87 protein-coding genes and 1 riboswitch are annotated in these 91,089 nt (G+C 44.6%); of the genes, 46 read left to right on the top strand and 41 right to left on the bottom strand.

The window, feature by feature from the left end:
- From AB4138_RS21940 to AB4138_RS21925, 4 genes are all read right to left on the bottom strand, one after another.
- The coding region (locus tag AB4138_RS21940; protein ID WP_372307693.1) for an NAD(P)-dependent oxidoreductase at positions 1 to 491 on the bottom strand (491 nt) is incomplete at its 3' end.
- The gene (gene pseF / locus AB4138_RS21935; RefSeq protein WP_372307690.1) at positions 488 to 1,174 is read right to left on the bottom strand and encodes a pseudaminic acid cytidylyltransferase; all 687 of its coding nucleotides are present in this window, start codon (positions 1,172 to 1,174) and stop codon (positions 488 to 490) included. The genes pseF and AB4138_RS21940, both read right to left, overlap by 4 nt.
- 15 nt (positions 1,175 to 1,189) lie before the next feature.
- Entirely contained in the window at positions 1,190 to 2,203 is a 1,014-nt protein-coding gene (gene pseB / locus AB4138_RS21930; protein WP_372307687.1) for a UDP-N-acetylglucosamine 4,6-dehydratase (inverting), read from the bottom strand.
- Between the two features lie 16 nt (positions 2,204 to 2,219).
- The gene (locus AB4138_RS21925; RefSeq protein WP_372307684.1) at positions 2,220 to 2,684 is read right to left on the bottom strand and encodes an adenylyltransferase/cytidyltransferase family protein; all 465 of its coding nucleotides are present in this window, start codon (positions 2,682 to 2,684) and stop codon (positions 2,220 to 2,222) included.
- A 523-nt stretch (positions 2,685 to 3,207) separates the two neighbouring features.
- Between AB4138_RS21925 and AB4138_RS21920 the strand changes: the two genes are divergently transcribed.
- The 5 genes from AB4138_RS21920 (at position 3,208) to AB4138_RS21900 (ending at position 7,522) form a co-directional block, all read left to right on the top strand.
- Positions 3,208 to 3,642 carry a rhodanese-like domain-containing protein gene (locus tag AB4138_RS21920; RefSeq protein ID WP_004741402.1) on the top strand — a complete coding sequence of 145 codons (435 nt, stop codon included), beginning with the start codon at positions 3,208 to 3,210 and terminating at the stop codon, positions 3,640 to 3,642.
- 83 nt (positions 3,643 to 3,725) lie between these two features.
- A complete protein-coding gene (gene secB, locus AB4138_RS21915; protein WP_004741403.1) occupies positions 3,726 to 4,193 on the top strand; it encodes a protein-export chaperone SecB in 468 nt (155 codons plus the stop codon).
- 167 nt (positions 4,194 to 4,360) lie between these two features.
- Positions 4,361 to 5,425, top strand: coding sequence for an NAD(P)H-dependent glycerol-3-phosphate dehydrogenase (gpsA, locus tag AB4138_RS21910; RefSeq protein ID WP_372307681.1), 1,065 nt, complete (start codon positions 4,361 to 4,363; stop codon positions 5,423 to 5,425).
- 47 nt (positions 5,426 to 5,472) lie between these two features.
- A complete protein-coding gene (gene cysE / locus AB4138_RS21905) occupies positions 5,473 to 6,294 on the top strand; it encodes a serine O-acetyltransferase (protein ID WP_009847961.1) in 822 nt (273 codons plus the stop codon).
- Positions 6,295 to 6,370: 76 nt separating this feature from the next.
- Positions 6,371 to 7,522 (top strand): murein hydrolase activator EnvC, encoded by a 1,152-nt coding sequence (locus AB4138_RS21900; protein ID WP_265575842.1) that lies wholly within the window; start codon positions 6,371 to 6,373, stop codon positions 7,520 to 7,522.
- A 62-nt stretch (positions 7,523 to 7,584) separates the two neighbouring features.
- On the opposite strand, the gene AB4138_RS21895 is transcribed toward AB4138_RS21900, so the two are convergent.
- Together AB4138_RS21895 and AB4138_RS21890 are read right to left on the bottom strand one after the other, a co-directional pair.
- On the bottom strand, positions 7,585 to 8,223 hold the full coding sequence (locus AB4138_RS21895; protein ID WP_017063104.1) for a TetR/AcrR family transcriptional regulator: 639 nt from the start codon (positions 8,221 to 8,223) through the stop codon (positions 7,585 to 7,587).
- 108 nt (positions 8,224 to 8,331) lie between these two features.
- Positions 8,332 to 9,495, bottom strand: coding sequence for a nucleotide sugar dehydrogenase (locus AB4138_RS21890; protein WP_017071086.1), 1,164 nt, complete (start codon positions 9,493 to 9,495; stop codon positions 8,332 to 8,334).
- A gap of 152 nt (positions 9,496 to 9,647) precedes the next feature.
- Here AB4138_RS21890 and rfaD point away from each other — a divergent pair, with 152 nt between their 5' ends.
- From rfaD to AB4138_RS21830, 12 genes are all read left to right on the top strand, one after another.
- Positions 9,648 to 10,589 carry an ADP-glyceromanno-heptose 6-epimerase gene (rfaD, locus tag AB4138_RS21885; protein WP_017063102.1) on the top strand — a complete coding sequence of 314 codons (942 nt, stop codon included), beginning with the start codon at positions 9,648 to 9,650 and terminating at the stop codon, positions 10,587 to 10,589.
- Between the two features lie 134 nt (positions 10,590 to 10,723).
- Positions 10,724 to 11,680, top strand: coding sequence for a lauroyl-Kdo(2)-lipid IV(A) myristoyltransferase (gene lpxM / locus AB4138_RS21880; RefSeq protein ID WP_016792603.1), 957 nt, complete (start codon positions 10,724 to 10,726; stop codon positions 11,678 to 11,680).
- A gap of 16 nt (positions 11,681 to 11,696) precedes the next feature.
- Positions 11,697 to 12,896, top strand: a complete 1,200-nt coding sequence (locus AB4138_RS21875) for an O-antigen ligase family protein (protein ID WP_372307677.1) — start codon at positions 11,697 to 11,699, stop codon at positions 12,894 to 12,896.
- Complete coding sequence (locus AB4138_RS21870) at positions 12,889 to 13,638, top strand: glycosyltransferase family 25 protein (RefSeq protein WP_372307675.1); 750 nt, start codon at positions 12,889 to 12,891, stop codon at positions 13,636 to 13,638. Before AB4138_RS21875 ends, AB4138_RS21870 begins: the two co-directional genes overlap by 8 nt.
- A gap of 65 nt (positions 13,639 to 13,703) precedes the next feature.
- Positions 13,704 to 14,807, top strand: a complete 1,104-nt coding sequence (locus AB4138_RS21865; protein ID WP_372307672.1) for a glycosyltransferase family 52 — start codon at positions 13,704 to 13,706, stop codon at positions 14,805 to 14,807.
- A 58-nt stretch (positions 14,808 to 14,865) separates the two neighbouring features.
- Positions 14,866 to 16,056: a UDP-N-acetylglucosamine 4,6-dehydratase gene (locus tag AB4138_RS21860; protein WP_016791487.1), complete on the top strand. Its 1,191-nt coding sequence runs from the start codon at positions 14,866 to 14,868 to the stop codon at positions 16,054 to 16,056.
- Positions 16,057 to 16,068: 12 nt separating this feature from the next.
- Positions 16,069 to 17,220 (top strand): LegC family aminotransferase, encoded by a 1,152-nt coding sequence (locus tag AB4138_RS21855; protein ID WP_372307670.1) that lies wholly within the window; start codon positions 16,069 to 16,071, stop codon positions 17,218 to 17,220.
- Between the two features lie 16 nt (positions 17,221 to 17,236).
- Positions 17,237 to 18,409: a UDP-N-acetylglucosamine 2-epimerase gene (neuC, locus tag AB4138_RS21850; RefSeq protein WP_372307696.1), complete on the top strand. Its 1,173-nt coding sequence runs from the start codon at positions 17,237 to 17,239 to the stop codon at positions 18,407 to 18,409.
- A gap of 39 nt (positions 18,410 to 18,448) precedes the next feature.
- Entirely contained in the window at positions 18,449 to 19,522 is a 1,074-nt protein-coding gene (gene neuB / locus AB4138_RS21845) for an N-acetylneuraminate synthase (RefSeq protein ID WP_372131227.1), read from the top strand.
- Complete coding sequence (locus AB4138_RS21840) at positions 19,515 to 20,174, top strand: acetyltransferase (protein WP_016788456.1); 660 nt, start codon at positions 19,515 to 19,517, stop codon at positions 20,172 to 20,174. Before neuB ends, AB4138_RS21840 begins: the two co-directional genes overlap by 8 nt.
- Positions 20,167 to 21,228, top strand: a complete 1,062-nt coding sequence (locus tag AB4138_RS21835; RefSeq protein WP_372307667.1) for a nucleotidyltransferase family protein — start codon at positions 20,167 to 20,169, stop codon at positions 21,226 to 21,228. The genes AB4138_RS21840 and AB4138_RS21835 overlap by 8 nt, the downstream gene beginning before the upstream one ends.
- The gene (locus AB4138_RS21830) at positions 21,228 to 21,920 is read left to right on the top strand and encodes a cytidylyltransferase domain-containing protein (RefSeq protein ID WP_372131231.1); all 693 of its coding nucleotides are present in this window, start codon (positions 21,228 to 21,230) and stop codon (positions 21,918 to 21,920) included. The genes AB4138_RS21835 and AB4138_RS21830 overlap by 1 nt, the downstream gene beginning before the upstream one ends.
- 20 nt (positions 21,921 to 21,940) lie before the next feature.
- Here AB4138_RS21830 and AB4138_RS21825 read toward each other — a convergent pair whose 3' ends face one another.
- The 3 genes from AB4138_RS21825 to AB4138_RS21815 are packed head-to-tail and all read right to left on the bottom strand — an operon-like array spanning position 21,941 to position 24,851.
- Complete coding sequence (locus tag AB4138_RS21825; protein ID WP_372307664.1) at positions 21,941 to 23,020, bottom strand: glycosyltransferase family 4 protein; 1,080 nt, start codon at positions 23,018 to 23,020, stop codon at positions 21,941 to 21,943.
- 10 nt (positions 23,021 to 23,030) lie between these two features.
- Positions 23,031 to 23,810 (bottom strand): glycosyltransferase family 2 protein, encoded by a 780-nt coding sequence (locus AB4138_RS21820; RefSeq protein WP_372307661.1) that lies wholly within the window; start codon positions 23,808 to 23,810, stop codon positions 23,031 to 23,033.
- A gap of 9 nt (positions 23,811 to 23,819) precedes the next feature.
- Positions 23,820 to 24,851, bottom strand: a complete 1,032-nt coding sequence (locus tag AB4138_RS21815) for a UDP-N-acetylglucosamine 2-epimerase (RefSeq protein ID WP_372307658.1) — start codon at positions 24,849 to 24,851, stop codon at positions 23,820 to 23,822.
- A gap of 132 nt (positions 24,852 to 24,983) precedes the next feature.
- Here AB4138_RS21815 and waaA point away from each other — a divergent pair, with 132 nt between their 5' ends.
- Positions 24,984 to 26,246, top strand: coding sequence for a lipid IV(A) 3-deoxy-D-manno-octulosonic acid transferase (gene waaA, locus AB4138_RS21810; RefSeq protein WP_372129183.1), 1,263 nt, complete (start codon positions 24,984 to 24,986; stop codon positions 26,244 to 26,246).
- Between the two features lie 40 nt (positions 26,247 to 26,286).
- On the opposite strand, the gene AB4138_RS21805 is transcribed toward waaA, so the two are convergent.
- A complete protein-coding gene (locus AB4138_RS21805) occupies positions 26,287 to 27,000 on the bottom strand; it encodes a 3-deoxy-D-manno-octulosonic acid kinase (RefSeq protein ID WP_372307654.1) in 714 nt (237 codons plus the stop codon).
- A gap of 96 nt (positions 27,001 to 27,096) precedes the next feature.
- On the opposite strand from AB4138_RS21805, the gene AB4138_RS21800 reads away from it, so the two are divergent.
- From AB4138_RS21800 to AB4138_RS21790, 3 genes are all read left to right on the top strand, one after another.
- The gene (locus AB4138_RS21800; RefSeq protein ID WP_372307652.1) at positions 27,097 to 28,179 is read left to right on the top strand and encodes a glycosyltransferase family 9 protein; all 1,083 of its coding nucleotides are present in this window, start codon (positions 27,097 to 27,099) and stop codon (positions 28,177 to 28,179) included.
- A 1-nt stretch (position 28,180) separates the two neighbouring features.
- Positions 28,181 to 28,663, top strand: coding sequence for a pantetheine-phosphate adenylyltransferase (gene coaD / locus AB4138_RS21795; protein ID WP_017063092.1), 483 nt, complete (start codon positions 28,181 to 28,183; stop codon positions 28,661 to 28,663).
- A gap of 250 nt (positions 28,664 to 28,913) precedes the next feature.
- Positions 28,914 to 29,666 (top strand): glycosyltransferase family 25 protein, encoded by a 753-nt coding sequence (locus AB4138_RS21790; protein ID WP_016792613.1) that lies wholly within the window; start codon positions 28,914 to 28,916, stop codon positions 29,664 to 29,666.
- 134 nt (positions 29,667 to 29,800) lie between these two features.
- On the opposite strand, the gene AB4138_RS21785 is transcribed toward AB4138_RS21790, so the two are convergent.
- From AB4138_RS21785 to radC, 6 genes are all read right to left on the bottom strand, one after another.
- Positions 29,801 to 30,805 (bottom strand): NAD-dependent epimerase, encoded by a 1,005-nt coding sequence (locus AB4138_RS21785; protein ID WP_372131243.1) that lies wholly within the window; start codon positions 30,803 to 30,805, stop codon positions 29,801 to 29,803.
- Between the two features lie 91 nt (positions 30,806 to 30,896).
- Positions 30,897 to 31,706: a bifunctional DNA-formamidopyrimidine glycosylase/DNA-(apurinic or apyrimidinic site) lyase gene (gene mutM / locus AB4138_RS21780; protein WP_372131245.1), complete on the bottom strand. Its 810-nt coding sequence runs from the start codon at positions 31,704 to 31,706 to the stop codon at positions 30,897 to 30,899.
- Positions 31,707 to 31,708: 2 nt separating this feature from the next.
- On the bottom strand, positions 31,709 to 32,233 hold the full coding sequence (locus AB4138_RS21775) for a hypothetical protein (protein WP_032546317.1): 525 nt from the start codon (positions 32,231 to 32,233) through the stop codon (positions 31,709 to 31,711).
- Between the two features lie 204 nt (positions 32,234 to 32,437).
- Positions 32,438 to 32,605, bottom strand: a complete 168-nt coding sequence (rpmG, locus tag AB4138_RS21770) for a 50S ribosomal protein L33 (protein ID WP_002535344.1) — start codon at positions 32,603 to 32,605, stop codon at positions 32,438 to 32,440.
- A gap of 13 nt (positions 32,606 to 32,618) precedes the next feature.
- Positions 32,619 to 32,855 (bottom strand): 50S ribosomal protein L28, encoded by a 237-nt coding sequence (rpmB, locus tag AB4138_RS21765; protein WP_004728407.1) that lies wholly within the window; start codon positions 32,853 to 32,855, stop codon positions 32,619 to 32,621.
- Between the two features lie 291 nt (positions 32,856 to 33,146).
- Entirely contained in the window at positions 33,147 to 33,821 is a 675-nt protein-coding gene (gene radC, locus AB4138_RS21760) for a DNA repair protein RadC (protein WP_048607667.1), read from the bottom strand.
- A 224-nt stretch (positions 33,822 to 34,045) separates the two neighbouring features.
- Between radC and coaBC the strand changes: the two genes are divergently transcribed.
- The 3 genes from coaBC to lpxL all read left to right on the top strand — a co-directional run bounded on the left by coaBC (position 34,046) and on the right by lpxL (position 37,037).
- Positions 34,046 to 35,287, top strand: coding sequence for a bifunctional phosphopantothenoylcysteine decarboxylase/phosphopantothenate--cysteine ligase CoaBC (coaBC, locus tag AB4138_RS21755; RefSeq protein WP_065584549.1), 1,242 nt, complete (start codon positions 34,046 to 34,048; stop codon positions 35,285 to 35,287).
- A gap of 139 nt (positions 35,288 to 35,426) precedes the next feature.
- The gene (gene slmA, locus AB4138_RS21750) at positions 35,427 to 36,017 is read left to right on the top strand and encodes a nucleoid occlusion factor SlmA (protein WP_004741428.1); all 591 of its coding nucleotides are present in this window, start codon (positions 35,427 to 35,429) and stop codon (positions 36,015 to 36,017) included.
- Between the two features lie 39 nt (positions 36,018 to 36,056).
- Complete coding sequence (lpxL, locus tag AB4138_RS21745) at positions 36,057 to 37,037, top strand: LpxL/LpxP family Kdo(2)-lipid IV(A) lauroyl/palmitoleoyl acyltransferase (protein WP_017059266.1); 981 nt, start codon at positions 36,057 to 36,059, stop codon at positions 37,035 to 37,037.
- Positions 37,038 to 37,114: 77 nt separating this feature from the next.
- On the opposite strand, the gene pyrE is transcribed toward lpxL, so the two are convergent.
- The gene (gene pyrE, locus AB4138_RS21740) at positions 37,115 to 37,756 is read right to left on the bottom strand and encodes an orotate phosphoribosyltransferase (RefSeq protein WP_017059267.1); all 642 of its coding nucleotides are present in this window, start codon (positions 37,754 to 37,756) and stop codon (positions 37,115 to 37,117) included.
- Positions 37,757 to 37,862: 106 nt separating this feature from the next.
- Positions 37,863 to 38,579: a ribonuclease PH gene (gene rph, locus AB4138_RS21735; RefSeq protein ID WP_019826449.1), complete on the bottom strand. Its 717-nt coding sequence runs from the start codon at positions 38,577 to 38,579 to the stop codon at positions 37,863 to 37,865.
- Between the two features lie 248 nt (positions 38,580 to 38,827).
- Between rph and AB4138_RS21730 the strand changes: the two genes are divergently transcribed.
- Positions 38,828 to 39,694, top strand: a complete 867-nt coding sequence (locus tag AB4138_RS21730) for a YicC/YloC family endoribonuclease (protein WP_017069239.1) — start codon at positions 38,828 to 38,830, stop codon at positions 39,692 to 39,694.
- A 331-nt stretch (positions 39,695 to 40,025) separates the two neighbouring features.
- On the opposite strand, the gene AB4138_RS21725 is transcribed toward AB4138_RS21730, so the two are convergent.
- The 3 genes from AB4138_RS21725 to AB4138_RS21715 all read right to left on the bottom strand — a co-directional run bounded on the left by AB4138_RS21725 (position 40,026) and on the right by AB4138_RS21715 (position 42,566).
- A complete protein-coding gene (locus AB4138_RS21725; protein ID WP_017071067.1) occupies positions 40,026 to 40,238 on the bottom strand; it encodes a cold-shock protein in 213 nt (70 codons plus the stop codon).
- A 310-nt stretch (positions 40,239 to 40,548) separates the two neighbouring features.
- The gene (locus AB4138_RS21720) at positions 40,549 to 40,974 is read right to left on the bottom strand and encodes a phosphate-starvation-inducible protein PsiE (RefSeq protein WP_050652097.1); all 426 of its coding nucleotides are present in this window, start codon (positions 40,972 to 40,974) and stop codon (positions 40,549 to 40,551) included.
- A gap of 221 nt (positions 40,975 to 41,195) precedes the next feature.
- Positions 41,196 to 42,566 (bottom strand): NCS2 family permease, encoded by a 1,371-nt coding sequence (locus AB4138_RS21715; RefSeq protein WP_017062465.1) that lies wholly within the window; start codon positions 42,564 to 42,566, stop codon positions 41,196 to 41,198.
- A 58-nt stretch (positions 42,567 to 42,624) separates the two neighbouring features.
- Positions 42,625 to 42,724: riboswitch (purine riboswitch) on the bottom strand.
- A gap of 348 nt (positions 42,725 to 43,072) precedes the next feature.
- Here AB4138_RS21715 and gmk point away from each other — a divergent pair.
- The 4 genes from gmk (at position 43,073) to recG (ending at position 48,644) form a co-directional block, all read left to right on the top strand.
- Positions 43,073 to 43,696: a guanylate kinase gene (gene gmk / locus AB4138_RS21710; RefSeq protein ID WP_017062466.1), complete on the top strand. Its 624-nt coding sequence runs from the start codon at positions 43,073 to 43,075 to the stop codon at positions 43,694 to 43,696.
- A gap of 119 nt (positions 43,697 to 43,815) precedes the next feature.
- On the top strand, positions 43,816 to 44,088 hold the full coding sequence (rpoZ, locus tag AB4138_RS21705) for a DNA-directed RNA polymerase subunit omega (protein ID WP_009848003.1): 273 nt from the start codon (positions 43,816 to 43,818) through the stop codon (positions 44,086 to 44,088).
- 53 nt (positions 44,089 to 44,141) lie between these two features.
- Positions 44,142 to 46,268 carry a bifunctional GTP diphosphokinase/guanosine-3',5'-bis pyrophosphate 3'-pyrophosphohydrolase gene (spoT, locus tag AB4138_RS21700; RefSeq protein WP_372051182.1) on the top strand — a complete coding sequence of 709 codons (2,127 nt, stop codon included), beginning with the start codon at positions 44,142 to 44,144 and terminating at the stop codon, positions 46,266 to 46,268.
- Positions 46,269 to 46,565: 297 nt separating this feature from the next.
- Entirely contained in the window at positions 46,566 to 48,644 is a 2,079-nt protein-coding gene (gene recG, locus AB4138_RS21695) for an ATP-dependent DNA helicase RecG (protein WP_017063082.1), read from the top strand.
- A gap of 276 nt (positions 48,645 to 48,920) precedes the next feature.
- Here recG and envZ read toward each other — a convergent pair whose 3' ends face one another.
- Positions 48,921 to 50,216, bottom strand: coding sequence for a two-component system sensor histidine kinase EnvZ (envZ, locus tag AB4138_RS21690; protein ID WP_372307647.1), 1,296 nt, complete (start codon positions 50,214 to 50,216; stop codon positions 48,921 to 48,923).
- Positions 50,217 to 50,369: 153 nt separating this feature from the next.
- Complete coding sequence (gene ompR / locus AB4138_RS21685; RefSeq protein WP_008218409.1) at positions 50,370 to 51,089, bottom strand: two-component system response regulator OmpR; 720 nt, start codon at positions 51,087 to 51,089, stop codon at positions 50,370 to 50,372.
- Between the two features lie 178 nt (positions 51,090 to 51,267).
- Between ompR and greB the strand changes: the two genes are divergently transcribed.
- Both greB and AB4138_RS21675 read left to right on the top strand, forming a co-directional pair.
- A complete protein-coding gene (gene greB, locus AB4138_RS21680; protein ID WP_017062470.1) occupies positions 51,268 to 51,750 on the top strand; it encodes a transcription elongation factor GreB in 483 nt (160 codons plus the stop codon).
- Positions 51,751 to 52,413: 663 nt separating this feature from the next.
- A complete protein-coding gene (locus tag AB4138_RS21675) occupies positions 52,414 to 54,744 on the top strand; it encodes a Tex family protein (protein ID WP_372307644.1) in 2,331 nt (776 codons plus the stop codon).
- Positions 54,745 to 54,870: 126 nt separating this feature from the next.
- Here the strand turns inward: AB4138_RS21675 and AB4138_RS21670 are convergent, their stop codons facing one another.
- Both AB4138_RS21670 and bioH read right to left on the bottom strand, forming a co-directional pair.
- A complete protein-coding gene (locus AB4138_RS21670) occupies positions 54,871 to 55,344 on the bottom strand; it encodes a hypothetical protein (RefSeq protein ID WP_017066129.1) in 474 nt (157 codons plus the stop codon).
- 349 nt (positions 55,345 to 55,693) lie between these two features.
- Complete coding sequence (gene bioH / locus AB4138_RS21665; protein ID WP_017063077.1) at positions 55,694 to 56,470, bottom strand: pimeloyl-ACP methyl ester esterase BioH; 777 nt, start codon at positions 56,468 to 56,470, stop codon at positions 55,694 to 55,696.
- A 93-nt stretch (positions 56,471 to 56,563) separates the two neighbouring features.
- Between bioH and AB4138_RS21660 the strand changes: the two genes are divergently transcribed.
- The 4 genes from AB4138_RS21660 (at position 56,564) to cysQ (ending at position 59,676) form a co-directional block, all read left to right on the top strand.
- Positions 56,564 to 57,277 (top strand): ComF family protein, encoded by a 714-nt coding sequence (locus AB4138_RS21660; protein ID WP_170962812.1) that lies wholly within the window; start codon positions 56,564 to 56,566, stop codon positions 57,275 to 57,277.
- A 109-nt stretch (positions 57,278 to 57,386) separates the two neighbouring features.
- Complete coding sequence (nfuA, locus tag AB4138_RS21655; RefSeq protein WP_004741449.1) at positions 57,387 to 57,971, top strand: Fe-S biogenesis protein NfuA; 585 nt, start codon at positions 57,387 to 57,389, stop codon at positions 57,969 to 57,971.
- Positions 57,972 to 58,260: 289 nt separating this feature from the next.
- Positions 58,261 to 58,812: an ADP compounds hydrolase NudE gene (gene nudE, locus AB4138_RS21650; protein ID WP_017062476.1), complete on the top strand. Its 552-nt coding sequence runs from the start codon at positions 58,261 to 58,263 to the stop codon at positions 58,810 to 58,812.
- A 36-nt stretch (positions 58,813 to 58,848) separates the two neighbouring features.
- Positions 58,849 to 59,676 carry a 3'(2'),5'-bisphosphate nucleotidase CysQ gene (cysQ, locus tag AB4138_RS21645; protein WP_017062477.1) on the top strand — a complete coding sequence of 276 codons (828 nt, stop codon included), beginning with the start codon at positions 58,849 to 58,851 and terminating at the stop codon, positions 59,674 to 59,676.
- Positions 59,677 to 59,795: 119 nt separating this feature from the next.
- Here the strand turns inward: cysQ and AB4138_RS21640 are convergent, their stop codons facing one another.
- From AB4138_RS21640 to gspC, 12 genes are all read right to left on the bottom strand, one after another.
- Positions 59,796 to 60,575 carry a type II secretion system protein N gene (locus AB4138_RS21640; RefSeq protein WP_017062478.1) on the bottom strand — a complete coding sequence of 260 codons (780 nt, stop codon included), beginning with the start codon at positions 60,573 to 60,575 and terminating at the stop codon, positions 59,796 to 59,798.
- Position 60,576: 1 nt separating this feature from the next.
- The gene (locus AB4138_RS21635) at positions 60,577 to 61,065 is read right to left on the bottom strand and encodes a type II secretion system protein M (RefSeq protein WP_017062479.1); all 489 of its coding nucleotides are present in this window, start codon (positions 61,063 to 61,065) and stop codon (positions 60,577 to 60,579) included.
- A gap of 20 nt (positions 61,066 to 61,085) precedes the next feature.
- Positions 61,086 to 62,315 carry a type II secretion system protein GspL gene (gspL, locus tag AB4138_RS21630; protein ID WP_017062480.1) on the bottom strand — a complete coding sequence of 410 codons (1,230 nt, stop codon included), beginning with the start codon at positions 62,313 to 62,315 and terminating at the stop codon, positions 61,086 to 61,088.
- A complete protein-coding gene (gene gspK / locus AB4138_RS21625; protein ID WP_017062481.1) occupies positions 62,284 to 63,333 on the bottom strand; it encodes a type II secretion system minor pseudopilin GspK in 1,050 nt (349 codons plus the stop codon). The genes gspL and gspK overlap by 32 nt, the downstream gene beginning before the upstream one ends.
- Positions 63,317 to 64,084, bottom strand: a complete 768-nt coding sequence (gene gspJ, locus AB4138_RS21620) for a type II secretion system minor pseudopilin GspJ (RefSeq protein WP_371721921.1) — start codon at positions 64,082 to 64,084, stop codon at positions 63,317 to 63,319. The genes gspK and gspJ overlap by 17 nt, the downstream gene beginning before the upstream one ends.
- On the bottom strand, positions 64,071 to 64,466 hold the full coding sequence (gene gspI, locus AB4138_RS21615) for a type II secretion system minor pseudopilin GspI (protein ID WP_017062483.1): 396 nt from the start codon (positions 64,464 to 64,466) through the stop codon (positions 64,071 to 64,073). Before gspI ends, gspJ begins: the two co-directional genes overlap by 14 nt.
- A complete protein-coding gene (gspH, locus tag AB4138_RS21610; protein ID WP_017062484.1) occupies positions 64,453 to 65,046 on the bottom strand; it encodes a type II secretion system minor pseudopilin GspH in 594 nt (197 codons plus the stop codon). Before gspH ends, gspI begins: the two co-directional genes overlap by 14 nt.
- A 78-nt stretch (positions 65,047 to 65,124) precedes the next feature.
- The gene (gene gspG / locus AB4138_RS21605; RefSeq protein WP_017062485.1) at positions 65,125 to 65,568 is read right to left on the bottom strand and encodes a type II secretion system major pseudopilin GspG; all 444 of its coding nucleotides are present in this window, start codon (positions 65,566 to 65,568) and stop codon (positions 65,125 to 65,127) included.
- 88 nt (positions 65,569 to 65,656) lie between these two features.
- Complete coding sequence (gene gspF, locus AB4138_RS21600; RefSeq protein WP_372307640.1) at positions 65,657 to 66,877, bottom strand: type II secretion system inner membrane protein GspF; 1,221 nt, start codon at positions 66,875 to 66,877, stop codon at positions 65,657 to 65,659.
- 1 nt (position 66,878) lies between these two features.
- On the bottom strand, positions 66,879 to 68,381 hold the full coding sequence (gspE, locus tag AB4138_RS21595; RefSeq protein ID WP_017070112.1) for a type II secretion system ATPase GspE: 1,503 nt from the start codon (positions 68,379 to 68,381) through the stop codon (positions 66,879 to 66,881).
- The gene (gene gspD, locus AB4138_RS21590) at positions 68,381 to 70,405 is read right to left on the bottom strand and encodes a type II secretion system secretin GspD (RefSeq protein ID WP_372117906.1); all 2,025 of its coding nucleotides are present in this window, start codon (positions 70,403 to 70,405) and stop codon (positions 68,381 to 68,383) included. The genes gspE and gspD overlap by 1 nt, the downstream gene beginning before the upstream one ends.
- Before the next feature lie 41 nt (positions 70,406 to 70,446).
- Positions 70,447 to 71,328, bottom strand: a complete 882-nt coding sequence (gene gspC, locus AB4138_RS21585) for a type II secretion system protein GspC (RefSeq protein WP_017062489.1) — start codon at positions 71,326 to 71,328, stop codon at positions 70,447 to 70,449.
- A gap of 331 nt (positions 71,329 to 71,659) precedes the next feature.
- On the opposite strand from gspC, the gene hslR reads away from it, so the two are divergent.
- From hslR to AB4138_RS21565, 4 genes are all read left to right on the top strand, one after another.
- The gene (hslR, locus tag AB4138_RS21580; protein WP_372307637.1) at positions 71,660 to 72,046 is read left to right on the top strand and encodes a ribosome-associated heat shock protein Hsp15; all 387 of its coding nucleotides are present in this window, start codon (positions 71,660 to 71,662) and stop codon (positions 72,044 to 72,046) included.
- Between the two features lie 18 nt (positions 72,047 to 72,064).
- Entirely contained in the window at positions 72,065 to 72,958 is an 894-nt protein-coding gene (hslO, locus tag AB4138_RS21575; protein ID WP_017063067.1) for an Hsp33 family molecular chaperone HslO, read from the top strand.
- 337 nt (positions 72,959 to 73,295) lie between these two features.
- Complete coding sequence (gene pckA / locus AB4138_RS21570; protein ID WP_372307633.1) at positions 73,296 to 74,921, top strand: phosphoenolpyruvate carboxykinase (ATP); 1,626 nt, start codon at positions 73,296 to 73,298, stop codon at positions 74,919 to 74,921.
- 154 nt (positions 74,922 to 75,075) lie between these two features.
- Positions 75,076 to 77,046, top strand: a complete 1,971-nt coding sequence (locus AB4138_RS21565; RefSeq protein ID WP_372307630.1) for an AsmA family protein — start codon at positions 75,076 to 75,078, stop codon at positions 77,044 to 77,046.
- Between the two features lie 44 nt (positions 77,047 to 77,090).
- Here the strand turns inward: AB4138_RS21565 and AB4138_RS21560 are convergent, their stop codons facing one another.
- From AB4138_RS21560 to AB4138_RS21550, 3 genes are read right to left on the bottom strand one after another with little or no spacing between them, the layout of a single operon-like run.
- Complete coding sequence (locus tag AB4138_RS21560; RefSeq protein ID WP_102332597.1) at positions 77,091 to 78,026, bottom strand: bifunctional GNAT family N-acetyltransferase/hotdog fold thioesterase; 936 nt, start codon at positions 78,024 to 78,026, stop codon at positions 77,091 to 77,093.
- Positions 78,027 to 78,042: 16 nt separating this feature from the next.
- A complete protein-coding gene (gene dtd / locus AB4138_RS21555) occupies positions 78,043 to 78,477 on the bottom strand; it encodes a D-aminoacyl-tRNA deacylase (RefSeq protein WP_004735590.1) in 435 nt (144 codons plus the stop codon).
- Complete coding sequence (locus AB4138_RS21550; protein WP_019826491.1) at positions 78,449 to 79,390, bottom strand: virulence factor BrkB family protein; 942 nt, start codon at positions 79,388 to 79,390, stop codon at positions 78,449 to 78,451. Before AB4138_RS21550 ends, dtd begins: the two co-directional genes overlap by 29 nt.
- A gap of 42 nt (positions 79,391 to 79,432) precedes the next feature.
- On the opposite strand from AB4138_RS21550, the gene AB4138_RS21545 reads away from it, so the two are divergent.
- Together AB4138_RS21545 and AB4138_RS21540 are read left to right on the top strand one after the other, a co-directional pair.
- Positions 79,433 to 80,074: a DUF2959 domain-containing protein gene (locus tag AB4138_RS21545; protein ID WP_029235101.1), complete on the top strand. Its 642-nt coding sequence runs from the start codon at positions 79,433 to 79,435 to the stop codon at positions 80,072 to 80,074.
- Between the two features lie 31 nt (positions 80,075 to 80,105).
- Complete coding sequence (locus AB4138_RS21540; RefSeq protein WP_372307628.1) at positions 80,106 to 80,636, top strand: AAA family ATPase; 531 nt, start codon at positions 80,106 to 80,108, stop codon at positions 80,634 to 80,636.
- A 144-nt stretch (positions 80,637 to 80,780) separates the two neighbouring features.
- On the opposite strand, the gene typA is transcribed toward AB4138_RS21540, so the two are convergent.
- Positions 80,781 to 82,616, bottom strand: a complete 1,836-nt coding sequence (gene typA, locus AB4138_RS21535; protein ID WP_017059220.1) for a translational GTPase TypA — start codon at positions 82,614 to 82,616, stop codon at positions 80,781 to 80,783.
- Between the two features lie 562 nt (positions 82,617 to 83,178).
- On the opposite strand from typA, the gene glnA reads away from it, so the two are divergent.
- From glnA to AB4138_RS21510, 5 genes are all read left to right on the top strand, one after another.
- Positions 83,179 to 84,588, top strand: a complete 1,410-nt coding sequence (glnA, locus tag AB4138_RS21530) for a glutamate--ammonia ligase (RefSeq protein ID WP_017059221.1) — start codon at positions 83,179 to 83,181, stop codon at positions 84,586 to 84,588.
- A gap of 393 nt (positions 84,589 to 84,981) precedes the next feature.
- Positions 84,982 to 85,551, top strand: a complete 570-nt coding sequence (locus AB4138_RS21525) for a DUF4124 domain-containing protein (protein WP_017059222.1) — start codon at positions 84,982 to 84,984, stop codon at positions 85,549 to 85,551.
- Between the two features lie 168 nt (positions 85,552 to 85,719).
- A complete protein-coding gene (gene glnL, locus AB4138_RS21520) occupies positions 85,720 to 86,796 on the top strand; it encodes a nitrogen regulation protein NR(II) (protein ID WP_019826501.1) in 1,077 nt (358 codons plus the stop codon).
- Between the two features lie 121 nt (positions 86,797 to 86,917).
- Entirely contained in the window at positions 86,918 to 88,321 is a 1,404-nt protein-coding gene (gene glnG, locus AB4138_RS21515; protein WP_048661285.1) for a nitrogen regulation protein NR(I), read from the top strand.
- A 108-nt stretch (positions 88,322 to 88,429) separates the two neighbouring features.
- A complete protein-coding gene (locus tag AB4138_RS21510) occupies positions 88,430 to 91,012 on the top strand; it encodes an EAL domain-containing protein (RefSeq protein WP_372307625.1) in 2,583 nt (860 codons plus the stop codon).
- The last annotated feature ends 77 nt before the right edge of the window (positions 91,013 to 91,089 follow it).

Raw genomic sequence — 91,089 nt, 5'->3', positions numbered from 1 at the left:
CAAAGTGTGCTCGCGCCCTGAATGCCACTGTGGCTATAACCAAAAAAGTTCGTTCTAAGTATTACAGCATTACTTTCCTGCAAAGCCAATTCACCGGCATACTTAGTCATCGCATAGTTATTAATTATAATAACTTGACTTTCATCTGATTTTTCTTGATTGTAAAAGTGATCAGTTGATATATGAATTATAAATACATCACGTCCTTTTTCATATTTCTTCAGATTTTTAGGTATACCTGTATTAACACGGTACGCTAAAGAAATATTTTCTTCACACAAATCAACACTTGTTACTGCTGCTAGATTAATTATAACATCAGGTTTTACATGCTCTAGTAATTTAAGGCAAGCATCTTCATCTGACATATCTACTTGGAAATCACTTTCATTTGAGTTTCGGGTAACAGTTACGACCTCATACCCATCAACTAGTCTGCGGACTAAACTGCTACCTAATAATCCACTAACACCAATAATTAGTAACTTCATGATTTTTCTGACGCCTTGTACTTAAGCTCCGCAAGTTTCCAATCATCCTCAGTATCGATATCTTGAGCTTCATTTTGAGGAATAACCATAGGAATTGAGTTGTTCGTTATCAATTTTTTAGATTTGAGAACAGTTTCAAGATTGAATAAATAGAGTTGACCCGCATCATGATAAGTTGCCTCTAAATCTTGGCTTCTAGAATTATAATATTCAGGTTCTATCGACTTCAGTTCACCATTGGCCAACTTCAATGCTCTTTGAATTGGATGACTATATTCGAGAACAGTAGTTAAACTTGTAGCTTCTCTATTCGAAGATAAAAGCTCCACTGCATTTCTAATTAAATCAGAAGTAACAAAAACGGAAGTAGGATATAAGCACAATATATAATCATAACTACTTAAGTCGACTTTTTCAGCGACTTCTTTAATAACATCATAGGTTGTAGCATAATCATCAGAGTTAGCCGAACTCCTAAGGAAGGGAACATATGCACCGAATGATTCAGATATCCCTTTTATTTCATCGCTGTCTGTAGAGACCAAGACCTTATCTATTACTTTGCTGTTAAGTAACGCTTCTATTGGATAACCAATAATTTCCTTACCTAAGAAATGTTTAATGTTCTTGTTGGGTATTCGTTTACTTCCACCTCGTGCAGGAATGATAGCAAAAACTTTCATTAAGTGTTCCTTAATTTAAACAGAAAACGTTGGATCTACATGTTCAACGATTAAATCACGTAACCCATCAATAGTTTCCCATTCCGTATTTGTTCCTGAATTATATTTAAATCCAAATGGTACTTTTACAGCTTTATGGTGCACCATAAATTCGGCTTCTGTATAAGTAAATGACACAGAAGGAAGAATCGCGTAATACTTACCTAAGTCGATTGTGTTCAATGAATCCGCATCAGTTATCATTTCTTCATGTATCTTTTCACCCGGTCTTACACCAACAACTTTCGTCACACATTCAGGTGCAACTGCTTCGGCAACATCAAGGACTCTGTAAGAAGGAATTTTTGGAATAAATATTTCACCTCCCAAATGATGTTCTATAGCATACATAACCATGTTAACGCCATCTTGTAATGAAATATTAAAGCGAGTCATCTCCTCATGAGTAATTGGTAAAACGCCTTCTTTCTTCTTCCCTAAAAAGAAAGGAATAACCGAGCCTCTTGACCCCATGACATTCCCGTAGCGGACAACACTGAATTTAATGTCTTTTGAACCTTTAATATTATTAGCTGCTGTAAATAACTTATCAGAGGCTAACTTCGTTGCACCATACAAGTTTACAGGAGCACAAGCTTTATCTGTAGATAGAGCAACTACATCATGAACACCACATTGTAGAGCCGCTTGTATAACATTTTCAGCACCATCGATGTTAGTGCGAATGCATTCCGTCGGATTATATTCAGCGGTATCAACTTGCTTTATAGCCGCGGCATGGATAATAACATCTACACCTTCGCAAGCTTGGATCATGCGTTTTTGATCCCGAACATCCCCAATAAAGAAACGCAGTTGAGGAAAATCTTTAGCCGGATATTTTTGCTTGATTTCAAATTGCTTTAGTTCATCTCGAGAGTAAATTATAATTTTTTTGACATCTTGGTATCGCTCAAGGATAGTTTTAATAAATTGCTTACCAAAAGAACCCGTTCCACCTGTTATTAAAACACTTTTATTATTTAACATTATTTCACCCACACCATTATTTATTAGACATCGTTTTTACAATTTCAATCACATCATGAAGTGAACTTTCGATCTTATCAAGTTCACTTTTCTTTAAAGATGATAGTGTTGACTTTATTTTTGTAGTGGAGATATCTTCTGTTCGAGAAAGGTAAACCACTTCACAAACACCCGATAAATGGTCAAACTTACCAGTCCAATCATCTCCCATTGCAAAGACAGTTGCTTTGTATTTTCTCAAGTCCTGAGCCTTTTGATCCCAATTATGCTCAGGAAACACCTCATCGACATATTGGCATGCACTTACAATTTCAGCTCTTTCAGCATATGAAAAGAAAGATTTTTTTCCTTTCACTTCATTGAACTGATCAGAAGATATACCAACAACCAATTTATCTCCTAATTCCCTAAGGCGTTTCAACAATCGAATATGACCAACATGGAAAAGGTCAAATGTTCCATATGTAATAACAACTTTCACTTAGACATCCACCATACAATATTAAGTAAACAATAAATATGACAAACAAAAACCAATTATAGTTATCGTTTAGTTCTTCATTATCTAATACCAAATGAATATGAATTTATTAACATTCAATGGTATCTTTTTATTAGTTAAGCAAGCGAAGCTTCAGCTTTATCGCCACGCCTATAGCACGAATAGATACGCAGCGTGTAAGAGGCAACACTCAGACATCTACAGTACATTAGCGGTAGAATGTTTACATTGAGTTAAAAAGCGTACACAACCAACTATCACCTTAGTTGTTGTGCTACATCGAAAAAAGCAAGACGCTACCGCCCTTTGATTTAAAGCGAAACCACACTACGCACTAACCACCATCTAATGTTGGCTTGTTATTATCTATGTAATAAAAAAAATAATCAAAATTTTAGTTAAGCACGGTGCTTAACTAGCATGGCTATGTACACCAAACCCAAAACCTCGCTATACTCCTACCCTATAATTTTTCGCCCAATAACGAATAAGAGTTCAAGACATGCAAGAGTTAGTTCCATTTGTTCAAGAGAATATGATTTTAGCCATCGTATGGATCGGCTTGGTTGTTGCCATCATTGCGAACGTAATTAAAACATCAAACGCAGCCTACAAAGAGATCACGGCAGCACAAACAACACAGCTGATTAACCGTGAGAACGGCGTTGTGGTGGATATTCGTACTAAAGATGAGTTCAAAAAGGGCCATATTACTGACGCACTTCACATTTTGCCGTCAGACATAAAATCAAATAACTTAGGTAGCCTTGAAAGCCGTAAAGCAGACCCAATCATCGTAGTATGCAAGACAGGTCAAACCGCCCAAGAAAGCGCTAACTTACTGGTTAAAGCAGGCTTCGAAAACGTAAGCGTGCTGAAAAGTGGTCTAGTGGCTTGGAGCGAAGCTAATCTACCTTTAGTAAAAGGTAAAAAGTAAGCTGACCTAATAAACTAACTTTCGGGTTTTGTTCGACAAATATGACGAACAAAACCTAATTATAAATTTTTAAGGACAAGAAAATGGCTGAAGCAGCACAACAAGACGCACAACAAAACTTCGCAATCCAACGCATCTTCCTAAAAGATGTATCTTTCGAAGCGCCAAACTCTCCAGATATGTTTCAAAAAGAGTGGAACCCAGATGTAAAACTGGATCTAGACACCCAGAGCCGTGAACTAGGCCAAGGTGTTTATGAAGTAATTCTACGCCTAACGGTTACCGTTAAGAACGCAGATGACACAGCATTCCTTTGTGAAGTTCAGCAAGGTGGTATCTTCTCTGCAAGCGAAATGGAGGCTGGTCAACTAGCACATTGCCTAGGTGCATTCTGCCCGAACATCCTATTCCCATATGCTCGTGAAACAATCTCTAGCCTAGTGGTTAAAGGTACGTTCCCACAACTGAACCTAGCACCTGTAAACTTCGATGCTTTGTTCATGAACTACCTACAGAACCAAGCTCAGCAGGCTGAAGGCGAACAGGCTTAAGTCTCAAAGTAGAACTTAATTCTAACGTTAGTTAACTTTTAAATGCACATCGTAACTTCTGCGATGTGCATTTTTTCTTTACACTGTACTAAGATAGAGAGCCTTCTAATTTAGTAGAAAGCTTTTCCAAAACTCTTCGATTTCCCTCATTATTTTTAGGTGGAAGCATGACAGATACAACTCGCCCGACTAATACGGCATACGCTTACGGTAAAGACAGCGCTTACGGCAAAGAGATCGCCATGACAGTCATTGGCGCAGGTTCTTACGGAACCTCTTTAGCTATTTCTCTAGCGCGTAACGGTGCAAATGTTGTTCTTTGGGGACATGACCCTATCCACATGGCACGTCTTGACTCAGAGCGTGCAAATAATGAGTTTCTTCCTAATATCGACTTTCCAGAAAGCCTGATCATCGAATCAGACCTTGAGAAAGCAGTAACAGCCAGTCGTGACCTCCTAGTCGTTGTCCCTAGTCACGTGTTTGGCATCGTCTTAAATAGCCTGAAGCCTCATTTATCTGATAGCTCTCGTATCTGCTGGGCAACGAAAGGTCTAGAACCTGAAACAGGCCGACTACTTAAAGATGTCGCGCACGATGTGCTTGGTGACAATTACTCTCTAGCGGTTCTATCTGGCCCTACTTTCGCCAAAGAACTTGCGATGGGTATGCCGACAGCAATTTCAGTCGCGTCACCAGATGAGACCTTCTTAGAAGAGCTTCAAGAAAAGATTCACTGTGGCAAAACATTCCGCGTATACGCAAACTCAGATTTCATTGGTATGCAGCTTGGTGGTGCGGTTAAAAACGTTATCGCGATTGGTGCTGGCATGTCGGATGGTATTGGCTTCGGTGCTAATGCGCGTACAGCGTTAATTACCCGTGGTTTAGCAGAGATGTGCCGATTAGGTGCAGCACTTGGCGCACAACCAGAGACCTTTATGGGTATGGCGGGACTTGGCGACCTAGTACTGACATGTACCGACAACCAATCGCGTAACCGTCGCTTCGGTTTAGCATTGGGTTCAGGTAAAGACGTTGACACCGCACAAGAAGAAATTGGCCAAGTGGTCGAAGGTTATCGCAACACCAAAGAAGTTTGGTTACTATCAGAACGTATGGGCGTTGAGATGCCAATTGTTGAACAAATTTACCAAGTGCTGTATCAAGGGAAAGATGCCCACTTAGCGGCACAAGATCTGCTTGCTCGAGACAAGAAGTCAGAGCGATAACATCGCGTATTCAGTCGTGGGATAAAATAGATAAGATGGATGGTAAAATGAAACACTGTGAACAACAAAAAGTTTGGCAATGCATTGTGAAGGAAGCTCGACAGCAGTCGGAGCAAGAACCTATGCTTGCGAGTTTTTACCATGCCACCATTATCAACCACGAAAGCTTAGGCGCTGCATTAAGTTATATCCTAGCCAATAAGCTAAAGACGGCTTCAATGCCCGCAATGGCGGTGCGTGAGGTGGTTGAACAAGCATTCAAGCAAGATCAATCGATTATTGATGCGGCTGCTTGTGATATCTGTGCGACGGTAAATCGAGATCCTGCGGTCGAGATGTACTCGATGCCTCTGCTTTATCTGAAAGGCTACCACGCTTTGCAAGGTTACCGAGTGGCTAACTGGCTATGGAAGCAAGGGCGTATTGCACTTGCTACTTACCTACAGAACCAAATTTCGGTTGCTTGCCAAGTGGATATTCACCCAGCCGCTCGTATCGGTAAAGCGATCATGCTCGACCACGCCACCGGTATCGTGATTGGTGAAACAGCCGTAGTTGAAAATGATGTATCTATCCTTCAAGACGTGACTTTAGGTGGTACGGGTAAAGAAGGTGGCGATCGTCACCCTAAAATCCGAGAAGGTGTAATGATCGGTGCCGGCGCTAAAATACTTGGCAATATTGAAGTGGGTGAAGGCGCGAAAATTGGTTCTTGCTCAGTGGTTCTTCAAGCCGTTCCGCCTCATACGACTGTCGCTGGTGTTCCTGCAAAAATTGTTGGAAAGCCGAAAACTGATAAGCCATCTTTAGACATGGATCAGGGGTTTAACGGTCGCTCTCAGAACTTCATCCATGGTGATGGGATTTAAGAGCAGATTCGGGATCCGACGAATAGCCGAGATGCGAAAAGACTCGCAGCAGATGCTGATTATTAATAAGAGCAAAATGACGATAATGATGAAACCCGTTCAATCAATGAGCACTGTTCTTTTGATATCTGCCAGCCTTGGTGTTGCTCTTTTGTCTTCATCATCATTTGCTGCATCTCAAGGTGAACTGAAAGGCGTATCAAGCGAAATCTCTCGTCAACAGAAAGCGCTCTCTTCCCAGCAAAAGAAACTCGATAGCCTACAGGCAAACCTCAAGAAGCAGGAGCTGTCCATCGCTTCACTTGAAAAAGCGATTCTAGACAGTAAAAAGCAGCTCAATACTGCTAATGCTAATATTGCTAATTTAGACACAAAGATTAAAGCGCTCACTGCACAGAAAAAAGTCCAGACAGACAAGTTAGAGCAGCTCATTCAGACTTACTACATGACGAGTCGAGCTAAGGCTTCTTCTCACATTCTCAACACCGGTGTAGAAGAAGATCGCATCAGTCATTATTACCAGCACCTTGCCAAAGCTCGCTCCGCAACCATTAAAACGATTGAACAGACGCAACTCGAATTAGAAGAAAGCCACAAACAGCGTCAACTCGAGCAAGAACAAATTGCAACATTGTTAAAACAGCAAACCACAAAGCGTGACAAGTTGTCTCAGACTCAAACACAACGTAAGAAAACCGTTGGCAGCATTAAGAAGAATATTTCTGGCGACAAAAATTACTTGGCTGAACTTCAGCGAAATGAAACTCGCCTGAAAGCTGAAATAGCAAAAGCAGAAAAAGCGGCTCGAGAACGACGTAATGCAGTACCGATGGATGGCCTAGCAAAACGTAAAGGTAAGCTACCTTGGCCGATCAAAGATAAAGTTCTACATAACTACGGTTCACGTCAAACGGGGCAAATTAACTGGAAAGGCATGGTGATCAACGCCAAGTACGGTCAGCAGGTAAAATCCGTTTACTCAGGTACGGTGGTATTTTCCGAGTATCTGCGAGGCTATGGTTTAGTGGTTCTTCTCGACCATGGTAAAGGTGATATGACGCTCTATGGCTTTAACCAAGCACTACTGAAGAAAGAAGGTGACAAGGTTAAAGCGGGTGAAGCCATCGCGCTTGCAGGTGACACTGGCGGCCAAACACGCCCATCATTGTACTTTGAAATTCGTAGAAACAGCCAAGCTCAGAATCCAAAGAGCTGGTTGGTTCGATAAAGAGCAGATACGGGATGAGAGTATCTTTCTTCGAATCCCGTATACCGCTTACTCGTCTCTTTCTATTTAGAGTTCAACGCCCTTACACCATCTTCCAATAATGTCAGCTGCTCAAAACCTTGAGCTGTCGCAATCGGTTTAACCGTCGCGATCATCTGCAGCATTCCTTGATGAACCACTTGCTCGGTAATTTGAGCTTTTGGAGACATCGCAGATTGATACGCCAACCAACCTGATGCAATCAAGTGAAGAGACGTCACCATCGATTTCATTTCCGTATCCGTTGCTTTGAGCAGGTTCAACTCAACGAAGGCTCGCATGATATCGACAAGATTCGTTTGCAGCTTTTCTTGTACGGCCATGTAATCAAGGTGGAGTTTTTCATCACGTGACAATATTTCAGGTAAGTTCGCATAGAAGAATCGGTACTTCCACATCAACGTGAAGATAGAATCTAAGTAAGTCTTTAGTAACGTCAGGCTTTCTTGTTGGCCTTGAATCGGTGTGAACCTTTCAAGTAACTCTGTCGAATAGAGAGTAAAGATGTCACGGACAATTTCTTGCTTGTTGCGGAAATGGTAGTAGAGGTTACCAGGGCTAATCTCGATATGCTCAGCAATATGATTGGTCGTAATACTACGCTCACCGTGCTCATTAAAAAGCTCTAGAGCAGCGTAAACAATCTTGTCACGTGTTTTCATTAGTTATTAGTATCCCTATCCGTTTAGGGGTTCAGTATATCGCCACTAAACGGATAGATCGAGCTGTTAACATCTGGTCTAATTAGCATTAGCTAAAATAGAGCCGAATCAATCACTGCCAAACAGATCTCGTGTGTACACCTTATCTGCAACGTCTGCGATCTCTTCTACCATTCGATTAGAAACAATCACATCGGACACCGCTTTGAACTCAGCAAGATCAGAATAGACTTTCGAGTTAAAGAAGTGCTCTTCTTTCAATACCGGTTCAAACACGACGACTTCGATGCCTTTGGCTTTTAAACGCTTCATGATCCCTTGGATGGAAGAAGCACGGAAATTGTCAGAGCCCGCCTTCATGATCAAACGATAAATACCGACAATTTTAGGCGAGCGCTTAATAATTGAATCCGCAATGAAGTCTTTTCGGGTACGGTTTGCATCAACAATCGCACCCACAATGTTGTTTGGTACATCTTGATAGTTTGCTAATAGTTGCTTGGTGTCTTTTGGTAAGCAGTAACCACCGTAACCAAATGAAGGGTTGTTGTAATGATTGCCGATACGAGGGTCTAAGCCAACACCTTCTATGATCTGACGAGAATCCAAGCCATGCGCTTCCGCGTAAGAATCAAGCTCATTGAAATAAGAAACTCGCATCGCTAGATAAGTATTTGAGAATAACTTTACTGCTTCTGCTTCCGTTGAGTGAGTAAACAGTACGTCGATGTTTTCTTTTTCCGCACCTTCCACAAGAAGATTCGCAAACACTTTAGCGCGTTCAGAACATTCACCAACGATAATACGTGATGGGTGTAGATTATCGTACAGGGCCTTGCCTTCACGCAAAAACTCCGGTGAGAACATGACGTTTTCGCAGTTCAGCTCTTGCTTAATACGCTCGGTATAGCCAACCGGCACCGTTGATTTAATAACCATCACCGCATCAGGATTGATCTCCATGACGTCTTTGATGACAGATTCTACAGAGCTGGTATCAAAATAATTGTTTTTAGGGTCATAATCGGTAGGTGTAGCAATGATGACAAATTCAGCATTTTTGTAAGCGGCTTTATCCGTTGTTGCCATGAAGTTCAGCGTCTTATTTGATAGAAAGTGCTCAATCTCATTGTCTACAATCGGTGACTGCTTATTGTTTAGCATTGCCACTTTTTCATCGATGATATCTACCGCAATGACTTCATGATGTTGTGCCAAAAGCATAGCGTTTGATAGACCCACATACCCTGTACCGGCTACTGCAATCTTCATGATAATACCTATAGTTTTGAGTAATTAACTCAACATAATTTATAACTTAGCTTGCCGTATCATACTCTGGTTGGGGAATTATTCCACTAGCCCGCTTTATCCATTCCTTGCTATACTCGTGACAGTTTTGTATTCAAAAGAGTTAGAAAATTATGATTATCGTAACGGGTGGTGCTGGCATGATTGGCAGCAATATTGTTAAGGCGCTTAATGAAGCGGGCCACAACGATATTCTAGTCGTCGACAACTTAAAAGATGGTAAGAAATTTAAGAACCTTGTAGACCTAGACATCACGGATTACATGGATCGTGATGACTTCCTAACTCAAGTCATGGCCGGTGATGATTTTGGTCATATTGAAGCTGTTTTCCATGAAGGAGCATGCTCTGCTACCACTGAGTGGGATGGCAAATACATGATGCTCAACAACTATGAATACTCAAAAGAGCTACTTCATTACTGTGTTGAACGTGAAATTCCTTTCTTGTATGCCTCTTCAGCTGCAACTTACGGTGAAACCGACACTTTCATTGAAGAACGAGAGTACGAAGGTGCATTGAATGTCTACGGCTATTCAAAACAACAATTTGATAACTACGTTCGCCGCTTAACCGCGGATGCAGCAGCACACAACGAAAAGCTTTCGCAAATCGTAGGGTTTCGTTACTTCAATGTTTATGGTCCACGCGAGCAACACAAAGGCAGCATGGCCTCTGTCGCTTTCCACCTAAACAACCAAATGAATTCCGGTGAAAACCCGAAATTGTTCGCAGGTAGCGAAACCTTTAAGCGTGATTTTGTGTATGTAGGTGATGTTGCGGCTGTAAACTTGTGGTTCTTAGAAAATGGGGTATCTGGCCTCTTTAATCTAGGTACTGGCAATGCTGAGTCGTTTGAAGAAGTCGCCAAGGCAGTTATCAAGCACCATGGTAAAGGCGAAATCGAAACGATTCCTTTCCCTGAGCATTTAAAAGGTGCTTACCAAGAATTCACTCAAGCAGACCTAACGAAGCTTCGCGGTACAGGTTGCGATATCGAGTTTAAAGCAGTAGCCGATGGCGTTGCTGAGTACATGAAGATCGTAAACGCTTAACGGTATATTTCAGATTAGGACCAATAATACACCCTACTTTTAGCGTGTATTATTGGGAATGTCTAACGAATATAATCATTCCCAGAGTGACCGATATTAAGTTAACTCTCTGATTTAAATAATGTAGTGAATGAATGACCACACAACGCAATGATTTTGATCCAAAAGCTTACAATCCTGAGTTTGAATGGGGTTTTCTAGCACCTAAATACTGGGGAACTTGGATTGCTGTTTTGTTATCGTCTTTAGTCTGCTTCTTACCTAATAGCATTCGTTTAGCATTAGCTAAGTTTATGGCTAAGCAAGCTGTAAAAATTAAGAATAAGGCTAACCGCCGGGCTCGAGTGAATCTTGAGATGTGTTTCCCTGAGCAATCTATCGAAGAGCGCGAAGAAACTCTCTATCAGTCATACGTTACTTCCATCTCATTTTTGATGGGATTTGCTTCACTGACACTCAAGAGTAAAACTTGGCTAGAGAATAATACTTCGATAAACGGCCTGAGCAATCTAACCGATATTACAGACAGTGGCGAGAATGTGATCTTGCTAGTGCCACACACATGGGCTATCGATATCCCAGCGGTATTATTAGCTTCACGCAATTTACCTGTATCTGCGATGGCGAAAGCACAAAAAAACAAACTCAGTGACTGGCTAATGCACCGACAACGCGTGCAATACGGCGGTCGTGTTTATGATCGCAGCGGTGGTATCAAACCTTTCATCAAGTCGGTACGTGATGGGTACCTGGGTTACTACCTCCCTGATGAAGATCTTGGCCGTGAGCACAGTGTCTTCGTTGACTTTTTCGCGACTCAAAAAGCAACTATTTCAGGCCTTGGTCGCCTATCAAAACTAAGTAAAGCTAAAATTGTGCCCTTGTTTGCTCAATACGATAGCAGTACAGGCCAATACGCCTTGGACTTCTACCCTGCTCTACCCTTCCCAACAGGAAGCGAAGAAGAGGACGCACGTATGATGAACCAATGTATTGAAAATTACGTGAGCAAAAACCCAGAGCAATATATGTGGATCTTAAGGCTGCTTAAGACTCGTCCTGATAGCAATATAAATCCTTATAGTAGTTAGCATTAAATTCAACAGTATGAATATTATTAACAGAAAGCAGATTTATACAGCACTCTTACTATTACCTTACTTTTTTGCTGTTACAGGTATGTTAGTTTTAGATAGTGGTGATAAGAAAATGATCCCACTATTTTTGATTAGTATCATCGTCAGTATATTAGTATTTAAAAAAGAAACTATATTAAATAACATACAGAGCCCGTTTGTGTGGTTAATTGGCATTTCATGTATATATACAGTATTTAGTTACTATTATCATGGAGCAAGCTCTAGAGAACTGAGGTCACTGATTGGCGTTACTCTTTTTCTTATAGCTTTCCCATATCAAATGCTTACTCAAAAAGTAATTCAATGGGTAGTTTTGATCGGTAGTTTTGTTGTATGTATCAATAGCATCTATTTTAATTTTTACATGGGAGTATCTCGCGATGCTGGCTATATAAATCCCATACCATACGCAACAGCATGTGCTCTTCTATCCGTAGTGGCATTTTCTTTGTTAATCGAAGCCTCAAAAACAAAAGAAAAAGCGATGCTTTCAATAGCATTCTTACTATCTTTACCTCCTATAATTTCCAGCGAAACTAGAGGAATTTGGTTAGCCTTAACAATAAGTCTTTTTATTATTTGCCTCATCAAATGTGTACAAAAGGCTCCAACAAAAAAACAATTAATCTCTATACTTTTCATCACTACATTGTCATTTTCTTTTGGTTCTTACTTATTTAAAGAAAGAATCACAGAAAGATATGAACGAACTGTCTATGAGATACAAAAAATTCAATCGGGCAATTATAAAACTTCTATTGGTCAAAGATTGCAACTATGGCAACTAGCTCCTCAATTAATTGAAAAAAGACCAATACTCGGTTATGGGAGTGAGACGCCACTGTTATTAAAAGAAAGGCGGGAAAAAAAAGAAATATCTAAGACTACTTATCGACTTGCTTCACATCATTACCATAATCAATTCATTAATAAGATGGTTAAATCTGGTATTATCGGTCTAATACTCACACTGGGGTTTCTAATCTACCCATTAATGACATTGAAGCATCTAAACTCAACTGATAAGTATCTAAAAATTGGTTTGGTTAGCTTATTTTTCGTGGCTGGATTAACCGATGTTCCTTTTAATCACCCTCAACCACTAATGCTATATCTATTATTTCTAGTCCCTATCTGCTTAAGATGTAAGAGAGTTTCCAATGACTAAAATCTTTGTGATCAACTTAGAATCTTCCACAGAAAGAAAAGAAAATATTAGCCGTCAACTAGGCGAACTATCTCTTCCTTTTGAGCTGTTTTCTGCCGTGGACGGCAGAACATCACCTCCTCATCCATTACTGAAACGTTATAATGATGAATTAAGCCAAACATATAGAGCAAAAACGCTTAACGCTGGTCAATTAGGCTGTTACGCAAGTCACTTTTTACTCTGGGAAAAATGTATAGAGCTAAATCAGCCAATAATTATTATTGAAGACGATGCTTTGTTATTTAAAAAGACATTTTTAAATTTTTTAAAAGATATTCCTGAACTACCTGAATCTATCGAATGTATTCGGTTATTTAATAATAAACGTCGAGAGTTCAGTTCTTATTCTATACTAAAATGTTCTTCGACCAACATCCACAAATTCACAAAAGGGCATATGAGTACAACTGCTTATTATCTTACACCTCAAGGAGCGAATAAACTGTTACTACACTCTAAAGAGTGGTACATGGCTGTCGACATATATATGGATCGATTTTGGGCGAATGAAGTTGAATGCTATGGAACTAAAGAACCTTGTGTCACTAATGACCCTAAGTTTGACTCTGAAATAGGCTACGCAAAAAAAACAGCTAATAGAAGTCTATTAAAAAAATGTAAACGTGAGTGGTTTAATTTAAATGAAGCTCTTCAACGTCATTTACATAATATAAAATTCAAAATTGGTAGCAAAAAATAATGAACTTCTCGTTGCTAAAGTGCTCTTACACATACAATTTTACACATGCCTTATCGAGGTGAATGATGGCAGATGAAATTTCAAATCTTTATATTTGCTCTACGGTAAGACATGTGATGCTAAGTGTTTTTCACGCTGTTAAATCAGATAGAAAAGCTACCATTGTATTATTCAATGACTATCAGAATATCCCTTTAGATGTTATAAACACATCAAACCAACCTGATAACATTAAAGTAATATTAGCTAGTAGAGACAAGTTAACATCGAAAATAAAGAAAAAAGGTCTTATAGGGAAGTTTATAATGAAGTCATCTATGCTCGGACTTCGCATTCCTGATTTTTTAAAAAAAACTTTAGTTGATTATATTAATAGTTACGAAGAAAACATACTCCCAAATATAGGGTGTTATGAGCTGTTTGTTTTCAATGACGATAATAGGATGTCTCGATTATTTAGGCTATTGGTTCCAAACTATAAAATGATTGAAGATGGAATGAGGAACTACATAGAAATCCCTATCCATGACCCACTAAAGAAAACAATTAGAAGAATTAAGAGCTACCCTTCCGAATCAATGGTAATGGGAGAGAAAAAAGAGTGCCTAGGAATTCACCTTCTTTCGCCAGAGAAATCACCTTCAATCGTAAAAGATAAGGTAAAAAAACTTAATCTTTCAAGGTCAGGATATGCAATTGAGATACTTTCAAAGCTATTCCAAATCGATAGTTATAATCATGAGAAAGGCACTGTAATTATAGCCACTCAACCGACATCCAAAGAGAACACTCTACGATTTAAAGATATAAACTTTGTTAAAAAGGTTTATCAAGACATTTATAAACAGGCAACCAATGCAGGCTATAATGTTGTGTTAAAGCTCCACCCTTCAGAGCCAAAAGACGATTACAACAAATTCTTTGAGGGCGTTGAACAATTACCACCTAAGCTTCCGGTTGAGCTATTCCTGATGTTGTCTAATAAGAAGATGGGGATTGTGTCGTTGTTTTCATCGGTTGGTATGGGATTGGAAGAGTACTGTGACGTTTTTCAGATATTGAAACAAGAAGAGATGGCTGACGCAGTCAAAAGCATCGCAAGTTTTGAACAAAATCGTGAAGATTTAGATATCAGAATTAAGCAAGTTTTACAAAAAATTGAATTATAATTTTAATATAATCACCTAAATTGATTGTCCAATTCAGTTCAACATAAAGAGTAACTCTATGACTAACGCCTTATCACTAATCGGTCGTACGGAGATGCTGTTCAATTCTGATATAAAACAGCATCAAAATGAACTAGCAGACATAATATCAGAATCTAGTTTTCTTGTTTTAGGTGGCGCTGGCTCCATCGGCCAAGCGGTAACCAAAGAAATTTTCAAACGCAACCCTAAAAAGCTGCATGTTGTTGATATTAGTGAAAACAACATGGTAGAGCTGGTTCGAGATATTCGTAGCTCATTTGGTTACATCGATGGTGACTTCCAAACATTTGCCTTAGATATTGGCTCCCTAGAATATGACGCGTTCATCAAAGCAGATGGCAAGTTTGATTATGTATTGAACTTATCCGCACTTAAGCATGTTAGAAGCGAGAAAGATCCTTATACATTGATGCGAATGATCGATGTAAACGTCTTTAATACAGATAAAACCATTCAACAATCTATTGATGCTGGCGCGAAGAAATACTTCTGTGTATCGACAGATAAAGCGGCAAACCCGGTCAATATGATGGGCGCTTCTAAACGTATTATGGAAATGTTCCTAATGCGAAAAAGTGAACAGATGGCGATCTCAACAGCCCGTTTTGCCAATGTTGCATTTTCGGACGGTTCATTGTTGCATGGATTCAACCAACGTATTCAAAAACGCCAGCCTATCGTCGCTCCAAACGATATCAAGCGTTACTTCGTGACACCTCAAGAGTCAGGTGAACTTTGTCTAATGTCATGCATTTTTGGTGAGAATCGTGACATTTTCTTCCCTAAGTTGAGCGAAGCTCTTCATCTGATTTCGTTTGCTGATATTGCAGTGAAATACTTAGAACAACTTGGCTATGAACCTTATCTTTGTGAAACAGAAGAAGAAGCTCGTCAATTAGCTCATACACTTCCTGAACAAGGAAAATGGCCATGTTTGTTTACTGCGAGTGATACAACGGGCGAGAAAGATTTTGAAGAGTTTTTCACGGATAAAGAAGAATTGGATATGTCTCGATTTACAAATCTAGGCATTATTAAAAACGACCCTCTTTATGAGCAAGAGCTACTTTCTTTGTTTGAAAACAGTATTTCAGAGATGAAAGACGAGCGAGCTTGGACCAAGGAACAAATTGTAAAACTCTTTTTTACAATGATTCCTGATTTTGGGCACAAAGAAACCGGTAAATACCTCGATAGCAAGATGTAAGCGGAGTAAGTAATGAAAGCGACATCTATTGTTGAATTTGTTAGAGATACCTACAAAACGGACGAATTCATTCCGCTGCACGCACCAACGTTTAATGGCAACGAAAAAGCCTACGTCATGGAAACGATTGACAGTACCTTTGTTTCTAGCGTTGGCAAGTTTGTTGATGATTTTGAGCGAAAGATTGAAGCGTATACTGGTACAGCTAAAGCAGTAGCAACCGTCAATGGTACTGCGGCATTGCATGCGGCTTTATACATGGCTGATGTTCAACGAGGCGACCTCGTTATAACACAAGCCCTGACATTCGTTGCGACTTGTAATGCACTGTATCACATGGGCGCCGAGCCGATTTTTGTGGATGTTTCTCCAGTAAGTTTGGGCCTTTGCCCTAAAGCGGTGGATGCATTCTTAAGTGAGCATGCCGAAATAACCGAAGCGGGTTGCATTCATAGACAGACAGGCAAACGAATTAAAGCGGTTGTCCCTATGCATACCTTTGGTCACCCTGTGGAGCTCGATGAGCTGGTTGCAGTTTGCCTCAAATGGAACCTTGTTTTAGTCGAAGATGCTGCAGAAAGCCTAGGTTCTTTTTATAAGGGTAAGCACACAGGGACAATGGGTGACGTGAGTGCGGTCAGCTTCAACGGCAATAAAATCATCACAACTGGTGGTGGCGGTATGGTCTTATGTAAAACCGAGGAGCTAGGAGCGCGAACCAAGCATGTCACGACGACAGCGAAAGTGCCTCACCCCTACGAGTTTTTCCATGATGAACCGGGCTTTAACTACCGTATGCCTAATCTAAACGCGGCATTGGGTTGCGCACAGATGGAAGTTATTGAGCAGTACTTAAAGCAAAAAAGACAACTGGCAAAATGCTACGAAAATCTTTTCAGTGGGACTGATTTTCAGTTTGTTACTGAGCCAGATTATGCCGAGTCGAATTACTGGTTAAATGCCATTATTTGCCCAGATAAAAAAAGTAGAGAAGAGATCCTTGCGGGCACAAACAGTGCAGGTGTGATGACTCGCCCAATTTGGCAGCTCATGCACAGGTTACCAATGTTTGAAAATGCAATGCGCGGTGATCTTACTTACTCTGAATTTATCGAAGCGCACCTAATTAACCTTCCAAGTACACCGGTGGAAATTAAAAGCTAAGTAGGTTTAATACATGATGCAGACACATAAAAAAGTCGCGGTCTTTACTGGTACCAGAGCGGAGTATGGTCTGCTCTTTTGGCTTTTAAAAGACATACAAAGCGACCCAGATCTAACATTACAGTTGCTCGTTTCTGGTATGCACCTATCTCCAGAATTTGGTGATACTTATAAGCAAATAGAAAAAGATGGCTTCCAGATCGACGAGAAAATAGAGATTTTGCTGTCTTCTGACTCGCCGGTTGGAACGGCAAAAAGTATGGGTTTGGGCGTTCTAGGTTTTGCTGATGCATTGTCACGATTAGCACCCGATGTCCTTGTCATTCTTGGAGATCGTTTTGAAGCTCTAGCTGCAGCGCAAACTGCCATGATACTCCGTATTCCAATTATACATTTGCATGGTGGGGAAATAACCGAAGGCGCTTACGATGATGCGATCCGTCATGCTATTACCAAATTGAGCTACCTGCATGGCACATCAACAGACGAATATCGAAATCGAGTCATTCAATTAGGTGAATCGCCAGAGCGAGTAAAAAACGTTGGTGCGATTGGCTTAGATCACTTGAATAGAGGCTCTTTTATGACGATTTCAGAGTTGAGTGAATCACTGAACTTTGATCTTACAGGTCCTTATTTTGTAGTCACCTACCATCCTGTCACTCTCGGAGATGAATCCCCAGAGGATAGCTTTCAAGCTCTGTTAGACGCACTAGATGAATACCCGAATCACCAAATTATACTGACTTATCCCAATGCGGATGATGGCGGGCGTCGAATCATTCCGATGTTAGAGGCTTATGCCGCGAAACAACTAAGCCGCGTGCTGGCAATCCCCTCTCTCGGGCAAATACGCTATTTAAGTTCAGTCAAGCACGCTGCTGCAGTCATTGGAAACTCGTCGAGTGGTATTATTGAAGTTCCAGCTTTTGATGTTCCAACGGTCAATATTGGTTCAAGACAAAAAGGGCGACTAGCGGCCAAAAGTGTGCTGAATTGCGAACCCAGTTTGGCGTCTATCACAGAGGCAATTAGTGATGCTGTGAAGCGAAATTACAAGCTAGATGGTGAAACGATCATCAATCCTTATGGGCAAGGTGACACGAGTGCTCAGGTTATAGAAATGCTTAAATCCTTGCGTTTTGAACGTAGCAAAGCGTTCCATGACCTCACACTAGATAATGTATAATTCCTTTATAGACCGAGAACAAATACAAAAAGAGACTCTATGACATTAATAATTGCTGAAGCAGGTGTTAACCATAATGGGAATGATAAGCTCGCCTTTGAATTAGTGGAAGCTGCTTATCAAGCAGGTGCTGACATTGTTAAGTTTCAAACCTTTAAAGCGAAGAACTTGGTCACAGAGTCGGCAAAGCAAGCTGACTATCAAGCAGCGAACACACAAAAGCAAGAATCTCAGTTGGCGATGCTAAGTCGCCTAGAATTATCGTATGAAGTACACCATCAATTGGTTGCCCACTGCAATAAACTTGGGATTGAATTCCTCTCTACTGCTTTTGATTCTGAAAGCTTAGATTTTTTGGTGAACGAACTCGGTCTCAAGCGATTAAAGATCCCCTCAGGTGAGATCACCAACGCGCCTCTTGTTTTAGAGCATGCACGTACTGGTTGTGATCTTATTGTTTCTACAGGTATGGCTACATTGGCAGAAGTTGAGTCAGTACTTGGGGTTATAGCATTCGGTTATCTTACTGACGATGACAAACAACCCAGTATTCTGGCTTTCCAACAAGCTTATGCCTCGAATGAAGGTCAGAGGTTGCTTAAAGAAAAAGTGACTATCTTACATTGTACAACTGAATATCCAGCGCCAATGGAAGAAATTAATCTGAAAGCAATGGACACACTAGGCCTAGCATTTGATTTAGCGTCAGGCTATTCAGATCACAGTGAGGGAATAACTATTCCAATCGCTGCTGTAGCGCGTGGGGCAGTATTAATCGAAAAACATTTTACCCTTGATAAAACCATGGAAGGGCCAGACCACAAAGCTTCTTTGGAACCAGATGAACTCAAAGCTATGATCGATGCTATTCGCCAGGTTGAAGTCGCGCTTGGTACTAGTGTTAAGAGCCCCACTGTTTCTGAGGTTAAAAACAAGGCAGTAGCTCGTAAAAGCTTAGTCGCAGCAAAACCAATCTCTGTTGGGGAAACCTTTAACATGGAAAATTTAGTGATAAAGCGCCCAGGCTCAGGTATGTCTCCTTATAAGTTGTGGGAGCTTTTGGGAAAAACAGCAAGTAAGCCATATCGAGCAGGGGATCTAATCGTTGAGTAACCTTGAACTTCCCATTGTAATGATTGGTGGCGGTGGGCATGCTAGCGTGTTAACCGATATTTTGTTGGAGAAAGGACGAGAAATTATTGCAGTTATTAGCCCAGATGACATAACTCAACGTGATGTTTTCGTGGGACTTACTCAACTCTTAGAAGACGCTGATATAACGGAGTACTCACCAAGTGATGTTCTGTTGGTAAATGGTATTGGCATGATGCCTAAGTCTTCATTACGAGAGAAAGTTGGAATCTATTTTAGCCAGTTGGGTTATCGATTTGAGACTGTTATTGCGCCAACAGCTCATGTATCAAGTTTTGTTTCTCTAGCTGAAGGCTCTCAAATTCTAACTCAAGCCGTAGTGCAGGCAGGTGTTGAGATAGGAGCCCATAGCATCATTAATACAGCAGCTCTCGTTGAGCATGATTGTATTATTGGTCAGCACAATCATATTGCTCCTCGAGCAACACTTTGTGGACACGTTAAAACCCATGACAATGTATATGTTGGAGCTGGGTCGACAGTAATTCAGGGTATTGAGTTGGGTAAAGGCTGTATTGTAGGGGCGGGCAGCACCATTGTTAAAGACGTTGACTCGCACACAATTACTTTCGCTAAACTAAATCAGGAAACTAAGTGGGTTGGAAATGATTAATAGTTGGAAAAAAGCCATCTTGTCACCGTCAGCAACACTTAAAGATGCGTTACAAATTATAGATTCAGAAGCACTCCGTGGAGCATTGGTCGTTGATGGCTTGCACACCTTGTTAGGTGTAGTCACAGATGGGGATATTCGTCGAGGGCTGTTATCGGGCAAGGGCCTTAACACTCCTGTATCTGATGTAATGAACTCGTCACCAGTAACAGCAACATCACTAAATTCAAGAGATCACCTAATTGAGGAAATGAATAAGCTCGATATCTTGTTCATTCCTATCGTTGATGACGGGAAATTAGTTGGCCTCGAAACTCTTCACCGCGCTCTAGTAAACAAACCAAGTTATCAAAACCCAGTCTTTATTATGGCAGGAGGCTTTGGCACCCGTTTGAAGCCTCTTACAGACAATTGCCCCAAACCGATGCTAAAGATCGGAGATAAACCAATTCTTGAAACTGTGATACGAAGCTTTACTAAAGCGGGTTTCGTTAACTTTTATATCTCTACGCATTATATGCCTGAACAAATTCAAAACCACTTTGGCGATGGTAGTGATTTAGGCATTAACATCACCTATATCCATGAGAGTGAACCGCTAGGAACAGGTGGCGCATTAGGCTTATTACCTGATGACCTACCTAAAGACCTACCTCTCATTATGATTAATGGAGATGTTCTAACAAAGGTAGATTTTCAACGCTTGTTAGAATTTCATATAGACAATAACGCTGATGCAACAATGTGTGTCCGTGAATACGACTATCAAATCCCTTACGGTGTAATAAATGGAGAAGGAAACAAAATAACGAGTATGGTCGAAAAACCAATACAACGTTTTTTCGTGAATGCTGGTATTTATGTAGTTTCACCTCAAGTTATTGATTCTGTGCCAAAAAATCACCGTATAGATATGCCTACGTTGTTAGAGCAACATATGAATGAACGCAACAATGTGTTGATGTTTCCAATCCACGAGTATTGGTTAGATATTGGCCGCATGGACGATTTCAATCGAGCGCAGGCTGATATCCATAGCTTAGAGATGTTCTAATGATTTACACTAAAAGAGTATTGGCGATTATCCCTGCCCGCGGTGGCAGCAAACGACTACCAAGAAAGAACGTGCTGCCTTTAGCTGGAAAACCATTAATTGGGTGGTCAATTGATGCAGCCAAAAAGAGTAAGTATGTTGATCAAGTATTCGTTAGCACAGATGATCAGGAGATAGCGGATGCCTCCTCCCTATTTGGTGTCGATGTTCCAGAGCTAAGACCAGACCACTTAGCATCGGATACAGCAACGACAGAGAGTGTTCTAACTTATACGTTAGAAAAATTTGGACGTGACGTAGATATAATTGTACTGCTTCAACCAACATCTCCATTGCGAACGGCTCAACATATCGATGAAGCATTGGATCTGTTCATTGAAAAACAGGCTTTCTCCGTAGTTTCCGTTACACCATGTGAACACCCACCACTTTGGGCTAACACGCTTCCAGAAGATGGCACAATGGGAGACTTTATTCGCCCTGAAGCATTAAAGCGCTCTCAAGATTGCGGTGATTTTTACCGATTCAATGGGGCTATTTATATCTTCGATGCTCGAAAGCTTATGGAGTATGGTGAAATTAAATACACGGAAAAATCCTTTGCCTACGTGATGGAAAATCGAGTTTCTTTTGATATTGACCAACAATTAGATTTTGAGCTTGCCGAGTTTTTTATGAACAAAAAGGGCTAAACAGCCCTCTTCACTTTATATTACTGCTTTAGCAACTTCTCAAAAAACTCCAAATGCTTCTTCACTGTCACTCGTGAACTAAAGCTTTCATCTAGGCGCTTCTTAGCCGCTTCACTCATTGTTGTGCACTTTGCCTTATCTTGTGCGAGCTTGTCCATAGCCTCACCTAACGCCTTGGCGTCACCCGTCGGGACAATATAACCAGTCTCGCCATCTACAACGAGTTCAGGAGCGCCACCGGTAGTTGTCACTACTGAAGTTGTGCCATTTGCCATCGCTTCGACAATCGTGCGTGGTAGCCCTTCTCCGCTGATCGATGGCTGAACTTGAAAATCTGCCATACACATAATTGAAGGGATGTCAGTACGATGGCCGATGTAGTGAATTCGCTCACTCATAGGGCTCGCTTTCATCTCATCAAAATGAGTCTCATAGCCGCTGCCCGCTAAGATCAAATGGAAGTTCGGTGCAGTAATGTATTTGGTCGACTCAAGTAAGACAGAGATGCCCTTACTTGGCCTTACGTGCGCTGCAGTAATCGCGACGACATCATCTTCATTCAAACCAAACTCAGAACGCTCGGTTGGTGGTACTTTATACCAATCCAATTCATGCCCTTTGTATATGGTAACAACGTTATCTTTGTTCTTCCAAACACGCTTCACCACATCTTGTCGAACCGCTTCAGAAACACAAACTATGCCATCTACTCGAGGATGTAGCTGTGTTAGATAAGCACTTGGATCATGTCGATATAAACCTCCAGTAGTGCCTCGATAAACGACTAATTTAACGTTGAAACCAATACACGCAAACGCCGCATTAGGTATCGTCTTTGAGTTAAAAGCATAGCAGATGTCGTAATCATGAGTTTTCAGCTCGTGGCGAATCTTTTTAATGGTGTCAAAACAAATTTTACGTTTCGGATAGCCATCAACTACTCGGATACCATGCTCTTCTAGCTTTGATACATGCTCAGACTCACCTTGGGTCATGATAGTGACTTGGTGACCTTGACGCGCGAGCTCTATAAAGATCGCGGCTTCAGGGCGTAAGCTATTCCATGCATGTAAGTAAGATGCACAAACTAAAATTTTCATCTATCGGTTCCTATTTGGCTTGGTCTTCTGAACGGTTTTCTAGAATCCACAAGCCAACATATTTATTGAAATTCACTTGAGCGTAAGTCATAGCCATAATGAAACCGACACTGCCATCCATAAAGCCACGGCGGATAATATACACAAGGAAGAACGTCCATATCGCTCGTAGTAGAGCGAGGAATAGGCCATGTGATTTCTTACCTTTACGGTGATATTTTTGAGAACCAAGCCAAGCGTACTGCGCTGCTTTATCTAGGCCGTGACCATAATCGCGATGGGTGTAATGAAGAAGAAATCCCTTCAATATCCCTGTAGAGCCTTGCTCCGGAACGACGGTCTCGTGAACCTCGTCTAACGTATATCGAGAGCCTTCTCTCTTAAACAGTCTTAACACTGCACGAGCACTGCGGCCATGTTTTAGAGTCGTGCCATACAAAGTTACTCCCCAAGGAAGTTTATACGCAGTGTGTTTGATTTGATCTTGTTTTAATAGTTCAACTAGAGCATTACCCATCTCTTCATCTAACGCTTCATCAGCATCGATTGATAACACCCAATCACATGTCGCTTTATCTAACGCTCGTTGCTTTTGTTTACCAAAGCCCGGCCAGTCTGTAATCGTCACGTTGTCTGTGTATTTTTGGCATATCTCAACAGTTGCGTCTGTTGAACCACTGTCTAAAACGATCAGCTCATCGGCAATATCAACGACAGATTTAAGGCAAGTTTCAATGCGGTCTTCTTCATTCTTGGTAATAACAATGACAGACAGGGTATGTTTTCTCATTATTCAGCCCTAGAATTTCCAATAGTTTAATGATTTACGGATTTTAAAGTTACGAATCCAATTTTTTGGCTTGTTATCTTGCCAGCCGCTTTCTAGCACATCAGTAATAGCACTCAGAACTCTCGCTGAGGATTGCCCATCTAAATATGGCGTTATTGACGGACCATAATTAGCAATGGCTTTATCTCTTGTTTCATCAGGCAGCATAGCTTGTTGAATTGCTGATTCTAACTGCTCTGCTTGGGTAATATTGATGAAGCTCGCTTGAGGCTCTCGGTTATTTACCGTAACAACCGGCTTATTGAGCAACAAAAACTCCTGAAAGATCGATGAGTTGTCACATACCATCACATCAGCACGATGCTGCATTTCAATCACTCGATCATTGTCGAAGAACAGAAGGTTGTCCCCTTCCAACGCCTGGTATTTTTCTCGTGTCTCTTGCTTCATTTTAGGGTGCAGTGTGACTAACCATTGCCACTGGCTCAGTTTGCTTAGGCGCTTAAGCTCTTCATAAACCAATTCAGCACAGGATAAACTTGGCGAAAAAGTGGAAGCGAATAGAATTTGAGGTCTTTCAAAATGCTTGTCACTGGTTTGATAATTAAACAAGCTATCGAGCTTCAGCCACCCGGTCTCTTTAACTTGAAAATAGCCGCGCTGCTTAGCTAGCGGCTCAAGCGAGCTTGTTCTTTCATGGCCTTCGGTGCAATACAAATCAAATAGACCACGTTCAGGGTATAAGTTCCCACGTTTGCTCTCGTTCAAACCATGAAATACTTGTACCTTCAACCCTGGAATAAACGCTGGAACACGATCGCCGGGCACTAGAACGGCAGAAGGATTAAAGGCAATAGCTTCTGTCAAAGAGACGCTCTGCTCTTGATCCAGTAAAAGATGTTCAGAAGCGTCTTCACCAACAAGCAACCACTTAACCTCATGGCCGAGTTGCTTCGCGTAATCATAGAATGGGCGAAGAATAGCAAATGAATAATTTTGCTCGACATAGAGCAAGAAACGATAGGTTTGATCGGTTTGCATAAGCGATGAGATAAAATTCACCATGTCCGTTTGAAAGCGCAACTAAGCATTTAATTATAACGCTCTTTACTTTCGAGATTGAAGAAAATACTCTTCTGAATATTGATTTTGCCTTCTGGTGTCACTGTTCTTATGCTTATACGACTTATCTATACTCTCATATTGTCATTAGCTTCTCCGCTACTGCTGTATGGGCTTTATAAGAGCAAACCTGGAAAGCCAAGTTTTGGTCAGCGTTGGAAAGAACATTTCGGGATCACACCGCAAACTCAAGGTAAGAATCCTATCTGGATTCACGCAGTATCGGTTGGTGAATCGATTGCCGCCGTACCGATCATAAAGCAACTGAAGCGACGCAATCCAAACCAAGCCATTATCGTTACCACGACAACCAGCACGGGTGCAGAGCAGATAGAAAAACTCGGTGATTTAGTCGAGCATCGCTACATGCCGATTGATTTTTCTTGGTGTATTCGAGGTTTTTTGAAGACTGTTCAGCCTAAACAGATGCTAATCATGGAAACCGAGTTATGGCCAAACACACTGCACTGCGTCGCGAAAGCTGGAATCCCCATTTCGGTACTCAACGCTCGCCTATCTGAACGCTCGTGCCAGCGTTATGCTAAATTCCAAGCCGTTTTTGATCTCTTAGCCAAAAATCTCTCTCAAGTACTTTGCCAATACCCAAGTGATGCTGAGCGTTTTATACGATTAGGGTTAGATAAAGCATCTGTGCATGTGACTGGGTCGATCAAGTTTGATATTGAAGTTTCAGCTGAACAAGTATCAAAAGGCAAAGCGTTACGTGAACAAATTGGCTTTGAACGCTGTGTGTGGATAGCAGCCAGCACTCATCAAGGCGAAGATGAAATTATCTTAGACGCTCATAAACAGCTCCTTAAAGACAATCCAAATACCTTGCTGATGATTGTGCCTCGTCACCCTGAACGATTCAGCCAAGTGACGGAACTGGCTAAACAGCAAGAATTCAACACCATCACTCGAACAAGTCAACAACCTATCGCCTCTGATGTTGAAGTGTATATTGCTGATACGATGGGAGAAATGTTGACCTTACTCGGTGGTGCTGATGTGTGTTTTATGGGAGGAAGCCTTGTAGGCGATAAGGTAGGTGGCCACAATCTTCTAGAACCAGCAGCCCTACAACTACCTTTATTGAATGGTCCTAGCTACTTTAACTTCAGCGAGATCTCAGACAAGCTACTGGAAGCCAATGCCGTGGTTATATGTCAAGATAGCCAAGATATCGCAGGCCAACTCCAACGACTGTTCAAACAATCAGAGCTGCGCAAAACTAAAGGCTTAGCGGCTTATCAAGTAGTTGAGCAGAACCGAGGGGCGTTGGATAAAACCTTGGAATACATTCTTAGCTAACAACTATTTGACCTAATTAGCCTTGGTAGCCCTTTAACATCTAACCTTGATAACCCTTTAATATCGGCTCCCAATCCGACTCTTGCCATTGAATCTGGCGCTTGTTCACTTCTTTTAAGAACGAGCGCTTTAAGCGATTCAAGTTGCCTTCTTTCCAGTCATCACCCGCTTGCTGACCACACTTATCAAAGTCAATAATCCACACCCTTTGCGAGTCATCAAGCAGGATATTATGAATGTTGAGATCGGTATGATTAACCCCAGCATCGTGCATCTTGCGTACCTCTTGGCCAATTCGACGATAAACATCCGCATCTATCGGGCCATTGACCAAGACATCAACCAGATCTTTGGCATTGGGAATTCGTTCAGACATTAAGTCCGCTCGATAAAGTAGTCCGCTTTTAATGGCTCTAGCAGCAATAGGCTTCGGTACATTCACACCTGCGTTTGCCAATATCTTTAGGACATTAAGCTCCATAGCGCAGCGAGTACTCTCCCAATCAGAGAAACGATATCGGTCTTCGACTAGCTTCCCAAACAATCCGCCACGGCGATAATGGCGCAATGCGGCCTGTATTCCATCAAGCTGAATGAACCATGTGGTACCGCGTCCTTGAGCACTGCCTGAAATGGCGTCTTGTTGCTGCCAATATTCAGCCTCAAAAATCTGAGCAATATCGCCCTCTGGTACCTGAGCCAAAAGTTCAGGGTCGTACCAAATTGTTTGGTTCTTGGTGCTAATCGTTTCCATCTATGAGGCCTTTGGGTCGCTTTTCGTCATTGCTATTTTACAACTAATGCGAGTATCTGCATAATTCTGATGTTATTCACTTTTTTCGGGCACTTTATGTCACTGTTCTCAACTGCACCTCAATCTCTTTGCATACTTCGCCTCTCCGCGATTGGCGATGTTTGTCATGCTATTTCTGTGGTTCAAGCCATCCAGAAGCAGTGGCCTGAAACGAAAATCACTTGGATAACGGGCAAAATAGAAGCCATGCTGATCGGTAATCTACCCGGTATTGAGGTGATTGTTTTCGATAAGAAACAAGGCTTCAAAGGAATGCGTGAATTATGGCGTCAGCTATCTGATCGTAAATTTGATGCACTTCTGCATATGCAAGCCGCACTCAGAGCCAGCGTGCTATCTTGGGGGATAAAGGCGAAGTGCAAAGTGGGATTTGGCAAAAACCGTACTCGTGAAATGCAGTCACTCTTTACCAACCACCATCTACCTATTTCAGATAAGTTTCATGTGTTGGATAACTTTGCCGAATTTGCTCGCTACATTGGTGTCCCCTTCGATAAGCCTCAATGGGATATCCCTTTAACACCTGAAGATGAACAACTCGCAATTAGCACCATGGCAGACAAGCCGACCTTGGTTATCTCCCCAGCGGCAAGCAAAGATTCACGCAATTGGTTAACTGAGCGATATGCAGCTATTGCTGATTATGCTGTCGAACAAGGCATGCAAGTGGTGTTATGTGGTTCTCCGGCACCAAGAGAAGTTAACCTTGGTAGCGACATCGAAAAATTATGCCAGTCGCCAGTAACCAACTTGATTGGCAAAACGAACTTGAAGCAACTGACTGCCGTACTGAAACATGCAACGGTGGTATTGGCACCTGATACTGGCCCAGCCCACTTGGCAACTACGCAGTCAACGCCTGTAATCGGCTTGTACGCGCACAGCGATCCTCGTAGAACAGGACCTTACAACGATCTCGATATCGTAGTGAGTGTTTATCAACAGCACGTAGAAGCACAACAAGGTAAACCAGTCGCAGACCTTCCATGGGGAACCCGTGCTAAAGGCGATGATCTGATGAAAGACATCACACTCGATATGGTAAAGCAGCAACTCGATAAGGCCTTAAACTCTAGTAAAGCACCGAATTCGAACACTACATTAAGCAAGGACAGCTAAAATGAGCACACACGTTATTTATCCAGGAACGTTTGATCCGGTGACCAATGGCCACCTTGATATCATTGTTCGTGCCGCTAGCATGTTTGACCATATCACTGTTGGAGTAGCAGCGAGCCCAAGTAAAAAAACCATGTTTGAATTAGATGAACGTGTAGAGTTGTTACGTGATGCGGTGTCTCACTTACCTAACGTGTCTGTTGAAGGATTTTCGGGGTTACTGGTCGATTTTGCTAAACAGCAGCAAGCGAATGTGTTGGTGCGAGGCCTAAGAACAACCATGGATTTTGAGTACGAGTTTGGACTCACTAGCATGTACCGCAAGTTACTACCAGGGCTTGAAAGCGTGTTCCTTACCCCTTCAGAAGAATATGCTTTCCTCTCTTCAACCATTGTTCGTGAAGTCGCTATACACGGCGGGGATATTAGTCAGTTTGTGCCACAAAAAGTAGCAGACGAAATCACAATAAAAACAGCCAAGTAGTTCTCTTTATCTACTCCGAAAAATAAAAATAGCGCTCAGTGAGCGCTATTTTTATTAATACCTATAATTTAATCCGCCCCGAGCACGATCTTTCCGACACTACAGAACCACTAATAGTCAATCAGCCATACTGCCTCAACATTCTTGAAGCCCGTCACAACCATAATCGCTAAATAAGTGAACCGTTATTACAAAAATCCAGGCGAGTGTTACTATGGTTCAGTATAAATAAACACATCAATATAGCTTTATGAAATCATACTGTATTACCTTAAAAGCAAACCATTGTAGGCAAAAATCAACAGCTAACGCCCTTAAGGATGCTCAGGTTGATTTTGAGTTTTTTATCGGAGTGGATGCACGAACCGATGAACATCCTCTACTAACAAGAATTCACGATAGAGCTTTTTTACACAATATGGGTAGACCGCATGCAATTGGGGAAGTGGGGTGTTATGCAAGCCATTATCTTATTTGGCAAAAATGCATAGAGTTAAATGAACCCATTTTAGTCTTCGAAGATCATGCCGATATTGATATCGATATATTTCGCAATACTTTGACTATCGCCGAGCAGCATATTGAGCAGTGTGGTTTTATTCGCTTACAAGACAGTAAGAATAGACTACATTATTCAGTTGATAAGTACGATACACAGCATCTTGTAAAGTATTTGAAAGTTCCTCAAGGAACCGCCTGCTATGCTATATCTCCCAAAGCGGCACAAGCTTTCATCGAACAAAGTTCAACTTTTAATTATCCAGTTGATGTATTCTTAAGGAATACTTGGATTCATAAGCACCCCATGTTTGGTGTTTCTTCTGCTGGATTACAGCGTAGTAAACGGCCGTCAATTATCGGTAGTCGTAAACATAAAGGTAGAAAAGACTATTCTGTCGCCTTTATGAAGATTGTGAACAAAATAAAGAGTATGGCACTTAATCTATCAACAAACCTTTATCACCTTGCAGTACTAGATAAAGAGTTCAGACCAAAATTCTAGGTCTAGGAAAAGTACACTCACATTAAATTGCCCCCTCTCTTTATGCTTATACTTATACCTAAAAAGCAATCATGCGATTACCTATAAAAATAGCGCTCAGTGAGCGCTATTTTTTATTCAAAGTTTATCAATTACTACAGCGAGTAATAGGCTTTATACCAATCCGCGAAAGCTTTCGCGCCTTCTTGGATCTTCACTTGAGGTTTATAGCCAACCGCTTCAAACAAATCTTCCGTATCAGCGTAAGTCGCGTACACATCACCAGGCTGCATTGGCATGAAGTTCTTTTTCGCTTCAACACCTAGAGCACCTTCTAATGCTTCGATGTAGTCCATTAATTTAACCGGGCTGCCATGACCGATGTTAAACACGCGATACGGAGCAGAACTGGTTGCTGGTGACCCTTGCTCAACGGTCCAATCTGGTTGCTTGGCTGGTATACGATCTTGAACACGAATAATACCTTCAACGATATCATCGATATAAGTGAAGTCACGCATCATGTCGCCGTTGTTATAAATGTCGATTTCTTTGCCCGCTACGATTAGATTCGCAAACTTGAACATCGCCATATCAGGGCGACTCCAAGGGCCGTAAACCGTAAAGAAGCGAAGACCTGTCGTTGGTACGTCGTATAAATGAGAATAGGTATGCGCCATCAACTCATTCGACTTCTTAGTCGCGGCGTACAGTGAAATCGGGTGATCAACACTGTCTGCCGTGTGGAATGGCATTTTCTGGTTCAAGCCATAAACTGAGCTTGATGAAGCGTAAACTAGGTGCTCTACCTTGTTATGGCGACAGCCTTCAAGAATAGCTAGGTGACCGACAAGGTTGCTATCGGCATACGCCATCGGGTTATCAATTGAGTAACGAACGCCAGCTTGTGCAGCTAAATGAATGACACGATCAAATTTCTGTTCAGCAAACAACGTTACCATGCCTTCTCTATCAGCAAGATCCATCTCGATGAAGGTTAGGTTTCCATGCTCAATGCGCTTTAGACGATCATGTTTCAAAGAGACTTCGTAGTAGTCATTCAAGTTATCAATACCGACAACCTCATGTCCTGCTGCACATAGTCGCTCTGAAACTGCAGAGCCAATAAACCCGGCAACGCCAGTTACTAAATATTTCATTCTACTATTCTCAATTCATATCATTAGTGTAATTGTAGCTACTAGCCTGCCTATCTACTAGCGTAAAAAAGTGAACATAAGTTCAGTTTTTTTATACTTGGCACTCTTCACAGAAAAACGTGTTCCTCTGCCCTATTTTTAGCTCTTGAATCAGAGCTTCACAATTAGGGCACTTTTCACCAGCTTTACCATAAACCTGAAGTTCTTGGGCAAAGTACCCGGGCTTGCCATCTGCTTGTGCGAAATCTTTTAGGGTAGTACCGCCTTGTTTAATGGCGGTAGCGAGCACTTGTTTGATCTCTTTGGTCAACAAGACCCACTCTTGTTTTGTCACTTTGCTTGCAGGGCGCAAAGGGCTAATACGTGAAGCAAATAGCGCTTCATTGGCATAGATATTACCCACACCAACCACCACTTTGTTGTCCATGATGAACTGCTTGACGGCCACTTTACGCTTTTCTGCTTTCTCAGCAATGTAGTCAGCGTTGAAGTCATCGGTTAGTGGTTCAGGGCCAGAACCAAGCAACACAGAGTGGACTTCATCAGGCGCCGACCACAACCAAGCGCCAAAGCGGCGAGGGTCGTTGTAGCGCAATACTTTGCCATTGGTGAGCTTAAGATCCACGTGATCGTGCTTTGCTGCTGGGAAGTCAGCATCTAAAACGCGTAGTGAGCCAGACATACCAAGGTGAACAATGGCAGTGCCAGTATCCGTTTCAATCAATAGGTACTTTGCACGGCGCGAGATAGAGCGAATCACCTGCCCTTCTAATGCTTTTAACTCTTGTGGGATATCCCAACGCAGCTTAGGCGTGCGAAAAGTAAGGGTTTTAATGGTCTCGCCAACTAAATGAGGCGAGATCCCCATACGGCTTACTTCGACTTCGGGTAATTCAGGCATAGTTAGTCGTCCGATTTAGAGGAGTGGTTAGCGTTAAAGCTTGGAAACAGGTAGCTCTCTTCAATAGACACCGCCAACCACTGATCATTCCAGTTTTTTAACAACCAGAACTCAGGCAATTGATAATAGGTAATACGCTGGGGCTCTTCTTGGTCTTGATACCATACTTCGATGGTGTGTGGTGTATTTAACCGAGGCGTAAGGTCTGTGTAGGTCTGTGAGTCGACTTCCGTGCCCACAAGCTCTTTCCAACGTTGTGACAGCTCTTGTGCATTGGTGGCTTGAGGAAAGTCAGTATCTTCGAACTGGTAAACCCATTGATTATCTTGTTGAATGACAGACCACTTAGCAAAGTGTAACGCTTGAAGCTTTGCTGTTGGGTTCAGGAGATAAGGATAAGGGCTATCAACCTGCGGTTCAGGCTCGATAAGGTACGCTTTGATCAATGTTGGAAGGTTTAACACGCCAATAAAAGCGATCACACTGAACATGAGTATGTTGTTCCACCGGCGTCCACGATATCTCATCTGATTCTGCTCATCTAACCTATTGAACATTCAGTATATCGTGAAAGTGGCAATACTTTCTATGTTGTACAGATTTCTATCTATCAGAGGCTATATCAAGCAAGAATAATTGAGTTCCTCAAATTTTAGATATAAAAAAACCCAGCGATTAAACTGGGTTTTTCAATTCTTTCTTCTACTGAAGAAGAGCAAAAAAAGCATCAATTACTTGATTTTAGCTTCTTTGTACATAACGTGTTGGCGAACTACTGGATCAAACTTTTTGATCTCAAATTTGCCTGGCATGTTACGCTTGTTCTTATCAGTTGTGTAGAAGTGACCAGTACCTGCAGAAGATACTAGACGAATTTTCTCACGAATGCCTTTAGCCATTGCTTAATTCCTCTTAAACGTTTTCGCCACGTGCACGGATATCAACAAGAACAGCATCGATGCCTTTCTTATCAATGATACGCATGCCTTTAGCAGTTAGACGTAGTTTAACAAAACGTTTTTCGCTCTCTACCCAGAAACGATGAGTTTGTAGGTTCGGCAGAAAACGGCGCTTAGTAGCATTGCGTGCGTGTGAACGGTTGTTACCCGTTACTGGACGCTTACCAGTTACTTGGCATACTCGGGACATGAATGTCTTCTCCAATCGTTTCAGCTCGATATCAACCTTGGTGGCCGAACCTCTCTATCAATTAAAATAGAAGGTAAAAACCGTTATGGAAAATCCATACAAGGCTATCAAAGGTCGCGCATTATACTAACTTGACACGCATTGCTCAAGACCCGAACAGATCCTTTTTACGGATTTCGTGATCTTTTTTTGTGCAGCGCAGCTTGCTTGAGTAATCAGAGCTGATTTTAGGTCTAAAAATGTGGGCGGAATAATAGCAGATTTAACGCAACTAACAACCTAAAATGTGATTCAAATCCATCCACGCTCTGCAAAAGAGACAACTTCGCCATCTCCAACGACAAAATGGTCGAGAACTCGGATGTCCACCAGCGCTAATGCATCGGTTAATCGGCGTGTAATCCGCCTATCCGCTTGGCTGGGCTCAGCAACACCTGAAGGATGGTTATGAGCTAAGATTAATGCCGCCGCATTATGATGAAGTGCCCGTTTAACCACTTCCCGCGGGTAAACCGATGCGGCATCGATGGTTCCTTCAAACATCACCTCGTCCTTTATTACCCTATTTTGGTTATCGAGGAACAATATATAGAAGGCTTCTCGCTGGCGATCACGCAACATGCTCGAAAGATAAAGCTTGGTATGACTTGGGCTAGTGAGTGCATCCCCACGAGATAATGTCTCTGCTAGATAGCGCTGTGTCATCTCTAACACGGCCTGCAATTGAACATATTTGGCCTGCCCCATCCCTTTATGAGCACAAAACTCTTCCTGTGTTGCTGAAAAAAGATGACGGAGCGAGCCAAAGTCTTTGATCAACTTGTCAGCAAGTTCCAACACGTTCATTCCTTGTGTCCCAGTTCGCAGAAATATCGCGAGCAGTTCCGCATCACTCAAGGAATCAGGCCCTCGACTCAATAACTTTTCTCTCGGCATCGATTCAGCAGGCATTTTATCTATTGGCATATAAAAGCTAATCACTTGTCATGAACACGACCCACCACCTTAATGAGATTGAAATCAGAGATCCTTTGATAGAGATAAAAGGAAACGAGTCACTAGCAAAACCATGTAATTGATAAGTTTGATAACACCAATTTGATGAGCGTCAAATCTGTTCTAATTCTGCTTCTAGGCACTAATCCTTTGTTCTGATATCGTAAGTCCCAGAGAAATTAAGGAACAGAATCATGCAAACATTGGTTAATCAACTGGATAACGCTGACCTACAAGGCCTGGCTGGGAAAAAAATCCTACTTGGCATTAGTGGTGGTATCGCTGCGTATAAATGTGCCGAACTGACTCGACGCCTAATTGAACGTGGAGCACAAGTACAAGTCGTGATGACGAATGCAGCCAAGGAGTTCATTACTCCTCTCACCATGCAAGCCGTCTCTGGAAGGCCAGTGTCTGATAGTTTGCTTGATCCTGCTGCTGAGGCTTCCATGGGGCACATTGAGCTCGCAAAATGGGCTGATTTGGTATTACTAGCGCCAGCAACCGCTGATCTGATTGCGCGCATGACAGCGGGCATGGGTAACGACCTACTGACCACTTTGGTTTTAGCAACCGATGCGCCAGTTGCGGTATCTCCGGCAATGAACCAACAAATGTACAGCCACCCTGCGACTCAAGAGAACATTGCGACACTAAAACGTCGTGGTTGTGAAGTTTGGGGGCCAGCGGCTGGCGAGCAAGCGTGTGGTGATGTCGGTATGGGTCGTATGTTAGAGCCAATGCAGCTCGTGCACCGCTGTGAAGACTTCTTCCAACCTAAGCCACTTGCTGGCCGTTCTGTGCTTATTACTGCAGGCCCGACTCGTGAAGCGATTGACCCGGTGCGTTACATTACCAACCACAGCTCGGGCAAGATGGGCTATGCACTGGCTGAAGCAGCCGCGAAACAAGGCGCAACAGTGACTCTAATCAGCGGTCCTGTTTCATTAGCAACGCCAAATAAAGTTAATCGTATTGATGTCGACAGCGCACAACAGATGTTTGATGCCGTTACTGCTAACGCTTCTCAACACGATATTTTCATCAGCTGCGCCGCAGTTGCCGATTACCGCCCTGAGACCATTGCAGACCAAAAGCTTAAAAAGGTCGACGGTAAAGACGACATGACCATTCAAATGGTTAAAAACCCAGATATTGTCGCTTCTGTCGCTTCAATGACCGAAGGTCGCCCATTTACTGTCGGCTTCGCAGCAGAAACTCAAGATGTTGAGAAGTACGCACGCGGTAAACTGGAAAGAAAGAACCTCGATATGATCTGCGCCAACGACGTCTCAGTTGAAGGCCAAGGCTTCAATAGCAGTAGCAATGAGCTGCACCTTTATTGGAAAGGCGGCGATAAATCTCTGCCACTGGAAAGCAAAGACACACTTGGTTTCCAGATCCTCGATCAGATCCAACAGCTTATTAATGTATAAACGCACAAATTTGCTCTGATAATCTGCTGACACCTCTCGATTCTGTTGACCTAGGGCTTACAAAACTAGGAAACAGAATTGAATGGTGTTTATAATCCTTCTTCACTCAATCCTCATCTTTAGGAAAGGAAGTAAATAGATGGCTGGTACTCGAAAATCAAACCGTCGTGAAGAAATCCTACAAGCTCTCGCACAAATGTTGGAATCGACCGAAGGTGCTTCTCGTATCACAACGGTAAAGTTGGCCAAGCAAGTGGGTGTTTCTGAAGCTGCGTTATACCGCCACTTCCCAAGCAAAGCCCGCATGTTTGAAGGCCTGATCGAGTTCATTGAAGAAGCGTTGATGTCTCGAATCAACCGTATTCTGGATGAAGAGAAAGACACGCTAGAGCGCATACGCCTAGTACTACAACTTATCTTAGTTTTCTCAGAACGTAACCCAGGCCTGACTCGAATTTTATCTGGTCATGCTCTAATGTTTGAAAATGAACGCCTGCGTGATCGCATCAACCAACTTTTCGAACGCATTGAGACGCAACTTCGCCAGATCCTGCGTGAAAGAAAGCTTCGTGAAGGGAAATCATTCCCGGTTGATGAGAAAATCTTAGCCGCTCAACTGCTCGGTCAAGTTGAAGGCAGCTTGAATCGATTTGTTCGCTCAGACTTCAAATATCAACCAACAGAAAACTTTGATGCTTATTGGGCACTGCTAAGCGCTCAGATTAAGTAACAATCAAATTAAGTAGCAATCAAATCTTAAGTGATGGTTATGACGACGAAAACTTCTCCGACAAACAGCACTGCACAACACGTTATTACTAAGCCACCTTTTACTCTGGCGTTACTCCACCCTAAATACTGGGGAGTATGGTTCGGTTTTGGGTTATTGGCGCTTATCGTTAACGTTCTCCCTTATCGCCTCTTACTGCTGTTAGGCCGATCGTTAGGCTCTTTGGGTGCTCGCTATGGTAAAAAGCGCGTCGCGGTCGCAACACGTAACTTGGAACTCGCCTTCCCAGATAAGCCTGCAGATGAAGTCGCGGCTATGGTCAGTGAGAACTTCAAGAACACCGGTATGGCACTCATCGAAACCGGCATTACCTGGTTCTGGCCAACGTGGCGTTTCAAGCGAATCCTAGTAGATAAAGACACCCAAACACTGCGTACGCACAAAGCTAACGGTAAAGGTGTTCTTCTATGCTGTGTGCATGCCTTAAACCTAGAGATCACTGCGCGAGCAATGGCTGTTCTCGGTATTTCAGGTTTAGGTGTTTATCGCCCGCACAACAATCCGGCTTATGAATTCATTCAATACCGTGGTCGTACTCAAAACGGCAACCGCCTGATTCACCGTAAAGACGTGAAGCGTATGATTCGAATCCTGCGTCAAGGTGAGATCCTTTTCTACCTACCGGATCATGATTACGGTCGTAACAAGTCTGTGTTTGTGCCTTTCTTCGCTGTAGAAGATGCATGTACTACAACAGGCACTAGTATTCTGGCTTATACGAGCCGATGTGCACTTGTTCCGGGGTCTGGTTTTAGAAATGCCGATGGCAAATATGAGATCATGGCCGATGAATCAATTGAAGATGACTATCCACAGAAAGATGAGAAAGCGGCTGCCGCCTACATGAACCGCTACCTTGAGAAGATTATCTTAAGAGCACCAGAACAGTGGATGTGGCTGCACAAGCGCTTTAAGACCATGGAAGACCCAGAAGTGGAGCGCGGCATTCGTTATAAATAATGAATACTGAACCAAAAGAAAAGGGGCTGATGAATCATCAGCCCCTTGTGCATTCTATAGTCTAATTACGAGTAGTATTAGATGCCGTATTGAGCGCGGTAGGCTTTTACAGATTCTAGATGCGCTGCGTCGGTGCCTTTCTCTTCAAGGAAAGTCACCAAGTCAGTCAGGCTAACGATTGAGATAATCGCACAACCGAAGTCACGCTCAACTTCTTGAATCGCAGACAGTTCGCCTTTGCCCTTCTCTTGACGGTCGATAGCAACAAGCACGCCCGCTAAATCAGCGCCATTTGCTTGGATGATTTCCATCGACTCACGAATCGCAGTACCTGCAGTGATCACGTCGTCCACTAACATGATGCGACCTTCAAGCGCGCTACCGACAAGGTTGCCACCTTCACCGTGGTTTTTCGCTTCTTTGCGGTTGAAGCAGTAGGGCGTGTCTACATCGTGGTGATCCGCTAGTGCAACCGCTGTCGTCGTTGCAATTGGGATACCTTTGTATGCAGGACCAAATAGTACATCAAACTCAATGCCAGAATCAGCCAATGCTGCTGCGTAGAAGCGACCTAAGCGCGCTAGGTCACGACCTGTATTAAACAATCCAGCATTGAAGAAGTAAGGGCTCTTGCGGCCAGACTTTAAAGTAAACTCACCAAACTTAAGTACTTCTTTCTCTAGTGCAAATTCAATAAATTCACGTTGATATGCTTTCATGTTTTTCCTCTACGTTTATTCAATAAAACTTAACTTACGCCCTGTACCACCCTTTCAGGTTTTACAGACAAAAAAATAGCCCCTTAAAAAAGGAGCTATCTAAAAACTATTCTGCTAACGCCGACTTCTGCGCTTCAACAATATCAGCAATGCCCTTATTCGCCAGGGCTAAAAGCTGCATCAACTCTTCGTGGCTGAACGGTTCGCCTTCTGCGGTACCTTGAATCTCAATCATCTTACCGTCTTCCGTCATTACAACGTTCATGTCGGTATCGGCTGCTGAGTCTTCAACGTACTCAAGGTCACACAGTGCTTGTGCACCAACGATGCCCACTGAAACTGCCGCTACGTGGCCTTTCATTGGGTTCTTTTTCAGTTTGCCGCTTGCTAGTAGGCTGTTGATAGCATCAGCCATTGCAACGCTTGCACCTGAGATAGAAGCAGTACGAGTACCGCCGTCTGCTTGGATAACATCACAATCGACAGTGATCATAATTTCACCCATTACTTTCAGGTCAACAACAGCACGTAGGCTACGAGCGATCAGACGTTGGATTTCCATCGTACGACCACCTTGCTTGCCGCTCGCCGCTTCACGACGGTTACGAGTGTGCGTTGCACGTGGCAGCATGCCGTATTCAGCCGTTACCCAACCCTTTCCTTGGCCTTTTAACCAACGCGGTACGTTTTCTTCTACCGTCGCATTACATAGAACTTTAGTGTTGCCGAACTCAACTAATACAGAACCTTCAGCATAAGCTGTGTAGTTACGAGTAATTTTAATTGGACGAATTTGATCTACAGCGCGGTCATTTGGACGCATTGGTATCTACCTTATTAACAGTCTGAAGTGATTTACTATCGAAAGAGTGCATCACCTAAGAAAGGGGTGAGACAGTTTTGATTGGGGCAAGATTATATAGCAGTTTATCGTGCAAATCTATTTACCGTTCAAAGCTATTTATCACGAAAGGCTATTTACAGTGAAAAGCGACAGGCTTCGAGAGCACACCATATCGTGATACTATGCGTGCGCGTTATTTTCAGAATGATAAAAGACAGGAAAATTCGATGATTTATAGTATGACCGCGTACGCACGCAAAGAAGTAAAAGGCGATTGGGGCAGCGCAGTATGGGAAATCCGTAGTGTAAACCAACGCTACCTAGAAACTTACTTCCGTATGCCTGAACAGTTCCGTGGTTTAGAGCCAATCTTGCGTGAGCGTTTCCGTAAGCGTCTTGCACGCGGTAAGGTTGAATGTAACCTACGCTTTGAAGCAAACCCTGCTGCAAAGGGCGAACTAAGCATTAACGAAGGTTTGGCTCAGCAAGTAATCAATGCTGCGAACCAAGTAATGACGATGACAGGTGAAGACAGCCGTTTGAACCCATTCCAAGTCATGAATTGGCCTGGTGTGATGGAAACGCCAGAGCAAGACATGGATGCCATCAACAAAGACCTACTTGAAGCATTCAACGATGCTATCGCAGAGTTCATTGATGCTCGTGCTCGTGAAGGTGAGAACATGAAGGCGCTAATCGTAAAGCGCTTAGATGCAATCACTGAAGAAGTAGTGAAAGTTCGTGCACGCATGCCTGAGATCCTAGAGTGGCAACGTGAGCGTCTTCTTACCAAATTTGAAGATGCGAAAATCGAACTTGAAGGTTCTCGTGTTGAGCAAGAGCTTATCCTACTTGCGCAGAAGTCAGACGTAGCAGAAGAGCTAGACCGTCTAGATTCTCACGTGAAAGAAGCAAATGCAGTACTGAAGAAAGGTGGCGCTTGTGGCCGTAAGCTAGACTTCATGATGCAAGAGTTCAACCGTGAGTCAAACACGCTAGCGTCTAAGTCTATCAGCACAGACATCACAGCATCAGGCGTAGAGCTTAAGGTTCTTATCGAACAGATGCGTGAGCAGATCCAAAACATTGAATAACAGTCTGTAAGCTGTACACGATAAAGAATAATCAGCTTAATCAGTGTTGATTAGATCAAAATGAGCTCCTAATTTTAGGGGCTTTTTTTTATGGATACAGTAATAGTAATCAGGATGAGCAAGTGACTGGTTGTTACGTAGAAGGTTGAGTTAGAGCAAAGAACAGATACAACGATAGTTAGAACGAGATAACGGACGTAAAACAGGATTTTTGAATATTTTGAGGAGGTATTGCTAGTGGAGAAGAGTGTTACGGTAAAACTGAGGGGAAAACAGATTTGAGAGAGAAAGTGACGCAAGTTGCTAATGCAACCTGCGCCGACTTAAAATCTTATAGAGCTACAACGTTTGCAGCTTGAAGACCTTTTTGGCCTTGCTCTACTTCGAAAGACACTTGTTGGCCTTCTTTAAGAGTCTTGAAACCTTCAGAAGCGATTGCACGGAAGTGTACGAATACGTCAGCGCCGCCGTTGTCTTGAGTTAGGAAACCGAAGCCTTTCTCTTCGTTAAACCATTTTACTACGCCGTTTACTTTGTTAGACATGATGTGTCCCTTATATAAAAATAAAAAATTAATCGCCAAAAGTGCGATGCGCTGAAAGCTTGAATTATTTAATGTATCTATGAAGCCAAGGGAAACACTGAGAATAACAATGAAGCAATACTAAGGGTTTTACTTTACAACTGATGTTTCATTTAATAACTCTGAAAACAGAGCGAGGCCATTCTTGGTGATCTGGGTCGGGTTGTAAAGCTTTATTTGAAAATAATTGATGTTTTTTTGTTCGGTTGGCTTGAATTCAAGCCCAGCTAGGTCGCCGGGCTTGATTTGTAAGACTTTGATCTCAAAAAATTTACTCGTCCGGCTGCTTAGTTCTGAGATCGACATATGGCCAGTAATGGTGACCGACTCGAATCAACAGAGTTGCTGCTGCTAAGATAAATGCCGCTAAAGATAACCAAACGATCAATACCGCATCGAGTTCTTTCATGCCCAAAGTGATGTAACGAGCAATCGCCATCATCGCGATATAGATTGGGTATCGCACTGGGATCTTACCGTTCATCACAAACTGCTGAACCATCGCCAACACTTCTAAATAGATGAACATCAGCAGAATGTCGGTCAATTGCACTCGACGTTCAGCGAAGACATGCATGAACTCTTCGACCATCGCAAACAAGGTCGCGAGCGTGATCGCCACCAGCAATACCGCTTCCATAATGTGGAATACTTTTAAAAACGGCTTACTAAAAGATCTAGGTAAGTTAGAAGGCATAGTCACTCTTCAAAAAATAATTAATCCAGTCTCTACAATAGCATGCATCAATATAAGTCGCGTACTGTCAAAGCACCGACTTTAGGCTAACGCCATCAACTCATCGGTAACCAACATTAAGAAGCAACGGTAAAAAGCAACAAATACAAAAATGGCCCCGCATTCACTGCAGAGCCATCTGTTTGTCTTTTACTTAGCGACTTCTTAGTGACTAATTAGCCTTAAAGCAGAATCAGGTAAGTTAAGAACACCACACACAGTCCGTAGATAAGCGGGTGTACTTCTTTGCGCTTACCTGCCACAACCATTGTGAATGCGTAGCTGATGAAGCCCATCGCCATACCGTTCGCAGGAGAGAAGCTTAGCACTGTGAACATGATGGTAAAAAAGGCTGCAATGCGTGACTCTTTCTTTTCCCAATTAATCTGACCAAGGCGACCGACCATGTAGATGCCGACTACTACCATCGCCGGTGCAACCATTGCAGCCGAGAAGATAGAGAAGATTGGGTATAGGAATAGCGAGATTAGGAACAGACCAGCCACCATGACTGCTGCCAAACCCGTTTTTGCACCTTGAGAAGAAGCGATGCCAGACTCAGAGAAAGCAGTGATCGATGTGGTACCAAGAATTGAACCAATCACAGTACCGCCCGCATCTGCTACTAGAGCCGATTTCGCGTTTGGCACCTTGCCGTCTTTATCGATGATACCCGCATCACGGCCAACGCCGACAATGGTGCTCAAGCCATCAAAGAAATCGACAATCAAGAAGATAAGTACGATGAACAGTAAGTCGAACATTTTCTCTGGCGTGAAAGCAGAGAAATCGAAGATAGCGCCGAAGCTGCCAGCCATGCTTGGTGGCATAGCAATGAACTGCTCTGGGATTGGTGCGTTTGAAGTGCCCATGAAGACGTCAGCAAGAATCGTCAACACGATAGCAGAAACGAATGAGATGAACGTTGCTAGCTTGATGTCACGAACCATACAACCCAGTGCGATGAAGATGCTCACGTAAGCGATGATCACTTTTGGATCAGAAATGTCGCCTAAGCCTACCAATACGAATGGGTTAGAAACGATGATGCCCGCATTCTTAAGACCTAAGAAAGCAATGAACAGTCCGAGAGACACGGTAATCGCCAACTTCAAATCTTCAGGAATCGATTCAATCATCGATTTACGAATATTGGTCAATGAGAACGCAAGGTACAAAATACCAGATAGGAAGATACCGAACAGCGCTTCATTCCAAAGCACGGCAACAGATCCACTTAACAGCAGACCTTTGAAAAAGCCGTTCATACTCATGCCCGGCGCTAGCATTACAGGGTAGTTGCCCCAAATGCCCATAATTAGGGTTGCGATTGCCGCAGACAGAGCCGTTGCAGTAAACACGGCACCTTTGTCCATGCCTGGAATATCACCCAAAATTGCTGGGTTAACCGCCAGAATGTAACTCATCGCCAAGAAAGTAATGAAACCCGCATACAGCTCAGTGCCAATCGTGGTTTTTCTTTCAGTGATTTTAAACATCGAATCAAGCGAGCCAGAGGTGTTCTGGGCTTTCAGGGTGGAATCGGTACTCACAACAAAACCTTTGCAATAAATTAAAAATTTGGTGATTCAAATGCTGTGAGAATAGAGAGGTCTCTACACTAAAAACTGTAGTCACCAAGGTAGGCTCGGTAGTAGAAACATCTAGTCCATATCACTAGATATATACAGCATTTAATCGTTTGCGCGGATTGTAAGGATTGAGATTAAAACTTCAACAAATTTTGTCCAGATCACATAAAAAAGTACCGATGACGAGTCATTACATTTATACAAAGATCCTTGAGAAGATCATTCGCTAATAAATAACGATCAAGCCAGTTGTTCTCAATCATCTAAATATGCTACTCTTCGCCTCCATTTTTCTGACCTAATTTTCACCAGTTGCTTCTATTAGTTTTACTCGTTATCTCTTTATAGACGTAACCAACGGCACAATTAGTAGATGCGCCATCGGAACAAAAATTAGAGTCAGTGCTATCTTTTAAAGTGTAGGTTTATTGCCTTCACTCAATCCAACCAACAGTGGAAATATACAGATGGGCAAAGGTACTCTTTACATCGTATCTGCACCTAGTGGCGCAGGTAAGTCGAGCTTGATCTCAGCAATGCTAGAAACCAATCCAACCTACGCAATGAAGGTATCTGTTTCACACACCACTCGCGGTATGCGCCCTGGTGAAGAAAATGGTGTTCACTACCACTTCGTAGAGAAGCATCATTTTGAAGACCTTATTACTAAAGGTGAATTCCTAGAGTACGCTGAAGTGTTCGGCAACTACTACGGTACTTCACGCGTTTGGATTGAAGAAAACCTAAACCGCGGTATCGATGTATTCCTAGATATCGACTGGCAAGGTGCTCGTCAGATCCGTGAACAAATGCCTCAAGCGAAGAGTGTATTCATTCTTCCACCATCAAATGGTGAACTAGAGCGTCGTTTGAATGTTCGCGGTCAAGACAGCGACGAAGTTATTGCGAAACGCATGAGCGAAGCAAAATCAGAGATTTCTCACTATGCAGAATATGATTATGTGATCGTGAATGACGACTTTGATGCAGCCCTAATGGACTTCAGAGCTATCATTCGTGCGGAACGCTTAAAAGAAGATAAGCAAGCAGCGAAATACAGCGGCATGCTTACTGCTTTATTAGCGGAATAATCTAGATCCCCTAGATTTTCTATTGAGATAAGTATACGGTGATCTAGAAAGTATCTAGTTAAACTTGTATACTTTCTCGTCATCAAAAATTTATTAGTTAATTACTATTTGGAGTCCTCATGGCACGCGTAACTGTTCAAGACGCTGTTGAAAAAGTTGGCAACCGTTTCGACCTAGTTCTTATTGCGGCTCGCCGCGCACGTCAAATGCAAACTGGCGGTAAAGATTCACTAGTGCCTGAAGAAAACGATAAGCCAACGGTTATCGCTCTTCGCGAAATCGAAGAAGGTCTTATCACTAAAGACGTACTAGATGCTCGTGAACGTCAAGAGCAACAAGAGCAAGAAGCGGCTGAACTTGCAGCAGTAAGCAGCATCGCTCACACTCGTTAGCTCATATTCGCAAAAAGCGTCATTCGAACTAATTAACCTTCCGGGCCTTTAATTTGTATCTATTCGATAGCCTCAAAGACGTTGCCCAAGAATACCTAACAGAGCCTCAAATTGAGGCTCTGCGTCAATCTTATGTGGTAGCGAGAGACGCCCATGAAGGGCAAACCCGCTCAAGCGGTGAACCATACATTATCCATCCTGTAGCTGTTTCAAGAATCCTGGCAGAAATGCGTCTGGATATCGAAACCCTGCAAGCTGCTCTGCTTCATGATGTCATCGAAGACTGTGATGTCACTAAAGAAGATCTAGAGGAAAAATTTGGCAATACCGTTGCTGAATTGGTTGATGGTGTATCTAAGCTGGATAAGCTTAAATTTCGTGATCGCAAAGAAGCGCAAGCAGAGAACTTCCGCAAGATGGTTCTCGCCATGGTGCAAGACATCCGCGTTATCTTGATCAAATTAGCTGACCGTACTCACAACATGCGCACGCTTGGGGCACTTCGTCCTGACAAAAAGCGTCGTATTGCTCGTGAAACCCTAGAGATTTATTCTCCACTAGCTCACCGTCTTGGTATTCATAACATCAAGACCGAACTAGAAGAGCTGGGCTTTGAAGCCCTCTATCCTAACCGTTATCGCGTACTTAAAAACGTAGTGAAAGCTGCGCGTGGTAACCGTAAGGAAATGATCCAACGTATCCATAGCGAAATTGAAGGCCGCCTTGAAGAGGTCGGTTTGCCTGCTCGCGTACTTGGTCGTGAAAAAAACCTGTTCTCCATCTACAACAAGATGAAAACTAAAGAGCAGCGCTTCCACACCATTATGGACATCTACGCTTTCCGCGTCGTGGTTGATACCCCAGATACTTGTTATCGCGTACTTGGTCAGGCTCACAGCCTGTACAAGCCTCGCCCTGGCCGCATGAAAGATTACATTGCGGTACCAAAAGCCAACGGCTACCAATCTCTGCACACGTCAATGATCGGCCCTCACGGGGTGCCAGTTGAGGTTCAGATCCGTACTGAAGATATGGATCAAATGGCAGACAAAGGTGTCGCAGCGCACTGGTCTTACAAAGGCAACGGCTCACGCAGCAGTAATGGCACAACCGCACAGGTTAAAGCACAACGTTGGATGCAGAGCTTACTTGAGCTGCAACAAAGCGCGGGTAACTCATTCGAATTCATTGAAAACGTTAAGTCTGATCTGTTCCCAGATGAGATCTTCGTGTTCACGCCGAAGGGTCGCATTGTCGAGCTTCCGGCAGGCGCAACAGCGGTCGATTTTGCTTACGCGGTGCATACCGATGTCGGCAACATGTGTGTAGGTGCTCGTGTAGACATGAACCCTTACCCACTCAGCAAATCGCTGAAGAACGGTCAAACTATTGAGATCATCAGTGCTCCGGGCGCACGTCCGAATGCAGCATGGCTCAACTACGTAGTGACCTCACGCGCACGTACAAAGATCCGTCAGGTTCTAAAAACCATGCGTCGTGAAGAGTCGATCACGCTAGGCCGTCGTTTACTGAATCATGCACTTGGCGAACACTCTATTGCCGATATCGGCCAAGAGAATATTGACCATGTATTGTCTGACTTACGCCTAGAAAGCGTTGAAGACTTACTGGCGTCGATTGGTCTTGGTGAGCTGATGAGTATCGTAATTGCTCGTCGTCTGCTTGGTGATGCTGACGAACTGACTGAAGTAGAAAACAACAGTGACACACCAAGGAAGAAATTGGCTATCCGTGGTGCTGAAGGTCTACTACTGACGTTCGCTAACTGTTGTCACCCAATTCCAGATGATCACATCATTGCCCATGTATCGCCAGGTCGTGGCCTTGTGGTTCACCGTGAAACGTGTCCAAACGTTCGTGGTTACCAGAAAGAACCAGACAAATACATGGCGGTTGAATGGTCTGACGATTACGACCAAGAGTTCACTGCTGAACTTCAGGTTGATCTGCAGAATCACCAAGGTGCACTGGCTGAGTTAACTAACGTTATCTCGAAAACAGGCTCGAACATTCACGGTATTTCAACTGAAGAACGTGATGGACGCCTGTACACAGTGACTATCTTGCTGACCACCAAAGATCGTGTTCATCTTGCAAGTATTATGAAAAAGCTACGTGTGATGCCACACGCGCTGAAAGTAAGACGTCGTAAGAACTGATCAAAGTAAAGATGAGGGATTCGAGATGGCGAGATGCGAAGAGCAAAAGACTTCGTGACTCACCATCTTGGCTCCACATCTTTTTTAATCTTTTCGTATCTCGTTTACTCGTACCCCGTATCTGCTCTTCATTCCTTCGTGTCTCGTTTACCCGCATCCCGCATCTGCTCTTATCCCTTCGCATCTCGTTTACCCGCATCCCGCATCTGCTCCTAATCTGCTCTTACGCTTTATCCTGTACAAAAATCCAGTAAAATGCTTGAATAGATTATCTCTCTTATGTTTATGAGCCTTGTTATGTCACAGCTTTTATCTGCTATCCCTCTCAACTCTTTATCTGGAGTCGGCGCAAAAGTCGCAGAGAAACTGGAGAAGGTTGGGCTTAACAACGTACAAGATTTACTGTTTCACCTGCCTTTGCGCTACGAAGATCGAACGCGTATCTATCCAATCGTAAAACTGCATGCTGGTTTATGGGCAGCAGTGCAAGGCAAGGTAATGCACGTCGATACCATTTTCGGTAAACGTAAGATGCTCGCAGTAAAGATCAGTGATGGTAATGGCACTATTACACTGCGTTTTTTCAACTTCACTGCAGGCATGAAGAATAACTTTGCCGAAGGCAAACAAGTGCATGCTTATGGTGAGATCAAGCGCGGTAATATGGGGCTTGAGATCGTCCATCCGGACTACAAATTCTTTGCGCCGAGGCAACAGCCAGACGTTGAAGCCAATCTGACTCCGGTGTACCCAACCACCGAAGGGCTAAGACAAGTCACGCTGCGTAATCTTACCGATCAAGCCTTAGAGCTAATCGACAAGGCCGCAGTTAACGAGCTTCTCCCATCAGGTTTATACGACCACCAAATTACCCTCGCACAAGCACTGCATACCATTCACAGGCCGCCCCCGGGCATTGACCTAGAGCTGTTTGATGAAGGCAAGCACCCTGCGCAACTGCGCCTAATTATGGAAGAGTTACTGGCTCAAAACCTGTCTATGTTGTCTGTTCGTAGCAAAGGGCAGCAAGACAAGGCAATGCCTTTTCCTCCAGTAAACACCCTTAAAGATAAGCTACTGGCTCAGCTGCCGTTTTCACCAACCAATGCCCAAGCACGAGTGACCAAAGAGATCGAAGCTGACTTGGAAAAGCCGCATCCTATGATGCGTTTAGTGCAAGGTGATGTGGGCTCTGGTAAAACCTTAGTCGCTGCACTGGCGGCGGTTCGCGCATTGGAACACGGTCAACAAGTAGCACTTATGGCACCCACTGAACTACTCGCAGAACAACACGCGATTAACTTTGCCAACTGGTTTGAGGCAATGGGTATTCAAGTTGGATGGCTAGCAGGTAAGCTCAAAGGCAAAGCTCGTGAAACTGAACTAACACGTATTGCCAGTGGCGAAGCGCAAATGGTGGTCGGTACTCATGCCCTGTTCCAAGAGCATGTCGAGTTCAAAAACCTTGGTTTAGTGATCATTGATGAACAGCACCGATTTGGTGTCCACCAGCGATTAGAGCTACGTGAGAAAGGCGCAAAGCAAGGCTACTACCCCCATCAGTTGGTCATGACCGCTACCCCAATCCCACGAACGTTAGCAATGACGGCCTATGCCGACCTCGAAACTTCGATTATTGATGAACTGCCACCGGGACGAACCCCAATTCAAACCGTGGCAATTCCTGATACCAAGCGCGATGACATTGTTGAACGTGTGAAAAATGCGTGTCTCAATGAAGGCAAACAAGCCTACTGGGTATGTACGCTGATTGATGAATCGGAAGTACTGGAAGCTCAAGCTGCAGCTGATACAGCAGAAGAGCTACAACGCAAACTGCCTGACGTAAAAATTGGTTTAGTCCATGGCCGAATGAAACCCGCCGAGAAACAGGCGGTGATGAGAGAGTTCAAAGAGAACAAGCTGCATCTATTGGTTGCGACAACCGTGATTGAAGTGGGCGTGGATGTTCCGAATTCGAGCTTAATGATCATCGAGAACCCAGAACGTCTTGGCCTAGCGCAACTGCACCAACTGCGTGGCCGTGTCGGCCGTGGTTCGGTCGCAAGCCATTGTGTATTGCTGTATCACTCACCACTGTCTAAAACCGCTCAGAAACGCTTAGGTGTGCTACGTGAAAGTAACGATGGCTTTGTGATTGCACAGCGAGATTTAGAAATTCGAGGGCCCGGTGAGCTGCTTGGCACTAAGCAGACGGGCTTGGCAGACTTTAAGATTGCTGACTTGGTACGAGACCAACGTTTGATCCCTGAAGTGCAGCGTATTGCGCGTCATATTCACGATAGCTACCCAGACAATGCTAAGGCGATCATCAACCGTTGGTTGGGTGAACGCGATGTTTACTCTAAGGCGTAGTTAACACTAAGGCATAGTTAACACTGAGACCGTATTCAAACGTAAAAAAGGCTTCCTCAAGGAAGCCTTTTTAGTGTGCGTTACTTTCATCAAGCAAGAGCGAGATTCCCTATTCGCTCGTTCCTCACGATAGGGAATGACGATCAAAGTAAACTTTCATCATCAAAGTCCATGGTTAGCAATTCGTCATCCTCGGAGAGGGAAGAATGACCGAGTCGGGGATCTCTTAACAGTTCCCCGAACCGAACTTATCGTCATCAAACGGACCGATGATAACTAGGGCTTAACCGGGAAACTGATCTGCGCTTTTAAGCCACCTTCACTGCGGTTATTGACCACAACAGCACCTTGATGCTGGCTAACGATACGTTTCACAATTGCTAAGCCCAAGCCCGTTCCTTCGCTACCACGAGCCGTGTCACCACGCGTGAAAGGTTCAAACAGCTTTCCGATCTGGTCTTGTGGAATACCCGGCCCGTTATCTTCTACCGTCACCCAAGCAAGCTTGTTATCCGCCGTCATACCAGTTGATACCTTGACCCAACCATTACCGTAACGCAGCGCATTCACCACCAAGTTGCTCACAGCACGCTTCATTGCGATCGGGTTGCCCAACGCAGGTTTCATGGTTTCTGGAATATCGGTTTCAATCTGGACCTCATAGCCACCTTCAGAGCTAGAGACTTCTCGCGCAATATCATCGACAAACACCGCTTGGAATGAGTCTCTGTCAACAGGCTTTAGGTAATCCATGAACTGACTGATGATCTCGTTACACTCTTCGGTATCACTGATGATGCCTTCCGCCAAATAGCTCTCTTCTGGCGACATCATCTCGGTTGCTAAGCGAATACGCGTTAACGGAGTACGTAAATCATGGCTGATACCCGCCATCAACAAGGCGCGGTCTTCTTCTAGCTCTTGGATGCCTTTCGACATCTGGTTAAAGGCTCGAGTTACCGAGCGAATCTCTTGTGCGCCTTGAACTGGCAATGGCGGTGGAATATCACCTCGCCCGACACCTTGCGCCGCTTTCTCTAGCGCTATCAACGGACGGTTTTGCAATCGGATAAACAGCCAACCACCTGCGACAATCAACAGCGCCATGATCAGACTGTTACGAAACAGTGGTGCAAAATCCTCTTCTTGCAGCTCTGATAACGGAATACGAATTAAAGAGTTGGGTAACTGCGCAATGTCCATCCAAAGCACATAGCTCTCTTTACCCAAGATCAGCCGCACTTCAGTTTCAGAACCCAGCTCCTTGGTCATCTCCTCACTCATCAGGTCGATTGCGACCGCATGGTAATACTCACCCGCCGCTTCGCTGTCCTTGGCGTGAACGGTTACCCCGAGCTGTTCAAGCACACGCTGACGCAATGGCGCATCGATCTCGATATCACTGCCTTGGTCCAATACCAGGTTTAGCTCGTGAGCCAAAATCTTATTAAACTGCTGCAAACTTGGCATCAACGCATAGTTAAACACCGCGTAATAAGAAAAAATTTGGCTAGCGACCAATAGCGTTAAGAAAAGCACTATCGACTGAGTAAAGGAGCTACGTATACGCATGGGGTACCCGAGATGTAGAAAGATAAAGAAAGTGTTATATGACTATAACTCTAAACCATTGTGCTGAATAGAAAACGGGCCATCGCATATTAATGAGATGACCCGTAAGATTCACAGAATCGATAAAGCTACTGTAGAGCTTATTAAGCTGAATTACACAGCTTTGCCATCTGGAACGAATACATAACCCAAGCCCCACACCGTTTGGATGTAGCGAGGTTTGCTTGGATCTTCTTCAACTAGACGACGCAGACGTGAAATCTGAACATCGATAGAACGTTCCATTGCTGAATACTCACGGCCACGAGCCATGTTCATCAGCTTATCGCGAGACATTGGCTCACGAGCATTCGTTACCAAGGACTTAAGAACCGCAAATTCACCCGAAGTAAGCGGCATTGGCTCTTCACCGCGGAACATTTCGCGAGTACCTAAGTTCAAGCGGAACTCACCAAACTCAACCACAGACTCTTCTGTGCTTGGTGCACCCGGTGCTTCAATGACTTGGCGACGCAGTACCGCTTTGATACGAGCAAGCAGTTCACGTGGATTAAATGGTTTTGGCAGGTAATCATCAGCACCCACTTCCAAGCCCACAATGCGATCCACTTCATCACCCTTTGCAGTAAGCATCAGGATTGGTAGCGAGTTGTTTGCGTTTCGTAGACGACGACAGATCGATAGACCATCTTCGCCCGGCAACATTAAATCCAATACCATCAAGTGAAAATTTTCACGGGTTAACAGGCGGTCCATCTGCTCACTGTTTGCCACGCTACGCACTTGAAAGCCCTGCTCTGACAGATAGCGTTCTAACAGTGCACGTAAACGAGCATCGTCATCGACCACTAAAATTTTGTAGTTTTCTTGCATGTAATGGTTCCACCTATTAAAGCTTAAACCTAAGGTTAAGCATTCTTGGTAAATTGTATATTGGTATAAGACATTAAAAATGTAACATTATTGGAGAAAAAGTCGCCTAAATAATTGTTAACGTATGTTGCCTTTCTATATATTCTATCTTAGATCATCATTTCATTAAGTCAGATTTATGAAAACCAAACTTATCACCCGAGAAGGTTATAACAAACTCAAAGCAGAACATGACCACTTATGGCACGAGAAGCGCCCTGAAATTACTAAGATAGTCACTTGGGCGGCAAGCCTTGGAGATCGCTCAGAAAACGCAGATTACACCTTCAATAAGCGTCTACTTCGTCAGATCGATCGCCGAGTGCGTTTTTTAAGAAAGTTCCTACCTGATGTCACGATCGTTGATTACTCGCCACAACAAGAAGGTAAGGTATTTTTCGGTGCTTGGGTCGAAATTGAGAATGATGATGGGGAAATTAAGAAGTTTCGAATTGTCGGCCCAGAAGAGATCTACGGCGATGCTAAAGGCTATATCTCTATCGACTCACCAATGGCTAGAGCTCTGCTCAAGAAAGAAGTAGATGACGAGTTTACGGTAAAAACACCGGAAGGCGACAAAGAGTGGTTCATTAACTCGATTCGCTACGCAGACAACGAATAACCAAACTTAATAAACACTTAGCGATAAACTGAGTGTTCAGCAAACCCAAACTCCAGATAAAAGAAAACCCCGCAAGGCTTTCGCCTAGCGGGGTTAAGTCTCTATCGCAGCAATCCGGCTACTGTTTATCTCTTCGAGATAAGGTGCTCCCTGCATCTTTCCTTGATAGTGGCTAAATCCTTTAACCAATTTCCTTTTTGTTCATCGCCATCCTAGCGGTGTCCATTCTAGCCTGTCATCCTGACTGGCGAATCTCATCCAGAGATTATCACTTCCTTGCTGACCACTCATCCTAAGTAATCAAATCTTCATCCTGAAGATACCTAGTCCATTAGGCTTTTTCCTGTTCCTGCCAACTCCCTGTCGACAAGTTAAATATTACGGCAAATGGCCGTGTTTCCTAGATAGTCTTAAAAAACATTTCAGGTGAGAAATACGCCCACAAACACACAATCAAATAAAATCAGCAACTTAGTGTAACATCAAGACGATTTCATCGGTCTAAAGCGACTTACTCTCACATCACTTGTAAGAGATCTCGCACAAAGCGGGTATCAGAAACGGAAATTCGACTTCTGACAGGATAATTACACAGCCAAAGCTAGAAAAAGCGTACGCTCACCCCCATGTATTTGTCATGATATTAAATAAGAGATTCATCGGATGAGCCAAGCTATCTGTCGACTGATCGCTGAAGAACTGAATGTTCGTTCAGAGCAAGTCACTGCCGCAGTAAACCTAATTGACGACGGTAATACCGTTCCCTTTATTGCCCGCTACCGTAAAGAAGTTACGGGTGGCTTAGACGATACCCAGCTACGTAACCTTGATAGTCGCCTTTCATACCTTCGCGAGCTCGACGATCGTCGCCAAACGATTCTTAAGTCGATTCAAGACCAAGGAAAACTCACGCCAGAACTCGAGCGTGATATCACTCAAGCAGACAGCAAGACTCGCCTAGAAGATTTATACCTGCCATACAAACCAAAGCGCCGTACTAAAGGCCAGATCGCGATTGAAGCGGGCTTAGAACCACTTGCCGACACACTGTGGAATGAACCACAGCACGATCCAGAAACGGAAGCGGCGAACTTCATCAGCAACGATAAAGGCATTGCCGATACCAAAGCTGCTCTCGATGGTGCTCGTGCGATCATCATGGAACGCATTGCGGAAGACGCAAACCTACTAGAAAAGATTCGCCAACACCTAACACGCAACTCAGAGCTAGTCGCTCGTGTAGTGACAGGTAAAGAGCAAGAAGGCGAGAAGTTCAAAGACTACTTCGAGCACAACGAAACACTCAGCAAAGTGCCGTCTCACCGTGCACTTGCCATGCTGCGTGGCCGTAATGAAGGCTTCTTAACACTGGCAATGAACGCAGACCCAGAGCAAGAAGAAGGTGTACGTGGTTCATACTGCGAAAACATCATCTCTGATCACTACGGCATTACCCTAAGCAGCGCACCTGCGGATGCTTGGCGTAAGCAAGTGATTAGCTGGGCATGGCGCATCAAGGTTTCTATGCACATGGAAACTGAATTGATGGGCGCAATGAAAGAGCGTGCAGAGATCGAAGCGATTGAAGTATTCGCAACCAACCTAAAAGACCTACTCATGGCAGCGCCAGCTGGTCCTCGAGCAACCTTAGGCTTGGACCCAGGTTTACGCACCGGTTCGAAAATCGCTGTCGTGGATTCAACCGGTAAGGTTTTGGCAACAGAAACTATTTACCCTCACCCACCTCAAAAGCAATACGACAAATCGGCACACGTGGTTGAGCAGATGGTTCGTCAATTCAATGTTGATTTGATTGCGATTGGTAACGGTACGGCTTCACGCGAAACCGACAGCTTTGTGGCTGACGTAATTAAACGCGGCAACCTAAAAGCGCAAAAGATCATTGTTAGCGAAGCAGGCGCATCGGTGTATTCTGCGTCTGAACTAGCAGCAAAAGAGTTCCCGAACATGGATGTATCAATTCGTGGTGCGGTGTCTATTGCTCGTCGTCTGCAAGATCCACTGGCAGAGCTAGTGAAGATTGACCCTAAATCGATCGGTGTGGGCCAATACCAACACGATGTGAGCCAAACTATGCTCGCTAAGCGCCTAGATGCGATTGTCGAAGACTGTGTAAACGCCGTAGGCGTTGATGTGAATACAGCGTCTGCCGCGCTACTTACTCGCGTAGCCGGCCTTTCTAGCACCATCGCTCAGAACATCGTGGATTTCCGTGATGAGAATGGTCGCTTCGAAGCACGTACTACGCTAAAGAAAGTCGCTCGCTTAGGGCCAAAAGCCTTTGAACAGTGTGCTGGTTTCCTACGTATTATGGATGGTAAGAACCCGTTAGATGCATCATCGGTTCACCCAGAAGCTTACCCAGTAGTGAAAACCATTGCCGAGAAAAACCACAAAGACATCAAATCTCTGGTAGGTAACACCGACTTCTTACGTGGTTTGCACGCGGTTGATTACACCAATGAAAACTTTGGTGTTCCAACGGTCACCGACATCATCAAGGAGCTGGATAAGCCGGGACGCGACCCTCGCCCTGAGTTCAAGACTGCAACCTTCGCAGATGGCGTAAACAGCGTTTCAGACCTAGAACCAGGCATGATTCTAGAAGGTGTGGTATCGAACGTGGCGAATTTTGGTGCCTTCGTTGATATTGGTGTTCACCAAGATGGCTTAGTGCATATTTCAGCGCTGACCGATCGCTTTGTCTCTGACCCACGTGAAGTGGTTAAAGCGGGCGACATCGTGAAAGTGAAGGTGATGGAAGTGGATGTTCAGCGTAAACGTATTGCACTGAGCATGCGTATGAAGGACGAGCCTGGACAAGACAACCGTGCTCAACGTTCAAGTGCACCTCATACACAAAACCGCTCGAATCAAAACTCGCAAGGTGGCCAACGCCGTCGTGAAGAGCCGCAACAAAACGCTGCAATGGGTGGAGCATTCGCTGCCGCTTTTGCTAAAGCGAAAAAGTAATCCATTAGCTCATCTAAAAAGCTGATGTGCTTAAAACAGAAAACCTGCATCCCTTAGGGTATGCAGGTTTTTTTATTATGTGTTCAAAAAAGACATCGAAGCTTGGTTGGCTCGTAAACTTTTGATTTATAAGACCACCAACATCTCTGATGGAGCATGAGGCGCAACAGCATGACCATAATGATACTTTATGACCTTACGTCGTTTCTCCATCTGTCCTTCCTGAATCGCCGCATCTAAAACATGCTTTGGCAGGCGGAAACGCATGGTATAACCTTTGCCTTGATCAGCACTGTATGTTTTCAGTGCCAATAAGCTGAACAGCCGATCAAAAGGGTCTTGTGGCTCTTCTTGGCTAACCGAATTGGCCTCTGACTCGTTCTCCATTTCATAACCTGGATGGTCTGAAGGATCCCAAGCCGACTGCTGCCTTCGTTTATCGTCTGATTTTACCTTACGCTCTGCATTGGTTCTCGCCAATGCTACTGCGGGAGCAATAGGTTCTCGGACTCTATTATCACGCGCAACTTGCTCTGTTTGCACATTAACGGACGGGGCGATTAGTGGAACACTCACTGCAGTTGCAGGTGACACAATCATCGCGAACTCTCCTCAAGAATCGCCCATCAATATTGCCATAACACTGTTGTACCGAGAACGCACAACAGGCATAGCCCAACTTAGCGCAATCAGCTCTGGAGAGAGTTAGGTCTGAGTATCATGCAACACGTTGGTGTTATACCAATCGTAGTAAATAACTGATCATCCTAGCTTGTTAAAATGCTCGATAACGGCGTTAGATTTTTTGATTGTAGAATAACTACTTATCGAAACTACTTGTCAAAAAAAAGCTGCCTTGTTCTCAAGCCTTTTACCTACGCTATTTTTGAACACTTACTGTGATTGGTATTAGCTTATATATCGACCAAGCCGGATATATATTTAGCAATTATTTTTGTGCGAAGCTGACAAGCTCACTGCAAAAGGCATCCGCTTCGGTCATAAACGGTGCATGCGAAGACTGGGTAAATATGTATTGCTCGGTATGAGGCAAGGCTGTGCCTAAGTCTTTCGCAACCTTGATTGGCACCAATCCATCTAATCGACCATACAAGCGTAGCATTGGTACTGAAATCTCAGGCAGTTGTTCACGCAGATCGACATCCGACAGCATCTTTAATCCTGCCAATAATGAGTCTGGGTTCGGCAACGGGCGAGACAGCACCGCTTGCTTGAGTTGTTTTACATCTTGCCTTGCTGAAGGGCTGCCCATGGCTTGCAATGCCATAAAGCGTTCGATGGTGGTTTGGAAATCTTCAACCAGTTGCTCGGTGAATGCGCTTAATACGTTGGGCTGAATGCCTCGCCATAACACGGGCTCTTTTGCAGCGGCGAATTTGGGAGAACTGGCGACAGTCACCAGCTTGCTCACGTAATCTGAGTGATGGAGAGCCATGTGCGTTGCGACCAAGCCTCCAAGTGACCAACCCACCCAAATCGCTTGCTTTGGTGCTTCGGCCAAAAGCTGCTGAGCAATCTCTTCAAGATCTTGAGCGTGGCAGTGCGCGCTGTGTCCATACCCTGGTAAATCGACAACATGTACTCGAAAATCAGCTTGTAATGCATTAACGGTTTGTTGCCATACCGCACCGTTCATTCCCCAGCCGTGAACCAGTACTAAATCAGGCCCTTGCCCAGAAACATGCCAATATAACGCGTCACTCATTCTCAATATTCCCTACTTTTTCCATCAGCGATAATCCGCGCTTTTCAGTATGGTGAGCAAAAGGAACACCATAACCCAAAAGCATCACGAGCTATGTTATCCGATTGGCTACAAAAACACACACCACGTCTGGTCACACCTCAATGCCACCTGTGCAAACTTGATAAACTGCCCAGTGATACACATCCTCGATGGTGCAATTCTTGTCTCAAACTCTTTCAGCCAGTACCACGCTGCCAACGATGTGGTTTAAAAACACTGCTCACAGTAGAGCAGTGCGGACAGTGCTTATCTCAACCTCCACCTTGGCATCGCCTCTACTGTGTCGGCGATTACACCTTCCCTACAGCAGGTTACATTCAGCAAATGAAGTACGCTGATAAGTTTTGGTTTGCACGTGATCTATCTAAGCTATTGGCATCACGTATCGAATATCCTGCTCCGCTGATCACCAGCGTGCCGCTGCATTGGCGTCGATATACTCATCGCGGCTTTAATCAAAGTAAGCTGCTAGCCGACTACACGGCTCAAGAGCTTGGCGTTGAAAGTGATGTGCTCTTTCGTCGAATTCGCTCAACGGCTTCCCAGCAGGGGCTGACTAAATCCGCACGATTACACAATCTAAAGAGCGCTTTTGCGCTGCGAAAACAAGACGTTCAAGGAACTATCCCCTCTCACGTCGCGATAATTGATGATGTTGTAACCACCGGCAGTACTGTGTATCAATTATGCCAATTACTACTTGAAGTGGACGTTAAAAGGATTGATATTTACTGCATCTGCCGCACTCCTGAGCCCTCTGGATAAAAGCTGTGAATCACTACTTGTACAGCAATCCAACAAAAAAGGGCTGAATTACAAATCTGACAGGAGTAGAATGGCGCTAATAACCTACAAATCTACTCAGGTATTCGTCGTGTCAAATATTACTATTACAGAAACAGCTCAAACTCATTTTGCCAATCTGCTGTCACAGCAGCCTGAAGGTACAAACATTCGTGTGTTCGTGGTAAACCCGGGTACACAAAACGCAGAGTGTGGTGTTTCTTACTGCCCAACAGATGCTATCGAAGCGTCTGACACAGAGCTTAAATTCGAAGCTTTCTCTGCATACGTAGATGAGCTAAGCCTACCGTTCCTAGATGAAGCTGAAATTGACTTCGTTACTGACAAAATGGGCTCTCAGCTAACGCTTAAAGCACCAAACGCTAAGATGCGTAAAGTCGCAGACGATGCACCACTTCTAGAACGTGTTGAATACGCAATTCAAACACAAGTTAACCCACAACTTGCTGGTCACGGCGGTCACGTTAGCTTGGTAGAAATCACTGAAGACGGCGCAGCTATTGTAGCATTCGGTGGTGGTTGTAACGGTTGTTCTATGGTTGATGTAACGCTAAAAGAAGGCATCGAGAAAGAACTTCTTCAACAGTTTGAAGGTGAACTGACTGCTGTTCGTGATGCAACTGAGCACGATCGTGGTGAGCACTCTTACTACTAATCACTGATTTAGTGTTAGTTGTTATTTGAAAGGTTGATGCGCAAGCATCAACCTTTTTTGTTATGTGGATAAGCAAGTTAGGACTATCGCGTTCTCTCTATACTCTTTTGCTATACAACCATATTTTCACCTCGTTACCATCTTGAGTAAGGTATTCAAGTGATCGTAATCGATTCCTGCTTCAATAATTTTCGGATATGAAAACTCGGATCTAGGAACTCAAGGTCATTTCCCCTATATTAGAATGACTTTATAAGAAAGAATTCCAATGAGCTAAGGAGCGAGCGCAATGACGAAAAGGACCAAGCCAGAGATTTTGGCTAAACAAACTGTCGCTCAATCAAGACTATTCTCTATCGAGTCTCTCGACTTACGCTTTTCAAACGGCGAAGAGCGCACTTACGAACGCATGAAGCCCAGCGGGCGCAACGCAGTGATGATGGTTCCTATTACTGAGCAAGGCGATATTCTATTAGTACGTGAATATGCAGCGGGAACTGAACGCTACGAACTTGGCTTTCCAAAAGGGCTGATTGATCCAGGTGAGCAGCCAAACGAAGCCGCCGTTCGCGAACTCAAAGAAGAGATAGGCTTCGGTGCCAACAAGCTTACTCCGCTGAAGGAAGTGATCCTTGCACCCTCTTACTTCTCTAGCAAAATGACGCTGTTTATTGCAGAAGACCTCTACCCAGAAAAGCTAGAAGGTGATGAGCCAGAGCCTCTCGATATTGTGCGCTGGCCACTTGCTCAAGCCGAAGAACTGTTAACACATCTCGATTTCTGTGAGGCTCGGAGTATTACAGCCCTGCTTTTAAGCCTTCGTGTATTAAACAATAACTAGAACATTCAGGCTCGCTCTAAGAGTAAGAGAACATTTATGCCAATAACAAAAGATTTGTCTCACCTCCTACCCTCTGTCATTGAGATTGCTCGCTCTGCTGGTCAACTCATCTTAGAGATCTACGAGAAAAAGGATTACGAAGAGTTCATTAAGAGTGATGACACTCCAGTAACCAGTGCCGATCTTGCAGCACATAAGCTGATATTAAAAAAACTCAGTGAATTGACGCCTGATATTCCCGTATTATCCGAAGAAGACGCCGACATCAGCCTAGAGCAACGCTCTCAATGGGATCGCTACTGGTTAGTTGACCCACTGGACGGCACCCAGGAGTTCATCGCACGAAGTGGTGATTTCGCGACAATTATCGCCCTAATCGAGCATAACAAGCCAGTGATGGGCGTGGTATACGCACCCGTTTCAGGTGTGAGCTATTACGCTTACAGTGGCAAAGGCGCTTGGAAGATCCCAGACCTTAATGACAGCGTGAAAATCAAAACGCATCGTCACGAGCTGCCAAACCAGTCAATCGCCATGGCGATCAGCCGTCGCCAGGACATCAATCGCATCACTAGCCGTATGAGCTCAGCATGGAATTATGATTTGGTTCCTCTAGGCTCAGCAGCGCTTAAGGCCTGTTTAGTCGCAGAAGGCGCTGTGGATTGTTATCTGCGCCTTGGACCAACCGGAGAGTGGGATACCGCCGCAACGCAGTGCATTGTTGAAGAAGCTGGCGGACGTATCTTAAGTACTCAACTAGAACCGCTTTCGTACAATGAAAGAGAAACGCTAGAAAACCCGAACTTCATTGTACTCGGTGATGCAGATTTACCGTGGGTAGAAATTTTGCAAGGCAAAGACTAGGCGAGTTTGCTCCCTTTAACTGTCAGATATCCTCTAGATTCTCAGAACAAACAAAACGGGCACCTCAGTGAGGTGCCCGTTTTTTATATCTCGTAATTTAGTGACCCTTAGCCGTTTAGCTAAAAACGACCTTGATAAGTAAACTGGTACTTACCTTGGCTATCAGGATTACCCAACCATTTAAGCTGATTTTGCATCGTTGGCGGGAATTCAACACCCGGTTTAAACCACGCTGCAGATGTGTAGCGCTGGTTAGATGTTAGACTCGCTGAGAACTCACTGTCTACTTGAGTGCTCTTCTGAACGCCTTTGGCTGCAATTGTACTGTCTTCACAGGTTATGTCCGCAATCACAGGACCAAGGTCTAACGAACCAACAGGTGAATCGACTGCAGCACCAGACCAAGCCACAGTACCTTCACCAGACTGACACCAAGGTTGAGCATGAACCGCATGCTTGATCGTCAGCTCAACCTGTCCACCAATTGAAACCGGGACTGGAATGGCTGGAGCATATTTCATCACGTTAGCAGCGGGCATTGATGCGACTAAGTTTTCCGCATACGCACCACTCATGCTGTACCCAACACGCCCTTTTCCTGACAAGTTCATGTCGCTATTACGACCAAAACGAACCGCTAATTCAGCTTTGGCTTGGAAGAGTTTAGAGAACTGAAAGTCCCACTGTACTGAACCGTAATTAACACGCTGCCAGGCGATATTATTGGCGCTGCCCTGCCAAACCGTTCCTTCAACACCTTCAATATTCAAGCCACGCACAGCCGGTGCATGTTTGAGTACAAAAGAGGCCGGTAGATGCAGCAACAGACTAACCGAGAAAAAGACAATAAAGATGCCGCCAAAAAGTAAACCTAACTTCAAAGATAAACCGCGTTTCACATTAACCTCGTTTAAACTGTAGTCGGTTGACCTCAATAACCCCTGGGTTATCGGAGCGATCAATGTCCATAAACTCAACTTCGACACCCTGCTTCTCTTTCAAGTATGTCAGCCAATCTAAGAACTGATTAAAAGGCACAGGTTTCACCCAGACTTGCAGCATCTCGCCACGTGGTTGCACACGTATTAGCTCGATATTAAAGCGACGCATAGAAGCAGGCACAGATTGATTCAGAGGTTGACTGGCACTAATGCCGCCACTGCCTCGTAGTTCAACCACTTCATTGGCTTTATTGGTTACCCAAGCCAGTAGTTGCTTCTCGCTTTGAATGCGGGTCTGCGCAAGTTCAGCTCGCTGACTGAGTGGCTGGATTAGCCCCCAATAAACGACACCGACCACCAATAAAATTGAGCAACCAATCACTAATCGTTGCTCTCTTTGACTTATTGAAGTCCACCACGCTTGGAGTGGCTCAATCATATTTCTCATCACTGATCTCCTTACGCAGGTTATTGATGGGGTTTAAGAGTAAAGCTGCCAAATACGGCATCACCATTACGATTCAATGGCCCTTGCTCAACGGTAAACTTCTCTTCAAGTTTCACTCGCGCAGTCTCGAAATATTGGAAGTCAGTACTTTTCGCTTCCAATCTCACCTCTGAGCGGTTGCCGTCGTAGCGAATACTATTCACTTCGATGGCTTTCACTTGTCCTAAAGTTTCTGGCAGTAACGCTAGCCATCCAAGTAAGGAATCACCATCACCCGAGCCACCATACTTCTTAGCTTCGTCGTTCATCTGGCGCTTAAGGTAGCTGACCGTCGGAATACGTTGCTTGCCCGGAAGTACGCTTCTAAAAATACGTTCACTCTCCGTTCGGTACGCTTCGGCTTGTGCTTCGTACTGCTGAACCTTTAAGACTTGCTGAGTGACGATCACCGCCACCAGCAAACAAGCTGCGATCGCTACTTTTTGCCATACACGCCAGTACTTACTGAATGAAGATTTGGTTTTAAAGGTGCCAGTCAGTAAGTTTACGCCACTTGTAATGGCTTGTTGGCTCAGTAAAGACATCACCAGTTCCGCAGGTTTAGCTTGCCACTCAATGCCACTTTGCAGTTGAACGTCATCACTTGGCAGTGCGGTGTAGCTAAAAATCGTTGGTGATTGCTCTTCGTCATCTAAGGCAACCCAATCGCTTTGTAAGAACATCGCTAGCCACGCCTCATTGATCGACACTGCTTGATAGTTGCTTTGACGCAATAACCAATGTTGGTCGATCTGCAGCGCACTGATGCCCTGATCTTCTAAAGGCAACGCTAAGGTATCAGGCAATACTTTACGAAAGATAATGTTCGCTTCGCGGAAAGTATCCAGCGCCTGCTTAAGCCAATCACGTTCCACACCACACACTGTCGCGTGCGTTGCGTCTTTCTCTAAAATAGTCAGGTGTAAGTCTTCGATATCTTGTGCGACTTCGTCTTCTAATAAAAACGGCAGCATAGAATCGAACTGGCGAGCAGCACCTTTCGGGATCTCAACACGCTTAATTAAGCATTCATTTCCCGGCAATAAAGCGATACAGCTACGCTTTTCAGCGTAAGGCGTTAACTCATCCAGCTGCTCCCAGCTAGACAGTTCGCCACTTGCTATCACTTCTTGTTGGCTTGTCGACCAAACTAACCACTGCACAGGGCTTTGTGGTTCGCTACTCAGTCGAACGGTCAGAAACTCGCTCACTGATTCCTCCAAAACGACGGCGTACTACCGTCACTGTTTCTCGATTACTACTATAGAAAAGCGTCCGTATACGTACACGTGACTGCTCAACTAATACCTCTGCATCTAGCTCAAAATAGGCGCTATCTACAGTTAAATATGCTTTCGCTTTTTTGCTGACTTCGGCACTCACACCCACAATAGCAGGCTCAGCCATAAACGCATCCACCGTATCCCAACCATCGAATGGGCGTTTGTCTATCAGCTGTTTGGCATCCGATTCACTTAAGCCGGGGGCAAACATCGCTTCCAATAACGGCGCCTGCTTTTCCGTAAGAGTATTCACATTCAAACGGAAATCGTCGCTCGGCAGAGCACAAACAAAGGGGCGAACCTTATTCATCACCTCACCAGTGACTTGATAAACCGAGCGTAGCTCGGACTCATCGGCCATTAAGCCATTCGCTGCCAAATAAGATGGCTTCATCGCCTCATAAGTACTGTCTTCTACACCAGCTGAAGAGGTGGTTCGGGTATCACTATCAACAAATTCCCAGCTTGAATGTGCAATAACCTCGGCCTGATAAGGCTCAACATCTTGGTTTTCCAACAAGGTTTGCCAAACCGTAATTAAATAAGGTGTTTGGTTACTTGAAGTCGTCGCCACACCAGCCAACGCATTGAGATTAAAACATGCCTGAGCATCAACAATACGGCCTTTAACTTGACCATAATCCAACGGGTATACCTGTTCTTCTAACGCCCATGGTTGACTCAAGTTGACGGTATCACTGTCTTTGTAGCTTTGCCTAATGCCGTCTTGCACCAGCGCTTCGACACCAATGCTGTACCAGTAAGCCTGTTGGTAATTCAGTTGATTGCCCACGCGCTTAAATTGAGTAAACAGGCGTTCCGACATACTGCCTGCGATGGTTGCCATTATCGCCAGTAGCATCAGGATAATGATCAGCGCAACACCTCGCTGCTTGCGCCCCATGGCAGACCTTGTCAGTGCAAACTTATTAGTTCGATGAGTCATTATTCCCCTCATTACTACTTGAAGAGTCACTGTTTGAAGAATCATCGGCCTGATCTAGCGTGCCACCAGGGGTGAGATAAATACGCTCTATCTCACCATAATCTTTCAAGGTTAGCTTTAACCTTACCGCTTTCGGTAGCGATTTGTCGGCTTGCCACTCTTTCCCCCAGCGGCTTCCGTCATAAAACTCGAATTCCAAGCTTTCAACATCATCAAGCAAAGGCGTAATCACACCCTCTTGGCCTGCAGGGGTATCGGGATAACGCCACCACACACGCTCAAGTGTTTCTTCTTTAATGCGGTAACCCACTTTGGTGACTTCTCCGCGAGGAAACTGCTGCTGTGGGTTATGCCAGCCAAGGCGAGTAAACATGATGCCAACGCTGTCGGAATCCAGTAAATACTCTTTAATTAAGATCAGCTTAGATGATGCTTCTTCACCATTGGTACGAAATTGTCGTACCGCCATCTGGCGAAAATCATTATCTAAAATGACTAAGCTACGTTGCAGTTGATTTAAACGAGCACTGCGCTCGATTGAAAGCTCGTTGCTGCGTTGAACCTGATTTACTACCTGATAAGCCGCCATGCTTAACGTGGCAAAGATAGCGATCGAGACCAAAACCTCAATTAAGGTAAAGCCTCTCCCTTTCGAAGATAGTCCTTGTTGACGAGGCACACGCTTATTGGCGGACATGCTCTTACTTAGCGACTTGCTCTTAGCTAACGCCACGCTTTTACTTGACCACATAGCTGCGCACCGTGACCACTGGAGAAGCTTGTTTACTGGTTGCCACACTCACATCAAACGCCTTTAATAAATCATCGCTAGTATCGATTGGCGTGACCTTCCAAAACCACTCTCTCTCGGCCAACTCTTGTGTGCCCTGCGCTTTTTTTAGCTTCTCAGGATGCAACATCACCAAAGCCATTTGATTATCAACGACCATAGCCGCGAAGGTTTTTTCTTCTAGATAACTGAGGGTATTGATGTGCTGAGTGACAGCACGAATCACACTGATCGCCGCAGTCGCAAAGATAGCGAGCGCAACCAATACCTCAAGCAGCGTCATTCCTCGAGAACCAAGGGGCATACCACGAAAACGATAAGGAGAACGGTTATTCCTCTTCATCTTCTTCTCCCGGTTCTAGCAGTCGAATCACACCATTGTCCAATACTCGAATACGCCAACCATCTTGTATGGTGTCTCCGGTATTTGGATAAAACGACAATACAAATGGCGTCATTTCAGCACTCGACAAGATGTAGATCTGTGGTGGTTTCGGCTTCTTTTCCTCTTCAAGATCAGCAAACATATCTTCATCAAACAAGCTTCCTGGGTTGAACAACCGATCATCGTCTTCCCATGCGCCACCACCTAAGGTCAGTGACAATGCGAGTTCTTCCGGTAGTTCAGTTAAAGAGGGGATTTTTTCAAAATCGACTTCTTGCCAGCCTTCAGACTTAAGCGCCATCAGTACATAGGTCGATTTCTTTTCATCAACTCGAACGCCAAAATCTAAGCCGCTCAAAATAGCCTCTTCATTGAGTAATTGAACTCGCTGATAAAAGCTTTGAGCGTATTTTTTAGCAACATCTTTGCTATTGGTAGGAATGGTCGCGATCACCGCAACCGCCGTTACTGACAGTAGTACCAACACCAAGAGAATCTCAATCAAGGTGAAACCTGGCTGTGTTTGCTTAGTTTTCACCTTTAGACTCCATCTGTTTACGTCCTACCATCAATAACGTATCAAGCATCAATAACGAATCAAACAATAAGCTGAAGCTTATTGGAAATCCTGCATGTTCCAGTTGCCGATATCCGCCGCAATACCTTCACCACCTTCTTGGCCATCAGCACCAAGAGTGAAAATATCAATAGTGCCGTTATCACCAGGGCTTAGGTATTGGTACTCGTTACCCCATGGGTCGTTTGGCAGACGCTTGATGTAGCCGCCGTCGCGGTAGTTACGAGGCTCTGGGCTGCTTGGCTTAGAAACCAATGCATCAAGACCTTGATCCGTTGTTGGGTAAACGCTGTTATCCAGTTTGTACATATCTAGCGCGTTCTCTAGCGCCACAATATCAGTGATGGCTTTTTGTTGGTCAGCCTTCTCTTTGTTACCCAATAGGTTAGGTACAACAAAGCTCGCCAATACGCCAAGGATAACCACAACAACCATCACTTCTAATAGGGTAAAGCCTGATTGTTTCTTCATTCTGTTTTTCATTATTTTCTCCAAATTACAGACAGCGAGTTGAAGGTAATAATGTCCTTCTTCTCGTTAATCCAAAAACTAACGTCTTATGAGCAGTTGATTAACCACTCATCAAATTATTCATTTCAAGCATCGGCATCAGAGTCGCCATCACAATGAACAGCACTAAGCCTGCCATCAAAGCGATAAGTGCTGGCGTAAAGATACCTAACGCGATATTCACGGTCGATTCAAAGCTTTGATCCTGGTTATCTGCCGCTCTTGTTAGCATTTGCTCTAACTGACCACTCTGCTCACCACTGGCGATCATATGCAGCATCATTGGAGGGAAGAGTTTGGTTTGATCGAGCGCTTTACGCAGGCTTGCCCCTTCTCTAACACTGTCTGACGCCTGCAGTACTTGTTGCTTCACATGGTGATTCGACATTACATCAACCGCAACCTTCATCCCCTCAAGGATAGGAATCGCACTCGAGGTACAGATAGAGAGTGTTCGTGCAAAACGAGAGGTATTAATTCCTTTCGCGATCTTGCCGATCAGTGGAATGCTTAATAGCTTGCGATCCCAACTCATGCGAACACCCGGCTTTTTCAGAGCGGTCTTAATCAACACAATCACACCGATGATCAACAACAGTAATTGGATGCCCCAATTCTGGATAAATTCACTCGATGCCAATAAAAATTGTGTCGATTGAGGAAGTTCTTGGCCCATTTGGATAATCGGTTCAACGATCTTAGGTACCACGGTTGCCAGCAGGAACGAAACAATCGTCACCGCAAACACCACCAGCACCACAGGGTAGATCATCGCTTGCAGCAACTTAGAGCGCATCTTCTGACGGTTTTCTGCGTAATCAGCCAGTCGCTCCAATACCGCATCTAAGTGACCCGATTTCTCACCAGCCGCGACCATGGATCTAAACAGTTCATCAAAGATATGTGGGTAATCAGCCAAGCTATCGGCTAGCGAATAACCTTCCGTTACCTTCGAACGAACCGCCAGTAACATGGTTCGAATACGTGGCTTTTCAGATTGCTCCGCCACGGCTTTCAAGCACTCTTCTAGCGGCATGCCTGATTGCACCAAGGTGGAAATTTGGCGAGTAATCAAAGCAAGGTCTGGCGTGCTGATACCACGCTTAAAGCTGGTCGAAGGCTGTGCACCTTTCGTCGTTTTAGCTTTAGCTTCGGTCATCTCAACCGGCATCAAGCCTTGTTCTTTGATTCTTTGGCGAGCCTGACGAGCATTATCTGCTTCAATTGAGCCCTTTTTGCTCTTACCCTTGGCATCCAGCGCTTTGTATTCAAATGCCGCCATACTAGACTTCCTTGGTCACACGCATCACTTCTTCTAAGGACGTTACCCCTTTCAGAACTTTGCTCAAGCCATCATCTCGAATACTTGGTGTTGTGCCACGAATTGCTTTCTCAATCGCCTGTTCGCCAGCCTCACTGTGAATCAGTTCTTGTACCGAATCGTCAATCATCAATAGCTCATGAATACCAGTACGACCTCGATAACCCTTATGGCCACACTCTTCACAACCTTTGGCATGGTAAAGCGTCAGGCTTTCTTTCTTCTTCAACCCAAACAGTTTCTTCTGCTCTTTATCGGCTTCATAAGGTTCTTTACATTCGTTACATAAAGTACGAACCAGGCGCTGAGCCAAAACACCCAGCAGTGAAGAAGAGATCAAGAAAGGTTCAATGCCCATATCACGCAGACGTGTAATCGCACCAACGGCAGTATTGGTATGCAGAGTCGACATCACTAAGTGACCGGTCAAAGAGGCTTGGACAGCGATCTCTGCGGTTTCCAAATCACGGATCTCACCAATCATGACCACATCAGGATCTTGACGAAGAATGGCACGTAAACCACGCGCAAAGGTCATATCAACCTTAGGGTTCACTTGTGTTTGACCAATGCCATCAATATCAAATTCAATCGGGTCTTCAACGGTTAAAATGTTTCGTTCATTGCTGTTGAGTTCTTGCAGGCCTGCGTACAGGGTCGTCGATTTACCTGAACCTGTCGGGCCGGTCACCAAGATAATGCCGTGTGGGCGCTGAATCAGCTTACGGAAGTTTTCATGGTTTTCTGCTGTCATACCTAAACTGTGCAAGTCTAGACGAGTGGCGTTTTTATCCAACAGACGCATTACCACACGCTCACCGTGCGAAGAAGGCATGGTTGAAACACGAACATCAACCGCTCGGCCACCAATACGCAGAGAAATACGACCATCTTGTGGCACGCGTTTTTCCGCAATATCCAGTTTAGCCATAACCTTGACACGTGAAACCAATAGCGGAGCCAGTTTACGGCTTGGCGCTAGAACATCACGCAGCACACCATCAACTCGGAAACGGATACAAAGTGACTTTTCAAAGGTTTCTATGTGTATATCCGAAGCACCCTCTTTGATCGCCTCACCCAGCATCGCATTGATTAACTTGATGATTGGTGCATCATCTTCTGATTCAAGTAAGTCTTCGTCTTGAGGCAGTTCTTCCGCTAGTGAGAAGAAATCATCACTATCAGCACCAATGTCTTCCATGAGCTGACGAGCTTCCGACGAGTCACGCTGATAAGCATCGGTCAGTTTTTTATCAAACTCATCGAGAGTAATCGCTTGTGGCGTGAAACCATTTTTCACAACACGACTCACTTCAATGATCGCCGCCGATTTCAGTGGCTCAACATAATAAAGTATCGGTGCGCGCTCTGGATGTTGATACTCCAACACCATCTTATAGCGATTCGCAAAGCTAAACGGCAAGCGCTGATAAGTACGTGCCGCCCCTACCAATTCAGCCATTATTCTGTTTCCATCTGATCAATGAAGGCTTGAAGTTCAGCCGGGTAATTCATGCTTTCGCCAAATTTAGGCAATACCGGGATGTTATCGTCTGCCATTAATTTCAGTCCTTGCTCAGCCTTGTACAACTGCTCAGCACGGATGAAGTTGTATTTACGCTGCGTGATACCATCGGCTGTCATACCATCACGAATAATGGTTGGTTTGATGAAGACCATTAGGTTCTTTTTCTCAACCTGAGTACTGGTTGATTTGAACAGGTGTCCTAGAACAGGGATATCGCCCAAGAACGGCACCTTAGATTCACTTTCCAGCGCTCGCTCGTCAATCAAGCCACCCAGCACCAGCATTTGACCGTCTTGAACAATCACTGACGTATTTAGCTGACGCTTAGCAAAACGAACATCTACTGCCCCGTTTGCGCCTAACACGTTCGATACTTCTTGTTCTATTTGCAGCTGAACTGAGTCACCTTCATTGATTTGTGGCACGACTTTTAGCTTGATACCCACTTCTTTACGTTCAACCGTTTGGAATGGGTTATCGTTACTTGAGCCTGCGGTCGAGCCAGTTAAAACAGGCACCTCTTCGCCCACAATGAACGACGCTTCGCCGTTATCCATCACGGTGATACTTGGAGAAGATAGGATATTTGAATTTGAATCGGTCGCTACTGCACTGATCAAGGCAGTCCAGTCACCCATCACTACGCTCATTGCCGCGCCATTAACGCCAGAAAGAGCAGAAGCTAACGTTGAGTAGTCACCGGATTCTGTGGTCGTTTCATTACGCAAAAAGGCGCCATTATCATCATAGACTGCGGTGGTCGTTTCAGTGTCTTTCGCTTCTTCTAAACCAACCATTACGCCACCGATTGACGCACCTGTGTTGCCATACTGAATCACAGCACCAGTATCAAGGTTACCCCATTGCACACCAAGGTTAATGCCATCACCCTCTGCCATCTCGACAATTAGGGCTTCAATCAAGACTTGAGCGCGACGAATATCCAGTTGCGCGATCACATCTTGCAGCGCGTTCATGATGTCTGGTTGGGCGGTAATAACCAAAGAGTTGGTATCACTGTGAGCTGAGATCACCACTTTGTCACGTTGAGATGAGCTACCTTTAGTTGATGTTTGCTTCTCTGATTGCAGGTTGTCCGACACGCCTTTCAGCACATCGACTAAATCTTCTGCTTTGGCGTATTTAAGGTAAATTACTTGGTTGTTGCCCTTGGTTGCCATTTCCACATCAAGCTGTTCAATCAACCTTCTTAAACGGCTACGTACCTTAGGGTCACCTGAGATAAGGATCGCATTGGTACGTTCATCGGCAACTAATTTAGGTTGTAGGAAGGCTGGTGTGTTTTGGGCATCTGTGGTTTTGCTTAGTGCATCAACGATACGTACCATTTCTGCCGCAGAAGCATTCTTTAGCTCAACGACTTCAATCTCTTTATCACCCGCTTGGTCAACACGCTTGATGATTTCAGCTAAACGGTTTACTACCGCCGCTCGGCCTGTAATAAGGATGATGTTGGCTGGGTCGTAGTGCACAACGTTACCCGCGCCTGCATTGTCGTTTAGTTGACGAAGCAGAGGAGAAAGTTCACGCACCGAGACATTACGAACCGTCACAACACGCGTCACTACGCTATCACCAGTGATTGAATCACGGTCACCAACAACGGGGATCGCCGAAGTTTTAGAGTCTTTGGCTTTGATGATCTTAAGAACACCCGAGTCCATTTCAACGACTGCGTAGCCATACACCTCTAGTACGTTTAAGAAGAAGCTGTAATATTGCTCTTCATTCAATACGTCGTAGCTGCGTACATCGATTTTTCCGCGCACCGATGGATCAACGATGATGGTCTTCTCTAAGTTGCGGCCAACAATATTAATAAACTCTTGAATGTCAGTGCCCTTAAAGCTGGCACTAAAATCACTCGCGATGGCTGCGGGTGTGCAGATCAAGCTTCCTGCCAATAACCATGCACTTTTCTTAAACCAATGCTTCACGTACTTCTCCTACACTTTCGTCCTTCGTTAGACGCAAAGTTTTAAAATTCAATAAACACTTCATGTTGTTGACCATCTCTCTCGACCACCAGATTTAGCTCTGTTAGTTCTGAGATGGAACGGAATATGTTGCCCATAGCAGCAGGGTCTGTCAGGTCTTGTCCATTTAACTGAGTGGCAATATCTCCGTTTTGGAGCCCAACAGAGTTAAAAAGTTCTGAATCTTTGCCAGGGCTCACACGATAACCGATCACTTTATCGTCACGCTTCACCTGAGACAGTCGAACATATTGGAAGATTTGTTGCGGATCTTTCATTATCTTCGCTTTAATTTCATCAAGCTTCTCTTCTGCTGAAGCCGGATTATTACCACGAACCGAAGAAGAGCTACGAGGTGGCGCAGGCGCTGATACAGCCAAACGCTTGTACTCAATACCTTCAAGCATCAAGGTTTCGTCTCGTCCTGAGTTATCAATGATAACGCGGTCGATTAATACCGCTTTTAACTTGGCTCGAGTGCCTTCAATCTCTTCATTAATTCCGTAGGTCGCTTGCGTGCCGCGATTGGCGATCACCGCTAAGCTCAGTTTTGGATTCGAGCTCGCGACTGCACCCACTAAAACGAGGTTTAATCGCGTCTTAGGCGCATCTTGGATAACTTGCTGTTCAACCACAGCGGGCGTGCTTGGGTTGTAAGCACCAAACATGTTGCTCTGCTGCAAAGAAGAGATATCAAGGGTCGATTGAGGTGCTGAAGACGATGAAGCCGTTGCTGTCCAAGGCGCGATAGTTTGCTCAGCAGGTTCGATAAACCATGCAAGCTGCCCTAAGATCCATGCGGAAGCTGCAATCAATACACAACAGGTCGCTAAGCTTAGTTTCTGCTGAAGTACAAATCCATTCTCTAATAAGCGGCTCAACATAGGAGAATTCCCTACGCGATTTTTGAGCTCTAAAAAGTTCACTTTCCTAGTCCCTTTTCATGACGACAAACGCTGCAAATCATTAAACTTTCAGCTTTTTTATTCATTCGTTCGATACCAAGCTTATTTAAGCAATAAGATCCTGAACTATATCATAGCAAATCGATAAATCGGCATAACATGGCTATTTTGTATTATGACTTGAAAAAAATGCCAACCGCCTCCACTTTAAGCTTCTACTTAATGTGATAAGCATCATCAAAAACATGTTGCGCACTGTTCGTTACAGTTAAACCGCATTCATTTCTCACTTAATAAGGCACAGCCCTATATGAAAACTGCTAATGAAGCTGTCAGACTCGATAAATGGTTGTGGGCAGCTCGTTTTTACAAAACCCGGTCTATTGCTCGCAACATGGTCGATGGTGGCAAAGTCCACTATAATGGTCAGCGCAGCAAGCCAAGTAAAATTGTCGAACTTGGGGCTGTGATTACACTGCGCCAAGGTAATGAAGAAAAGACGGTAACGATCGAGAAAATCTCAGCCCATCGTGGTGGAGCCCCGATCGCTCAAACCCTCTATGAAGAAACCACCGAAAGCTTGGCAAAAAGACAAGAGTTTGCACAACAGCGCAAGCTAAATGCTCATAGCCCAGCACCAGAACGTCGCCCAGATAAAAAGCAACGTCGTGACATCATCAAGTTCAAGACTCAATAAGCTAGAAGGAATAGCCAAATGGCAGACCCAATGTCTACAAGTAATGTTTTAAATCGCTACCTATTTGAAGACCTATCAGTACGTGGTGAATTGGTACAGATGGACGAAGCGTACCAACAGATTATTTCTAGCAAGGAATACCCAGCTCCAGTACAAAAGCTGTTGGGTGAGCTACTGGTTTCAACGACGCTACTAACGGCGACCCTAAAGTTTGAAGGTTCTATCACGATGCAGCTGCAAGGTGACGGCCCAGTATCTCTAGCAGTTATCAATGGCGATCACGATCAGAAGATCCGTGGTGTTGCTCGCTTTGAAGGCGATATCGCAGACGACGCAGGTCTACACGCCCTAATGGGTAAAGGTCATCTAGTGATCACTATCGATCCTAAGAAAGGTGAGCGTTACCAAGGTATCGTTGGTCTTGAAGGTGACACGCTTGCACAAGTGCTTGAAGGCTACTTCGCTAACTCTGAACAGCTTAAGACTCGTCTATGGCTGCGCACTGGCGAGCATGAAGGCAAAGCACACGCTGCAGGTATGTTGCTACAAGTAATGCCTGACGGCACCGGTACTCCAGACGACTTCGAGCACCTAGAGCAACTAACAGACACCGTGAAAAACGAAGAGCTATTCACTCTAGAAGCGAACGAACTGCTTTACCGTTTGTACAACCAAGAGAAAGTACAGCTATTCACACCACAACCGGTTGAGTTCTTCTGTGGCTGTTCACGCGATCGAAGTGCAGCAGCAATCATTACTGTTGCTCAAGAAGAGATCTACGACATCCTAAGCACCGAAGGAAGCGTTGGTCTACACTGCGATTACTGTGGCACAAACTACTCGTTCGACAAGAATGATGTTGATGCACTGTACGCAGAAGCAGCAGATAAAGGCAGCAATACGGTTCATTAATTTACGGCGTACCAAAAACACGTAATTTACCCCAAAAAGGTCAGCACTCAGCTGGCCTTTTTTGTGATCAAAATAGCGCAAACTCCGTAACATCTCGTAATAAAATCACCGCTTAATTTTAATCAATTAATAATGTTCTCGCCCCTAGCGCAAAGGTTTGCGTACAGGATAGACTAGTTGGGCCAATATGTGACGAGACGCTTAAAACCCTATGGCTAATATGGATATTTTTTGAGCTATATCCCTGTTTCCCCCGAGTCTCGTTGCTAGCATGGTGAGCAGATAACAATAAAAAATTAATACAAAATCCCTACAAAATATCCTACAAGGAGCACCTATGACCGTTATGGAACATACAAAGGCTGCACAAATTGATCTAACTAAGCACGGACTGACTGGCGTTACTGAAGTTCTTCGTAATCCTAGCTACGAGCAGTTATTCGTTGAAGAAACACTGCCAGGTTTGGAAGGCTACGAAAAAGGCGTAGTAACGGAACTAGGCTCTGTTGCGGTAGACACTGGTATCTTTACTGGCCGCTCACCAAAAGATAAGTACATTGTTAAAGATGACACGACCCGCGATACCATGTGGTGGTCAGATCAAGGCAAAAATGACAACAAACCGATTACAACTGAAGTATGGAATGAGCTGAAAGAGCTTGTGACAACTCAGCTATCTGGCAAGCGCCTGTTTGTCATCGACGGTTATTGTGGTGCTAACCCTGATACGCGCTTAAGCGTGCGTATTATCACTGAAGTAGCGTGGCAAGCGCACTTCGTTAAGAACATGTTCATTCGTCCAACTGACGAAGAGCTAGCAACGTTCGAACCTGATTTCGTGGTAATGAACGGTGCTAAAACAACTAACCCTAACTGGGAAAAGCAGGGTCTAAACTCTGAAAACTTCGTTGCTTTCAACCTAAAAGAGCGCGTTCAAATCATCGGTGGTACTTGGTACGGCGGTGAGATGAAGAAAGGCATGTTCGCAATGATGAACTACCTGCTTCCTCTGCAAGGCATTGCTTCAATGCACTGTAGTGCAAACGTCGGCGAGAAAGGCGATGTAGCCATCTTCTTCGGTCTATCTGGTACAGGTAAAACTACGCTTTCAACCGATCCTAAGCGTGAGCTAATCGGTGATGATGAGCACGGTTGGGATGACGATGGTATCTTCAACTTCGAAGGTGGTTGTTACGCGAAGACGATTCGTCTATCTAAAGAAGCAGAACCTGAAATCTACAATGCAATCCGTCGTGATGCACTACTAGAAAACGTAACAGTTCGTGGTGATGGTTCTATCGATTTTGATGACGGTTCAAAAACTGAGAACACTCGTGTTTCTTACCCAATTCACCACATCGATAACATCGTTAAACCAGTATCAAAAGCCGGTCACGCTCAAAAGGTTATCTTCCTGACTGCTGATGCATTCGGTGTACTGCCACCCGTTTCTAAACTGACTCCAGAGCAAACGAAGTACCACTTCCTATCTGGCTTCACTGCAAAACTAGCGGGCACTGAGCGTGGTATTACTGAGCCAACGCCAACGTTCTCTGCTGCATTTGGTGCGGCATTCTTAACTCTCCACCCAACTCAGTACGCTGAAGTGCTTGTGAAGCGTATGGAAGCAGCTGGCGCTGAAGCTTACCTAGTGAACACAGGTTGGAACGGTACTGGTAAACGTATCTCTATCCAAGATACGCGAGGCATCATCGACGCTATCCTAGATGGCTCAATCGACAACGCTGAAACTAAGGTTATCCCTATGTTTAACCTAGAAGTGCCACTAGCGCTGCACGATGTTGACCCAGCGATCCTTGACCCACGCGATACGTACACTGACCCTCTACAATGGGAAAGCAAAGCGAAAGATCTAGCCGAGCGCTTCATCAACAACTTTGATAAGTACACAGACAACGCTGAAGGTAAGTCACTGGTTGCAGCTGGTCCTCAACTGGACTAATCCAACCATCTGCTCGGGCTTAGCCAAAAGCAAACGCCCAATTTAAAATGATATTTTTGTAGCAAGCCCCTCTTTTGAGGGGCTTTTTTGTTGATGCTTGACCCTTTTTGTTCCACTCTGTTTTAAGACTATTGAAATTTAAGGCTTTCAGGGAATGAAAAAGGTATTCATGGTGTTCGGCATTGTGTTGGCTATCGCCGTTGCAACTATCGCAGCGCTGCTATTAAGCCTGCAGACCCAATACCGTGCGGATGTTGCCAACTTTTTTATCAAACATACGATTGAACAACCTGTATTCATTGAAGATGTTGAGTATCAGGCGCCTTATCACATCACCTTAATGGGCATTACCCAAAGCCAACCAGAAAAGCAAACACCTCTGTATATCGACAAGATCGATCTTTGGTTCAGCCCCAGCTCGATGACAGAGGCCAAACTGGTCTTTGAATCTGTTTTGATCAGCGGCCTACAATTAGAGGCAGACGATCTAAAAACACTGACTTCTTTATTTACCCAACCAAACATCAAGCTCCACCAGCTGGCCATCAACAATCTCGACTTTTCGACGCCAGAGTTTAATGCGCGAGGCATCGACCTACAGATCTCCGCCCCAACGTGGAACAACGATAACTCGCTGCTACCTTATGGAAAAACCCAACTCTCTGCCTCACAACTGTATTGGCAAGGTGAGGCATTCGATAATCTGTTGATTGATCTAGACCTCAAGCCGAGTGACAGCACCCTTTATGGTGCTTCGTTTGACTGGCGTGGCGCCAAGATTTCTGGGCAAGCTGAACAATATCAACAAGATTGGTCGTTGGTGAATGTGACCGTCGATGGCTTACGACTCAATCAGAAACAGACCCAAAACCTACTAAGCAAAGAGTGGGATGTTGCAGGCATTAAGATTAATCACATCAATAGCTTAGATATTCTGCGTAGCGACGTAGAGTGGCAAGATGGCCACCTCGCTGCCTTTGATGCCTCATTAGAAAATATCCAACTGCCTTTTGAAATCTGGAAACAACAGAAAGCCATTTTTTCTCTACAGGCAGAAGGAGTGACCATTGATGATGACATGTTCATCGAGCCAAGCCTCAAGCTCAACCTAGAAGCAAACCGGATTCTGATTGAGGATTTCTATACTCAATTCCTGCAGGGCACTGTTCAGCTCAATGGCGAAGTCGCCCCTAGCAGCATTGAATTAGCGCAACTCGACCTACAAGGCATCAAGTGGATTACCGAAAACCAAGATAGCCCTCTAGTCGCAGCTCGACTAATACCTTGGCTTACACAACTCCAGAACGTCGAGATTAACCGACTTAATATAGAACGCAGCCAACTTATCCAACTAGCACAAACGCCTTACTGGCAGGTCTCTGGATTACATGTCGAGGGGCATCAAGTTCAACTGCTGCAAGATAGAAAACTGGGCTTATGGCAAGGGAAGCTGATGGCGAGCGCCAATGATGCCAGCTACCAAAATATTCTCAGCGCACAGCCTGTGGTTGAGATGAATAGCGAACAAGGAAAATGGACGCTGACTCGTCTGTTTGCACCACTCAGGAATGGCTACATTGAAGCCAATGCAACGCTCGATTTTAACCAAATCAGCAAGCCATGGAGCTTAGATATTTCTGCCGATGGGTTACCCATTGCGCCTATGCTGCAGCGACTTGAATTACCACTCGATGCAACCGGCTATGGCGAGTTTGAACTTCAAGCCGCAGGTTTATATGGCGACTCACTGATGCTCGGTTACTCAACCACAGGGCAACTCACTGGCAGCGTTCGCCAGGGTGTGATGACCTTTAATGACAAGCTTTCTGAAACATCGACTGATAACGTGTTTGAAATTCCAGAGCTTAATGCGCATTTTGACCGTGGGCGCTTCACTCTCGAACCGATGCACATTATTGGTGCGTCAGCAGCAGAGCAAGGCGAACAAAGGGTTCAAACGCTCAATGGCGAGGCTTCTGGAGAACTCGACTTGCTTAAAGCCGAGCAACACACCCTCTCGATTACCCTATCGGACCCATGTCATCAAATCTCAGGAAAGCTCACCCAAGCTGAGTATTCGGAGATTAACGACTGCCAACAAAAAAACGCCACTCCTCAGGAGTAGCGCTTTCAATCAATAATTCTATCTATCATCAAGCGAGCGTGAAGTTATTCACTCGCCTTGCTATCCGTCGATAGTATTTTCTTATAATCAGGGATCAGCATATAGGTTCCCGTAAACTCTACCGCTTCCACATCGCCGCTATGAATGGTCACGTGAATGATGATACGTGCCTTTCTTCCTGACGCAAGGCGGTCCAAGTCACCACTGATCCCATCCAATGAAGTAGAGGCAACAGGGTTTTGCTCAACCGGGTGACGATAACGAATATTACTGTCTGCCAGCACGATATCACCGGTCAGCCCGCGTTCTTTCATCAATAACCAAGTCATCCCCCAACCAGTTAAGGTCGCTAAGGTAAAGGCAGAGCCTGCAAACATGGTATTATGCGGGTTCAAGTTGGGATTCAGCTGAGCACTACACTCAAATTGGTAACCCGTGTATTGGTTGATCTTGATGCCCATCTTGTCACTGATCGGGATCTGATGTTCCCAGCGCTGCTGAAGCTCATTACACCACTCAGGCTTACGCAGAACGTCTGCCATTGGGTCAAGATGCTTAACCATCTGTTGGTGACGCACAGGGCCACGTTGATCGTTAATCTCACCGCGACGTTCAAATTCATTCTTCTCATAGAATGAGATCGCATCTTCACGTGCATTACACACCAAGCGCTTAGCACCCTCTTGGCGAGCCAATGACTCAAGTGCGACTAGAATCAACGAACCCATGCCTTTACTTTGGCGAGATTTCTTCACCGCCATATAGCGGATCTGACCTTCCAGATCTGGGGTGATATACAGACGACCAATCGCCATCGGGCGACCACGACCATCAACAATCATGCGATGGTGACTCATTGGGTCATATTCATCGCGCTCAGAACCTACCGGCATTCGCCAAGGTTCACGGAGCATCTGCCAACGAAAATGGTAATACTTGTTTAGCTGATTTTCGGTGGTTGGTGTTATGAGTTTAAACATGCTTATTCCTTTAAGCCTAAACCTGCAGCCAGAATGTCACTGGGCCATCATTAACCAAAGACACTTTCATGTCGGCTGCGAATCGGCCACGTTCCGTTGGTAACACTGATTCACACTGGTCAGAGAAATAGTTATAAAGACGCTCAGCATCTTCTGGGTGAGCACCACGAGAGAACCCTGCTCGAGTCCCTTTCTTGGTATCGGCCGGCAGAGTGAATTGAGACACCACTAATACCTTACCTTCTACTTGCTTCACGTTGAGGTTCATTTTATCGTCTTCGTCTCCAAAGACACGATAAGTGGTCACTCGTTCCATCAAACGTTTGGCTTTGGCTTCGTCGTCACCTTTTTCTACGCCTAACAAAACTAATAAGCCTTGTTCAATCTCACCAACTACTTCGCCATCAACACGGACGGCAGCTTCACTTACTCTCTGGATCAGTGCTATCACTGTTGTTTCCTTGCTCTGTGATTTTGTCTTTATCCGACGAGTGTACCATTTCTTTCGAGTCACTCCACTGTTCCTGCTCACCCAATGCAGCGGTCACCTCAGCACCCACCAGCACAATCAACCAGCACAAATAAACCCAGACAAAAAGAATTGGTATTGCCGCCAATGCGCCATAAATCAACTGGTAAGAAGGGAATTGAGTAATGTAGGCCGCGAAGCCTTTCTTACTGAGTTCGAACAACAGAGCCGCCACTAGAGAACCTGCAGCCGCATGAGAAAAGTGTATCTTTTTGTTGGGAACCAACAGGTACAGACCGAAAAACGCAAAGAAAGAGAGAATCAAAGGAAGTTTGCGAATCACGGTGTTAAAGGCGCCAGACACCACTTCGTTTTGCAACAAGCTCAATGATGTCACATAAGAAGTGGCTGCAATGCTCGCCCCAACTAAAATAGGTCCAAGCGTGAGCACCATCCAGTACATAGAGAAAGACAGCACCGCACGTCGCTTCTCGTCGACACGCCAGATGTAGTTTAAGTTCTTATCAATATTCGAGATCAGCATCAGCGCTGCAATGAATAAGAACACACTACCGACCGCCGTCATTTTTCCGGTATTGGCAACGAACTCTAACAAGGCACCGTGTACGGCATCCCCAGACGCGGGAACAAAGTTGGTAATAACGAAGTTTTGAATCACGATACCAACATCAGCAAAGATGGAGAATGACGACAAGATAGAGAGCAGAACCGTCAACATCGGTACGATCGAGAGCAAAGTAATGTACGCCAAGTAGCCCGCATTCACGTTGACTCTATCGTGCGTCATTCGCGCCAAAAGATAGCGAGAAAACTGAATACTGAGTGTGGCGACCTTTTTTATCTTCAACTTGTAACTCCCTTGTAACTCGTTCATAGTCCTAATTAATATTCCGTTACTTAACTATAGGAAACTAGGATGCCTTATTTAATAGTTATAGTCCTCTCTATTTTTACTCTTACTGGATGCCAGTCAGCTTATTACTCCGCCATGGAGCAAGTGGGTTACCACAAGCGTGACATTATGGTCGATAGAGTGGAAGACGCTAAAGAGTCGCAGCAGGATGCTCAGGAAGAGTTTACCAGCGCACTTGAAGCCTTGAGTAGCCTGACTAATTTCAGTGGCGGCGACCTTGAAGACATGTACAACCAAATCAACGATAAATACCAAGACAGCGAGAAAGCCGCGCAAAATGTCAGTGACCGCATTGCTGCGATTGAAGATGTGTCGGATGCGCTGTTTGAAGAGTGGCAGAGTGAGTTAGATCTCTACACCAGTGATTCACTGCGCCGCTCGAGCGAGCAAAAGCTTCGTGAAACTAAATTGTCTTACCAAACGATGCTGTCAGCAATGAAGCGCGCCGAGAAGAAAATGGACCCAGTGCTCAATACCCTTCGCGACAACACGCTTTACTTGAAGCACAACCTCAATGCGAGCGCTGTCGGCTCGCTGCAAGGTGAGTTTATGAGCTTAGAAAAAGACATCGCCTACGCAATAGAGCAGATGAATGCAGCGATTGCCGAATCGGATAAGTTCCTTGCTCAACTAAACCAGAAATAACGCCCGTAGGCACAAATAAAGATAAGCCCGTATGAACCCAATCATTATTACTGGCGGCCCTGGCGCCGGAAAAACCACATTGATCAATGCTTTGGGTGATGCGGGTTACCCCACCTTCGCTGAGTCCTCTCGCCAGTTAATCGAACAGCAGAGTCAACTTGAGAACGGTATCTTACCTTGGTTAGACCTTCCAGGCTTTGCTCGCCTATGTTTAACCGTCATGAGCGAACACAAAGACCAAGCCAGTCAGCATCCTGTTGCCTTTCTCGATCGCGCCATTCCAGACATTTGTGGCTATTTGGCTCAGGCTAACCTAGAGATAGATGCGGCCTACCGAGAAGCAAGCAAAGGCTACCACTCACAAGCCTTGTTCTGTCGCCCTGAGGCTTCAATTTATGTACAAGATGATGTGAGACCTTATCCGTTTGAGGAAGCGCTAGAGATTCACCACGCTTTAGAAAGAGTCTACCAAGAACTTGGCTATGAGGTGGTTGAAGTGCCGTTTATGCCAGTCGAAGAACGGCTTCAATTCGTTGAGCGTTACTTATGTATCAAAAGCTAGATCCCCAACTCGGTCGTTCCTCCCTCTTGAGGATGACGAAATCTCGTTTAACCGTATCTAAACAAACTAAAAAACAAAAGCCCCGAGCAGCTAGGCTACTCGGGGCTTTCTTATCTACTTAGCTAGAAGCTAGTCAGCTGGCAATTAAGCCTTAGCTGGACGTGCTGCACGCTTACGTTCGTTTTCAGTAAGAAGCTTCTTACGGATACGAATGCTTACTGGCGTTACTTCTACTAGTTCGTCTTCGTCGATGAACTCAAGAGCTTGCTCTAGAGTGTGACGGATAGGTGGCGAAAGAACCTGTGCTTCATCAGTACCAGATGCACGAACGTTCGTTAGCTGCTTACCTTTCAGACAGTTTACTGTTAGGTCGTTTGAACGGTTGTGAATACCGATGATTTGACCTTCGTATACTTCATCCGCGTGCTCAGCAAATAGACGACCACGTTCTTGTAGGTTGAATAGTGCGTAAGTCAGAGCTTTACCAGTTGCGTTCGAGATTAGAACACCGTTGTTACGTTGACCGATTACGCCGCCTTTGTGAGGACCGTAGTGATCAAATGAGTGGTAAAGAAGACCAGAACCAGACGTTAGAGTTAGGAACTCAGTTTGGAAACCGATAAGACCACGAGAAGGCATCATGAAGTCCATGCGAACACGGCCTTTGCCATCTGGAGACATATCAGTTAGCTCACCTTTACGTAGACCGATGTTTTCCATGATGCCACCTTGGTGCTCTTCAAGCACGTCGATAGTCACAGTTTCAAACGGTTCAGTTAGGTTGCCATCTTCGTCTTTCTTGATGATAACTTCTGGACGAGATACAGCTAGCTCGAAACCTTCACGACGCATGTTTTCGATCAGGATAGATAGGTGAAGTTCACCACGACCTGAAACACGGAAACGATCTGGGTTATCAGTTTCTTCAACACGTAGTGCAACGTTGTGTACTAGTTCTTTCTCTAGACGCTCAAGGATGTTACGTGAAGTAACGAACTTACCTTCTTTACCCGCGAACGGAGAAGTGTTTACTTGGAACGTCATTGTTACTGTTGGTTCATCAACAGAAAGCGGAGTCATTGCTTCAACATTGTTTACGTCACAGATAGTGTCTGAAATTTTCAGCTCACCAAGACCAGTGATTGCAATGATGTCGCCAGCGTTAGCTTGCTCAACTTCGTGACGGTCAAGACCTAGGTAACCAAGAACTGTACCTACTTTACCGTTACGTTTTTTGCCTTCTGCATTGACGATAGTTACTTGTTGGTTTGGTTTAACAGAACCACGAGTAACACGAGCAACACCGATAACACCTACGTAAGAGCTGTAATCAAGTTGCGAAATTTGCATTTGTAGTGGACCGTCAAGGTCAACTGCAGGCGCGTCTACTGTATCAACAACAGCTTGGAACAATGGTTCCATGTTCTCGCCAGTTTCGCCTTCAGTCATTGTTGCCCAGCCGTTTAGAGCTGAAGCGTAAACAACTGTGAAGTCTAGTTGCTCATCAGTAGCACCTAGGTTGTCGAAAAGGTCGAATACTTGATCCATAACCCAATCAGGACGAGCGCCTGGGCGGTCAATCTTGTTGATTACAACGATTGGCTTAAGACCGTGTGCGAATGCTTTTTGCGTTACGAAACGAGTTTGAGGCATTGGGCCATCAACTGCGTCAACGATAAGCAGAACAGAGTCAACCATAGACATGATACGCTCAACTTCACCACCGAAGTCCGCGTGTCCCGGAGTATCTACGATGTTGATGCGGTAATCATTCCAGTTGATTGCTGTGTTCTTAGCAAGAATGGTAATGCCACGCTCTTTTTCGATGTCATTCGAATCCATGACACGCTCTTCAGCTTCACCACGAGACTCAAGAGTGCCTGACTGTTGTAGCAGTTTATCAACCAAAGTCGTTTTACCGTGGTCAACGTGCGCGATGATCGCGATATTTCTTAACTTATCAATCTGTGGAGTAGACATGGATTCTCGATTCACTCATAAAAGTAGCCGTCACTTATCTCAAAAGTTTGGATAATAACCGCTAGCTTGATTTAAAAAACGGTCAATAATATACCAGATTCTAGACAAAAACCCAGAAATATGTGATCTGAACCAAGGCTTTTTTCTTTATTAGCGATTCATATCCGCTTAACTTTGATTCAGTACAGTGTTGAGCAGCCAAATTCGTAGGACTCTAAAAAAGTATCACCTACGAGTGGCGAGCCAAATCTCCCGCAAAATAACAAAAGTGGATTGACAACTTAGGCAATTCATTGCTGAATGGTGCTCGCTTATGTCTCATATTGGTGCACAGACAAACAGTTGCACCAATAAAGTGCAACTAGAGACCATTTTGGTGCAAAAACCAGATTAAGAAAAATCGCAAAACAAGTAAATCATTGAAATTAATGGAATAATTTTTTTGGCACGTTTTTGGCAGTAGATAAATCAGCATCGATTAATGCACTTATAGACATTAATCAATGCTAGTTTCAACCGAATCGAGCTAATACCGAATTAATAACACTGGAGGTTATCCAAGATGTCAGTAGAAAATGTACTATCCCTGATCCAAGAGAACGAAGTTAAATTTATCGACTTACGTTTTACTGATACAAAAGGTAAAGAGCAGCATATCTCTATTCCTTCTCACCAAGTTGATGCAGACTTCTTCGAAGAAGGCAAAATGTTTGACGGCTCTTCAGTAGCTGGTTGGAAAGGCATTAACGAATCTGACATGGTAATGATGCCAGACGCAGCATCTGCTGTACTGGACCCATTCACAGAAGACGCAACACTAAACATCCGTTGTGACATCCTTGAGCCTGCAACAATGCAAGGCTACGACCGTGACCCACGCTCTATCGCTAAACGTTCTGAAGAGTACCTACGTTCTACAGGTATCGCAGACACAGTTCTAGTTGGTCCAGAGCCAGAATTCTTCCTATTTGACGACGTTAAGTTCTCAAACGACATGTCTGGTTCTTTCTTCAAGATCGATGACGTAGAAGCAGCTTGGAACACAGGTTCTGACTTCGAAGGCGGTAACAAAGGTCACCGTCCTGGCGTTAAAGGCGGTTACTTCCCAGTAGCTCCAGTAGATTCATCTCAAGACATCCGTTCAGCAATGTGTCTAGTAATGGAAGAGATGGGCCTAGTTGTTGAAGCTCACCACCATGAAGTAGCAACTGCGGGTCAAAACGAAATCGCTACTCGCTTCAACACGCTAACAGCGAAAGCTGATGAAACTCAAATCTACAAGTACGTTGTACACAACGTTGCTCACGCATTTGGTAAAACAGCGACATTCATGCCTAAGCCACTAGTTGGTGACAACGGTTCTGGTATGCACGTTCACCAATCTCTAGCAAAAGACGGCGTTAACCTGTTTGCTGGTGATAAGTACGGCGGCCTATCTGAAATGGCTCTTTACTACATCGGTGGTGTAATCAAGCACGCTCGTGCAATCAACGCGTTTGCTAACCCATCAACTAACTCGTACAAGCGTCTTGTACCTGGTTTCGAAGCACCTGTAATGCTTGCTTACTCAGCACGTAACCGTTCTGCTTCTATCCGTATCCCAGTAGTACCAAGCCCTAAAGCACGTCGTATCGAGCTACGTTTTGGTGACCCAGCAGCTAACCCATACCTATGCTACTCAGCAATGCTTATGGCTGGCCTTGACGGCATCAAGAACAAGATTCACCCAGGCGAAGCTATGGATAAAGATCTATACGACCTTCCTGCAGAAGAAGCAGCTGAAATCCCAACAGTTGCAGAATCTCTACAAGAAGCTCTAGCAGCGCTTAGCGAAGACCGTGAGTTCCTAACAGCTGGCGGCGTATTCTCTGACGATTTCATCGATTCTTACATCACTCTGAAATCTGACGACGTACAACGCGTGAACATGGCTACACACCCACTTGAGTTTGAACTGTACTACTCAGTTTAATCTCCTGTAGAGATAAGCCATTTCTTACTGCAACCTTGTAAGAATCGCTGACTAAATATTAGGCTCGCCTCGCAGGCGGGCCTTTTTTATATTCTCCCTCCCCCCGCTTCCTCGTACCATACTAGATACCAATCGTAGTAAATAACTACTCAGCCTAGCTTGTTAAAACACTCGATAACATCGTTAGGTTTTTTGATTGTAGAATAACTACTTATCGAAACTATTTTTGCCGATCAGGGCTGCCTCCGTTCTCAAGCCTTTTTCCTGCGCTATTTCTGAGCATTAACTTACTGTGATTGGCATTTAACAAAAGCCCTCAGAGGCTGTCGCGCTAAATACAATAAAACCAACGCCAAACGTGAAATCACCTAGCGGTGAAAAGAGGCTAAAGATATGAAAAACATACTGTTCCTAATCGGGTTAACAGTCGCGCTCTCGTGCTCTGCTCAAACGGTGTATACCTGGATAGATGAAGATGGCGTGCTCCACTTTAGTGATAACCCTAGCGCTCAAGATGCCGAGGCTCTTCGCCTGCCAGATGTGCAAGCTTCAGCACCCGCCCCTAAATTTGAGGCCTCAACTCCGGTTGACGCTGCTGCTTCCTCTACAACTAAAACGGCAACGCCAGCCAAAACTCAGGCAGAAACCGAAACCACAAAGCGCGAGGTTCCTACTCAATTAGCCCTCACCATGTTGACTCCAGTTCATGATCAAACCATTCGTAGTAATCGCGGCTTAATCCCGATTCAGATAGAACTCAACCGAAAGCTTGGTATAGGTGAGCAATTACAATTGATGCTCGATGGCCGTCGATATGGCGCCCCACAGACCCAACCTATTTGGGAATTAAAAGGTATCGATCGAGGTACTCACACCATTGCAATTCAAGCACATAGAAGCGGCAAGCTTATTGCATCTACTAGTCCAGTCACCGTGTATTTACATCGAGCGACGCTCAAGTAGGCCAATGTGTTAAAAGAGGCCAAATAACCTCTACTTTTCACCTAATCGAAGCAGCTTTCAGCGACTCTAATGAATTATCTTTAGCTTCTGGTTGATATGCGCCATACTTGAACTTAGCTACGCACCAATTTGGTGCAGTGAGAAAAACACCAGTTCAAGGACGAAATAGTGAATCGATCAGCCAAAAGCGACAGCATAGATACACACCATCTTTCCAGCGCCATTCTCGACAATATGGTGACTTCGACATTAATGCTCGATGAGCAATTGTATGTCCGATACGCAAATCCGGCGGCTGAGCAGCTCTTTTCACAGAGCGCACGACGCATCGTTGATCATCCACTGAGCCAACTTATCCAACACGCTTCACTTGATTTGGCGCTTCTGACGCAACCGCTACAAAGTGGCCAGAGCATTACCGACAGTGACGTTACCTTCGTTGTTGATAACCGCCCACTGATGCTTGAAGTCACGGTTAGCCCAATATCTTGGCAGCGAGAGACGCTGTTATTGGTTGAGATGCGCAAGATAGACCAGCAAAGACGCCTTAGCCAAGAGCTCAACCAACATGCACAACAACAAGCGGCTAAGTTGCTGGTCCGCGGGTTAGCACATGAGATCAAAAATCCACTCGGTGGCTTAAGAGGTGCGGCGCAGTTACTTGGGAAAATGCTTCCTGATCAGTCTCTTAATGAATATACGCAGATCATTATTGAGCAAGCCGACCGCTTAAGAGCATTAGTCGACCGTCTGCTTGGCCCACAGAAGCCGGGGACTAAATCAGAAGAGAACCTTCACCAGATACTTGAGAAAGTCAGGCAGCTCGTAGAGCTCGAATCGGGTTCAACGCTCGCCATCGAAAGGGATTACGACCCGAGCCTACCGGACATCTTGATGGATTCGGCACAGGTTGAACAAGCGATGCTCAATATCGTGAGCAATGCAGCGCAGATTCTAAAGACTCAAGATTCTGGCAAAATCACCATTCGCACCAGAACGGTGCATCAAGCAAATATTCACGGGCAGCGACACAAACTCGCAGCTCGTATTGAGATCAGCGATAACGGTCCGGGCATCCCCGATGATTTAAAAGACACGCTGTTTTACCCAATGGTCAGCGGACGAGAAGGTGGAACAGGGCTGGGGCTATCGATTTCTCAAAACCTGATCGATCAACACAATGGGAAAATTGATGTTGAAAGCTGGCCAGGCAACACCACATTCACGATTTATCTACCGATTTAGGTCATAAGAACCTCGCTATTGGACAGCGAGATGAAAGGCTTAGCTCGGTAACACAAAGATTAAGACATCATAAAAACAACAATGATTATCACAATAGATTTGGCTGCAAAGGAATTGAATTATGAGTAAGGGATACGTTTGGGTCGTCGATGACGACAGCTCTATCCGCTGGGTAGTAGAGAAAACACTTTCATCTGCGGATATTAAGTGTGAAACATTTGCTGATGCTGAGAGCGTGTTGCTTGCGCTTGAGCGCGAGACACCGGACGTATTGGTGTCTGACATTCGCATGCCCGGCATTGACGGGATTGAGCTGTTGCATCAGGTTCATCAACGCTCTCCCGACCTGCCCGTGATCATTATGACCGCGCACTCAGACCTTGATGCGGCGGTGAATGCTTATCAAAAAGGCGCCTTTGAATATCTTCCAAAGCCGTTCGATATTGATGAAACACTGACTCTAGTCGAACGAGCGATCGCGCACAGCCAAGAGCAGAAACGCGAACAAGCCAGTGAGGTCGCTGAAGACACCAACGCGCCAGAAATCATCGGTGAAGCACCGGCAATGCAGGAGGTTTTCCGAGCGATTGGCCGTTTGTCTCGCTCATCCATATCCGTGCTGATCAATGGTGAATCGGGTACCGGTAAAGAATTGGTCGCTCACGCTCTGCATCGTCACAGCCCAAGAGCTAAGAAGCCCTTCATTGCCTTGAACATGGCAGCAATCCCCAAAGATCTGATCGAGTCTGAACTGTTTGGCCACGAAAAAGGTGCCTTTACCGGTGCTAACAGCGTTCGCCAAGGACGCTTTGAACAAGCCAACGGCGGCACCCTATTTCTGGATGAGATCGGTGACATGCCACTCGATATCCAAACTCGCTTGTTGCGTGTACTTTCTGATGGTCAGTTCTATCGTGTCGGCGGTCACTCTGCAGTTAAGGTAGACGTTCGTATCGTTGCCGCAACCCACCAAGATCTTGAGCGCTTAGTGCATGAAGGCGACTTCCGTGAAGACCTTTTCCACCGACTCAACGTTATCCGAATCCATATCCCGGCACTTCGCGAACGTAAACAAGACATTGAAAAGCTGACTCATCACTTCCTAGCATCCGCCGCCGAAGAGCTCGGTGTTGAAGTGAAGACACTGCATCCTGAGACCATTTTGAAGCTCAACCAGCTCAATTGGCCGGGTAACGTGCGTCAGCTTGAAAACATTTGTCGTTGGCTTACCGTGATGGCCAGCGGCAGCGAAATTCTTCCTTCAGACCTGCCACCAGAGCTGCTAGAAGAAAAAGTGGTGACCACCTCAGGAACTGGAGATAACTGGCAACAACTGCTCGCTAATTGGGCAAAGTGTGCGCTTGATTCAGGAGAAAAAGAGCTACTAACTTATGCGCTGCCAGAGTTTGAACGTATACTGCTAGAGGCTGCACTCAACCATACCAATGGTCATAAACAGGATGCAGCCAAAGTTTTAGGTTGGGGAAGAAACACTCTAACTCGTAAACTAAAAGAACTGTACTGACCTGATATGACTCTCGATGCAGCTACTTTTTTAACCAAAAAAGTGTCGCTTGGTTTGAATAGTGTCGGTACAATTAAGGTATGCCATCCACTAAAGTTGTAGCTAAAGATGTCTTTGAAAACACAAATTACTTTGAGAACCGCAGTGGTTCTGCCATTCGTGATGATTTTTCTGTTCACTATGGGTGTAATGGTTTTCACTCAAAAGCTAAGCTACAAAGAGATGGTGAGTGATGTTAGTGCACGCCAGCTGACATCACTGACTGACAATGTTCATCAAAGCCTGTCTAATTTTTTAGAAAAGCCATTTCACGCCAACCTCTCGCTCAGCCATAACATCGGCTACCACCATCTTTATCAAGCAGGCAATCTTAGTAAGGTCCAAGACTATATTTTTTATACGTTTTCAGACCATTACACTGCTGTACCTCAACTCGATGCGATCGGCTTTGGTTCTGAAGATGGTAACTACGTCGGTTTCCGCAAAGAAGCCAACAAAGGCTACACCTTGATGGTGCAAGACGAACGCACCAATGATCAGCTGGTCATTTACCGTGGCAGCAAAATTAGTGAAGACATTCGATCGGTGATTTCAGGTTACGATCCTAGAATCCGTCCTTGGTACACACCCATTGCGACACAGAAAAAACCGTTATGGTCACCAATTTATGCCAATGCTGACGAACGTCAAGAAATCACCTTATCTGCTCTAGCGCCTATCTATGATGATAATGAATTCAAAGCCGTCGTAGTCAGCGACATCAAAATCAATACCTTCAATGCGTTTCTCAGAAAGCTCAAAGATAGAACGGATGCCTCTGTTTACATCATCGATAAGCAGCAACGCTTGGTCGCGCACTCAGGCGGAGACAGTGTCGTTTCATGGGGCACAGGACAAACCAACAAAGGGCAACGCAAACTAGCAACAGAGAGTGCTAATCCAGTCATACGTGAGAGTGCTAGCTACGTAGAGCAATTCCACCTAATCGAGAATTTGGGCGAGCAGCGCTTTAGTTTTAGCCTAGACAACGAACGCTACTTCAACCAAATCACCCCATACGAAGATGAGCACGGGCTCACGTGGTTTATTGGGGTGTCGATCCCTGAAAGCAATCTGCTCGGTGAATTGCCAGAAAATCAAAGAAACAGTTGGTTGCTTGGGCTAGCACTGAGCTGCATTGGGGTCATTGCAGGATTAATTGCCTTTAATCGCGCAACCCAACCCATCACCTCGACAGCGGATGCGGCAAAACGCCTTGCTAAGGGCGATTGGGACGCGAGCATGCCAAAAACAGGGCATATATATGAAACCAGCATGTTGGTCGAGTCATTCAATGAAATGACCAACAACTTAAAGGCTTCGTTTCATGCATTACAGTCTCAACTTACCTATGACTCATTAACCAAGCTATACAGCCGTGAAGGCTTTATTGACGCTGCCAAGAAACACCCCGACAACGAAAAAGGCACACTGTATTTGATTGGTATTGATCGCTTCCGAGACATCAATGACAGCCTAGGTCATTACAATGGCGACCAGCTACTTATCATTGCGGCCGCTCGTTTAAGAGGCACACTGCCATCCGAATACCTACTAGCTCGCACTGGTGGTGATGAGTTTGCCATCTACGCGCCAAACGTAACGCAAAGCGATGATGTTCAGCTGCTGACTAACCGCTTACTTCAAACCTTCGCTTCCCCATTTTCAATGGAATCGGAAAGCGTGGTGATTAAGGTATCGATGGGGATAGTGAATGTCTCGAATCTTCACGACATTACACTCCTGCTACGCAGCAGCAGCATTGCATTGAGCAATGCGAAACAAGACAAAACCAGTGTCTGTATTTATAGCCTTGAAATGGGCAAAGCATCGAGACATCGCACCAAGATGTTAGCGCGGATGAACCGAGCGATTGAGCTTCAACAGTTCGAACCGTTTTATCAGCCTATTATTGATCTGGAATCTGGCTCGACCATAGGAGCAGAAGCTTTAGCTCGCTGGATAACGGATGAAGGGGTGATCTCGCCACTCGAGTTCATTCCTCTCGCGGAAGAGAGCGGGCTCATTGACGATATCGGAAAACAAATTCTGCATAAGTCGTGTCGAGATACAGCCATCGCGATTGAGTCAGGAAAATGGAGCAAGGACTTCTCGATTCACGTCAACCTGTCGGTCGTTCAGCTAAGCGAAAGTGGCTTTGTGGAACAAGTAAAAGGCACGTTGCGAGACACAAATCTGCCAGCAAGCAACCTGACACTAGAGATCACCGAATCACGCATCGTCGACAACGACCCGACCATCATCGATAACATGCTGACTCTAAAAGCACTAGGGATATCAATTGCGATTGATGACTTTGGTACCGGCTATTCGTCACTGGCTTATTTACACAAACTGCCATTTGATTGCTTAAAGATCGACCGCAGCTTTGTCAGCAAACTTGATAAAGAGAACCTAGATAGCTCCATCGTCGCGGCCATCGTTAACATCACTAAGGGCTTCAAAGTAAGCTTGGTGGCAGAGGGCGTTGAAACACAGCAACAGGCTGAACTTCTCAAGCAGCTGCAGTGCCCGCTTGCTCAAGGCTTCTTATACAGTCGCCCAGTTCCGTTTGACCAATGGCCTACCGACCTCATCAACTCCAAGCAAAGTGCCAAGGTCAAACAAAATACCACTGAGAGTCTCACCTAAACCAGGCAGAAATCGAATGAGTCAGATACAAAAATGCCAGCATGATGCTGGCATTTTTTAGGTTCATCGCGGATTAG

Source organism: Vibrio sp. 10N.286.52.C3 (assembly GCF_041468865.1).
Classification (GTDB): domain Bacteria; phylum Pseudomonadota; class Gammaproteobacteria; order Enterobacterales; family Vibrionaceae; genus Vibrio; species Vibrio crassostreae_C.
The sequence above is the reverse complement of the archived record's forward strand: the minus strand, read 5'-3'. Positions and strand labels throughout refer to the sequence as shown.

Excerpts from the sequence above, each read along its gene's own strand:
- pseF (WP_372307690.1), bottom strand. The coding sequence starts at position 1,174 with ATGAAAGTTTTTGCTATCATTCCTGCACGAGGTGGAAGTAAACGAATA.
- pseB (WP_372307687.1), bottom strand. The coding sequence starts at position 2,203 with ATGTTAAATAATAAAAGTGTTTTAATAACAGGTGGAACGGGTTCTTTT.
- AB4138_RS21920 (WP_004741402.1), top strand. The coding sequence starts at position 3,208 with ATGCAAGAGTTAGTTCCATTTGTTCAAGAGAATATGATTTTAGCCATC.
- secB (WP_004741403.1), top strand. The coding sequence starts at position 3,726 with ATGGCTGAAGCAGCACAACAAGACGCACAACAAAACTTCGCAATCCAA.
- gpsA (WP_372307681.1), top strand. The coding sequence starts at position 4,361 with ATGACAGATACAACTCGCCCGACTAATACGGCATACGCTTACGGTAAA.
- cysE (WP_009847961.1), top strand. The coding sequence starts at position 5,473 with ATGAAACACTGTGAACAACAAAAAGTTTGGCAATGCATTGTGAAGGAA.
- AB4138_RS21900 (WP_265575842.1), top strand. The coding sequence starts at position 6,371 with ATGACGATAATGATGAAACCCGTTCAATCAATGAGCACTGTTCTTTTG.
- AB4138_RS21895 (WP_017063104.1), bottom strand. The coding sequence starts at position 8,223 with ATGAAAACACGTGACAAGATTGTTTACGCTGCTCTAGAGCTTTTTAAT.
- AB4138_RS21890 (WP_017071086.1), bottom strand. The coding sequence starts at position 9,495 with ATGAAGATTGCAGTAGCCGGTACAGGGTATGTGGGTCTATCAAACGCT.
- rfaD (WP_017063102.1), top strand. The coding sequence starts at position 9,648 with ATGATTATCGTAACGGGTGGTGCTGGCATGATTGGCAGCAATATTGTT.
- lpxM (WP_016792603.1), top strand. The coding sequence starts at position 10,724 with ATGACCACACAACGCAATGATTTTGATCCAAAAGCTTACAATCCTGAG.
- AB4138_RS21875 (WP_372307677.1), top strand. The coding sequence starts at position 11,697 with ATGAATATTATTAACAGAAAGCAGATTTATACAGCACTCTTACTATTA.
- AB4138_RS21870 (WP_372307675.1), top strand. The coding sequence starts at position 12,889 with ATGACTAAAATCTTTGTGATCAACTTAGAATCTTCCACAGAAAGAAAA.
- AB4138_RS21865 (WP_372307672.1), top strand. The coding sequence starts at position 13,704 with ATGGCAGATGAAATTTCAAATCTTTATATTTGCTCTACGGTAAGACAT.
- AB4138_RS21860 (WP_016791487.1), top strand. The coding sequence starts at position 14,866 with ATGACTAACGCCTTATCACTAATCGGTCGTACGGAGATGCTGTTCAAT.
- AB4138_RS21855 (WP_372307670.1), top strand. The coding sequence starts at position 16,069 with ATGAAAGCGACATCTATTGTTGAATTTGTTAGAGATACCTACAAAACG.
- neuC (WP_372307696.1), top strand. The coding sequence starts at position 17,237 with ATGCAGACACATAAAAAAGTCGCGGTCTTTACTGGTACCAGAGCGGAG.
- neuB (WP_372131227.1), top strand. The coding sequence starts at position 18,449 with ATGACATTAATAATTGCTGAAGCAGGTGTTAACCATAATGGGAATGAT.
- AB4138_RS21835 (WP_372307667.1), top strand. The coding sequence starts at position 20,167 with ATGATTAATAGTTGGAAAAAAGCCATCTTGTCACCGTCAGCAACACTT.
- AB4138_RS21830 (WP_372131231.1), top strand. The coding sequence starts at position 21,228 with ATGATTTACACTAAAAGAGTATTGGCGATTATCCCTGCCCGCGGTGGC.
- AB4138_RS21825 (WP_372307664.1), bottom strand. The coding sequence starts at position 23,020 with ATGAAAATTTTAGTTTGTGCATCTTACTTACATGCATGGAATAGCTTA.
- AB4138_RS21820 (WP_372307661.1), bottom strand. The coding sequence starts at position 23,810 with ATGAGAAAACATACCCTGTCTGTCATTGTTATTACCAAGAATGAAGAA.
- AB4138_RS21815 (WP_372307658.1), bottom strand. The coding sequence starts at position 24,851 with ATGCAAACCGATCAAACCTATCGTTTCTTGCTCTATGTCGAGCAAAAT.
- waaA (WP_372129183.1), top strand. The coding sequence starts at position 24,984 with ATGCTTATACGACTTATCTATACTCTCATATTGTCATTAGCTTCTCCG.
- AB4138_RS21805 (WP_372307654.1), bottom strand. The coding sequence starts at position 27,000 with ATGGAAACGATTAGCACCAAGAACCAAACAATTTGGTACGACCCTGAA.
- AB4138_RS21800 (WP_372307652.1), top strand. The coding sequence starts at position 27,097 with ATGTCACTGTTCTCAACTGCACCTCAATCTCTTTGCATACTTCGCCTC.
- coaD (WP_017063092.1), top strand. The coding sequence starts at position 28,181 with ATGAGCACACACGTTATTTATCCAGGAACGTTTGATCCGGTGACCAAT.
- AB4138_RS21790 (WP_016792613.1), top strand. The coding sequence starts at position 28,914 with ATGAAATCATACTGTATTACCTTAAAAGCAAACCATTGTAGGCAAAAA.
- AB4138_RS21785 (WP_372131243.1), bottom strand. The coding sequence starts at position 30,805 with ATGAAATATTTAGTAACTGGCGTTGCCGGGTTTATTGGCTCTGCAGTT.
- mutM (WP_372131245.1), bottom strand. The coding sequence starts at position 31,706 with ATGCCTGAATTACCCGAAGTCGAAGTAAGCCGTATGGGGATCTCGCCT.
- AB4138_RS21775 (WP_032546317.1), bottom strand. The coding sequence starts at position 32,233 with ATGAGATATCGTGGACGCCGGTGGAACAACATACTCATGTTCAGTGTG.
- rpmG (WP_002535344.1), bottom strand. The coding sequence starts at position 32,605 with ATGGCTAAAGGCATTCGTGAGAAAATTCGTCTAGTATCTTCTGCAGGT.
- rpmB (WP_004728407.1), bottom strand. The coding sequence starts at position 32,855 with ATGTCCCGAGTATGCCAAGTAACTGGTAAGCGTCCAGTAACGGGTAAC.
- radC (WP_048607667.1), bottom strand. The coding sequence starts at position 33,821 with ATGCCAATAGATAAAATGCCTGCTGAATCGATGCCGAGAGAAAAGTTA.
- coaBC (WP_065584549.1), top strand. The coding sequence starts at position 34,046 with ATGCAAACATTGGTTAATCAACTGGATAACGCTGACCTACAAGGCCTG.
- slmA (WP_004741428.1), top strand. The coding sequence starts at position 35,427 with ATGGCTGGTACTCGAAAATCAAACCGTCGTGAAGAAATCCTACAAGCT.
- lpxL (WP_017059266.1), top strand. The coding sequence starts at position 36,057 with ATGACGACGAAAACTTCTCCGACAAACAGCACTGCACAACACGTTATT.
- pyrE (WP_017059267.1), bottom strand. The coding sequence starts at position 37,756 with ATGAAAGCATATCAACGTGAATTTATTGAATTTGCACTAGAGAAAGAA.
- rph (WP_019826449.1), bottom strand. The coding sequence starts at position 38,579 with ATGCGTCCAAATGACCGCGCTGTAGATCAAATTCGTCCAATTAAAATT.
- AB4138_RS21730 (WP_017069239.1), top strand. The coding sequence starts at position 38,828 with ATGATTTATAGTATGACCGCGTACGCACGCAAAGAAGTAAAAGGCGAT.
- AB4138_RS21725 (WP_017071067.1), bottom strand. The coding sequence starts at position 40,238 with ATGTCTAACAAAGTAAACGGCGTAGTAAAATGGTTTAACGAAGAGAAA.
- AB4138_RS21720 (WP_050652097.1), bottom strand. The coding sequence starts at position 40,974 with ATGCCTTCTAACTTACCTAGATCTTTTAGTAAGCCGTTTTTAAAAGTA.
- gmk (WP_017062466.1), top strand. The coding sequence starts at position 43,073 with ATGGGCAAAGGTACTCTTTACATCGTATCTGCACCTAGTGGCGCAGGT.
- rpoZ (WP_009848003.1), top strand. The coding sequence starts at position 43,816 with ATGGCACGCGTAACTGTTCAAGACGCTGTTGAAAAAGTTGGCAACCGT.
- recG (WP_017063082.1), top strand. The coding sequence starts at position 46,566 with ATGTCACAGCTTTTATCTGCTATCCCTCTCAACTCTTTATCTGGAGTC.
- envZ (WP_372307647.1), bottom strand. The coding sequence starts at position 50,216 with ATGCGTATACGTAGCTCCTTTACTCAGTCGATAGTGCTTTTCTTAACG.
- ompR (WP_008218409.1), bottom strand. The coding sequence starts at position 51,089 with ATGCAAGAAAACTACAAAATTTTAGTGGTCGATGACGATGCTCGTTTA.
- greB (WP_017062470.1), top strand. The coding sequence starts at position 51,268 with ATGAAAACCAAACTTATCACCCGAGAAGGTTATAACAAACTCAAAGCA.
- AB4138_RS21675 (WP_372307644.1), top strand. The coding sequence starts at position 52,414 with ATGAGCCAAGCTATCTGTCGACTGATCGCTGAAGAACTGAATGTTCGT.
- AB4138_RS21670 (WP_017066129.1), bottom strand. The coding sequence starts at position 55,344 with ATGATTGTGTCACCTGCAACTGCAGTGAGTGTTCCACTAATCGCCCCG.
- bioH (WP_017063077.1), bottom strand. The coding sequence starts at position 56,470 with ATGAGTGACGCGTTATATTGGCATGTTTCTGGGCAAGGGCCTGATTTA.
- AB4138_RS21660 (WP_170962812.1), top strand. The coding sequence starts at position 56,564 with ATGTTATCCGATTGGCTACAAAAACACACACCACGTCTGGTCACACCT.
- nudE (WP_017062476.1), top strand. The coding sequence starts at position 58,261 with ATGACGAAAAGGACCAAGCCAGAGATTTTGGCTAAACAAACTGTCGCT.
- cysQ (WP_017062477.1), top strand. The coding sequence starts at position 58,849 with ATGCCAATAACAAAAGATTTGTCTCACCTCCTACCCTCTGTCATTGAG.
- AB4138_RS21635 (WP_017062479.1), bottom strand. The coding sequence starts at position 61,065 with ATGAGAAATATGATTGAGCCACTCCAAGCGTGGTGGACTTCAATAAGT.
- gspK (WP_017062481.1), bottom strand. The coding sequence starts at position 63,333 with ATGACTCATCGAACTAATAAGTTTGCACTGACAAGGTCTGCCATGGGG.
- gspJ (WP_371721921.1), bottom strand. The coding sequence starts at position 64,084 with ATGTGGTCAAGTAAAAGCGTGGCGTTAGCTAAGAGCAAGTCGCTAAGT.
- gspI (WP_017062483.1), bottom strand. The coding sequence starts at position 64,466 with ATGAAGAGGAATAACCGTTCTCCTTATCGTTTTCGTGGTATGCCCCTT.
- gspG (WP_017062485.1), bottom strand. The coding sequence starts at position 65,568 with ATGAAAAACAGAATGAAGAAACAATCAGGCTTTACCCTATTAGAAGTG.
- gspF (WP_372307640.1), bottom strand. The coding sequence starts at position 66,877 with ATGGCGGCATTTGAATACAAAGCGCTGGATGCCAAGGGTAAGAGCAAA.
- gspE (WP_017070112.1), bottom strand. The coding sequence starts at position 68,381 with ATGGCTGAATTGGTAGGGGCGGCACGTACTTATCAGCGCTTGCCGTTT.
- gspC (WP_017062489.1), bottom strand. The coding sequence starts at position 71,328 with ATGTTGAGCCGCTTATTAGAGAATGGATTTGTACTTCAGCAGAAACTA.
- hslR (WP_372307637.1), top strand. The coding sequence starts at position 71,660 with ATGAAAACTGCTAATGAAGCTGTCAGACTCGATAAATGGTTGTGGGCA.
- hslO (WP_017063067.1), top strand. The coding sequence starts at position 72,065 with ATGGCAGACCCAATGTCTACAAGTAATGTTTTAAATCGCTACCTATTT.
- pckA (WP_372307633.1), top strand. The coding sequence starts at position 73,296 with ATGACCGTTATGGAACATACAAAGGCTGCACAAATTGATCTAACTAAG.
- AB4138_RS21565 (WP_372307630.1), top strand. The coding sequence starts at position 75,076 with ATGAAAAAGGTATTCATGGTGTTCGGCATTGTGTTGGCTATCGCCGTT.
- AB4138_RS21560 (WP_102332597.1), bottom strand. The coding sequence starts at position 78,026 with ATGTTTAAACTCATAACACCAACCACCGAAAATCAGCTAAACAAGTAT.
- AB4138_RS21550 (WP_019826491.1), bottom strand. The coding sequence starts at position 79,390 with ATGAACGAGTTACAAGGGAGTTACAAGTTGAAGATAAAAAAGGTCGCC.
- AB4138_RS21545 (WP_029235101.1), top strand. The coding sequence starts at position 79,433 with ATGCCTTATTTAATAGTTATAGTCCTCTCTATTTTTACTCTTACTGGA.
- AB4138_RS21540 (WP_372307628.1), top strand. The coding sequence starts at position 80,106 with ATGAACCCAATCATTATTACTGGCGGCCCTGGCGCCGGAAAAACCACA.
- typA (WP_017059220.1), bottom strand. The coding sequence starts at position 82,616 with ATGTCTACTCCACAGATTGATAAGTTAAGAAATATCGCGATCATCGCG.
- glnA (WP_017059221.1), top strand. The coding sequence starts at position 83,179 with ATGTCAGTAGAAAATGTACTATCCCTGATCCAAGAGAACGAAGTTAAA.
- AB4138_RS21525 (WP_017059222.1), top strand. The coding sequence starts at position 84,982 with ATGAAAAACATACTGTTCCTAATCGGGTTAACAGTCGCGCTCTCGTGC.
- glnG (WP_048661285.1), top strand. The coding sequence starts at position 86,918 with ATGAGTAAGGGATACGTTTGGGTCGTCGATGACGACAGCTCTATCCGC.
- AB4138_RS21510 (WP_372307625.1), top strand. The coding sequence starts at position 88,430 with ATGTCTTTGAAAACACAAATTACTTTGAGAACCGCAGTGGTTCTGCCA.